General features: G+C 42.7%; 108 protein-coding genes, 1 tRNA gene and 3 pseudogenes (2 of these 112 running past the window's edge). 21 read left to right on the plus strand and 91 right to left on the minus strand.

The window, feature by feature from the left end:
• The 5 genes from CHJ_RS10220 to CHJ_RS10240 all read left to right on the plus strand — a co-directional run.
• Nucleotides 1–1,060, plus strand: the 3' portion of a protein-coding gene (locus CHJ_RS10220; RefSeq protein ID WP_317917615.1) for a hypothetical protein. It extends 101 nt beyond the left edge of the window; 1,060 of the gene's 1,161 nt are visible here — the last part of the coding sequence; its start codon lies beyond the left edge, outside the window; the stop codon is at nucleotides 1,058–1,060.
• A gap of 30 nt (nucleotides 1,061–1,090) precedes the next feature.
• Nucleotides 1,091–1,654 (plus strand): hypothetical protein, encoded by a 564-nt coding sequence (locus CHJ_RS10225; RefSeq protein WP_317917616.1) that lies wholly within the window; start codon nucleotides 1,091–1,093, stop codon nucleotides 1,652–1,654.
• A complete protein-coding gene (locus tag CHJ_RS10230; RefSeq protein WP_317917617.1) occupies nucleotides 1,654–2,121 on the plus strand; it encodes a hypothetical protein in 468 nt (155 codons plus the stop codon). Before CHJ_RS10225 ends, CHJ_RS10230 begins: the two co-directional genes overlap by 1 nt.
• Before the next feature lie 48 nt (nucleotides 2,122–2,169).
• On the plus strand, nucleotides 2,170–2,292 hold the full coding sequence (locus tag CHJ_RS10235) for a hypothetical protein (protein ID WP_317917618.1): 123 nt from the start codon (nucleotides 2,170–2,172) through the stop codon (nucleotides 2,290–2,292).
• Between the two features lie 203 nt (nucleotides 2,293–2,495).
• On the plus strand, nucleotides 2,496–3,164 hold the full coding sequence (locus CHJ_RS10240) for an NYN domain-containing protein (protein WP_317917619.1): 669 nt from the start codon (nucleotides 2,496–2,498) through the stop codon (nucleotides 3,162–3,164).
• A gap of 121 nt (nucleotides 3,165–3,285) precedes the next feature.
• Here CHJ_RS10240 and CHJ_RS24125 read toward each other — a convergent pair whose 3' ends face one another.
• Together CHJ_RS24125 and CHJ_RS10250 are read right to left on the minus strand one after the other, a co-directional pair.
• Nucleotides 3,286–3,498 carry a hypothetical protein gene (locus tag CHJ_RS24125; RefSeq protein WP_411861545.1) on the minus strand — a complete coding sequence of 71 codons (213 nt, stop codon included), beginning with the start codon at nucleotides 3,496–3,498 and terminating at the stop codon, nucleotides 3,286–3,288.
• Nucleotides 3,499–3,544: 46 nt separating this feature from the next.
• On the minus strand, nucleotides 3,545–3,982 hold the full coding sequence (locus CHJ_RS10250; RefSeq protein WP_317917620.1) for a YcgN family cysteine cluster protein: 438 nt from the start codon (nucleotides 3,980–3,982) through the stop codon (nucleotides 3,545–3,547).
• Between the two features lie 114 nt (nucleotides 3,983–4,096).
• Between CHJ_RS10250 and CHJ_RS10255 the strand changes: the two genes are divergently transcribed.
• Nucleotides 4,097–4,354, plus strand: coding sequence for a YkgJ family cysteine cluster protein (locus tag CHJ_RS10255; protein WP_317917621.1), 258 nt, complete (start codon nucleotides 4,097–4,099; stop codon nucleotides 4,352–4,354).
• Between the two features lie 19 nt (nucleotides 4,355–4,373).
• Here CHJ_RS10255 and recR read toward each other — a convergent pair whose 3' ends face one another.
• The 5 genes from recR to CHJ_RS10280 all read right to left on the minus strand — a co-directional run bounded on the left by recR (nucleotide 4,374) and on the right by CHJ_RS10280 (nucleotide 9,691).
• Nucleotides 4,374–4,973, minus strand: a complete 600-nt coding sequence (gene recR / locus CHJ_RS10260; RefSeq protein WP_171752136.1) for a recombination mediator RecR — start codon at nucleotides 4,971–4,973, stop codon at nucleotides 4,374–4,376.
• A 65-nt stretch (nucleotides 4,974–5,038) separates the two neighbouring features.
• Nucleotides 5,039–5,371, minus strand: a complete 333-nt coding sequence (locus CHJ_RS10265; protein ID WP_171752135.1) for a YbaB/EbfC family nucleoid-associated protein — start codon at nucleotides 5,369–5,371, stop codon at nucleotides 5,039–5,041.
• A 67-nt stretch (nucleotides 5,372–5,438) separates the two neighbouring features.
• Entirely contained in the window at nucleotides 5,439–7,733 is a 2,295-nt protein-coding gene (gene dnaX, locus CHJ_RS10270) for a DNA polymerase III subunit gamma/tau (protein WP_317917622.1), read from the minus strand.
• 19 nt (nucleotides 7,734–7,752) lie between these two features.
• Complete coding sequence (gene apt / locus CHJ_RS10275; RefSeq protein ID WP_171752133.1) at nucleotides 7,753–8,298, minus strand: adenine phosphoribosyltransferase; 546 nt, start codon at nucleotides 8,296–8,298, stop codon at nucleotides 7,753–7,755.
• A 295-nt stretch (nucleotides 8,299–8,593) separates the two neighbouring features.
• A complete protein-coding gene (locus tag CHJ_RS10280; protein ID WP_317917623.1) occupies nucleotides 8,594–9,691 on the minus strand; it encodes a response regulator in 1,098 nt (365 codons plus the stop codon).
• A gap of 243 nt (nucleotides 9,692–9,934) precedes the next feature.
• On the opposite strand from CHJ_RS10280, the gene CHJ_RS10285 reads away from it, so the two are divergent.
• Nucleotides 9,935–10,810, plus strand: coding sequence for a LysR family transcriptional regulator (locus CHJ_RS10285; RefSeq protein ID WP_171752132.1), 876 nt, complete (start codon nucleotides 9,935–9,937; stop codon nucleotides 10,808–10,810).
• Nucleotides 10,811–10,876: 66 nt separating this feature from the next.
• Here the strand turns inward: CHJ_RS10285 and purF are convergent, their stop codons facing one another.
• The 11 genes and pseudogenes from purF to fabB all read right to left on the minus strand — a co-directional run bounded on the left by purF (nucleotide 10,877) and on the right by fabB (nucleotide 26,638).
• Nucleotides 10,877–12,391: an amidophosphoribosyltransferase gene (purF, locus tag CHJ_RS10290; RefSeq protein ID WP_171752131.1), complete on the minus strand. Its 1,515-nt coding sequence runs from the start codon at nucleotides 12,389–12,391 to the stop codon at nucleotides 10,877–10,879.
• Nucleotides 12,392–12,421: 30 nt separating this feature from the next.
• The gene (locus CHJ_RS10295) at nucleotides 12,422–12,913 is read right to left on the minus strand and encodes a CvpA family protein (RefSeq protein WP_171752193.1); all 492 of its coding nucleotides are present in this window, start codon (nucleotides 12,911–12,913) and stop codon (nucleotides 12,422–12,424) included.
• Nucleotides 12,914–12,975: 62 nt separating this feature from the next.
• Nucleotides 12,976–13,263 (minus strand): annotated as a pseudogene (locus CHJ_RS24130) (SPOR domain-containing protein); the annotation flags it as partial.
• Nucleotides 13,264–13,293: 30 nt separating this feature from the next.
• Nucleotides 13,294–13,506: pseudogene (locus tag CHJ_RS24135) on the minus strand (cell division protein DedD); the annotation flags it as partial.
• Nucleotides 13,496–14,770: a bifunctional tetrahydrofolate synthase/dihydrofolate synthase gene (folC, locus tag CHJ_RS10305; RefSeq protein ID WP_317917625.1), complete on the minus strand. Its 1,275-nt coding sequence runs from the start codon at nucleotides 14,768–14,770 to the stop codon at nucleotides 13,496–13,498. The pseudogene CHJ_RS24135 and the gene folC, both read right to left, overlap by 11 nt.
• A 42-nt stretch (nucleotides 14,771–14,812) precedes the next feature.
• On the minus strand, nucleotides 14,813–15,739 hold the full coding sequence (gene accD, locus CHJ_RS10310; RefSeq protein ID WP_171752128.1) for an acetyl-CoA carboxylase, carboxyltransferase subunit beta: 927 nt from the start codon (nucleotides 15,737–15,739) through the stop codon (nucleotides 14,813–14,815).
• Between the two features lie 195 nt (nucleotides 15,740–15,934).
• On the minus strand, nucleotides 15,935–16,729 hold the full coding sequence (gene truA / locus CHJ_RS10315; protein WP_171752127.1) for a tRNA pseudouridine(38-40) synthase TruA: 795 nt from the start codon (nucleotides 16,727–16,729) through the stop codon (nucleotides 15,935–15,937).
• Between the two features lie 272 nt (nucleotides 16,730–17,001).
• Entirely contained in the window at nucleotides 17,002–22,830 is a 5,829-nt protein-coding gene (locus CHJ_RS10320) for a FimV/HubP family polar landmark protein (RefSeq protein ID WP_317917626.1), read from the minus strand.
• 261 nt (nucleotides 22,831–23,091) lie between these two features.
• Nucleotides 23,092–24,105, minus strand: coding sequence for an aspartate-semialdehyde dehydrogenase (locus CHJ_RS10325; RefSeq protein ID WP_171752125.1), 1,014 nt, complete (start codon nucleotides 24,103–24,105; stop codon nucleotides 23,092–23,094).
• On the minus strand, nucleotides 24,102–25,235 hold the full coding sequence (locus CHJ_RS10330) for a 4-phosphoerythronate dehydrogenase (protein ID WP_317917627.1): 1,134 nt from the start codon (nucleotides 25,233–25,235) through the stop codon (nucleotides 24,102–24,104). The genes CHJ_RS10325 and CHJ_RS10330 overlap by 4 nt, the downstream gene beginning before the upstream one ends.
• 191 nt (nucleotides 25,236–25,426) lie before the next feature.
• Complete coding sequence (gene fabB, locus CHJ_RS10335) at nucleotides 25,427–26,638, minus strand: beta-ketoacyl-ACP synthase I (protein WP_317917628.1); 1,212 nt, start codon at nucleotides 26,636–26,638, stop codon at nucleotides 25,427–25,429.
• 202 nt (nucleotides 26,639–26,840) lie between these two features.
• Here fabB and mnmC point away from each other — a divergent pair, with 202 nt between their 5' ends.
• The gene (gene mnmC, locus CHJ_RS10340; protein ID WP_317917629.1) at nucleotides 26,841–28,865 is read left to right on the plus strand and encodes a bifunctional tRNA (5-methylaminomethyl-2-thiouridine)(34)-methyltransferase MnmD/FAD-dependent 5-carboxymethylaminomethyl-2-thiouridine(34) oxidoreductase MnmC; all 2,025 of its coding nucleotides are present in this window, start codon (nucleotides 26,841–26,843) and stop codon (nucleotides 28,863–28,865) included.
• A gap of 20 nt (nucleotides 28,866–28,885) precedes the next feature.
• On the opposite strand, the gene CHJ_RS10345 is transcribed toward mnmC, so the two are convergent.
• From CHJ_RS10345 to prmB, 5 genes are all read right to left on the minus strand, one after another.
• A complete protein-coding gene (locus CHJ_RS10345; RefSeq protein ID WP_317917630.1) occupies nucleotides 28,886–30,100 on the minus strand; it encodes a GGDEF domain-containing protein in 1,215 nt (404 codons plus the stop codon).
• A 223-nt stretch (nucleotides 30,101–30,323) separates the two neighbouring features.
• The gene (locus tag CHJ_RS10350; protein ID WP_171752120.1) at nucleotides 30,324–30,587 is read right to left on the minus strand and encodes a YfcL family protein; all 264 of its coding nucleotides are present in this window, start codon (nucleotides 30,585–30,587) and stop codon (nucleotides 30,324–30,326) included.
• 8 nt (nucleotides 30,588–30,595) lie between these two features.
• Complete coding sequence (locus CHJ_RS10355; protein ID WP_171752119.1) at nucleotides 30,596–31,126, minus strand: elongation factor P hydroxylase; 531 nt, start codon at nucleotides 31,124–31,126, stop codon at nucleotides 30,596–30,598.
• A 162-nt stretch (nucleotides 31,127–31,288) separates the two neighbouring features.
• Complete coding sequence (gene aroC / locus CHJ_RS10360; protein ID WP_317918104.1) at nucleotides 31,289–32,374, minus strand: chorismate synthase; 1,086 nt, start codon at nucleotides 32,372–32,374, stop codon at nucleotides 31,289–31,291.
• Between the two features lie 257 nt (nucleotides 32,375–32,631).
• A complete protein-coding gene (prmB, locus tag CHJ_RS10365; protein ID WP_317917631.1) occupies nucleotides 32,632–33,567 on the minus strand; it encodes a 50S ribosomal protein L3 N(5)-glutamine methyltransferase in 936 nt (311 codons plus the stop codon).
• Between the two features lie 53 nt (nucleotides 33,568–33,620).
• Between prmB and smrB the strand changes: the two genes are divergently transcribed.
• Nucleotides 33,621–34,151: an endonuclease SmrB gene (gene smrB / locus CHJ_RS10370; protein ID WP_171752116.1), complete on the plus strand. Its 531-nt coding sequence runs from the start codon at nucleotides 33,621–33,623 to the stop codon at nucleotides 34,149–34,151.
• Nucleotides 34,152–34,162: 11 nt separating this feature from the next.
• Here smrB and sixA read toward each other — a convergent pair whose 3' ends face one another.
• Nucleotides 34,163–34,633 (minus strand): phosphohistidine phosphatase SixA, encoded by a 471-nt coding sequence (gene sixA / locus CHJ_RS10375; RefSeq protein ID WP_171752115.1) that lies wholly within the window; start codon nucleotides 34,631–34,633, stop codon nucleotides 34,163–34,165.
• Between the two features lie 270 nt (nucleotides 34,634–34,903).
• On the opposite strand from sixA, the gene CHJ_RS10380 reads away from it, so the two are divergent.
• Nucleotides 34,904–37,681: an insulinase family protein gene (locus CHJ_RS10380; protein WP_317917632.1), complete on the plus strand. Its 2,778-nt coding sequence runs from the start codon at nucleotides 34,904–34,906 to the stop codon at nucleotides 37,679–37,681.
• 32 nt (nucleotides 37,682–37,713) lie between these two features.
• Here the strand turns inward: CHJ_RS10380 and CHJ_RS10385 are convergent, their stop codons facing one another.
• Nucleotides 37,714–37,989 carry a nitrogen fixation protein NifW gene (locus CHJ_RS10385; protein WP_171752113.1) on the minus strand — a complete coding sequence of 92 codons (276 nt, stop codon included), beginning with the start codon at nucleotides 37,987–37,989 and terminating at the stop codon, nucleotides 37,714–37,716.
• A 147-nt stretch (nucleotides 37,990–38,136) separates the two neighbouring features.
• Here CHJ_RS10385 and CHJ_RS10390 point away from each other — a divergent pair, with 147 nt between their 5' ends.
• The gene (locus CHJ_RS10390; RefSeq protein WP_317917634.1) at nucleotides 38,137–38,559 is read left to right on the plus strand and encodes a universal stress protein; all 423 of its coding nucleotides are present in this window, start codon (nucleotides 38,137–38,139) and stop codon (nucleotides 38,557–38,559) included.
• A 113-nt stretch (nucleotides 38,560–38,672) separates the two neighbouring features.
• Here CHJ_RS10390 and fadJ read toward each other — a convergent pair whose 3' ends face one another.
• Together fadJ and fadI are read right to left on the minus strand one after the other, a co-directional pair.
• Nucleotides 38,673–40,781, minus strand: a complete 2,109-nt coding sequence (gene fadJ, locus CHJ_RS10395) for a fatty acid oxidation complex subunit alpha FadJ (protein WP_317917635.1) — start codon at nucleotides 40,779–40,781, stop codon at nucleotides 38,673–38,675.
• A complete protein-coding gene (gene fadI, locus CHJ_RS10400) occupies nucleotides 40,781–42,088 on the minus strand; it encodes an acetyl-CoA C-acyltransferase FadI (protein ID WP_171752110.1) in 1,308 nt (435 codons plus the stop codon). The genes fadJ and fadI overlap by 1 nt, the downstream gene beginning before the upstream one ends.
• A gap of 481 nt (nucleotides 42,089–42,569) precedes the next feature.
• Here fadI and CHJ_RS10405 point away from each other — a divergent pair, with 481 nt between their 5' ends.
• The 4 genes from CHJ_RS10405 (at nucleotide 42,570) to CHJ_RS10420 (ending at nucleotide 46,931) form a co-directional block, all read left to right on the plus strand.
• Nucleotides 42,570–43,133, plus strand: coding sequence for a sigma-70 family RNA polymerase sigma factor (locus CHJ_RS10405; protein WP_171752109.1), 564 nt, complete (start codon nucleotides 42,570–42,572; stop codon nucleotides 43,131–43,133).
• Nucleotides 43,126–43,842 (plus strand): DUF3379 family protein, encoded by a 717-nt coding sequence (locus CHJ_RS10410; protein ID WP_317917636.1) that lies wholly within the window; start codon nucleotides 43,126–43,128, stop codon nucleotides 43,840–43,842. The genes CHJ_RS10405 and CHJ_RS10410 overlap by 8 nt, the downstream gene beginning before the upstream one ends.
• Before the next feature lie 250 nt (nucleotides 43,843–44,092).
• Nucleotides 44,093–45,325, plus strand: coding sequence for an outer membrane protein transport protein (locus CHJ_RS10415; RefSeq protein ID WP_317917637.1), 1,233 nt, complete (start codon nucleotides 44,093–44,095; stop codon nucleotides 45,323–45,325).
• A gap of 316 nt (nucleotides 45,326–45,641) precedes the next feature.
• Nucleotides 45,642–46,931, plus strand: coding sequence for an outer membrane protein transport protein (locus CHJ_RS10420; protein WP_317917638.1), 1,290 nt, complete (start codon nucleotides 45,642–45,644; stop codon nucleotides 46,929–46,931).
• Between the two features lie 107 nt (nucleotides 46,932–47,038).
• On the opposite strand, the gene CHJ_RS10425 is transcribed toward CHJ_RS10420, so the two are convergent.
• The 60 genes and pseudogenes from CHJ_RS10425 to CHJ_RS10720 form a co-directional block, all read right to left on the minus strand.
• On the minus strand, nucleotides 47,039–47,812 hold the full coding sequence (locus CHJ_RS10425) for a VacJ family lipoprotein (RefSeq protein ID WP_171752192.1): 774 nt from the start codon (nucleotides 47,810–47,812) through the stop codon (nucleotides 47,039–47,041).
• A gap of 60 nt (nucleotides 47,813–47,872) precedes the next feature.
• Nucleotides 47,873–49,087, minus strand: coding sequence for a c-type cytochrome biogenesis protein CcmI (gene ccmI, locus CHJ_RS10430; RefSeq protein ID WP_171752105.1), 1,215 nt, complete (start codon nucleotides 49,085–49,087; stop codon nucleotides 47,873–47,875).
• Complete coding sequence (locus CHJ_RS10435; RefSeq protein ID WP_171752104.1) at nucleotides 49,087–49,566, minus strand: cytochrome c-type biogenesis protein; 480 nt, start codon at nucleotides 49,564–49,566, stop codon at nucleotides 49,087–49,089. Before CHJ_RS10435 ends, ccmI begins: the two co-directional genes overlap by 1 nt.
• A complete protein-coding gene (locus CHJ_RS10440) occupies nucleotides 49,563–50,117 on the minus strand; it encodes a DsbE family thiol:disulfide interchange protein (protein ID WP_171752103.1) in 555 nt (184 codons plus the stop codon). Before CHJ_RS10440 ends, CHJ_RS10435 begins: the two co-directional genes overlap by 4 nt.
• A gap of 1 nt (nucleotide 50,118) precedes the next feature.
• On the minus strand, nucleotides 50,119–52,077 hold the full coding sequence (locus CHJ_RS10445) for a heme lyase CcmF/NrfE family subunit (protein WP_171752102.1): 1,959 nt from the start codon (nucleotides 52,075–52,077) through the stop codon (nucleotides 50,119–50,121).
• A complete protein-coding gene (gene ccmE, locus CHJ_RS10450) occupies nucleotides 52,074–52,559 on the minus strand; it encodes a cytochrome c maturation protein CcmE (protein WP_171752101.1) in 486 nt (161 codons plus the stop codon). Before ccmE ends, CHJ_RS10445 begins: the two co-directional genes overlap by 4 nt.
• Nucleotides 52,556–52,762, minus strand: a complete 207-nt coding sequence (gene ccmD / locus CHJ_RS10455; protein ID WP_171752100.1) for a heme exporter protein CcmD — start codon at nucleotides 52,760–52,762, stop codon at nucleotides 52,556–52,558. The genes ccmE and ccmD overlap by 4 nt, the downstream gene beginning before the upstream one ends.
• A 5-nt stretch (nucleotides 52,763–52,767) precedes the next feature.
• Nucleotides 52,768–53,511 (minus strand): heme ABC transporter permease, encoded by a 744-nt coding sequence (locus CHJ_RS10460; RefSeq protein WP_171752099.1) that lies wholly within the window; start codon nucleotides 53,509–53,511, stop codon nucleotides 52,768–52,770.
• Between the two features lie 119 nt (nucleotides 53,512–53,630).
• On the minus strand, nucleotides 53,631–54,299 hold the full coding sequence (ccmB, locus tag CHJ_RS10465) for a heme exporter protein CcmB (RefSeq protein WP_171752098.1): 669 nt from the start codon (nucleotides 54,297–54,299) through the stop codon (nucleotides 53,631–53,633).
• A 1-nt stretch (nucleotide 54,300) separates the two neighbouring features.
• A complete protein-coding gene (gene ccmA / locus CHJ_RS10470; RefSeq protein ID WP_171752097.1) occupies nucleotides 54,301–54,918 on the minus strand; it encodes a cytochrome c biogenesis heme-transporting ATPase CcmA in 618 nt (205 codons plus the stop codon).
• A gap of 277 nt (nucleotides 54,919–55,195) precedes the next feature.
• Entirely contained in the window at nucleotides 55,196–55,675 is a 480-nt protein-coding gene (locus CHJ_RS10475) for a DUF2802 domain-containing protein (protein WP_171752096.1), read from the minus strand.
• Nucleotides 55,675–56,169, minus strand: coding sequence for a chemotaxis protein CheW (locus CHJ_RS10480; protein ID WP_171752095.1), 495 nt, complete (start codon nucleotides 56,167–56,169; stop codon nucleotides 55,675–55,677). The genes CHJ_RS10475 and CHJ_RS10480 overlap by 1 nt, the downstream gene beginning before the upstream one ends.
• Before the next feature lie 39 nt (nucleotides 56,170–56,208).
• Nucleotides 56,209–57,216: a chemotaxis protein CheW gene (locus CHJ_RS10485; protein ID WP_171752094.1), complete on the minus strand. Its 1,008-nt coding sequence runs from the start codon at nucleotides 57,214–57,216 to the stop codon at nucleotides 56,209–56,211.
• Entirely contained in the window at nucleotides 57,206–57,985 is a 780-nt protein-coding gene (locus CHJ_RS10490) for a ParA family protein (protein ID WP_171752093.1), read from the minus strand. The genes CHJ_RS10485 and CHJ_RS10490 overlap by 11 nt, the downstream gene beginning before the upstream one ends.
• Before the next feature lie 9 nt (nucleotides 57,986–57,994).
• A complete protein-coding gene (locus tag CHJ_RS10495) occupies nucleotides 57,995–59,116 on the minus strand; it encodes a chemotaxis response regulator protein-glutamate methylesterase (RefSeq protein WP_317917640.1) in 1,122 nt (373 codons plus the stop codon).
• Between the two features lie 16 nt (nucleotides 59,117–59,132).
• The gene (locus CHJ_RS10500; RefSeq protein ID WP_317917641.1) at nucleotides 59,133–61,406 is read right to left on the minus strand and encodes a chemotaxis protein CheA; all 2,274 of its coding nucleotides are present in this window, start codon (nucleotides 61,404–61,406) and stop codon (nucleotides 59,133–59,135) included.
• Nucleotides 61,407–61,415: 9 nt separating this feature from the next.
• Nucleotides 61,416–62,132, minus strand: coding sequence for a protein phosphatase CheZ (locus tag CHJ_RS10505; RefSeq protein ID WP_317917642.1), 717 nt, complete (start codon nucleotides 62,130–62,132; stop codon nucleotides 61,416–61,418).
• Between the two features lie 52 nt (nucleotides 62,133–62,184).
• Nucleotides 62,185–62,553, minus strand: a complete 369-nt coding sequence (gene cheY, locus CHJ_RS10510; protein ID WP_137357623.1) for a chemotaxis response regulator CheY — start codon at nucleotides 62,551–62,553, stop codon at nucleotides 62,185–62,187.
• Nucleotides 62,554–62,597: 44 nt separating this feature from the next.
• Nucleotides 62,598–63,331: pseudogene (locus tag CHJ_RS10515) on the minus strand (RNA polymerase sigma factor FliA).
• A complete protein-coding gene (locus tag CHJ_RS10520; RefSeq protein ID WP_171752190.1) occupies nucleotides 63,324–64,208 on the minus strand; it encodes a MinD/ParA family protein in 885 nt (294 codons plus the stop codon). Before CHJ_RS10520 ends, CHJ_RS10515 begins: the two are co-directional and overlap by 8 nt.
• A 16-nt stretch (nucleotides 64,209–64,224) precedes the next feature.
• Complete coding sequence (flhF, locus tag CHJ_RS10525; protein ID WP_317917643.1) at nucleotides 64,225–65,736, minus strand: flagellar biosynthesis protein FlhF; 1,512 nt, start codon at nucleotides 65,734–65,736, stop codon at nucleotides 64,225–64,227.
• A gap of 31 nt (nucleotides 65,737–65,767) precedes the next feature.
• Nucleotides 65,768–67,861, minus strand: coding sequence for a flagellar biosynthesis protein FlhA (gene flhA / locus CHJ_RS10530; RefSeq protein WP_171752088.1), 2,094 nt, complete (start codon nucleotides 67,859–67,861; stop codon nucleotides 65,768–65,770).
• 118 nt (nucleotides 67,862–67,979) lie between these two features.
• Entirely contained in the window at nucleotides 67,980–69,110 is a 1,131-nt protein-coding gene (gene flhB / locus CHJ_RS10535; RefSeq protein ID WP_317917644.1) for a flagellar biosynthesis protein FlhB, read from the minus strand.
• A gap of 1 nt (nucleotide 69,111) precedes the next feature.
• The gene (gene fliR, locus CHJ_RS10540; RefSeq protein ID WP_171752086.1) at nucleotides 69,112–69,894 is read right to left on the minus strand and encodes a flagellar biosynthetic protein FliR; all 783 of its coding nucleotides are present in this window, start codon (nucleotides 69,892–69,894) and stop codon (nucleotides 69,112–69,114) included.
• A gap of 8 nt (nucleotides 69,895–69,902) precedes the next feature.
• Nucleotides 69,903–70,172: a flagellar biosynthesis protein FliQ gene (fliQ, locus tag CHJ_RS10545; RefSeq protein ID WP_171752085.1), complete on the minus strand. Its 270-nt coding sequence runs from the start codon at nucleotides 70,170–70,172 to the stop codon at nucleotides 69,903–69,905.
• A gap of 12 nt (nucleotides 70,173–70,184) precedes the next feature.
• Nucleotides 70,185–71,027: a flagellar type III secretion system pore protein FliP gene (fliP, locus tag CHJ_RS10550; RefSeq protein WP_411861563.1), complete on the minus strand. Its 843-nt coding sequence runs from the start codon at nucleotides 71,025–71,027 to the stop codon at nucleotides 70,185–70,187.
• 16 nt (nucleotides 71,028–71,043) lie between these two features.
• The gene (fliO, locus tag CHJ_RS10555; protein ID WP_317917646.1) at nucleotides 71,044–71,436 is read right to left on the minus strand and encodes a flagellar biosynthetic protein FliO; all 393 of its coding nucleotides are present in this window, start codon (nucleotides 71,434–71,436) and stop codon (nucleotides 71,044–71,046) included.
• A 4-nt stretch (nucleotides 71,437–71,440) separates the two neighbouring features.
• Nucleotides 71,441–71,848 carry a flagellar motor switch protein FliN gene (gene fliN / locus CHJ_RS10560; protein ID WP_171752082.1) on the minus strand — a complete coding sequence of 136 codons (408 nt, stop codon included), beginning with the start codon at nucleotides 71,846–71,848 and terminating at the stop codon, nucleotides 71,441–71,443.
• Nucleotides 71,849–71,869: 21 nt separating this feature from the next.
• On the minus strand, nucleotides 71,870–72,916 hold the full coding sequence (gene fliM / locus CHJ_RS10565) for a flagellar motor switch protein FliM (RefSeq protein WP_171752081.1): 1,047 nt from the start codon (nucleotides 72,914–72,916) through the stop codon (nucleotides 71,870–71,872).
• Nucleotides 72,917–72,923: 7 nt separating this feature from the next.
• On the minus strand, nucleotides 72,924–73,424 hold the full coding sequence (fliL, locus tag CHJ_RS10570) for a flagellar basal body-associated protein FliL (protein ID WP_171752080.1): 501 nt from the start codon (nucleotides 73,422–73,424) through the stop codon (nucleotides 72,924–72,926).
• A gap of 74 nt (nucleotides 73,425–73,498) precedes the next feature.
• On the minus strand, nucleotides 73,499–75,457 hold the full coding sequence (locus tag CHJ_RS10575; RefSeq protein WP_317917647.1) for a flagellar hook-length control protein FliK: 1,959 nt from the start codon (nucleotides 75,455–75,457) through the stop codon (nucleotides 73,499–73,501).
• 118 nt (nucleotides 75,458–75,575) lie between these two features.
• Nucleotides 75,576–76,019, minus strand: coding sequence for a flagellar export protein FliJ (gene fliJ, locus CHJ_RS10580; protein WP_171752078.1), 444 nt, complete (start codon nucleotides 76,017–76,019; stop codon nucleotides 75,576–75,578).
• A 9-nt stretch (nucleotides 76,020–76,028) separates the two neighbouring features.
• Complete coding sequence (gene fliI, locus CHJ_RS10585) at nucleotides 76,029–77,360, minus strand: flagellar protein export ATPase FliI (protein WP_171752077.1); 1,332 nt, start codon at nucleotides 77,358–77,360, stop codon at nucleotides 76,029–76,031.
• A complete protein-coding gene (gene fliH, locus CHJ_RS10590) occupies nucleotides 77,360–78,160 on the minus strand; it encodes a flagellar assembly protein FliH (RefSeq protein WP_317917648.1) in 801 nt (266 codons plus the stop codon). Before fliH ends, fliI begins: the two co-directional genes overlap by 1 nt.
• Before the next feature lie 25 nt (nucleotides 78,161–78,185).
• Nucleotides 78,186–79,241: a flagellar motor switch protein FliG gene (gene fliG, locus CHJ_RS10595; RefSeq protein WP_171752075.1), complete on the minus strand. Its 1,056-nt coding sequence runs from the start codon at nucleotides 79,239–79,241 to the stop codon at nucleotides 78,186–78,188.
• The gene (fliF, locus tag CHJ_RS10600; protein ID WP_317917649.1) at nucleotides 79,234–80,982 is read right to left on the minus strand and encodes a flagellar basal-body MS-ring/collar protein FliF; all 1,749 of its coding nucleotides are present in this window, start codon (nucleotides 80,980–80,982) and stop codon (nucleotides 79,234–79,236) included. The genes fliG and fliF overlap by 8 nt, the downstream gene beginning before the upstream one ends.
• A gap of 16 nt (nucleotides 80,983–80,998) precedes the next feature.
• On the minus strand, nucleotides 80,999–81,310 hold the full coding sequence (gene fliE, locus CHJ_RS10605) for a flagellar hook-basal body complex protein FliE (RefSeq protein WP_171752073.1): 312 nt from the start codon (nucleotides 81,308–81,310) through the stop codon (nucleotides 80,999–81,001).
• 110 nt (nucleotides 81,311–81,420) lie between these two features.
• Nucleotides 81,421–82,836 (minus strand): sigma-54-dependent transcriptional regulator, encoded by a 1,416-nt coding sequence (locus tag CHJ_RS10610; RefSeq protein ID WP_317917650.1) that lies wholly within the window; start codon nucleotides 82,834–82,836, stop codon nucleotides 81,421–81,423.
• Nucleotides 82,836–83,876, minus strand: coding sequence for a sensor histidine kinase (locus CHJ_RS10615; RefSeq protein WP_317917651.1), 1,041 nt, complete (start codon nucleotides 83,874–83,876; stop codon nucleotides 82,836–82,838). The genes CHJ_RS10610 and CHJ_RS10615 overlap by 1 nt, the downstream gene beginning before the upstream one ends.
• Before the next feature lie 126 nt (nucleotides 83,877–84,002).
• Nucleotides 84,003–85,469 (minus strand): sigma-54 dependent transcriptional regulator, encoded by a 1,467-nt coding sequence (locus CHJ_RS10620; RefSeq protein ID WP_317917652.1) that lies wholly within the window; start codon nucleotides 85,467–85,469, stop codon nucleotides 84,003–84,005.
• A 304-nt stretch (nucleotides 85,470–85,773) separates the two neighbouring features.
• Nucleotides 85,774–86,184, minus strand: a complete 411-nt coding sequence (fliS, locus tag CHJ_RS10625; protein WP_171752069.1) for a flagellar export chaperone FliS — start codon at nucleotides 86,182–86,184, stop codon at nucleotides 85,774–85,776.
• A gap of 13 nt (nucleotides 86,185–86,197) precedes the next feature.
• Nucleotides 86,198–86,521, minus strand: coding sequence for a flagellar protein FliT (locus CHJ_RS10630; protein ID WP_253822038.1), 324 nt, complete (start codon nucleotides 86,519–86,521; stop codon nucleotides 86,198–86,200).
• Nucleotides 86,508–88,472, minus strand: coding sequence for a flagellar filament capping protein FliD (gene fliD, locus CHJ_RS10635; RefSeq protein ID WP_317917653.1), 1,965 nt, complete (start codon nucleotides 88,470–88,472; stop codon nucleotides 86,508–86,510). The genes CHJ_RS10630 and fliD overlap by 14 nt, the downstream gene beginning before the upstream one ends.
• A 21-nt stretch (nucleotides 88,473–88,493) precedes the next feature.
• On the minus strand, nucleotides 88,494–88,913 hold the full coding sequence (gene flaG, locus CHJ_RS10640; protein WP_171752067.1) for a flagellar protein FlaG: 420 nt from the start codon (nucleotides 88,911–88,913) through the stop codon (nucleotides 88,494–88,496).
• Nucleotides 88,914–88,990: 77 nt separating this feature from the next.
• On the minus strand, nucleotides 88,991–90,127 hold the full coding sequence (locus tag CHJ_RS10645; protein WP_171752066.1) for a flagellin: 1,137 nt from the start codon (nucleotides 90,125–90,127) through the stop codon (nucleotides 88,991–88,993).
• A 299-nt stretch (nucleotides 90,128–90,426) separates the two neighbouring features.
• Nucleotides 90,427–91,557, minus strand: coding sequence for a flagellin (locus tag CHJ_RS10650; RefSeq protein ID WP_317916917.1), 1,131 nt, complete (start codon nucleotides 91,555–91,557; stop codon nucleotides 90,427–90,429).
• Between the two features lie 742 nt (nucleotides 91,558–92,299).
• The gene (locus tag CHJ_RS10655; RefSeq protein ID WP_317917654.1) at nucleotides 92,300–93,454 is read right to left on the minus strand and encodes a flagellin; all 1,155 of its coding nucleotides are present in this window, start codon (nucleotides 93,452–93,454) and stop codon (nucleotides 92,300–92,302) included.
• A gap of 371 nt (nucleotides 93,455–93,825) precedes the next feature.
• Entirely contained in the window at nucleotides 93,826–95,019 is a 1,194-nt protein-coding gene (gene flgL / locus CHJ_RS10660) for a flagellar hook-associated protein FlgL (RefSeq protein WP_171754691.1), read from the minus strand.
• A 10-nt stretch (nucleotides 95,020–95,029) separates the two neighbouring features.
• Nucleotides 95,030–96,904 carry a flagellar hook-associated protein FlgK gene (gene flgK, locus CHJ_RS10665; protein ID WP_171754690.1) on the minus strand — a complete coding sequence of 625 codons (1,875 nt, stop codon included), beginning with the start codon at nucleotides 96,902–96,904 and terminating at the stop codon, nucleotides 95,030–95,032.
• A gap of 274 nt (nucleotides 96,905–97,178) precedes the next feature.
• Nucleotides 97,179–98,108: a flagellar assembly peptidoglycan hydrolase FlgJ gene (gene flgJ, locus CHJ_RS10670; protein WP_317917655.1), complete on the minus strand. Its 930-nt coding sequence runs from the start codon at nucleotides 98,106–98,108 to the stop codon at nucleotides 97,179–97,181.
• A gap of 10 nt (nucleotides 98,109–98,118) precedes the next feature.
• A complete protein-coding gene (locus CHJ_RS10675; protein WP_171754688.1) occupies nucleotides 98,119–99,210 on the minus strand; it encodes a flagellar basal body P-ring protein FlgI in 1,092 nt (363 codons plus the stop codon).
• Nucleotides 99,211–99,256: 46 nt separating this feature from the next.
• Nucleotides 99,257–100,033 (minus strand): flagellar basal body L-ring protein FlgH, encoded by a 777-nt coding sequence (gene flgH / locus CHJ_RS10680; RefSeq protein ID WP_317917656.1) that lies wholly within the window; start codon nucleotides 100,031–100,033, stop codon nucleotides 99,257–99,259.
• An 18-nt stretch (nucleotides 100,034–100,051) separates the two neighbouring features.
• Complete coding sequence (flgG, locus tag CHJ_RS10685; protein ID WP_171754686.1) at nucleotides 100,052–100,840, minus strand: flagellar basal-body rod protein FlgG; 789 nt, start codon at nucleotides 100,838–100,840, stop codon at nucleotides 100,052–100,054.
• A 22-nt stretch (nucleotides 100,841–100,862) separates the two neighbouring features.
• The gene (locus CHJ_RS10690; RefSeq protein ID WP_317917657.1) at nucleotides 100,863–101,612 is read right to left on the minus strand and encodes a flagellar basal body rod protein FlgF; all 750 of its coding nucleotides are present in this window, start codon (nucleotides 101,610–101,612) and stop codon (nucleotides 100,863–100,865) included.
• Between the two features lie 205 nt (nucleotides 101,613–101,817).
• Complete coding sequence (flgE, locus tag CHJ_RS10695; RefSeq protein WP_171754684.1) at nucleotides 101,818–103,122, minus strand: flagellar hook protein FlgE; 1,305 nt, start codon at nucleotides 103,120–103,122, stop codon at nucleotides 101,818–101,820.
• Nucleotides 103,123–103,149: 27 nt separating this feature from the next.
• Nucleotides 103,150–103,854: a flagellar hook assembly protein FlgD gene (locus CHJ_RS10700; RefSeq protein WP_171754683.1), complete on the minus strand. Its 705-nt coding sequence runs from the start codon at nucleotides 103,852–103,854 to the stop codon at nucleotides 103,150–103,152.
• Nucleotides 103,855–103,872: 18 nt separating this feature from the next.
• Nucleotides 103,873–104,289 (minus strand): flagellar basal body rod protein FlgC, encoded by a 417-nt coding sequence (gene flgC, locus CHJ_RS10705; protein ID WP_171754682.1) that lies wholly within the window; start codon nucleotides 104,287–104,289, stop codon nucleotides 103,873–103,875.
• A gap of 4 nt (nucleotides 104,290–104,293) precedes the next feature.
• Nucleotides 104,294–104,689: a flagellar basal body rod protein FlgB gene (flgB, locus tag CHJ_RS10710; protein WP_171754681.1), complete on the minus strand. Its 396-nt coding sequence runs from the start codon at nucleotides 104,687–104,689 to the stop codon at nucleotides 104,294–104,296.
• Nucleotides 104,690–105,097: 408 nt separating this feature from the next.
• The gene (locus CHJ_RS10715) at nucleotides 105,098–105,925 is read right to left on the minus strand and encodes a CheR family methyltransferase (RefSeq protein WP_171754680.1); all 828 of its coding nucleotides are present in this window, start codon (nucleotides 105,923–105,925) and stop codon (nucleotides 105,098–105,100) included.
• Nucleotides 105,926–105,937: 12 nt separating this feature from the next.
• Nucleotides 105,938–106,870 (minus strand): chemotaxis protein CheV, encoded by a 933-nt coding sequence (locus tag CHJ_RS10720; RefSeq protein WP_171754679.1) that lies wholly within the window; start codon nucleotides 106,868–106,870, stop codon nucleotides 105,938–105,940.
• A gap of 104 nt (nucleotides 106,871–106,974) precedes the next feature.
• On the opposite strand from CHJ_RS10720, the gene flgA reads away from it, so the two are divergent.
• The 3 genes from flgA to CHJ_RS10735 all read left to right on the plus strand — a co-directional run bounded on the left by flgA (nucleotide 106,975) and on the right by CHJ_RS10735 (nucleotide 108,562).
• Entirely contained in the window at nucleotides 106,975–107,694 is a 720-nt protein-coding gene (gene flgA / locus CHJ_RS10725) for a flagellar basal body P-ring formation chaperone FlgA (protein WP_317917658.1), read from the plus strand.
• Nucleotides 107,695–107,803: 109 nt separating this feature from the next.
• The gene (gene flgM / locus CHJ_RS10730) at nucleotides 107,804–108,112 is read left to right on the plus strand and encodes a flagellar biosynthesis anti-sigma factor FlgM (protein WP_171754677.1); all 309 of its coding nucleotides are present in this window, start codon (nucleotides 107,804–107,806) and stop codon (nucleotides 108,110–108,112) included.
• Nucleotides 108,113–108,136: 24 nt separating this feature from the next.
• Nucleotides 108,137–108,562 (plus strand): flagella synthesis protein FlgN, encoded by a 426-nt coding sequence (locus CHJ_RS10735; protein ID WP_171754676.1) that lies wholly within the window; start codon nucleotides 108,137–108,139, stop codon nucleotides 108,560–108,562.
• A gap of 70 nt (nucleotides 108,563–108,632) precedes the next feature.
• Here the strand turns inward: CHJ_RS10735 and CHJ_RS10740 are convergent, their stop codons facing one another.
• Nucleotides 108,633–109,064, minus strand: coding sequence for an LPP20 family lipoprotein (locus tag CHJ_RS10740; protein WP_171754675.1), 432 nt, complete (start codon nucleotides 109,062–109,064; stop codon nucleotides 108,633–108,635).
• An 8-nt stretch (nucleotides 109,065–109,072) separates the two neighbouring features.
• On the minus strand, nucleotides 109,073–109,708 hold the full coding sequence (locus CHJ_RS10745; RefSeq protein WP_171754674.1) for a FlgO family outer membrane protein: 636 nt from the start codon (nucleotides 109,706–109,708) through the stop codon (nucleotides 109,073–109,075).
• 182 nt (nucleotides 109,709–109,890) lie between these two features.
• Here CHJ_RS10745 and CHJ_RS10750 point away from each other — a divergent pair, with 182 nt between their 5' ends.
• Nucleotides 109,891–111,027 carry a flagellar assembly protein FlgT gene (locus tag CHJ_RS10750; RefSeq protein WP_317917659.1) on the plus strand — a complete coding sequence of 379 codons (1,137 nt, stop codon included), beginning with the start codon at nucleotides 109,891–109,893 and terminating at the stop codon, nucleotides 111,025–111,027.
• Between the two features lie 169 nt (nucleotides 111,028–111,196).
• On the opposite strand, the gene CHJ_RS10755 is transcribed toward CHJ_RS10750, so the two are convergent.
• Complete coding sequence (locus tag CHJ_RS10755) at nucleotides 111,197–113,170, minus strand: methyl-accepting chemotaxis protein (RefSeq protein WP_317917660.1); 1,974 nt, start codon at nucleotides 113,168–113,170, stop codon at nucleotides 111,197–111,199.
• A gap of 228 nt (nucleotides 113,171–113,398) precedes the next feature.
• Here CHJ_RS10755 and CHJ_RS10760 point away from each other — a divergent pair.
• A tRNA-Arg gene (locus CHJ_RS10760) sits at nucleotides 113,399–113,475 on the plus strand.
• 176 nt (nucleotides 113,476–113,651) lie between these two features.
• Nucleotides 113,652–114,146, plus strand: a complete 495-nt coding sequence (locus CHJ_RS10765; protein ID WP_317917661.1) for a Fe3+-citrate ABC transporter substrate-binding protein — start codon at nucleotides 113,652–113,654, stop codon at nucleotides 114,144–114,146.
• A 74-nt stretch (nucleotides 114,147–114,220) separates the two neighbouring features.
• Here the strand turns inward: CHJ_RS10765 and gltX are convergent, their stop codons facing one another.
• Nucleotides 114,221–115,343 carry the 3' portion of a glutamate--tRNA ligase gene (gene gltX / locus CHJ_RS10770; protein ID WP_317917662.1) on the minus strand. Its footprint extends 305 nt past the window's final position, so the window shows 1,123 of its 1,428 coding nt (coding positions 306–1,428); its start codon lies off the right edge, out of view; the stop codon is at nucleotides 114,221–114,223.

Below are 115,343 nucleotides of genomic sequence, written 5' to 3' on the forward strand. Positions count from 1 at the left end.
AGATTTTCTCGAGTTAGCTGATGATTCCGCTGCATGGGTAGCTGCTGTTGGAACTATGCTTGCAGCAATAGGCACTATTAGCACACTCATTTTCTTGTCTTGGCAACATAGGCAAGAACGACAAGCTCGATTGAGAGCTGATGTAAGACAAGCAGAAATGTGGGAGTTGCAGCGAGATAATATTTCTTTACAGAAATACGATGCGCATAAAAAAATGTTCTTTAATATGTTATCCAGCCTCGAACTAGGATTTAACAAATCTATAGAGTTCTATGATAAAGATGCTCTCTACAATAATCTTTTCCCCGAGAATAATATTGAAAACTGTGTCACCAAAATCAACATAGAATCACCCGCGCAACAATCCGCTGGTACCCTTCATGACTGCTTAGAATGTTATGACCACCTAAGTAAACAGTTAGATACGATTCATGGGTCGAGCCCAAATGAATTTTACATCAACGCGTATAACCTATTAAATAACTTACTGCGTATGGAATCATCTCTGAGAATCAACTTCAACAGTAGTAACGTGATCGGCTACATTTCACCTAATTTTGACCAAAGTTTTCTTATGCTTAACGTGTTCAATCCCCGCTATTCATTTATTTGTTTAGAAGAAACTCTCAACCGTATTTGTATGTTCGTATCAGTTGCTCCACCGTCTAAAATTTCTCATATGGCCAGCGGTTCTTTCGTCTCAAATACTCTTACTTATTTTACACTTGAGCACACGAACTTGAGAGGGTATAGCTTCCACTTTGGAGAGCATGAGAAAACCCTTCGATGTATGTACAAGTGCTACAAGATATTTGACATGCCTGAGCACCGAAAAATCCCTCAAATTAACACTCACTATATAGATTTATGCGAACTTTTTACTAATAGTGAAGCTCTATATAAAAAATTAGAATGTAAATCAGAATTACATCAACTATTCCAAGAACTTTTATATTCTTTGGCTGGACTAGATGATTTTACAGACAAGCCTACAGAGATCTCGGTATTACGAAAAGAAATTAGGGCTTTAACATCTGCACTTAAACCTAAAAGAAATTAGGGCACCTAATCAACCTAAAGTGAGAAGAATATGCCAGATTTGTTAGGTTTAATAATTCAGCTTCTTCAAGAGCTGAACAAAGCACAAATGGGATGGTTAGCTAATACGGCTTTAGTGCTAGTAACAGTAGTCAGTTTAATTGGTTATACAGTCCTTGTAATAGGTTACACTGCCCGTGTACTTTTTAGTTTGAGAGTAATTAAATTATATAAAGTAATAGCAAATTTATTTGTAACTGCAAAATCCAAACTAGCTAAAAAATTTGATTCCCCTTACCGTACTGATATGTCGGAAAATAAAGTCGGCCTTTGGTTCGTATTCATTGTTTTTTACTGTTATGCAGCTTTCTTTTCACTTTACGCGTTTTTCTTTTTGGCTATAACAACTGGCATAGCAATTGATAGCGAGTTACCTGCGTATAAAACAATTTTCGCTTACTTTTGCAGTATGTTGTTTTTCACTTTCGGTTTGTTCTTTAAGTGCGAGGGGGACAGAGCTTTATTTAAGCTTCGCAATAGAAGAAATACGCGGTCAAATGATGGTGAAGAAAAAAGGTTTGAAAGGACAGACTCATCAGGTTTAATGGAGCAATAATGAGTAAAATGAACAATCTTGCAGTTATTCTAGCCTTTTTAGGCAGTTTATATAGTGGGCTCTTACATAGCCAAGGTTCTGATGTAAGCGAAACAGATGTCTGTATGAACAAACCAAAGAAATGGGTAATTTTCTACATCGATGAAAAACGCGAGACTTTTCACGAAAATATCCTAGAAAGCACAGACACTAGAATGCACTCAATTCTAAGCCAATTAAATACACTAAATCACGCTGATACTATAGAGGATGTAATTCCAATTTTCGGCAAAAAAGCAGACGAAATTCAAATCGTGAAGCATTTGCCCAACGCTATAAATTATAAATGGGCAATTGTTCACGGCAGTCTAGTTGTAGGATATGCGGTTCGATTTCGTAAAGGATGTATTTTGGATGTAAGTGCAACGCCTGTAGATGGTTCAAACACCTTGATCATTAGAGGCTATGGTTATCCAAAATATGACTAGCTGGGAAATTAAAGAGACAGGTACTTTAACTCAGAGGAATCCCTAATAATGGAGCTAACACTGAACCGAGAACGACAAAACCGAGAAATGGATGATTATGTCGAGTTATTTAAACGTTATCTCTCAGACTATCGACTTGAAGGGACAGGCATCGAATTTGTGTCGAACTAAACTAGCTGTTCGTATATTATGGACGCATATCGCCTTTTATCGGCTTTTATCAACCTTTATCGGTTGACTAGTTAGGTAAACGGACTTAAGATCAATTCACTACTTCCCTCCTTCGAGCGAGATTAAATTCGACACTCGATGCGAGGACTCTTTTAAAAAGCCGCCTTTATTGGCGGCTTTTTTCTATCTGCTTAGCGAATGTAATGAAAACAATAGTATACGTTGATGGATACAACTTCTATTTTGGTTTATTAAGGCACTCACCATATAAATGGCTTGATCTCGTTAAGCTGTTTGAACAAGATATTCTTCCTCAGTACTGCAAGGAAGCAGAGCTTGTGAAGCTTAAATTATTTACCGCTCCCACACTCGCCAAGTTTGCTTCGAACGGACAAAAAGCATCAGAATCTCAACAACGATATTGGAGAGCACTTCAATATCTTTATCCGGACAAAGTTGAAATTGTTAAAGGTTATTACAGCCAAAGCAAACAAAATGCCATGCTTTATATTGCTCCACCAGATAAACAGAAACGAGTGGATGTTTGGAAGTTAGAAGAAAAACTGACAGATACGCAGATGTCACTTCATCTCTATAAGGATGCATTGCATCCAGATGTTGACCAAGTGGTCTTGGTTAGTAACGATTCAGATATGGAGCCGGCGGCTCAACTAGTTAGAGAAGATACTAATACTCAGTTAGGAGTAGTGCTACCTCGTATTACTGGTTCACAACGAACGTTAAGTAAAAAATTGTATGACCTTGCACATTGGGCAAGTGCGGGAATAACAAAGAAACAATTAGAGAGCGCTCTCCTACCAGAGAAAATACCAACACAAAAAAAGCCGATTACTAAGCCTGACTATTGGTAATTGAAGAGTCTGTTCAACAGACTCTTTTTGTAACACTCCTCAATAACTAAACCCCAAACTCCCTGCATCCAAATTAAGATCAGTCCTCTTTTCACTTTTGGCTTTGTCCACGGTCACCGGCTTATCGGATTTTATGGTTAAGGCGTTTAAACTTGTCCCACAGCCAGCCTAGCTTGTCACCCACCCATTTAATGACAGTATCCAACCCAGCAAACTTATCAATTAAGTAGGTTATGGCAATAATGGCTGCGCCTACGGCTGTGACTATCATGCCTATTGGGTTGGCCATGATCAGCACTTTTAAGCCGATAAGCGCCACTTTGAAGATCGCCACTGCAACGACGATGCCTTTAAAGTGTTGAGATACCCTGTATAGCTGGCTATCTGTGAGGATGATTCAGAATGTGGTCTTCCCAATCAACAACATCAATTTCATACACTACTTTGCCTCGGACACTTTCACCCGCGGCATGCATAGCGGACTTCGAGCCGCTAATAAGTGGATGCCATTGTGGAAGCGTTTTTCCTTCCGCAAGTAACCGATATGAACAAGTATCTGGCAGCCAATTAAACTGATGAATTTTGTCTCTGGTCAGCTTTAAGCACTCTTCGCCAGAACTGAAACGATTAGGATAATCTTTACAGCTACAGGTTTTGCTGTTTAACCAACTGCACGCCACATTGGTGTAATACACTTCATCGCTGTCTTCATCCATTAGTTTATGTAGACAGCATTTTCCACAGCCGTCACACAATGATTCCCACTGAGATTCTGTCATTTGCTCTAAGGGTGTATGTTGCCAAAATGCGTCTGTCATTGCTTATTCACTATTGAGGATTTAGGGCGAGATTTATACTCCTGTCATCAGTAAAGTGCAAGAGGTTCCTTTCTTTGTTACTATGCCCGCCGCTACTGAATATGAGGATCTATTATGGAATGCCGTTTAGGCTGCGGGGCATGTTGTATTGCGCCAAGTATATCGTCACCCATTCCCGGTATGGAAAAGGGTAAGCCAGCCAATACTCGTTGTGTTCAGCTCAATGATGACAATCTTTGTAAGCTATTTGGTCAACCAGAGAGACCCAAAGTCTGTCACGATTTTAAAGCGTGTCCTGATATCTGTTCAACCAGTAACGCGCAAGCGTTAATTAATATTGAAGAACTAGAGCGTGTAACTCACACACTCTAACTCCTAGAGACGGTACGACTTACAGTTTTTGTCTACCCAGTAATGAGTGGGACAAAGTGGTGCCATCCACCAACTCTAACTCTCCCCCTACGGGAACACCGTGAGCGATACGACTGGCATTCACCTTATGGGCATGACAAAGCTCCGCTATATAATGAGCGGTGGCTTCACCTTCTACCGTTGGGTTGGTTGCTAAGATCACTTCGTTTATATCACCGCGCTGTAGACGGAAATCTAAAGTGTCGAGTCCAATATCACCAGGACCAATGCCATCAAGTGGTGATAGATGCCCCATCAAGACAAAGTAACGGCCAGAGAATTGACCCGTCGCTTCCACCGCGGCGATATCCGCTGGGCTTTCAACCACACAAAGTAAGCCATTTTCTTGTCTTTTTGCATTGTTACAAATATGACAGGTTTCTTCTTCTGTAAAGGTGCGACACTCGCTGCAATGGCCAATTTCGGTCATCGCTTTCGATAACGCTTCAGCTAGCTGCAAGCCACCTTTTCTATCTCGCTGTAACAAATGAAAGGCCATACGTTGCGCTGACTTGGGACCAACCCCAGGCAGACACCGTAAGGCCTCCATCATCTGTTCCAGCATATGACTGGTACGCATAAATTACCTAAGTAACCTCGGCTTGGGATAAGTAAGCCAAGGTAGCTTTAATTGTAAATTTGTTATTAGAATGGCATTTTCATGCCCGGTGGTAGTTGCATACCTCCGGTAACAGACGCCATTTTCTCTTTTTGTGTCTCTTCAACTCGACGTGCTGCATCATTGAACGCTGCGGCAATCAAATCTTCCAACATCTCTTTATCGTCTTCCATTAAGCTTTCGTCAATGTCAACGCGACGAACACTATGGGAACCGGTAATGGTAATTTTTACAAGGCCAGCACCTGATTCACCGGTCACTTCCATATTGGCAATTTCTTCTTGCATCTTCTGCATACGATCTTGCATCTGTTGGGCCTGTTTCATTAGGTTGCCCATACCGCCTTTTCCACCAAACATTTTATTCTCTCTGGTTAACGATTGTTTCACTTAACAATGGGGTTAAAGTTGACGAACTTCAACCCTTTTATATCGGTCTTACACTCTCTCTGTCCAATGATGCTGCAAATCGAGCTTGGATAAACTGTACATTGGCATCATTTTCTAGCGTCGAGAATGCAGATTGTAGTTTCTGTTGATATAACGCTTCTCTTAGTTCTAAAGGTGTTTCACCTTTATCACTGATTTCAACTCTTAAGTAGCAATGTTCACCTAGTGCTTGATTAAGAGCCTGTAATAATTCTCGCTGAGCTTTATCGGTATTTAAATGAGCTTGAGACGGTCGCAGAAATAGCTGAATGGTAGAACCATGTTTTTCATAGTAGGAGTTCAACGCCAACTGCTCAACTAGCTTTGCGGTATCTAGTGATTGAATCAATGCCGCCCAAGGGTTACTACTTACCGACTCGACTCGAAGCTTCTCCATCATCTCTGGCGTTTTGGCATGTTCTAAAGCTTGTTTTACCTGCGTAGGTGTTAACTCACCACTCTCTTTTTCAACAACAATTTTACTCGGCTTCCACTGATAAGGTTCGTTATCGGTGTTACTTTTCTCTTCTGTTGATGACATCGGCATCGCTTTAGCCGCAACACCGTGCTGCTGCGCGACTCTATCTAACACATTATCTGGCGATACCGATTTAGACTTTTTTACTTGATTACGCTCGCTATTTGTCGGGTTTGATGACGCTCTTTTAGAACGTAATTGATGACGTAACCCTACTCTAGCGGGAGCCGTACTCTGAGGTACTTGTGACGAGGCTTGTTGCACTGGAGCAGCCGGTTCTACCATAGGCTGCGAAGCTTGCGTCATTTCTGGCTGTGTTAATGGATAGTCGTTATTGTCCTGCATTGAGTAGCTCATCGGCTCATACTCTTCCATTTCGGCAGGATAATCATCCTCAGAAGGCATAGGTGGCTGTTCTTGATGAGCAACTCGATGACCCTCAACTGGAGGCTGCTCTACTGTAGGAGCAGGCCTTGATACAGGCTGGGCTTCTTCTGTTACAGGTACAGGATTTGTAACAGGTATAGGGCTTGTAACAGGTATAGAAGGAGATACCATCTCGGCGCTAGCTGTTGGTCTAGCTTCAGGTGTCACTGTAGGCTCTATTTTTTCAACCGTTTTTGCTACACCCGTCGCTTGTGTATTCTCTGGTTGCTTAATCTCAGGCTGCTGACGATTTGGCAGTTTAGTCTCCGGCAGCGTGGTATCAATACTGGTTGCTGTGACGCTTTTTGCCGGCCTAAAGGCAATCATGCGCAGTACTGCCATTTCAACCCCCATTCTTTCGCAAGGGGCATAAGCTAAATCTTGTCGGCCTTTCAACGCTATCTGATAGTAAAGCTGCACATCTTGAGGAGAAAGATGTTGTGTTAGCTGAGCAATACGCTCCGCATCGGGCTTACTTTTATCTAAGCTTGCGGGTAATGCCTGACACATTGCAATGCGATGCAATTGACTGGCTAGCTCTTGCAGTAGCGAGTCCCATTCAGCACCGTTAGCGGCGAGTTCTTGCACCACCGACATCGCAACCTGAGCTTGCTTGCTGCTAATCGCTTCCAGCAAATAGATCGCTTGGTCAGTATCAATAGTTCCCAGCATGGTCGAAACGGTATCGCTATCAACCGTTCCGTTGCCAAGAGCGATAGCCTGGTCGGTCAAACTAAGTGCATCACGCATACTGCCATCAGCGGCATAGGAGATCATGCCCAACGCTCGCGCTTCCGCGGTAACGTTTTCGTGTTCAAGTATAAAATTTAATTGCTGATGTATATTATCGACACTTATCGGTTTTAAATGGAATTGTAAGCATCGGGATAGAATGGTGACCGGCAGTTTTTGTGGATCGGTCGTTGCCAACAAAAACTTAACGTATTCGGGTGGTTCTTCTAATGTTTTAAGGAGCGCATTAAAGCTGTGACGAGATAGCATATGAACTTCATCTATCAGGTAAACCTTAAAGCGCCCTCTAGCTGGCTTATATTGAACGTTATCGAGCAGCTCACGAGTGTCTTCAACCTTAGTTCGAGACGCCGCATCAATCTCTAGTAGATCAACAAAACGTCCCTGATCGATTTCTCGACACGTATCGCATTCACCGCAAGGGGTTGATGTGATCCCCGTTTCGCAGTTGAGCCCTTTAGCAAAAAGACGACCAATGGTGGTCTTGCCTACACCTCTTGTGCCACTAAATAGATAGGCATGGTGCAGTTTATTTTGTATTAACGCATTTTCTAATGCCGTTAATACATGTGCCTGTCCAACCACTTGATTAAACTGGTGTGGACGCCATTTTCGCGCTAACGCTAAATAACTCATTCAATATTTCCGAGACGGTTTAGTGACCTTCGAAGTCACAAATGCTGTATACATCAAGACCTAAAGCTTCTAGACGCTTATCACCACCAATTTCAGGTAGGTTTATAACGAATGCTGCATGGTCAACGATGCCGCCAAGTTGACGGATTAGTTTTGTCGTTGCTTCGATTGTACCGCCAGTAGCAAGTAAATCATCAACAACCAGTACTTTATCGCCTTCAGAAATTGCATCAACATGTATTTCTAAAGTATCAGTACCGTATTCCAATTCATAAGATTCTGATTTGGTTTCACGAGGCAGTTTGCCAGGTTTTCTCACTGGAACAAAGCCTAAGCCAAGTTCTAACGCTAAAGGCGCGCCAAATAAGAAACCACGAGCTTCTGTACCAACGATTTTAGTAAAACCTTGGTCTTTGTACTTCTCAACCAGTAGCTGAATCGTTGCTTGATAAGCTTTTGGGTCTTCCATAAGGCTTGTTACATCGCGAAACAAAATACCTGGTTTCGGATAGTCAGCAATGGATTTGATACTTGATTTAATCAGTGAAATAGTTTCAGTTGTCATAGTCATTTATTTGTTGTGATGCCAGCGTTTGTATACTCAAATTTGTTTTTGTCATTATCTTGAGTAACGCGAGCGCTTTAAAAAAGTCGCCAATGATCGCAGAGCTTGCAGATTTTGGCGCGCATAAAAAACAAATGCCCACTCCGAAGAGTGGGCACACTTCCTCATTATGTTAGTGATTTTCTGTTGCGGGGGCAATAAGGGAAAGCAACGCAAACGTTCAAACTGCCGCTATGTTACAAAAAACCTGACTACTCGCACAAAAAACAGATCCACTAGGCCAATAAAGCAGCAATCATTTGCTTTTTTGACGAATCTCCAAATTAAAATGACTCACACCAATATTAGCAAGGGTTAATTTGCTATTAACACCCACTGGCAAAGACTTAAGTACATCATTATCAACACACGAATCCCCCAGTTTATTACCGGGAAGAATATGAAAACTTTTTTGACCATCTGTCCAAATTGCTTCCAATCCGGCAGGTATGATCTCGATGCTGCAATCTGTCATATCAACCACACCAAATATAGCACCGACTTTAGCAGCACATTCCGTGCACTCTATTCCTTGCTCTAACCTCGCAACAAAGTCAGTGGTTTTTACCGCAAACTCTTGGTGACGAAGGCAGTCGTTGAATAGTGCTCGAATCAGCAGAGCACTGCCGACACCGCAGCCATCATCTGCCGTCGAGTCCACCAGATAAAAAGCGAACTGACCATCAATAAGCCACGCATAGTCAAACACCAGAGGCATGGACTCTAATGATTGCAACAAATTATAACTGCAATGCCAGTCGCCTTGTTTGCTGTCGCGATTTGGTAACAATGCAGTTAGAAGCTCTCTTGCTGCATTAGGATTGTCTTTTAAGTAACTCAAATGCCAATGCAGTTCGTTGTCTTCCGGAATGTCTCCCTGCTCGCCCACACGAAACCATTGGCTGGAAAAATCACGGGATATAGACGAGTGCTTTGAATCATCATCCAAGATATTAGCGATAGCGGACATTAAGTGGTTCGGAATAGTAATAGGCTTGGTTAGAAAATCTTTTATACCAAATCGCAACGCTTTCGCTACGTCTGACATGTCATCGGTGGCTGAGACAACGATCATTGGTATGTCAGGGTATTCCCAACTTACCTCTTCGGCAAACTCAATACCATCGAGTATTGGCATAGAAATGTCACAGATGATGATATCAGGAACATGCTCTCTTAACTGCTGTAACCCATCTAAACCATGTTCTGCTTCTACAACGCTATACCCTTCTTTTTCTAACACTGCTGAGATGAAACGACGAAATACGGCATCATCATCTACCAACATTACCGTTTTACTGTCGAGCTCACTATCTTGCACCAACTGATCACTCTCGGCTGTATTAGTAACCATATAAACCTCACGTAAATAGGTCTGAGGACATCTTTATAATTTTTGTTTTTCCCTATAAAAGGTAGTTGCCAATCGTAATTAATACAACATGTGCTACCGAGTAATTAATTAATATATTAATAAAATAGCAAAAAACCTACAGTTTTGTTTAAAAACACAACAACAAATTGATACAAAGCAAACTAAATATACCTACTTAGGGTTAAATTGGTCTAATTCGTATATTGGAAGTCTGTATTTTTCATGAAATTTGACGATTTGAACCTTTTTAGGCTTGTAGTTGAAAATGGTAGCTATACCGCTACTTCTCGTAAAACATTAATCCCTGTCGCGACGATTACTCGACGTATTCAGGCACTTGAGGACTCCTTAAACCTGAGGCTGCTCAATCGCCACGCTCGTAAACTCTCTTTAACGGAAGCTGGAGAGCGCTTTTATCAAGAGTGTTCGCCATTATTAAAACGATTATCCACCACAACTGAAGAGATCACGGATGATTGTAGAGGCGCCGCGGGTAAGTTGCGTATTTCCGCTCCTTCAAATTTAACTAAGCGTCTTATTTTACCGATGCTTAGCGATTTTATGGCGCAATACCCAGACATTAATATTGAACTCACTATGAGCAATAAAGCCGATCAAATAGATCCAACTGAATGGGATATTATTTTTAAAGTTGGCCCTCAAAGAGACTCCAGTCTTATTGCTCGCAAAATTGATTCAGTAAAAGATATATTAGTTGCAAGCCCTGATTATTTAGCCAATAACGGCGCACCGCTAGAACATGCTGACGACCTAACTCAACACTCATTATTAAAAGGTCACCCACTGATGAAGTGGCAACTGACCAACACGGATGGTGAAACGGTCATTAACAATGATAAAGCACGATTTGAGGCAAACACTTTAAATGTTGTTCGACGAGCAGCCGCTAGCGGTTTGGGAATCACTCTGATGCCAGACATTATGCTGGTTGAGTATTTTGAGAGGGGGGATGTCGTTAGAGTATTAGATCAATGGAGCGCAAACCCGCGGGATATTTATATGCTCTATAACCATAAAGATCATCAACCAGAAAAAGTTCGCTTACTGATCGACTTTGTGACTCATTACAATCATTAATAAAAAATAACCCGGATAATCCGGGTTATTTTTTATCTATACATAATCACTTACAAGCCATGATGTTTAAGCGTCTTCATTGTAGAGCTCTAAACTGGCTAAATCTTGCTGAATATCTTTTTGCAGTTTTGCATCATTTCCACGCAGTGATTCTAAAAAGTCTAAATACTTCTGATCGATATCACCAGTGACATATTCGCCATTAAAAACGGATGCTTCAAATTGGCTAATATCCATGTTACCCAGACCAACCGCGGCAATAAGATCTTCTAGTGACTGATAAATCAGTGCGTCTGCACCAATCAATTTAGCAATCTCATCGGAATCTCTACCATGAGCAATTAATTCATTGGCACTTGGCATATCAATACCATATACGTTCGGGAAACGAATTTCAGGCGCCGCAGAAACCATATAAACCTTATTTGCTCCCGCTTCTCTCGCCATTTCAATGATCTGCTCAGAAGTGGTTCCTCTAACGATCGAATCATCAACAAGCAATACGTTCTTGCCTTTAAACTCAGAACGAATCGCGTTTAGCTTGCGACGTACCGATTTCTTCCGCTGTGTTTGACCCGGCATAATGAAGGTTCTACCAACATAGCGGTTTTTTACAAAACCTTGTCGGTATGGTTTCTCCATAATTTGCGCTATCTGTAGTGCAATATCACATGAAGTTTCAGGAATAGGTATTACCACATCAATATCAAGATCTGACCATTCATGCTGAATCTTGTCTCCTAACTTTTTACCCATTTCCACACGAGCGCTATAAACGGAGATTTTATCGATAAATGAGTCAGGGCGAGCAAAGTATACGTATTCAAATATACAAGGGTTTAGCTGAGGATTATCGGCACACTGTTGGGTAAACAGTTGCCCTTCGAAAGTAACATAAATCGCTTCGCCAGGTGCAACATCACGGACAAAATCAAAGCCTACTGCATCTAGCGCCACAGACTCAGATGCAACCATATATTCAGTCCGCTCCCCTTGTTGTCTTTTTCCTAGACAGAGAGGTCGAATACCGTTGGGATCTCGAAATGCGATCATACCATGTCCAATAATCATGGCAGCTACCGCATAGGCGCCTTTAATCGTTCTGTGTACATTGGTTACCGCTCTAAAGACATCTTCAGAAGTCACATTACCTTTTACAGTATCAATCTCATGAGCGAGAACATTTAATAATACTTCAGAGTCAGAGGTGGTATTAATATGTCGGCGGTCTTTCTCAAACAGTTTATCTCTGATTTCAGCAGAGTTGGTTAAGTTACCGTTGTGAGCCAAGGTAATTCCAAATGGCGAGTTAACATAAAACGGTTGAGCTTCAGAAGCACTAGAGCTCCCTGCTGTTGGGTATCTAACATGCCCAATGCCAACATTCCCTTGTAGCCTTTGCATATGCTTGGCGGCAAACACATCTCTTACTAATCCATTCGCTTTCCGCAGACGAAAACGATTGCTTTCTATGGTAACAATACCGGCGGCATCCTGGCCACGGTGCTGTAACACTGTTAAGGCATCATAAATTGACTGATTGACAGGCGATGCTCCAACGATTCCAACAATACCACACATGTGTTAACCCTCAATGTTCATAAAATGGTGCTAAACAGCACCAGATAAAAAGCTTGATGTTTCTCGTAAGTGCTCAAAGAAAGGGGCAATAATTCGGCTAAATTCCGGGATGAGCTGGGAGTCCTTCCACCACTGAGCCCCGGGAAATGACGTAAATGCATCCATAAAAAACAGCAATGCCGAAACGATCAACACACCTCTTAGTAATCCAAACACCGCACCCAGTACTCTATCTGTACCGGATAAACCTGTTTTTTGTACTAATTGGCCGATGACATAGTTTATAACAGCACCCACAATTAAGGTTGCAATAAAGAGTGCCGCGATAGCGCACCCTTTACGAAACATTTCATCTTGTATATTGGTAAAGTAAACCGCTAATTTCTCATAAAACTGACTGGAGATAAAAAACGCTCCGAACCAGATAACAAGAGACAAGGCTTCTTTAACAAAACCGCGAATTAAGCTGATTAAAGCCGATAGCCCGATCAAGGCTAAAATAACAAAATCGATCCAAATCATTTGCATAGTATCTTCGAGTTGGCGCGCATTTTAACAGAAAAAACGCTGACGCAAACGTTTTCTTATGGGTTAAGTGGCTTAAATTTCATCAATTGGCCTTTTGAGCCAGTGATTTTTTGCAATTCTTTTACCTGCTTCTCAAGCTTAGCTTTTGATGTATCAGGGCCAATGATAATTCGAGTAAATGTATTCTCTTTTTTTGTATGAGCCTGATAGCCTCGCTTTTGCAAGTCAGCGACAAGTGTTTTCGCATTTTCAGCATTTTTTAACGCCATGAGCTGAATAATCCATGCGCTATCTTGATATTGATTATTCTCTACAATATCAACAACAGTGACTGCCACTTCATCTTTTATATTTTCTTTACTGCTATCTTCCTGTACAGGAGAGTCTGGCAGCGCCGTTTGCACTTCAACAGGCTCAAGAATTTCAAAAGACTCAATTTCTGTATTCACATCCGGCTTAATCGGTATAGCAGCCAGTTCTTCTTTATAGTGTTTTTTCTCACCATCAAGCAGATCTGGAAGAACAATAACACCTGCTGCAACCAATATGATGGTGCCTACCAGTCGGCTCTGAAATCTAGTTGCCATTTGGACTCCTTTGTAACTGCAGATACACCAGTATCTCAGCTACCGTTCTAAACGACCCCACCACTAACACCACATCATCTTTCTCCGCCAAGGCTATCGCCTCTTTGTAAGCCAACGTTGGTGTTGAAAATGTTTGGTTATTAGCTGGAAGGTACTTTGCTAACTCTTCTGCACTCGCGGCTCTTGGCCCATCGAGTGAGCCGGGATACCAACGATCAACAATAGGCTCTAATGCTTCAACCGTTGCCTGAATATCTTTGTCGTGCAACATCCCGATTACGCAGTGAACATGACGCTGAGGGTAACGTAACTTTACTTGCTCCACGAGGTAGCCAGCAGAGTGCGGGTTGTGTGCAACATCTAACACCACTGTTGGAGAGGTTGAAACGGTTTGCATTCTTCCAGCAAGCTTAGCGCTGTTTAAACCATTAACGATGTTAACATCCGAAATATCAAGCTCTGCCACTCCTAGCGCCATAATAGCGGTTGCGGCATTTGCCATTGGCAAATTTGGCTTTGGCAGGTGATTTAAATCAAATGCGCCACTCTGCCAGTCCCACTCATTCTCTTTTTCTTGGTACTGAAAATGGAAGCCGACTTGATACAGTTTTGCGCCAACTTCATCGGCATATTCAGCAACCGATATAGGCGCATCAGGCTGCCCACATATAGCAGGTTTGCCTTGACGAAATATGCCTGCTTTTTCACGGCCAATTACGGTAATATCATCCCCAAGCCAATCCACATGATCGATCGCTAAACTGGTAATGACCGAGACATCATGATCAACCACATTGGTGGCGTCTAGTCTGCCTCCTAGTCCCACTTCTAATAAAACGACATCAACCTTCTGTTGTTGAAAAAGTTTTAACGCTGCGAGTGTACCAAACTCAAAGAAGCTTAAGCTGGTCTCTTCTCGAATCGATTCAACATAATCAAAAGCTTGGCAATGCATAGCATCAGGTAGCATTTTGCCATTAATTCTGACGCGTTCATTATAGTGAATAAGGTGTGGAGAGCTATAAACACCGACTGAATAGCCAGCATCAATCAATATAGCTTCTAGGATGGCGCACGTTGAACCTTTACCATTTGTTCCCGCAACTGTAATTACTTTCTCAGCAGGTTTGGTTAAGTTCGCGTTCTTGGCAACAAGGCTAATGCGCTGTAGTCCAAGATCAATCGCACTGGAATGGATATTTTCTAAATAATCAAGCCACATCGGCAGTGACGATGTGGCTTGAGGGATTTGTTTTTGACTCATTTAACTATTGATCACATCAAGCGGTTAACGTTAATGAGTACTTTACTCTTTTTCTTCGGCTACGGGTACTGTGTATTCTTCTTCTTTGGGAGAATCATCAACAGAGACAACCAAAGGAGAAGTGTGATTGGTCATTTTTGCAACTAATCCACCAACACGTTGACGCATTTCACGTCGATCGACGATCATATCAATCGCACCGTGCTCAAGTAAAAACTCGCTTCGCTGGAAGCCTTCAGGTAAATCTTCACGCACAGTCTGTTCAATAACTCGACGGCCAGCAAATCCGATCAACGCATTAGGTTCACCAATATTAATATCACCTAGCATTGCCAGACTAGCAGAAACGCCACCCATAGTTGGGTCTGTCATGACTGATACGAATGGCAGTCCTTCTGCTGAGAGTTTTTCTAACGCCGCACTGGTTTTCGCCATCTGCATAAGAGACATTAGTGCTTCTTGCATTCTCGCACCACCACTAGCAGAAAAACAAACTAGACCACATTTATTCTCAATGGCTGCTTCAACCGCTTTAACAAAGCGTGCACCCACCACAGAACCCATAGAGCCACCCATGAATGAAAACTCAAAAGCACAGGCCACAATTGGCATGCCTAATAGCTCGCCTTTCATCACAACCAGAGCGTCTTTCTCGCCACTGTTTTTTTGTGCTGATGCAATACGTTCTTTATAACGCTTTGAGTCTTTAAACTTAAGCTTATCTACCGGCTCTAGATCATTTGCCAGCTCTTCACGTAAGCCTTCATCTAAAAAAGTTTCTAAACGACGACGCGCTTTCATACGCATGTGATGATCGCACTTTGGACATACTTCCAAATTACGCTCAAGTTCCGCATGGTATAACACCTGTTCGCATGAGGTACACTTGGTCCACACACCTTCAGGAATAGACGCTTTACGGGAACTTACAATACTGCTTTTGGTTAATATTTTTTCAAGCCAACTCATGGAAGACCTTTTTCTTTGATTCCCTCGCCACATGGCGAAAGAGTTATAATTCAATAAAATGCGCTGAGATTAAAGCACAGTTTCTCTTATCTGTAGACAAAAAACTGGTTGTACCTATTTTTGAGAGCAAGGTATATCACTCTCGCTAACAAATTTGGAACACAATCTATTGATTAAGTTCCCTTAAACATGGGTCTAGTTCAAATTGTCAGGAAGGAATAACGGTCCGATTGGTTCTGTTGGTAAATCAAATAGTTGAGGATAATCCACATCAACCAAATAGAGCCCTTCGGCTTTGGCTGTAGCCCCTGCAAGCTTTCGATCTTTCTGCTGTAAGAGCCACTCAATCCACTCTGGCTCCTGTTGACCTTTACCAACGTTAATTAAACTACCCGTAATATTTCTTACCATATGATGTACGAAAGCATTAGCCTTAATATCAATAATGACAAAGTGCCCTTGTCGCGAGACATTTAAGTGCATGATATTTCGCCAAGGACTATTTGACTGGCAATGTGATGCTCTAAAGGAACTAAAGTCATTTTCACCTAACAAGAACTGACCCGCTTCATGCATCTTTTCTGCATCGAGCTCGCCGTGATAATGGCTAATACCATTTGCTAGAATCCCCGGCCTTAGGGTGTGATTGAAAATAATGTAACGATAACGTCGGGCGGTAGCGCTAAAACGAGCATGAAAATCCTCTGAGACCTCTTTAGCCCAACGAACAGCAATATCTTCAGGCAGTTGCGCATTCACTCCCATTGTCCATGCAACAGGCTTACGAATAACGTCGGTGTCGAAATGAACCACTTGACCTGTACCATGAACACCCGCATCTGTTCGACCTGCACACTGCACTTCTATCGGCTGTGTCGCAATTATAGACAGCGCTCTCTCAAGCTCTTGCTGGACACTATTCACGTGTGTTTGACGCTGCCAACCAGAATACTGTGTTCCATTATATTCTATGCCTAGAGCAATTCTCATCGTATTGACCAAGTTCGTTTTCTAAAGGGTGAGCAGTATATAATTTCAGTTAAAGATAGAAAAGCCTGAAAGAAACAAATAAAAAGCAGTTAAATATCAATAAATTAAACAATTATCTTTGGTAAGAAACAGAGTTCTGAGACTTGTAAGGCTATTTTTAAACAGTGACAGAACAAAAAAACGACACCTGTTGTACCTAAGTAACGTCAAAATACTCTCCCAAAGGATAAGCTTTATTGGTTATGGTTACGGTGCCGTTCTCTGTTCTGCTATTAATGTTTCACTTTGTCTATTAATTCTTTCGCTTGCTGGCGAATTTCATCATCACCATAAACGATAGCTTCTTCTAATAGACGAATAGCGCCCTCTTCATCATTCATTTCGATATAGATCTTAGCCAAATCGAGTTTTCCGGCGGCTTCCGAGTTTGAATCTACATCCAGTTGGTTGATCTCTCCTATTACATCAGGGAACTCATTTAAGCCAACATCTAGATTTAATTCTTCCTCATCTGGATCAATATCATCATCACTTTCCAGCTCTGATTGCGCCATTAACTCATCAACACTCATGTACTGGCCGGCGATATCCTCTTCATGCCCAACATCAGGCTGCTCACTCCAATCCTCTTCATCAATGGTGGGTTCACTCGAGTGCTCACCCCAGATATCTTTTTGATCATCAGGAATGTCATTGGATATGTCTGCCTGTTGCTCTGCTGACAAACTGAATCCGTTCCAGTCTTCTCCACCAACATCGAGCATTGCATCAAGATCCATGCCCGCGCTATCAATAGTTTCGCTATCAAGCGCTTGTTCCGGCACTGCCGTAACGGGCGCACTTTGCTCTGAAAGTAGCTCAGCCATAGACTGAGATTCATCATGATGAATGGTATCGTGAGTAACATCATCACTTTCTTGCTCACTAGGCAACTCTTCAGCCAACCCATTGGATTCCGTCTCTTGCCTTAGGTCTTCGGAATCCAAAGTGTCTTCAGAAGCAAACGCATCTTCAGAGCCAAATGCATCTTCTAACGCTTGTTGTTCGGTATACTCACCAAGCTCTTCAACACTTAAGCCAACCTTTTGTTCAAGCTGCAATGGTTCAGCTTCTGGCAGATCCATCTCTGGTTCAATATCATCATTTTCAAGGTCAGCTAACGCTTGTTCTTCAGTATACTCACCAAGTTCATCGTCTGATAATACTGGCTCATTTTCTTGCTCAAGTAACGAATCTTGCTCAACCTCGAACTCAGCTTCAGAAAGCTCATCGGCAAGGCCGTCAAGTTGATTGTCATCTGTTTCACTTATATCTAATGCACTTGTATCTAGCTCGCCTAACTCATCGAGTTCCTCTAGTTCACTTAGCTCATCGATATCAAGATCATTCGTTCGCTCTGATTCTGATTCAATACTGGCCGAGTCAAACGCGTCAGCTAATGCCTGTTGTTCCGTAAACTCACCAAATTCATCATCTGATAATGCTGGCTCATTTTCTTGCTCTAGCTGTTGCTCCTGCTCAAGGTCTAATTCAGCTTCAGAAAGCTCATCGGCAGGCTCATCAAATTGATTGTCATCTGTTTCACTTATATCTAATGCACTTGTATCTAGCTCGCCTAACTCATCTAATTCCTCTAGTTCACTTAGCTCATCGATATCAAGATCATTCGTTCGCTCTGATTCTGATTCGATACTGGCCGAGTCAAACGCGTCAGCTAATGCCTGTTGTTCCGTAAATTCACCAAGTTCATCATCGGTTAGCTCTAAATCCATCTCTGATGACGATTCTTGAGCGATTGATTTCTCGGTTACGGCTTCATCAACTTCGGGCTCGTCAACGTCAGCTTCTACAATCTCAGGCTCTACAACCGACTGTTCAGAACCTAGCTGTTGCAGCGATTCATCAATAGACGGCTCTAAAGGTTCATCAAATGCATCAATCTCAGTTTCTACTTGTTCTGCATCAAGAAGAGCTTCATCCAAGTCGTGATCCATCGAATCAAGTTCGTTGTCACTTAATTCCGGCTTTTCCTGTAGCTCTAGCTCAGACTCAATACTATCTTCATCAATTGAGTCTGCAACGGCTTGCTCCTCGGTATATTCACCAAGTTCATCATCGGTGATATCCATTTCAGGTTCAGATAGCGGTGGTAACTCTTCATCTAGTGAATCGGTTTCAATCAGCTCATCTAACTCTTCGGACTGCTCTAGAGGTTGTTCAAGTTCATCGCTCTCAGCTTCTGTTTCTTCAACATCTACTGCCTCAACATCTTCAATGAGGTCGTCCGTTAAGTCATTCTCAATAGCAGTATGTTCATTTGCTTCGAACTCATCTTCACCTAACAACTCAACTTCATTAGGTTGTTCGGATCCTAGATCGTCTTGCAGCTCAGACTCAATTTCTTCCGCGTCAATTGAATCAGCTGGCACATGCTCTTTAGTCTCGTCACCAACTTCATCATCAGATATGTCCAGCTCAGATAACTGCTCTTGAGAGTCATCCACTGTTTCAGCTTCAAACTCAGGTTCAGGTTCAGTAACATTGTCTAAGTCACTTTCAATCGCTTCACGTTCGCTAGCATCTACATCTTGCTCATCAGCGTCAGACAGCTCTGCTTCATTTAATTCAGTAATGTCCAGCTCTTCTGGCTGCTCAAGCTCAGACTCGATGCTTTCTGACATCATTGAATCATCGGCTGTACCCTGCTCAACAGGTTCGACAGATTCTGCAGCTTCTTGCAATAGCGACTCATCAAGCAACTCGCTCTCTGATGCCGGCTCTTCAACGCTCTCTAACTGAGTTTCATCAACCTCAACAGGACTCTCTTCAGAGTCATCCGAAATTAACTCATCGATATCAACATCAGCTTCTGCGGACTCTGGTTGCGAAGGTTCATCACTTTCTAATGGCGCTTCTAATTGCTCATCAGGCGAACTCTCCATTTCCAGCGAATCATCAGCTTCTGTTGTTTCGGCTTCTTCAAACTTCTCTGTCTGTTCCAGCTCACTCTCGGCAGCGTCTTCTAAATCGGCTGGCTCTGGCTCTGGCTCTGGCTCTGGCTCTGGCTCTGGCTCTGGCTCTGGCTCTGGCTCTGGCTCTGGCTCTGGCTCTGGCTCTGGCTCTGGCTCTGGCTCTGGCTCTGGCTCTGGCTCTGGCTCTGGCTCTGGCTCTGCAGGAGTTTGACTCTCTTCATCATCAAAAATCCAATCTTCATCTTGAGGAACACCAAACTCATTTGCCACTGCTTGGTTTTGCTCTGTCTCGGGTTCTGCTGTTACTTCTGCGACCTCGTCAACTGTCGCGCCTTCTTCCTTTGCTTGAACGTCCCCGTCCCCTGAAAGCTCATCTAATTCCGCGAGATAATCGTCAACATTTTCTAATGTTTCTATCTGCTCGACATTTTCAGAGCCTTCAATTTGTGGAGAGAAATTAAAACCGTCATCAACAAGTTCTGCATCATCGCTAGTGCTATCAGTGTCTGGTGACTGAACATCATTAGATTCAGAAGCTGAATCTGCACTCACAGTCTCTTTATCCGACACACTTGTATCTAAAAGCTCATCCAATATCGCTGCGTCAGCAGTTGATGAATCCACTTCATCATTGAGCAATTCATCTAACAATTCTGTACTATCTTCAGATAGCTCTGCTACCTCATCTAACTGCTCGCTATCACCGACTAAATCGTCACCAAGCAGTTCATCTAACAACTCGGTGCTATTTTCTGAGAGCTCTTCTACTTCATCTAGCGGTTCGCTATCACCGGTTAAATCGTCACCAAGCAACTCATCTAACAGTTCGGTGCTCTCTTCTGATAACTCGGCTACCTCATCCAGTTGTTCGCTATCACTGGTTAAGTCATCACCAAGCAGCTCATCTAACAGTTCAGTGCTCTCTTCTGACAGTTCAGCTAACTCATCCAGTTGTTCGCTATCACTGGTTAAGTCATCACCAAGCAGCTCATCTAACAGTTCAGTGCTCTCTTCTGACAGTTCAGCTAACTCATCCAGTTGTTCGCTATCACTGGTTAACTCATCACCAAGCAGTTCATCTAACAGTTCTGTGCTCTGTTCTGATAGTTCCGCTAACTCATCTAGCTCTTCAGAGTCACTCGTTAACTCATCATCAAGAAACTCATCTAATAAATCGGTACTATCTTCTGCTAGTGCCGCGACATCTTCGTCATCAGCGATTAATTCATCTTCAAGAAGTTCATCCAGTAAATCGGTACTGTTGTCTGCCAGTTCTCCATCACTGTCTGCTTCAACTTCATGACCTGCTTCGTCACTACTGCTATCCATCTCTTCCTGAAGCAGTTCATCTAGCAAATCGGTCGTATCACTGTCCAACTCTTCCGTTGCTGGCTCTTGTTCAGAGATATCATCAAGCAGCTCGGTACTGTTTTGGTTAAACAGATCATCAATATCGTCTTGGCTGCCAGTAGAAAGATCGTCAGCATTATCATCAGATAAGTCAAAATCGTCTGAGTCTTCGCTTTCTGATAGGAGGGAATCGAAGTCAACATGTGACTCTTCCTCATCGCTATCGGCATCTCCATCCGCGTCTTCACCAAGATTATTAAATAGGCTGTCTAAATCATCTTGGTCAAGGGAATCGCCATCCAACACTTCCGTCTCATCATCAGAGGAGAGAAGTTCATCAAGCTCTGCTTGTGACATTTCGCTGTCATCAGAGAGGTCAAACTCATTCTCAATGTCATCTGGTAAAATGGTGTTATCGTCATCTAGAGCCCGCTCCATTTCTTCTAGACCCAGCGCTTTCTCATCGCCATCGACACTAATACCGTTAGCGCTCTCTTCTAACTCGTCGTCAGCTTGATCACCATCAAAATCACCATTGTCAGCGATACTCGCAAATGGATCTTCGCCATCACCATCATCTAAATTAAAGTCAAGATCGCTATCGTCTAAGCTGGCAAAGATATCCGACTCTTCTTCCTCGTCTTCATCTTCATCAACATCAAAGATATTTTCATCTGAATCATCGCCAAACAGGTCATCATCAATGGAGACCTCTTCATCAATATCAGAGTCGAGGTCGATATCATCGTCGTCATCAAGAAGTGTCACCACATCTGATTGCACAGGCATCTCTTCCTCAGCTTCCTGTGGTGCTCCACCTCGGCGAGTTAATATAAGAACGACGATAAGAACAAACAACAATCCGGGAATCAGCGCAAGTAGCACGACAAACCAAGTATTTGCCAGCAACAGGTCCAGCTGACTAGGCTTCATTGCCTCTATATCTGCTTTCTTAATCCGCTCTTCTTCTAGTAGTTTCTCTACTTCATTACGGATGCGGTTCTCATCACTAAGCTCATCTTTTAGGTTGCCGACTTCTGATTGCACGTCCGACAACATTAAGCGCAGCTTGTGATTTTTCTCTTCCAGCGCACTTAACTCACTGTTGGACTCCGTTAACTTCTCTTTTAGTTTGTTAACTTCTACGCCAGATTTTGCTTTTTCCGCCATCATTGGCTGAGCCGCTTCTGTTGGCTCTGGCTTATCCGTAGGTTTTGTTTCCGTAGTCGGTTCTGTGGTCGGCGCTTTGTTATCCAGTAACTCTGACGTCACTTTAGGTGGTTTTACTGGAACCAAATTCACTTCAGAGGTGGCAGGCTGCTCTGGGATAGGCTCAGCTATGGTGTTGTCGGTTAACCTATCTTGATGCACTTTTAGAAGGTTTATCGCCTCATTAACATTCTCTGCCTGAACTTGGCTTTGTGATGGCACTCTTAAACGACTGCCTGGAATTAATTCGTGAATATTTTGATCAGCGAAAGCTTGAGGATTGAGCTTGTATATTGCTAACAAGGTTTGTTGAACAGATAAACGAGTATTTGGTCGTAGCTTTGTCGCAATAGACCAAAGCGTCTCATTTTGACCCGTTGGGCCATAATAGTTGGCGGGTTGACTTTGTTGAGTCGAGCGGTTTTGAATAATGGATTGATTATATTGAGGTGATGATTGAACTTTTCCATCAGGCCCGATAAGTCGAATACCTTCTGCCGATGCAGAATGAATTTGTACTGTTGCAAGTAACGCTAAAGGCGTAATAAGACGCTTTAGAAAATGGGACATATAAATGCTCGTCTTTGTGCGTTCTAAAAAATATAACTGATCTGGTAAATATATCGGATAACGAGGGGAAAACTATAGATATTAGAGAAAAAAATGCGTTGGAACGCTTGTTTATTTGATTTTTGTACAAAAATTCACATGTTTTTGTCGTGAATGCTTACAGAAACTACATTGACGACTTTATCAAAAGGAGTGAAATAAAAGCTGGCTCCTTAGATAAAAGCCAGCTTTACTCTTTAATATTGTTGGAAAACGCGGTTATTAAAAATAATCGCGGATTAGCAGTTCTGCAATTTGCACCGCATTTGTGGCTGCGCCTTTTCGCACATTATCCGCTACCACCCATAAATTGACGCCGCTATGGTGACTTATGTCATTACGAATTCGACCCACCATAACGTGGTCTTTTCCGCCAGCGTGACCAACTTGAGTTGGAAACTCTGCATCATGAAAAACCTCAATCCCTTCCGTTTGTTCCAACAGTTGTACTACATGACTCGCGTCGATAGGAGAACGGGTTTCAACGTGAACAGATTCCGCGTGGCCATAAAAAACAGGCACACGTACGCAAGTAGGGTTCACCATAATAGAAGGGTCATTGAAAATCTTTTGGGTTTCCCACACCATTTTCATCTCTTCTTTGGTGTAGCCATTTTCCATAAAAGTATCTATTTGTGGAATGCAGTTAAATGCAATTTGTTGGCTAAACGCGTCAGGTTCTGCCGGCACACCATTTAACAGTTTGGCGGTTTGACCTGCAAGCTCATCAATTCCTGATTTACCTGCTCCAGAGACGGATTGATATGTGGATACGTTTATACGTTCAATACCCACTTCATCATGAATAGGCTTTAGCGCAACCAACATCTGAATCGTTGAACAGTTAGGGTTAGCGATGATATTACGGTTACGAAACTCCGCTATCGCTTCCGGATTCACTTCTGGCACAACGAGAGGGATATCGTAGTCATATCTGAAGTGTGACGTGTTATCAATAACCACAACACCTTCATCTGCGGCAACTGGGGCCCATTTCTCAGACAGTTCCCCACCAGCGGAGAAAAGCGCAATATGAACTTGTGACCAATCAAAGTGCTCGACATTTTCCACCTTGATTGTTTTGCCATTAAAACGATAGGTTTTACCTTCACTACGCTCACTTGCTAATAGGTAAATATTGCCAACTGGAAACTTTCTTTCCTGTAATATTTCAACAATGGTTTCACCGACAGCTCCAGTAGCTCCAAATACGGCGACATTAAATTCTTGGCTCATTTTTTACCCTCAATTTGAAAACCTAATTTAGCTAAAGGCGCGAGATTGCACTCGTCACTTCCAGTTAATTGAATTGCACTATACTCTCTTCTGTCCCAATAGTTTTTACGCATTTGATCAAATGCACCTTCTTTCCCTATTTCTCTACGAAATATTGCGTCATCAAGCCGCACATCATAGATCAATTGAATTAAATTTTGCAGTGTCGCTTCATTCCAGGCTCTATCCAGTTCCACTTTAGGAATAGGAGCAGTTGGAAGCAACGAATTAGCATCCGCTCTTTGTGACTCACCCATAAACTGGCAGTAATAATTGTAGATCATGGTTGTCCCACGCGCTTTACCTTCAAGGCCATAGCCAGCAATATGCGGTGTTGCAAAATCCAAGTAAGGCAGAAGTTCTAAATCTACTTTTGGTTCAAACTCAAACACATCTAACGAGGCACTAAAGCCATCACCTGTAATCAACCTCTGCTTTAATGCTGCATTGTCCACCACAGGACCGCGAGCAGCATTTATCAGTATTTGATCACCACGCATGGCCTCTAATCTCGCAGAGTCAATAAGGTGATGCGTCGGATAATCCCCCTCTTTGGTAATGGGGGTATGTAAGGTAATAATGTCAGCGCTATCAAGCAAAACATCGAGCGAAACAAACTGACGAGGATCCCCTTCTAACTGTTTAATCGGATCATTTAGCAGAACCTCTATACCAATACCTTCAAGACACTTTGCCAAATAGCTGCCCACTTGACCGGCACCGACAATACCCACTTTTTTATCAAATATGGAGAAACCCTTTTGCTGAGCCAGAATCATGACGACACTTATTACATACTCTGCGACACCAACTTTGTTGCAGCCCGGAGCAGCCGTAAAGAATATGCCTTTGTCTTTCAATAACGCTTGATCAACGTGGTCCATTCCCGCGGTTGCCGTGCCTACAAATTTTAGTTTATTGGCATGAGTTAATAAGGACTCATTCACTTTCGTTACCGAGCGAATCATTAACGCATCAATATCTTGTAGATCTTCGGCTTGAATGGTGCGGCCAGGTTTGCAAATGACCTCACCTAGTTGGCTGAATAGCGCCTCAGCATAAGGCATGGCTTCATCAATAAGGATTTTCATAGAAAAGAGTTAATTATGTTTGAATAATGGCGATTGTACACATTATACCTGCAGATAAAAATGCCCGACTACCTAAGTAGCCGGGCAAATTCCAGAACAAAAGGACATATTCCGCTCTCAAAGGAACATGTTTGCGTCTGTAGATCAGTATAACTGATCGATTCTGGAAACTTTTCGCTCTCCTTTACGGATTAAGCTTCATATTTTTTTATGACCAAAGTGGCATTTGTACCACCAAAGCCAAAGCTGTTAGACATAACGGTCTTAAGCTCAGTATCGCGTTTTTCTGTCACGATATCTAAACCATGAGCCGCTTCATCAAGATTAGCAATATTGATACTTGGTGCGATAAAACCGTTGTCTAGCATCAGGGTTGAGTAGATAGCTTCATGTACACCAGCAGCGCCTAGAGCGTGACCAGTCATCGCTTTAGTAGCAGAAATGGCTGGGCTGTTGCCACCAAACACTTCTTGAATCGCTTCTAACTCTTTACCATCACCAACAGGTGTTGAAGTACCGTGAGTATTCACATAATCCACGCTATCAACATCTTGCATCGCAATGTTCATACAACGTACCGCGCCTTCACCTGAAGGAACAGTCATATCGTAGCCGTCAGATGTTGCGCCATAACCCACGACTTCACCATAAATTTTTGCGCCACGCGCTAATGCGTGCTCTAGCTCTTCGATAACGACAATGCCGCCACCACCAGAAATAACGAAACCGTCACGATCGGCGTCGTATGTACGAGAGGCAATATCCGGCGTCTCGTTATATTTTGTCGATAATGCACCCATCGCATCGAACATCATTGTCTGAGTCCAATCGAGCTCTTCACCACCACCGGCAAAAATAACGTCTTGTTTGCCTAGTTGAATCAGTTCCACAGCATGACCAATACAGTGAGCAGAGGTTGCACATGCAGAACTCATAGAGTAGTTAACACCACGAATCTTAAACGGTGTCGCCAAGCAAGCTGATGTTGTTGAAGACATGGTACGCGGAACCATATAAGGTCCAACACGACGAACGCCTTTTTCACGAAGAGTATCTACCGCAACACGTTGGTTGATGGCAGATGCACCACCTGAACCGACCACAATACCGGTACGGTCATTTGACACAACATCTTCTGGCAAGCCTGCATCTTCGATCGCTTGCTCCATTGATAAATATGCATATGCGGCTGCATCACCCATAAAACGCATTTTTTTGCGGTCAATATGTTCTGCAGGGTTGATTTTTAAGTCACCCCATACTTGAGAACGTAAGCCCATCTCTTTAAATTGCTCAGATGCGTTTATGCCTGATTTGCCTTCTTTTAACGATACCAATACTTCTTCAACGTTATTACCGATACTAGAGACAATTCCCATACCAGTGATGACAGCGCGTTTCATTTCATATTCCTATAAATATTAAGTCAGTAAGATAATAACCAAGTTACAACACAAAAGTGGTCAGCTTTCCTATAAAGCCGTACAATTCAAACCAATTATTCGACATATACCCAAACTACTTAGGCTTGCAGGTAAGTTTCCAGTTACCTGTCACACTGCTGCAGCTTCAAGTAGCAAGAGTATAGCAACACTCGGCAAGACGATGACAACAATTACCAATGCCAATCTTGATTGGAATGATGCTGGAACTCCTGTTTCAGAACAATTTGACGACGTATATTTTTCCAACACTAATGGGTTAGAAGAGTCAAAATATGTTTTTCTTCAGCAAAATAATCTACCAGAAAGATGGCAAACATATGAACAACGCCGCTTTGTTATCGCCGAAACTGGATTTGGTACTGGATTAAACTTTCTTGCAGTATGGCAGTGCTTTGAAAAATTTCGAGCAGAATATCCAAATTCGCCACTAAAAGAACTACATTTCATCAGTTTTGAGAAATTCCCCTTAAACAAGACTGATTTATATAAGGCGCACCAATCTTGGCCAGAGCTTGCAATATACGCCAAAGAGTTGCAGCAAAATTACCCTATCGCTCTTCCTGAATGCCATCGCATCGCCATGGCAAAGGGTATGATAACTCTTGATCTCTGGTTTGGGGATATCAAAGAAACTTTACCCAGTGTCCCTGTTAACGATGCTGGTATTGTAGACTGCTGGTTTCTTGATGGGTTCGCTCCAAGCAAAAATCCAGACATGTGGAGTCAAACACTGTTTGATGGCATGGCTCAACTGGCAAAAGTTGGCAGTAGCTGCGCAACTTTCACTGCCGCGGGTTTTGTTCGCCGAGGCTTAATTGATGCCGGCTTTGAAATGAAAAAAGTTAAAGGGTTTGGCCATAAAAGAGAGATGATTGCTGGGACACTTCCGGATAAGCAGTTCAAGGGTAACATACCAGCTTGGTTTGCTAGACCTGATACAGATAATGTTGAGGATATTGCTATTATAGGAGGCGGCATCGCCAGCGCTATATTAGCAGATAAGCTATGCCGAAGAGGTAAAAAAGTCACCCTGTACTGCCAAGATGAAGAAGCGGCTCTCAATGCATCAGGAAACCGACAAGGAGCACTTTACCCATTACTCAACGGCTCTCACACCGGTGTATCACGCTTATTTGCCCCGGCTTTCTTATACGCGAGACAATATGTCGAACAGCTAGCAAAAACCATCTCTTTTGATCATGATTGGTGTGGCGTCACTCAATTGTTATGGGATGAAAAGTCCGATAACAAATTAAACAAACTGCTTGAGGGGCATTTTCCTGAACAACTTGTACATAAGCTGACCGCAGAACAATCTAGCAAAGTTGTTGGGCTACCTATCGACTGCCCGAGTGTCAGCTACCCTCTTGGTGGCTGGCTCGCGCCTAGACAACTGACGCAAAACTTACTTACACACCTTCAGTCGGAACATAATCTTTCTGTTCACTTTAACTGCAAAATAGATAAACTAGATTATCTAGATAACGATAAATTGTGGCAATTAACATCGGAAAAACAGCCATTTAAACATCAGTCTGTGGTGATCGCCAATGGCCATCAATTCACTCATTTCCACCAGACTCAATCTATTGCCGCAACGTCTGTTAAGGGGCAAGTTTCCCATTTACCTACCACAAAAAACTTAGCCAAGCTGAATACGGTACTCTGCTACAACGGTTATATGACGCCTTCCAATCCACGAGATCAACTGCACTGTATCGGCGCAAGCCATGATCGAAACTGTGTCGATCAAGATTTCGACGCAGAGATACAACAAGAGAACAGGTATAAATTGCTCCGTAGCTTACCAAAACAGCAATGGCCGAAGGAAGTTGATGTCAGTGACAATCTCTCTCGTCAGGGCGTACGCTGTGTAACACGAGATCACCTGCCCTATGTTGGGAATGTTTGCGACTTAGAAAAAATAGCCAGTGAGTACGCCGATTTAAAAAATAATAAAGCATCTGCATCTAACGTTGCAAGTTACCCTAACCTATACTGTTTTGCTGCATTAGGTGGCAGAGGGTTATGTTCCGCTCCATTAATGGCAGAAGTGTTAGCCAGCCAAATATGTAACGACCCGCTGCCATTACCAAATGAGATGTTAGAGGTGATTCATCCGGGGAAAATGTGGATAAGAAGGTTGCTAAAAGGAAAGCCTATCCATGCATCTCATTCACTATAGCACTATCGCCAGCTATGACATTAGTTAACTAATTCAGCGGAGTACTCCACTCTATTCCGGCCATTATTTTTGGCAGAATAGAGTGCTGTATCGGCTTGTTTTACAACAGCCTGATAATCTCGATGTTTGAAACTGTTATCAGCAACACCAAAGCTCATCGTTAGCATCTCTTTTTCTGTCGTAAATTTAGGACGATAGTTACTGAGGTAATATTGAAGGCTATTGGCCACCTGCAATGCTTCTTTGAGTGACAGTTTGGGCAATACAATCATAAACTCTTCTCCTCCCCATCTTCCCACCTCTCCTGATCGACCAATAAGATCCGTGAGTATTGAAGCCACTTCAATAAGTGCTTGGTCTCCCACATCATGCCCATACTTATCATTGGTTGCTTTAAAATAGTCTAAGTCACATAAAATAACCGAAAACTGGCGATGGTTTTGAACGGATTTTTTAAACTCCTGTTCAACTATCGACTCAATTTTTCTTCTATTAAATAGATTCGTAAGACTATCAGTCGTGGCTAATTTTTCCGTCTCTTTTAGCAGCACTTTTTGTAATGCCGCCCGCTCTTCAGTAATACTAAAAAGACGGCCACTAACCATTAACTGTAATGAAAAAACAAACAGTGTCATCGCCACAATAGTCGCCATAACAAGTATGGTCTCGTAGGATGAGATAGAGAAGTAATCAGTTGGGGAACCTTCAACAAACGCAAAATAGGCCCGACAAGAAGAGATAATCGCCAAGGATACAATGGCAACGCCAAGACTATAAATAAAATTGCTATCTCCGCTTTTTACCTTGATATAAAGCAGATACAGCATATGAGAATAAGTCACCAGTATCATGCTACTAAAGACAATAATGCGGCTAGAAAGATCGTACTCAATTAAAGTGAAATAACTGTATAGTAAGGTAAAGAGAATGGTGTAGGCGTAGTAAATACTTTTGTACAACTTTATTTTCAAGAATGCACTAAGTCCAAACAGAAACAGTACATTGCTAAAAAACATCAATATATTGGCGACAATAACCGTTAACAGTATGGGTAATTCGCCTCTAAACACCCCTAACGAGAGACCAAGGGAAAAAAGAAAGAAGCCCGCAAAAAAGTAACCTAAACCAGAGAAACGCCCTTTATTCTGCCACCAAGTTATTGCAAAAACGTAGGTGCTGATGTATCCAACAAAGACAAAAACAACTACCGCTGTTTTCATGTCAAACCCATTCATTTCTGCACCTAATGATTTTTGTTATTTAGGCTAACATTTTATCAAGCAAATAAATTTATTCTGTCGCTCAGATCAAATTTTTAAATGGAAGCAATGTCAAACTTTTCAATCTGTCGTTACATTCTAATTTCTTTCGGGAAAATCGAGTTATTAGAGAAAAAATAACAAGTTAGTATCATTGCTCTATATCTGGCGATAACATCAACATAATTTATTAAAAAGCTCAAATCGCTTTTTTTAGCTCATACCATAACGCCATGACAATAACGCGGTCAGCAGGAGATAACTCAGACTTTGCTTGCTCTAAGCTAGTTGCTATCTTCTCTTCCAACACAGCAATATCATCAATGTCCAATGCTTCACAGTCTGCAACCGCAAGAGATATATGCCCTCGCAAGTAGCCACCGGCAAATAACTCATCATCTGACGCTGTCGTAACTGATGCATCAATTTTTTCTAATATTTTCTCTTCATATTGTAAAATCATAGTGTTCTCTATCGTACTTCAAATTGGTCAATATCAAGCTCAGCAATACTGTAAAAATGTCGTAATGCATTACTCAACGCTAATAACCTTGGTGGCAGTCCTGATGATAATGTCGTGGCAACTTGATTATAAACTTGCTGCATAAACGCCAACCTATCTGGCTCAAAATCGCCATGCAGATTGTCACAACTAACCGTAAATGAAAAGCCCGCACTTACAGAGAGTATCCATTCATAAGCTTGAGGAAGGATTTCTACCGCTTCAAATTCTCGCTGCACCGCCTCTGTTCTCCCATCGGGTTGATACCAGTAACCATAATCTTGTTGCTCTCTTCTTTCTGCCCCCGCTACACACCAATGGGCTATTTCATGTAGCGCAGAAGCGTAATAACCGTGGGCAAATAGAATACGGTGATAACTTACTGTCTCGTCAGCTGGTAAATAGATCGGCTCATCATCACCTAGCATTAGACGAGTATTAAACTGTTCAAAAAAGGTTTGATTAAAAATGGAGATTAAATCTGAATAGTGATGTTGCATAATATATCTACAAATGTGTTGATCATTTGAAAAAGCAAACGACATCTTCGCCTAGTTACTTACTTCAAAGAGCAAGCAAGGCCAACAACTTAGCGCCACTGAAGAACAAAGAGCAAGAAAGACAAACTCTCTTCCTTGCTCTCACGTCATCAGGCTCTACTACTAAATTTTTGGGGTTTCAGTAGTAACAGAAAAGTTCTGTCCACGATGGCGAAGTAAGTGATCCATAAGGACGATGGCTAACATAGCTTCTGCAATTGGCACTGCACGAATACCTACACAAGGATCATGGCGACCCTTAGTGATGAGTTCAGTGGCCTCTCCTGCTTTTGTTATTGTCTCACCTGGAACCGTAATGCTGGACGTTGGCTTAAGAGCAATACTCGCGACAATATCTTGCCCCGTAGAAATACCCCCTAAGATGCCTCCAGCATGATTAGATTTAAAACCTGTTGGCGTTAGTGGGTCTCTATGTTCACTGCCTTTTTGCGCAACCACATCAAAGCCGTCACCAATTTCCACACCTTTAACAGCATTAATGCTCATCAATGCATGAGCGATATCAGCATCTAAGCGATCAAAGATAGGTTCGCCTAATCCAACAGGTACATTGCTTGCAACAACCTGAATTTTGGCACCAATTGAATCGCCCTGTTTTTTCAGTTCTCTAATAAGCAGGTCAAACGCATCCACTTTGTCTGCATCAGGAGAGAAAAAGGCATTGTTTTCGATCTCATCCCAATCGACTTTATCGATAGTGACGTCTCCCATCTGCGAAAGATAGGCTCTCACTTCGATACCAAACTCTTGTTGTAAGTACTTCTTAGCAATAGCGCCTGCTGCAACACGCATCGCGGTTTCTCGAGCAGAAGAACGTCCTCCGCCTCGATAGTCTCGTACCCCATACTTTTGGTGATAGGTATAATCTGCATGACCGGGACGAAACTTGTCTTTAATTTCGGAATAATCCTTTGAACGCTGATCAGTGTTCTCAATTAATAGCCCGATTGAGGTGCCAGTCGTTTTGCCTTCAAATACTCCAGATAAAATTTTCACTTCATCCGGTTCTCTTCGGGCAGTAGTATAACGAGACGTCCCTGGACGACGGCGATCCAAATCCTTTTGTAAATCAGCTTCAGTAATCTCAAGTCCTGGAGGACAACCATCCACAATACAACCTAATGCAATACCGTGACTCTCTCCGAATGTGGTTACCGTAAAGTGCTGACCAATACTATTTCCAGCCATTAAATCCTCATTATCTTGTTCGCGTTTTAAAACGTTAATCACTCACATATCATCAATTCACATTGAACTTCTGGCAACGTGCTTAGTTACATCTGCTTTATAGAAAGCGCCTTAGCACGGAGGGTGAGTAAAAAATGGTATTGCTTTCATGTTCGCTTTATCCGCGCACGATGTAAACCCTTTCTAAACAAAAAAAGACCAGAATATTTCTGATCTTTTTGAGGGTTTTATTCAGCAATGACAATTGCTGTTCCATGTTAGTCGATATAAAGACTAAAATGATCTGCACATTCAACTAGCTGCTGGCGTGTCAGCATAAATACACCATGACCGCCGTTTTCAAATTCGATCCAAGTAAACGGTATTTCAGGGTACTGTTCCATCATGTGCACCATAGAATTACCGACTTCACAAATCAAGATGCCATTTTCACTTAAATAATTAGGAGCGTTAGCCAGTATACGTCGAACTAACTTGAGTCCATCCGTTCCCGCCGCTAGACCCAGTTCTGGCTCGTGAGTGAACTCCTCTGGCAGACTAGCCATATCTTCCTGATCAACATAAGGAGGATTAGAGACGATAATATCGTAGCTATCGTCTTTGGCTAAATCTCGGAAAAGGTCAGAACGGATAGGAAATACCTGCTGTTCCATGCCGTGGCTCTGAATATTTTGTTCAGCCACTTCTAAAGCATCAGTAGAAATATCAATTGCATCGACTTCCGCGTCTGGAAAGGCGTGAGCACAAGCAATCGCTATGCATCCACTTCCGGTACATAAATCCATAATGCGATATGGCGAGTCAACTAACCAAGGTTGAAATTGAGCTTCGATTAACTCTCCTATTGGTGAACGAGGCACCAAAACGCGTTCATCTACATAAAATTCCAGCCCACAAAACCACGCTTTGTTGGTCAAATATGCCGTAGGAATTTTATCGTTAATGCGTTTAACCACTCTGGTCACAATGCGACTGCGCTCAGATGTGGTAAGGCGAGAATTTAGTACGTGTGGGGGTATATCGATAGGAAGATATATTGTCGGTAAGATCAATTGAACGGCTTCATCCCATGAATTATCCGAGCCATGTCCATAAAATAGACCCGCTGCGTTAAATCGACTTACAGTCCAACGAAGCATATCCTGAAGTGTTGATAACTCTGAAACCACTTCATCTACAAAAATCTTATCCAAAATTGTCTCCAAAAAGCGCTACAATACCCGCATCTAACAAAGAATGATTAATTATGAGCAACAAAGACCAAAACTTTGATGACGACTTTGCCTTATTTCAAGACGCAGTTAAGGGCATAAAAAAGTTGCGACAGGATACCATAATCCAAAAACCAAAAAGAGACATTAAGCAAAAAGATACTCAACGGTTTGACAGAGAAGCAAAAGATAATGAGTTTTTCTTCTCAGATGAGTTCGTTCCGCACTTAGATGCTGAGGGCCCAACTCGATATGCCAGAAGCGATGTTTCGAAATATGAGGTAAAACGACTTCGTCGTGGTGTCTATGTTCCTGACGTCTATCTCGATATGCACGGCATGACCCAACAAGAAGCCAAAGCGGAATTAGCCGCCATGTTAGCTCATTGTGTTAGAGAGAATGTGCATTGCGCGTGTGTTATGCATGGTATTGGTAAACATATATTAAAACAAAAAGTGCCCATCTGGCTGGCTCAGCATCCGGATGTTATGGCTTACCACCAAGCTCCATTAGAATTTGGTGGTAATGGCGCTCTGCTTATACTGCTTAGCATTGCCGAAAAATAATGTTTATTGTGTTAAGGGTGAATATGCCATAACAGTTCACCACACATTGTCTCTGCATCGTACTCGATACACACAAGCCCAGAAGTGGGAAACATGGGTGGTGCAATACCTGAAACAAACTCTGCGGTTAAATAGCCAACAAGAGGAAGATGAGACACCAGCAAAACCGTATCAAGGTTTTTGCTCGCGATCAGTGCAGATACATAATGAAAAACATCGGATGAGGTTCCATACGGAGTGATGTCTTGATAAGTAGAGAATCCGTCATCATGAGTGGTAAAGACACTAGAAATGGTCTGCCATGTCTGTTGAGCTCGTATGTATGGACTCACTAACACCGAGTCAAATTGATGAAATCCCTGACGTTCACACGCTCGAGCCACCGCTAGTGATTGCTCTCGCCCTCTCGTCGTCAACTCTCTTTCCGCATCGCTATTAGCAAAATGCTCTGCCTCACCATGCCGCATAATAAACACTTTCATTGTTGCTTCCCGTACAGATATTTTCTAGGTCAAATTACATCCCCGGGCGGTCTCTTGGTGTTGCCGGCATCGAGAGTGACTAGGGTATAGTAAGCAAAGCAAAATAATATAAATATATCAATTACCTTGCTCAAAAAGTCTGGCATTATATAACGATAAACATCAAAAAATGTCGTAAAAACCATGAAAGCACAATAAATTGCCCACTTAGTTTGCAGCAATCCGTATCAACGCCATACTTAACTAACACGCTCTATTTGGAGACCGCTCGTGCACTTAAGCTCAAATGATAACAATCATTATCGATACCTCAGTTTAGATAATGGTTTACGAGTTTTACTTATACAAGATAGTCAGGCTCAAAAATCCGCAGCAGCACTAGCAGTTAACGTGGGACACTTTGACGATCCGAAAGATAGAGAAGGATTAGCTCATTACCTAGAACATATGCTGTTTTTAGGAACAGACAAGTATCCAAAGGTTGGTGAATTTCAGCATTTTATCAGCCAGAACGGCGGTCACAATAACGCTTGGACAGGAACCGAACATACCTGTTACTTCTTTGATGTTATCCCTAGTGCCTTTAGCCAAGCTTTAGATCGTTTCAGTCAGTTTTTTGTATTACCGCTGTTTAATGCTGAAGCGTTAGACAAAGAGAGAGAAGCTGTCGACTCGGAGTATCGTCTAAAACTGCAAGATGATATGCGCAGGCTGTATCAGGTACATAAAGAGGTTATTAACCCTTGCCATCCATTCAGTCAGTTCTCTGTCGGTAATATTGATACACTTGCGGATCGTGAAAATAGTACCATCAGAGAAGAGATCATCGCCTTTTACCAGCAACACTACTCTGCTGACCTGATGACTTTATCGGTACTCACGCCAGATGATCTTGATTCATTAGAATCTGAAGTGCGACAGAAGTTCTCACAGATTAACAATCAACAACTGGAACACAAGGGTATAGATGTCCCTCTCGTGAGAGATCAAGACAAAAGCTTATTTGTTAAAGTTTGCCCAGTTAAAGAAGCAAGAAAACTGATCATCTCTTTCAATTTTCCAAACCTAGACCAAGAGTACAACTGCAAACCTCTCTCCTACTTTGCTCATCTCATTGGTGCGGAAGGTAAAGGGAGCTTGATGCTAACTCTAAAAGAGAAAGGATGGATAACGTCATTAGCCGCTGGTGGCGGAATAAATGGCAGTAACTTTAGAGAATTTACCGTCAACATCAACCTAACCCAGCAAGGTATGGGTTATCAAGACGATATTATCCTAGCTCTGTTCCAGTACATTGAGTTGATAAAACAGCAGGGAATCAATGAGTGGCGCTTTAAAGAGAAGCAAGCGGTACTAGAGTCCGCCTTCCGCTTTCAGGAAAAAGCCCGTCCAATGGACTTGGTCAGCCATTTGGTGATGAATTTACAGCATTACCCACAAGAAGATGTCGTGTATGGCGACTACAAAATGACAGACTATAATGAGACGTTATTAACGTCCATGCTGACCTATTTAACCGCCGACAACGCCAGAATCACATTAATCAGCAAAGAGGGCCGTTTTGATCGCACGGCCAAGTGGTACCAAACTCCTTACTCTGTCACTCCATTTACAACTGAGCAGTTAAACAACTGGAGTAATGTTGATCTTAATCCTGAGCAATCGTTGCCTGAAAAAAACCCGTTTATCTGCTATCACTTAGACCCGCAAGAGTTAGAAAGTGATGCCTCTGTCCCACAACTGATTGAAGAACTTCCCGGTTTTCGGTTATGGCATCTTCAAGAGAGAGAGTTTAGAGTACCAAAAGGCGTGGTCTATATCGCTATAGATAGCCCACATGCCGTCTCTACTCCCAGAAAAATAGTCAAGATGAGGCTCTGTGTTGAGATTTTCTTAGATAGTTTGGCCACACAAACTTATCCGGCAGAGATTGCAGGTATGGGATACAACGTTTATGCCCACCAAGGTGGGGTAACGTTATCTATCTCTGGTTTTAGTCAGAAGCAACCCGAACTGCTCAGCATGATCTTACAGCAGTTTACTAACAGAGAATTTAGCCAACACCGATTTGACACCATCAAAACACAGATGCTTCGAAACTGGCGTAATGCGGCAAAAGATCGTCCTATTTCGCAACTTTTCAATGCCATGACTGGACTTTTGCAACCAAATAACCCTCCTCATCCCGCCTTAATTGAAGCATTAGAGTCGATAGAGGTTGATGAGTTAGCGACATTTGTAGAGGCAATTATTGCTGAACTTCATATTGAAATGTTCGTCTATGGCGATTGGACCCGTCAGCAAGCAACTCAGTTGGCCACGACCCTCAAAGATGCCATGAGAGTAAAGAATCAACAGTATGAAGAGTCACTTAGACCACTGGTGATGCTTGGAAATTCAGGCACATTCCAAAGAGAGCTAGCCTGCGACCAAGATGACTCCGCTATCGTTATTTATTATCAATCACCACACTGCGATCCTAGAAGTATTGCCTTATACACCTTGGTTAATCACCTAATGTCCGCTTCATTTTTCAATGAAGTTAGAACCAAGCAACAATTAGGTTATATGGTTGGTACAGGAAATATGCCGTTAAATCGTCATCCCGGTTTAGTCTTATATGTCCAGTCACCTAAGTTTGCCCCCAACGATCTATTGCAGGCCATTGATGAGTTCCTAAACGACTTCTATTTGCTATTGCTTGAGCTAAGTGAATCTCAATGGCTAAACAGTAAGCAAGGGTTATGCAACCAAATCGCCGCGCCAGATAATAACCTAAGAGGCAGAGCACAGCGGTTTTGGGTCGCTATAGGCAATAAAGATCTAGAGTTTAATCAAAAAGAACTTGTGCTGGACGAAATAGAGAAACTAGATAAAACAGAAATGATACGCTTTGTGGTCAATGTACTTAAGCCTCGCACCGCTAACCGGTTAATTCTCCATTCAAAAGGAAACAATCATCAGCACTCTTGTTCTATCAACATTGGTAATGAGATTGGCAATATTGAAGAGTTTCAACTCAGGCCAAAAGATATAGAACTGGGTTAGTTAAACTCAAATAGCAGTAAGAAACCGTCGATTTATCGTCGTTGGCAAGATGTACAGCCTCGACATGCTGAACGAGTATGCGGGTCTAAACGGCCCCGTTGTACTTTACAATAAGCATTTTTAAGCGCACGCCTTGCTGAAAACCAATCATCTGGCTTTTCTAAAATTAGATAACCATTAAATCTTTTTACCAGTTGAGTACCATATTCTTCAATAAACTTACTATCAAACTCAATATCAAAGTAAGTTAGTGCTTGCTCAATTGAAGTAAACTTAGCAATGGTTTGCTGAATAGTTTCATCGTTCATCATCATACCACCAGTTCATTTATGGAGTGGCTCTCTTCAAACTCGCTGTATATTAACAATATTTTAATCGTTATGAGAGCTATTCTACATTTATTTCTGCTCCTCTCGTTATGATTAAGGGTGTATAAGTATTGGCGAGGTATAATTATGAATTATAAACATATTTTAGTTGCGTTAGAGCTTTCAGAAGATAGTAACCTATTGATTGATAAAGCAGTATTTTTTGCCAAACAGTTTCAAGCCGAGGTTTCGTTTATTCATATTGATGGTACTCACGGAGAGATCTACCCTGAATTAATTGATATTCAAAAAGATCATAATGAATGCCCTGTCAGCGAGCACTCCATTGAACAATTACAAAAATTTGAACGCTATGCAGACTACAAAATCAAGCACTGCTTTGTGGGTACTGGCAATCTAAGCGACAAACTTGAAAGCACCATTAATGATAGTCAGGTAGATCTGTTAATTTGTGGACACCACCACGACTTTTGGAGCAAGCTGCTCTCTTACTCAAAACACCTGATTAATAAATCCCCTGTGGATATTCTGGTTGTCCCTATCTCTTGAAGCGAGTCAATAAAGCTTTGCTAAGTTAAAAGTTAGCACGCACAAACTAAAAAAGCCGAACTCAGTTTATTATTGAGTTCGGCTTTTACTTGTTTAGCTTCTAACAGGGTGAATTAATAGAACGATTCACCATTTTCATATCGCGTTAGCAGGCCATCACAAGGGGCATATCGATCACCATGTTTCAACGCATACTCACGCATAAGTTCCACAAGGGATTCAATACCAATCTTATCCATATATTTAAACGGCCCGCCTAAGAATGGAGGGAAGCCAATACCAAAAATGGCCCCTATATCACCATCTCTCGCGCTTCTAATAATTCCTTCATCTAGACATCTAACCGCTTCATTTAACATTGGAAGAACACAGCGAAGAGCAATCTCGTCTTTTGTTAATGATGCACTAGGCTCAAGTTTTAGCAGTTTATAAACCGACTTATCGACTTCTTTTTTCTTTCCTTTGTAGCTGTAGAACCCTTTACCGCTTTTTCTTCCTTTACGGTTGTCATTCAGCAAGATATCGAATACATCTGGTCCTTGGAAACGCTCACCCAGCTCATTAACTAAAATAGGAATGATTTTCGCCCCAATATCGACACCAACTTCATCAAGTAGTGTTATCGGCCCAACCGGAAATCCAAAGTCCAACAGTGCATTATCTAATGCTTCGATGGGTTCTGAGGCCATCAATACATGGGCCGCTTCATTCATGTATGGAGCAAGAATACGGTTAACATAAAAACCGGCACTATCTTTAACCACAATAGGCGTTTTACCCTGCTTACGAGCAAAATTAACTACTGTAGCCACAGCGTCATCTGACGTTGTTTCATGTGGAATAACTTCAACCAATGGCATTTTTTCCGCAGGACTAAAGTAGTGCAAACCAACCACATTTTCAGGGCGTTGAGCATTTTCCGCTATCTTAGCAATCGGCAATGAGGAGGTATTGGTAGCAAAAATGGTTTCTGCCTTGGCATTTTGCTCAATATCTGCCACCATCTTTTGCTTCAGGTCGAGATCTTCAAAAACAGCTTCAATCACCAAATCAACATTGTTATAAGAGGTAAAATCTACGCCTCCCGAAAGCTGCATCATTTTAGCTTGTAACTGAGCTTTGCTTAAAATACGACGTTTACGCTGTTTCTCAAATAACTTGTAATTATAGTTAAGGGCATTAAGTACTCCATCGTTGGATACATCTTTAATCCTAACGGGAACCTTAGCTTTTGAGACACTAACATGGCTTATACCTGCGCCCATCAACCCACCGCCTAACACTCCGACTCGGTTGATTTTGATCGGTTCAGCATCTGAGCCATTGTCTTTTTTCATCTCAGTTGTGGCAAAAAAGATTGAACGAAGCGCTTTTGATTCATCAGTCATGACCAATTTACCAAACTCTTTAGCTTCGTTTGCTAAACCTTTCTTCAATCCTTTTTCCAGACCGAAACGAATAACCGCTAATATAGCGTCAGCGGCTGGATAGTTACCTCGGGTTTTCTGTAATGTTTTCTTGGTCGCTTGATCAAAGATCACTTTACGTCCTAACCCATTACGAGAGATCAGTTTCTCTTTACCCGCGGTTTTGATTTTTCGTTTTGGCTTAGTTACAAACTGCTTAGCGACATCCAGTAATACACTGTTAGGAACAGCAGCATCAACCATACCCAGCTTAGCCGCTTTTTTTGCTCGAACTTGCTTACCAGTAAGAATAATGTCAAGTGAGGGTAGCAAGCCAATTAGGCGAGGCAGACGTTGTGTACCACCTGAGCCAGGCAGCAAGCCTAATTGCACTTCAGGTAGACCTAAGCGTGTTTTATCGTCGTCAGAACAGACTCGATAATCACAAGCTAAAGCAAACTCAAGTCCGCCACCTAAACAGACTCCATGAATAGCCGAAACTACCGGAAATTTAACAGATGAAATTCGGTCAAAAACTTGTTGTCCTTTTTTCGCCAACTCTTCCGCTTCTTCCGCTGACTGACAAGCATCGAGCATTTTTACGTCCGCTCCAGCGATAAAGTTATCCTCTTTCGCTGAATGGATAATTAAGCCCTTGATACCTTTTTCGTTGCTTTCGAAATCAGTTAACAAGCCTTCCATCTCTTCTATTAGGTCTGCTCGAAGAACATTCATCTTTTCATCAGCAATATCAATAGAAAGCCAAGCGATGTTGTCATCATCAATTGTTAACTGTAATGATTTATTGTCACTCATTATTCAACCTCCAAAATCATTGCCGCACCTAATCCACCCGCTGCACAGGCGGTATTCAACGCAAGTCCACCACCGCGACGTTTTAACTCTCGTAGCGTCTGAACCATCATCCTCGCGCCAGTTGCTGCAAAGGGGTGACCGTAAGCAATTGAGCTACCAAGCACGTTAAATTTATCCATATCAATTTCACCAATCGCTTTTGAGCGGCCAAGTTTTTGCTGAGCAAACTTGTCACTAGCAAACATTTTTACGTTTGCTAACGTCTGAGCAGCAAATGCTTCATGCATCTCAATTAAATCTAAATCAGCTAACTCGATCCCAGCTCTGTCTAATGCCATTGGCGTAGCAAATGATGGCCCCATTAATAGATCGTACTCCACCTGTATGGCAGAAAATGCATATGAGCGAATATAACCAAGCACATCGAGTCCTAGCTCTTTAGCTCTTCCTTCTCGCATTAGAAGTATCGCGCCTGCACCATCGGTTAACGGAGTACTATTGGCTGCGGTGACGGTACCAAATTTTCGGTCAAACGCTGGACGTAGCTTGGCATAACTTTCAATAGAGGAATCATGGCGAATATTGTTGTCTTGATCGATCCACTGTTTATAGGGTTCAGGAAAAGCCGTCATCACTTCATCACGAATCTTTCCTTCTTGCCAAGCTTTAGAGGCTAAAGAGTGAGAACGATGAGCTAGCTCGTCTTGCTCCTGACGAGTAATGCCATATGATTTTGCCATCTGCTCAGCGGTTTGCCCCATTGATAAGCCGGTAGAATACTCTGCGACGGCAGGAGGAACAGGGGCAAGATCTTTAAGAGAAAGGCTTCGAGCTATTTTTATCTTTTTACTCAGTGTTTTTGCTTTGCTAAGAGCTAATAAACCTGCTGCCAGTTTCTTCGATACACCGATAGGCAGAACAGAAGAAGAATCCGCTCCCCCTGCAATACCAATATCGATTGCACCCGCCATAATGCTCTCAGCGACGTTCACTGATGCTTGAAAGCTGGTCGCACATGCACGTGTTACGCTATAAGCGTCTGTGCCGATATTCATTCCTGTTCCTAACACTATCTCACGAGCAATATTAGGAGCTGCTGGCATTTGAACCACTTGTCCATAAACCACCTGCTCGACCAATGCTGGATCGATATCCGTTCTTGATAACAGCTCACTAACCACCATTTTACCGAGATCAACCGCGGGGACTTTACCAAATTCGGTACTTTGTCTCGCAAATGGAGTTCGTAGCCCAGAAACTATCGCTATTCGTTCTCCAGAGCGTGTTTTGACGTCTTGTCTGCTCATTTCTTCTCCTTTACCTTAGAGGTCTGACCTTTCGCTATTGTAACGAAATTGTTACCAAATTCAAACGCCCGTTTAACAATTACAGCAGGAAATTCGTGATATCTAGTATAAAATTAGAAAAGAATGAAATAGTTAACGGTGAACTTTACATCGGAATGGGTATAGATATTTAAGTGAGTAATGTGTAAATTATGGAAGATTCACCAAAACTATAAGCAAAAAAAAACCACACTAAATTGTGTGGTTGGAATCTATATAAAACAATTAACTTACGCCAATTGAAAATAATCAGTTTCCTGATTAGGAGAAAGTAAAGTCAGCCTTCAAAAGGAAGTGTCATCTTGCTCAACACACTAGCCCAAAAGACTAGCTAGATGACAAGACTAACTATAACTAGATATCAATGTAAGATTTTGAAGTAGATCAATAAATGTTGATTTTACCTCTGCGAAGCACAACAAGAGGGTAAACGGAGGCACATGTGTCGATAATTAATCTTTTCGGAAAGAAAAATACCTCCAGTCCGGTCAACTCGGATATGGATAAACAAAGAAAGTACGAAGCACTAGTGCGCGCTTATCATAAAGACCTATTTCGTTACGGTTATTGGTTATGCAAGGATAAATCCATTGCAGAAGACCTTGTTCAGGAAACCTGCCTCAGGGCATGGAAGTCTTTGGATAGTCTTCAAGATGAGAAAGCAGCAAAATCTTGGCTAATCACCATTCTTAGACGAGAAAATGCTAGACGCTTCGAAAGGAAACAGCTGGAGCTGGTTGATATCGACGACTACGGTAGTGAAGCTAAAGTCAGTGATGATGCTCACCACCAGCAGAAATGGATTCAAGCGCAGATTATGAAGCTAGAAGTGGAATATAGAGAACCTCTATTTCTACAAGTGGTTGGAGGCTTTAGCGGTGAAGAGATTGGCGATATACTAGATCTCAATAAAAATACCGTTATGACTCGACTATTTAGGGCTCGTAATCAACTTAAAGAAATGATTGATTCTTCAGAAAACAACATGGGGCTGAAAAATGGATGATTTAGAATTTCGTCGCAGAATACTCTCAGAACCCAAATTCCGGGATAACGAGATTAATGACGTTATCAACCTTTCCGAAGCCAACGGCAAGTTTGCCGAAGAGATTCTGAGCTTAGACGCTCAACTCGAAAAAGCGATGAAGGTTGATGTTCCTGATGATCTCGCTGATCGCATTTTATTTAGTCAAAATGCTCAGACAGAGAGTAAAAGCTTTACTAAACAGATGTTAGCAATGGCTGCATCCGTTGCATTTGCCGCAGGCATTCTTATTGGGCAGGTAAACTGGACACCGTTGCTGGTAAGTCCGGCACACGCAAGTTTGGCAGATACGGCAATGAAACACGTGGTAGATGAGTCTCCATTTGTAAATAAACTCGATGAACAGGTAAGTTCAACGCAGATCAATGCAAAGTTGCAACCTTTTGCCTACCAATTTAGCGAAAGTTTTCCATACCACGTTTATTACCTTAATCACTGTGGATTTGGTGCTTCAAACGCTCTGCACATGGTTTTTCAAGGAGATAAAGGCCGAGTAACAATGTTTGTTACTAACATCAATTCGGGGCAACCTATTGATTTTAATGAAAATGGAATGTCTGGCGTTGTAGTACCTATTGCTAATTCCAGTATGATTTTAGTCGGTAGCGAAGGTGAAAATATTGATGCTATCGCTACTAAGCTCACCTCTATCATCTCTCCTATACTTTAGTCTATATAGCCCCTAATTATATTAGGGGCTTTGTTTATGATTTTAAACAAGCGTTTAGAGTCATAACTCTAAAACCCCTCAGTTTCACTACAATTCTTGTAAGATAGCTACCAGTTTTACCAATTTGCTGACAAATTAGCTAATGGTCGGATTTCTCATCGTTATAATAGTGACTAGGATCAGCCATAAAACTGAGCAAAAGCTCGGTTATATCGCCCAAAGAGGCGAAATTACAAAAAGGAAATTACTAATGAACAAGTCGCGTCTGTACAAAAAGTCGATTATCGCAGTCACTGTCGCTCTCGCTTCACAGCAAGCTCTTGCTGCCGGATTCCAACTTAACGCTCAATCCGCTACTGGATTAGGCCGTGCTTTTGCTGGTGATGCTGTTATCGCTGATAACGCTGCAGCAATGGCTCGTAACTCAGCTACAATGGCACTGTTTGATGAAACAGCGCTTTCTCTTGGTTTTGTCTCTATTACTTCTATGATCGAAGTAAAAGATGCGCAATATACTGGTGTTGCGGCACCTTACTCTGGACCTGCCAATGAAAGTAATGCTGGAGACACATCAGTTGCACCAAACCTTCACTTAATTGTTCCCGTCAATGATAAGTTTGCTTGGGGTATTAACGCCTACACTAATTTTGGTACCAAAACAAAGTTTGATGATGATTATATTGCTGGTGAATTTGGTGGCTCTACTGATGTTAAAAGCTTCAATATCGGACTAGCGAGCTCTTACCGTATTAATGATCAATGGAGCATAGGAGCAGGGTTAGACGCAATTTATGGTTCAGGCAAATTTAAGCGTACACTAACTTACAACAAAACTACGCTTGTTGATATAGATGCAGATGGCTGGGGATTAGGTTTTAACCTAGGAACAGTATTTGAACTCGACTCAGATAATCGTTTTGGTTTATCTTATCATTACAGCCCTGAACTAAAAACTACAGGCAAAGTAACTAATGTGGCAGGCGGAACTTCGAACGTTGACGATACTGTTTATATGCCTTTACCAAGTATGCTTGAGTTCTCGGGTTTCCATAAATTGGAAGATAGTAAATTTGCCGTACACTATAGCGTGCAATGGATTGGTTGGTCATCATTCGATAAATTAAAAGCTAAAAAGAGTGGTACTATTAGTACCTATGATTGGAAAAATGGTATGCACTACTCTCTTGGTGGCACATACTACTTAAACAATGACTGGACATTGCGTGCAGGTTATATGCACGATACCAGTGCTCAAGACGAACTAACCTCCATTTCAGTTCCTGACTCAGATAGAAACTGGTTCTCTACTGGCTTTACCTATCACATTACTGAAAAGTCCAACGTTGACTTTGGCTTTACCTACTTATTAGGGGACGATGTCAAAGTGAAACAAAGCGCAGCCATTGGTCCAGGAACATCTATTGAGGCAACAACTCACGCAGATGCTATTTTGATGGGTCTTCAGTATAGCCGTAGCTTCTAATAAACTAAGTTTATTAATTACTGTCTAAGGGCCGATTTCATCGGCCCTTTTCTATTTCTTCTTTCTCTATCCAAACCAATCGACTGTTTCAGTGAACAGTTGTAGCGTTAACAGCCTATTTCATAATACAGATGTACGCCCAATTTATCAGTGGTCAGACCATTTTATCAGAATTAAAATCTAATATATCAAAGAAATGCGGATTTATATTCCGTTTATAGCCCTATTCCTCTTTTGTTTTATTAAAGTATTTACTCTAATTTCAATTTCATTATTTTAAGCTTCTTCAATAACGATAAATTCAGCGAAATAGATAATGAAAACAAATAAGTCTTTGCTTTCTCTTGCCATTGCAGGCGGATTACTAGCAGTAAGTCAATCATCAAATGCAGCGGGTTTTCAACTTGCTGAATACTCTGCGACAGGACTAGGCCGCGCATACGCAGGTGAAGCTGCCATGGCCGATAACGCGAGCTCACAGTGGCGTAACCCGGCTCTGCTCGGTTATTTAGAAGGTACCCAGATATCATTGGGAGCCATCTATGTTGACCCAAATATCGATGTTAAGGGAAACGTTGCTTATAACGGTTCTAACTATAATGTCTCATCTAAGGATTATGCCGACGATGCAGTAATTCCAAATGCTTACCTGTCTCATCAAATTAACGATCAGTTCTTTATGGGTATAGCGCTATCATCTAATTACGGTATGAAAACCGATTTAGGTAGCAATTATGCTGCTAGCCACTTTGGCAACAAAGCAGAAGTTAAAACCATGGAAGCCAATGTAAACTTCGCCTATAAGGTTGATCCGGCAGTAACCATTGGTACAGGTGTTCGTTACATTATGGCAGAAGGGCATTTTGGTGCGACAGCACCGGCTCACGGTCACGCTGCATATGCTGGTGACACATTAAAATATATGGAAGGTGATACCACTGATTGGGGCTGGCAAGTCGGTACTGTTTGGCAAATTAATGAAGACCACCGATTAGGACTAACATATAAATCCGAAGTTAATTTAAAGCTTAAAGGAAAAGCGACTGGCGCAGGTTTTTTCGGTCCAGGTAATGCCGATGTAACCAAATCTGGCAGTTTGCCACTTACTTTACCGGCTACAGCAGAGGTAGCAAGTTTCCATCAGCTAACTGAAACTTTAGCTCTGCACGCAAGCTTTAACTGGACAGATTGGAGCAGTTTCGAAAAACTTGAGGCGAATGTTGACACCATAGGGCACTCGATGGTCAAAATCGAAAACTGGCGTGACAACTATCGTTTTGCAGTAGGCTCAACATACCAAATAGATGAGAAATGGCTAGTTCGTTCAGGTATCGCATATGATACTTCTGCAGTAAGTGATAAAAACCGCTCTGCTACCATTCCAGAGACGGATCGCACTTGGCTAAGTATTGGTGCGGGTTATAAATGGTCTGATCAACTTAACTTTGACGCTGGTTTTACCTATATTATCGCCAAAGACGCCAGCATCAATGAGCCCAGAGGTTATACTGATGATGCAGGAGCAGCAGCAATTGGTGGCACCTTCGTTGGCGAGACTTCGGGTAACGTGTTGATCTTTGGCATACAAGCTAGTTATAAATTTTAATTTATACCAAGCCCATAAATATGTTTGAGTAATAAAGCATATTTATTAAAAAAGCAGTGGCTACTAATTGCCCCTGCTTTTTTATTATCTTCAGTTAAATAGAATGGCTACTCATCTAGATAATCATCGAGGAAGTCTTCTTCCTCATCATCCACAATCGTTTCTGTCGTTATCTGGGCTTTATAATCTCTTCGCTGAAGATAGATATCACGAGCAAAGATATATGAATCAGGTGAATTCTCTAGCAACGACTCTTGTGTCGCCAATTGAGCACGCGACTCAAGTCCTTCAAACGCCCATTTGCCTAACTTACCCCAAAAAGTGAGATAACTTAGTGGCATATACATTCCATCTACCAAATTGGTTGCTTCACGTGTGGTTACAGGGCCATAAGCTGGTACGACAAAATACGGCCCATTACCCACTCCATAATGCCCCGCGACATCACTAAACACACGCTCATCCTCACGATGAAGCCCGCCATACTCGGCAACATCAATAAGACCAAGCAAGCCAAATATTGAGTTTATCCAAAAGCGGTTAAAGTGGTTAAATGCTAACTCACCATTTCCCATAAGCAGGTCATTGACCATGCTAGAAGGTTCATCTAGATTAGACAAAAAATTGCTGATACCAGTACGCACGGGGACAGGCGTATAATCGACGTACGCGAGTGATACCGGACGGACAAGATAGGGGTCAAGATATTGATAATTAAACGTCCACATAGCACGGTTAAAACCTTCAAACGGGTCACTCGGACCTTCAGTTGTATTGATATCATCATCAATATCTGCCGTGGGCGAAGCCGCACAACCAACTAGCGCAAGCGCAATGATTAAAGGAATGAAAGTTCTTAAACGAACAAAAAACATGCTAATTTGGATCCAATACATAAGAAAAAGGCTGGTTTACACCAGCCTTCATAAACCAGTCGTATATTAATACTGTTTCTCGATGGATAATGCAACTGGTTCACCCAGTTTTACCACACTACTCTGACCATACCAATCGCCGTCTTTGGTCGCGACATTACCATCGGTATCGACCCTGACCTTAACCAATATCGTTTCAAGACTGGATAAACTTTGCCCTTCCATCATGACATTTCCGTCATCTAACACAACTGTTCGAGGAAATGATCCAAGAGGAAATCGCGCTGCCGCCATTGGAATAGGTGAGCCGTTACCGTCATGAATGGATACAATTAATAGAGCATTTTCTGGTAGCCTGACGCTGTCACCTAAAGAAATAGTAATAGGGACATTCACATTCGATACTGGAGCGCCTAGCTGCTTCTCAGCATTAACAATACTGCGCTCTAACATTTTGTAACGACTATCTTCAGGACCAATCAACTTTTGCATGGTACGCCAATAGCGTATTGCTTCTTCGAACTGATTTTGTTGGAAAGCGTCAAATGCCAACAGAGAATAGACTCGCAAATCAACATAGTTATCCTGCAATAACCCCACTAAGATTGAACGAGCATGACGCTGCTCAGACTCATCTTGAGACATCATCAAAGATTGTGCATAACCTAAACGAGCATCAGGATCTTGAGGCGCTAAATCATAAGCTCTTTTCATTGCTCCGACAGCCGTTTCCGCATCGCGATTCGCTAATGCGATTCTACCCAGCAATAACCAACCAGCAGAGTCCTCAGGCTGATAATGAAGACGAGTTCTTAACGCTAAGGTTAGATCTTCCATCTCTTTTTCTGTCAACTGTTCTTCATCCGGTGACATCAGCTTTTTGGTTAACGCTGGGAGTTCAGCACTGATGCCTTGCCAGTGAGTAACTTGATCTAAACCACCAAATTTAAAATACATAGCAACACTGATGATCACAACAAGCAGAACTGAAGGAACAAAAACTTGCGTAGCAGACAGAGAAAACCCACCATCTTGTCCCTTGTTTTCCGGAATATCGTCTAATAAAGATTGCTTTAGATCGACAATCAATTCATCACTATCATTGACGATGCCTTCTGCCGCTTCCTCTTCGAGTTCGACCAATCGATCTTTATAAAACGCTTTATTTAATTCGTCACGTCTCTCTTCATCATCAAACTCACTCTTTTTAAACAGTGGTAAGGCGATAAACACCGCAGATGCGGCTAGGAGAACAATTGCAAATAGCCAAAAAGTCATCATTATTGCTTCTCTCCGTTAGCATCTTCTTTTAATAATGCTTCTAAGCGTTGTTCCTTATCTTTATCCCAATCCGCCTTCTGTGCTGCTTTAGCAGACTTTCTGCGGCTATTTACAACTATAAGGCCGAATCCAATCACAACAACAAGTAACGGCCCTAGCCACAATACAGAGGTAGCAAAGGTGAGAGGGGGATTATAAGTAACGAAGTTTCCATAGCGGTCGACCATATAGTCAACAATTTCATCCGAAGACTTGCCTTGTTTGGTCATTTCATAAACTTTAGAACGCAAATCTTTCGCTAACTCTGCATTTGAATCACTTATCGTGTTGTTTTGACATTTAGGGCAACGAAGAGTTTGGCTTAACTCCTTAAACTGTTGCTCCTGCTGGTCATTATCAAACTCATACACATCAATAGCGGCCATGGCTGAAAAAGAAAAAAGCAAACTTACAAAACAAGCAGTAAATAATGTTCTCATTTTTTCGCCTCTTCGATCATTTTCAAATACATAGGCTCTAGGGTATCAGCCCAATTTCTTGGGTTCACATCCCCGACATGGCGATACTGAATGACACCATTGGCATCAATTAAATACGTTTCTGGCGCACCGTAAACCCCAAGATCAAGTCCCAGCATGCCATCACCGTCGAATAAGCTAATCAGGTATGGATTTCCCAAGTCATTCAACCAACCAGTTGCCTTTACACGATCATCTTTGTAGTTAAGGCCAATAATCTTCACACCGCGCTCAGCCAACTCATTTAAGTATTGATGCTCTGCGTAGCAAGTTGGGCACCAAGTCGCCCAAACATTTAGCAGCAGTGGTTCACCTTTGAAAATAGCCTGATCATACAGTTTTCCGGGTTCAGCTAAATCTTCTAGCCTAAATTCAGGTACCGCTTTTCCTATCAATACAGACTCTAGCTTGGTTGGGTCCTCACCTTCCGCATTACGAGAAAGCTGAACAATAAACACCACAACCAAAGCAAGAAATAGAGCAAGTGGTACAAATAAAATCTTCTTATTCATGTTATGCCCTTACTTCCTTAACTTTTTTTCTAAATCTATATCGTTTATCACTGATCGCAATGGCACCACCTAACGCCATAAACAAACTGCCTGCCCATATCCAGCGAATAAATGGTTTATAGTAGAGTCGCACTGCCCATGCATTGCCACCTTCAAGTTGTTCACCCATTGCGATATATAAATCACGAGTGACACCAACTTCCAATGCCGCTTCAGTCATCATTGAACGAGCCGTGGTATAGAAACGTTTTTCTGCATGTAATGTATTAATATATTTACCATTTTGAGAAATCTCAAAATCGGCAATATAGCCGTCATAGTTCGGCCCATCTTTCTCTCTTAATCCTGAGAAATAGAAGTCGTAGTCTAATATCTGGAAACTCTCGCCGGGTGCTAAACGTACATCGCGCTCGATACTATAGTTTTGTACCATAGCAATACCGATAACACTGACTGCAAGACCAATATGAGCAAGCATCATTGACCAATGACTACGCTGTATTTTTCTTAGCCCAACAAAGAAGCTATGACGGTGAGTTGCCCGTTGATGCAGTTCAAACCCGTGCATGGTAATGATCCAGTACGCCATTAGCCAACCTAGGTATGCCATTCCAGAAAAACGCTCTGCAAATACAAACACACTGGCGCCAGCTAAAATAAGCGACAATACACCACTAATTAGCATCGGTTTCAGTAAAGAAGATAGAGAGTCTTTCTTCCAACGAATCAGTGGCCCGATTCCCAACAAAAAGGAAAACGGAATCATCAGCCAAGTGAACAGCATATTAAAGAAAGGAGCACCAATAGAAACTGAGCCTAAGCCAATCTGTTTGTGTACAAGTGGTAATAGAGTTCCTACCAGAACCACAACTAACGCGGCAACCAATAAGATATTGTTCGCTAACAGACCATTTTCCCGCGAGAACAGCGCAAAATTACTGCGTACTCGAACTGATGAACCTTTCACTGCAAATAACAGCAGTGAACCACCAATAACAAACAGCAGGAAGCCGAGTATAAACATACCTCTGGCGGGATCTGAAGCGAATGCATGTACCGACACCAAAATGCCTGAACGCACTAAAAATGTGCCGAGCAAGCTTAGTGAGAATGCAGAGATAGCCAGTAAAACCGTCCACGCCTTAAATGTTCCTCGTTTTTCAGTTACCGCCAATGAGTGCATTAATGCGGTACCCGCTAACCATGGCATAAAGGAAGCATTTTCTACTGGATCCCAGAACCACCAGCCACCCCAACCAAGTTCGTAATACGCCCACCAAGAGCCTAAAGCGATACCCAGAGTTAGGAACAACCATGCTGCGATTGTCCACGGTCTTGACCAGCGTGCCCATGCGGTATCAAGTCGACCTGTCATCAGAGATGCGATGGCAAAAGAGAACGCCACAGAGAATCCAACATAGCCCATATAAAGCATAGGCGGGTGTATAATCAATCCCGGATCTTGAAGAAGAGGGTTGAGGTCTCGCCCATCAATAGGAAAGAAGGGTAACGTTCTTAAAAATGGATTAGAGGTTAAAATAATAAAGAGCAAGAAGCCGACAGTAATAATACCCATAACCGCCAGCACACGAGCAATAGACTCTTGCGGCATACCTTTACTATAGGTAGCAACAGCCACTGTCCAACCCGCTTGAATCAGTACCCACAATAATAAAGAACCTTCGTGAGCCCCCCAAACGGCGGTTAAACGGTAATACCAAGGCAGAGCACTATTAGAGTTGCTCGCAACATATTTTAGAGTGAAGTCATTGGTATAAAAAGCCCATAGCAATATACAAAATGACAAGCTTAGCATCAGGAACATCCCCCAAGAGAGAGGTCTCGCTGTTCCCATTAACATAGAAGAATGTTTCGACGCCCCCACCATAGGTAAGATACTAAGTAGTAACCCTAATCCTAAAGAAATAATTAGCGCAAAATGACCAATTTCTGCAATCATTGATCACTTCCTTTTAGTTGCTCTTCACTATAACCCATAGGTTCATGAACCTTCTCCATCGCCTCAGCGACTTCAGGTGGCATATAGTCTTCATCGTGTTTCGCCAACACTTCAAACGCTTCAATTGTATTTGCCGATTTCAACACACCTTGCGCGACAATACCTTGTCCTTCACGAAAGAGATCCGGCAGAATACCGTCATACTCGATAACCACTTTAGGCCCCACATCAGCCAGCTCAAAGCTCACTTTCAAAGAGCTTGGGTCTCGAGAAACCGACCCTTCAACTACCATTCCGCCAATGCGCAAACGCTGACCAACTTCTGGTTTCGTTCCATCAGGTTTACCGTAGACAAGCTCTGTTGGCGTGAAAAAGAGATCCATATTTTGGTTTAGTGCGTATACAACCAACCCAACCGTTGCACTAACCCCAAAAAACAGAGCAAGTATAATTCCGAGTCTCTTCTGGCGTCTTGGGGTCATAATGTATTCTCCAAATTTTTTGCAGCATCAATACGAGCTTGCCTTTCCTGTTTATTCTTAATTTCGCTTTTAATTTTTTTGCCTGTTAACAGACTGTTGATCAGCAATATCAACATGGAGAGTGCCGTAACTCCAAATGCTCCCCAAACATAGGCTCCATAACCACCCATGGCGAAAAAGTCGCTTAAGCTTTCAAAATGCATAATGATTATGTCCTCTCAGATGATACCAATGCTTGAACCCAAGGGCGATGACTCTCTTTTGACAAAATTTCGTTTTTAAAACGAATCAACGTCAAGGTGATAAAAAAGAATGCAAAACCAAAGATATTGAGCAATAACGGCCAAAGCATATTGGTTGAAATGGATGGTTTAGCAAACTTGGTAATAGTAGCGCCTTGGTGAAGCGTGTTCCACCACTCAACAGAGAAATGAATAATAGGTAAGTTAATAACCCCAACAATCGCTAAAATACCGGCTGCTTTGGCAGCTGTTTTTTGATCATCAAATGCATGATAAAGGGCGATAACACCAAGATATAGAAATAGTAGAATCAGTTCCGAGGTCAATCGCGCATCCCATACCCACCACGCACCCCACATTGGTTTACCCCAAACGGCACCGGTAACTAAAGCGATAAAGGTGAACACAGCGCCGATCGGAGCCATTGCGGCTGCAGCCATATTAGAAAGGCGTAGCTGCCAGACAAGGCCAATAAATGCAGCGATCGCCATTGACATATAAGCGCCCATGGACCAGATAGCAGAAGGAACATGGATATAGATAATTCGAAAACTGTCCCCTTGTTGATAATCAGAAGGGGCAAAAGCAAGCCCCCAAACCGTGCCAACAGAAAGACATAACATCGTTAATACAGCGAACCAAGGTAACAACTTATTACATAAATTATATGTTGTTTCTGGTTTAGAATAGGGGTGGAGCCATTTCCACATAATCACTTCTCACTCTTACTTCTCAGGACATACTTCTAAAGGAATTCTCTGAAAGAGAAATCCCCATCGTATTCTTTGTCAAGAGCAAAACAATACCTATAAGGTGTTGTTTTGCCGTTCTAATTCACACTTACGCGAAGTGCCGCACTTATCGCAAATGGGGTTAATGTTACAGAGCCAATAAACATGGCTGCCATAATAGCCAGTTGCCCATTAAATGGCATTCCGAGACTAGCCGCATCGATAGCTGATGTGGCAAAAATCAGAATAGGAATATAAAGAGGTAGGATAAGCAAGCTTAATAATACTCCCCCTTTTTGCAGTCCTACCGTCAATGCCACGCCGATTGCACCAATAAAGCTCAATGTCGGTGTTCCCACCAATAATGTCTGTACAACCGTCCACCAAGTATTGAAGTCTAACGACAGCAATACCGCTAAAAGTGGGCTAATTAATATTAGCGGTAAACCAGTTAATAGCCAGTGAGCTATCACCTTTGAAATAACCACAAGCTGGAGCGGCAATGGCATCAGCATCATCTGCTCTAATGACCCATCTTGAAAGTCGTCACGAAACAGTCTTTCAAGTGACAACAATGCAGAGAGCAATGCAGCAACCCAAATAATCCCCGCAGCTATCCTAGCAAGTAAATTTGGCTCAGGCCCAATACTAAGCGGAAACAGAGTAATTACGATAATAAAGAACCAGAGCGGATTTAAAATGTCAGCTTGGCGTCGAAAAGCGATTAATAGCTCTCGTTTAATAATCATCAACATCGATTGCAGCATACTAATCCCCTAATTTAATTTTTCGCAACTTAGGCGAATCAGTAAACATATCCTGGTGCGTTGTTAATAGAACAATGCCTCCGTTTTCAGCGTGTTGCAAAAACAGGTTCTCTAGCACTTTCACACCCTGCTTATCGATAGCCGTTAAAGGCTCATCTAAGATCCACAGCGGCTGCTTACTTAACCACAATCTAGCTAACGCAACTCTTCGCTGCTGTCCAGCGGATAACTGTGCAACAGGCACATCTTCACGACCAGCGATACCCACTTGAGCTAACGCTCCCCAAAGAGTGGCTTTATCGGTATTGCACTTTTGAATTGATTGATAAAAAGCGAGGTTTTCAAAACCAGACAGTTCCCTTTTCACCCCAGTTTGGTGACCAAGAAACAGCAGATCTTGATGGAATAGATCTCGATTGGATACGGTAGGCAGATCTTTCCAGAGAATATCGCCTGATTCGCTATCCCCTAGCCCAGCAATTATTCTTAGTAAGGTTGTTTTACCAGTTCCGTTTCGTCCCTCAATTTGAACGATTTCACCAGTATTAATTTTAAATGAGAGGTTTTCAAACAACACTCTCTCATCACGAATAGCAGTAAGATTTGAGACTTCTAACATGGGCACTAAAAATTAACAATCGAACGGGCATATTAACACATGCTACTGCATCCTAAGTAGGATATACACAACATGAAACACAATAAAATCCCACTTGCTCACTCACTTTTGTCACAGAATAGCAATTTAGTATCAGCAAGGCTTTTTTCTGCTCGGTTTTCTGCCGATATTATGAGCAAAAAAAAGAGAAGCATTTCGCTTCTCTTATCATTGACAGTTTAGATTACAGCAGAACAATAAAATCCGTTCCAGCAAGTTTAAGTTGTATATTAATCAATTACCTTGATGATGTTTTAGGCCTATTCTTTGCCACATTCATAGGGGGGACTTTCTCTTTCCCCGCAATTTTATTTTGCAACGTCATCATCAGTTCTGCTTCTGCTTTAGGCAGTTCACACTCTTCTATTAATTCATCAACATCCGCACCAAGCTGAACCATTTTACTGGCTCTAGAATACATTCGGCTGTCTTTATCCGTATGCTCCAACTCTGTTACTCTTTCTGATAAATACTGAATAACATCTTGTTGCTCTGCAACTTTCTGTCCTAAACCAACCACAACTGAACGAACTTCCAGCAATTGGTTGTTCGCTTTAGAAACTTCTTTTTCCATACCTCTAACGGTTTGTCGCTGACTGTCTGTGATGCGTTGCATCTGACTGCGGCTTTTCAACAACATAACCACTAAGACAAGAACAAAAAACAGACTCCCGCCTAGCAGTACCAACACACCGTTAGAGTTAAACAGCTCAACCATTATAGGTGTGCCATTTCATTCCATTCTTCGTCGCTCAATAACTTGTTAAGATCAACAAGAATAAGTAGCTTACCATCTCGGTTACTAACACCTTGAATAAACTTGGCGCTCTCATCTGTGCCAACACTTGGTGTTGTGTCAATCTCAGAAGAACGTAGGTAAACCACTTCAGCAACGCTATCTACAAGGATACCGATAACTTGACGCTCAGATTCGATCACAATAATTCGCGTGTTATCTGTGATTTCACCCGGGATTAAACCAAAACGTGAACGAGTATCGATAACTGTAACGACATTGCCACGAAGGTTGATAATACCTAATACATAGTCCGGAGCACCTGGTACAGGAGCAATCTCTGAATAGCGAAGCACTTCTCGAACTTGCATTACATTAATGCCATAAGTCTCTTCTTCGAGTTGGAATGTTACCCACTGAAGTACTTCATCATTGGTCTGATCTTTTTTTAACTCTACTTCATTAACTTGAGACATGTCTTATCCTCTTTGTGTCGCTACCGACAAACTTTTCTATCAACTGTCCAGTGACTTTACGTCTAGACCAGCATTTAACATTGTTATCATGGCTTCAACGTGAATTAAAGCACACATTTTTTCTTTTACCATTCCAGCTAACCATGGTCGTTTACCTGAGAGCTCGCGCCAACGGACTTTTTCAGTATTAAGTAGTTCAGTCCCTTTTAACTCTGTAGATGCTAATCCCCAGTTGCTCTCACCAAGCATAACCACATACTGGTAATGTTCTTTATGTGAATCATCCGTTAACCTGTCAGACATCACCCATTTCGCGGTATCAACAACATCTAACTGATCATTTTTATTCGTCTGTAATCCAAGATACCATCCCGGGCGGCCAATAAGGTGACTCATTTCTCCGCGGCGATGGATACCACCCAGTTCATCAAGTGGTACGGCGAACGTTACTCCGTTGACATCAAAATAGAGCACTTGAAAATCTTCATTTCTAGCAATGCTTTGCCAGTCCTGAATGTGCGCGCCACCGGTTTCTGTTTGAAGCTCAACCTCAGTCTCTTGTTCAACCTCGACCTCTTCGACAACCTCTGGCTCAGCGATTACCGGTTCAGTCACTTCAAATTCTTCAACAGCAGGTGATTCAGCAACGACTTGTTCGACTTCAGTTGCAACATCCCACTCTTGGATCTCTTCTACAACACTTTCAACTCTTGTTACTTCAGCAATTTCACCATTATTTCGTTCTATAATGGTGGCAATATCTGGCTCGGCAGCAAGATCGGTTGTTTCCAATTTATCCAGTAATTTCTGGACATCCTCTAAATCAGGAACTTCAAATTCATTATATTCTAATTCAGTATAGGACGAATGATAATCAGGTTGTAACTTAGGTACCATTTCCTCTGCTGAAACTGTCGACTCAACGGCAGAAAGCTCTACTTTACTCGGCGTATTAAACGCTTCGTTCAGCTCTTCCTCATCAAGTAGGGAGGTAAAATAGTCATTTAATGCCTGCTCCCCCGACAATACATGCGTTTTATTGTTCATCTAGAGCTAACCTCTCTAGATAAATTAACAACTGTTTGTAGGCGAAAACCCCGCGACTTCCTTCCGCAAAATGTGATGCTGGCAATCGTTTCAAACTGGCATCACGAAACTTGGTGTCAATAGGAATAGCAGAACTCCAAACGTTTTCAGGGTAATCTTTTTTGAGCTGATTCAATGTCGTTAAAGACGCTCTCGTTCGTTTGTCGTACATAGTCGGTACGATCGTTGTCTTAAACGCTTTATTTCTGGATTTCTGCATAATGGCCAAGGTACGAATCATTCGCTCCAAGCCCTTCATTGCTAAAAACTCCGTTTGAACCGGTATTAAAATACGATCACTTGCCGCCAATGCATTGACCATCATAACGCCTAAAATTGGCGGACAATCAATCAGTACATAATCATAATCACCATGCAGTGCTAAAAGGGCTCGTTTTAAAATAAGCCCCATGCCGCTGCGATTGCCCATCACTCTGTCTAATGTTGCCAAAGACATATGAGCAGGAACGATATCTATGTTCTCTATTTCAGACTGAATAATTAATGGCAGTACAGACTCGCGATTTATCTCCGGTAACTGAAATAAATCAAATAAGCTCTTTTCTACTTCATCAGAGTCATAACCAAGGTAGGTTGTCAAAGATGCATGAGGATCGGTATCAACAAGCAATACACGGTGTCCTTTTTTGCTCAGCAACCCAGCTAAGGTAACGGTAGTCGTTGTTTTGCCAACGCCACCTTTTTGGTTTGCTACGCTCCAGACTATCATCTTTGCTCCCTAAGCTAAGCCAACTTCTACAAGCATACGTTCAGCGATACGCTCCAGCGGTAAATCCTCTGTGGATATATTCGCCTTCGCGACAGCCTGCGGCATGCCGTATACAACACAGCTCTCTTCATCTTGAGCCCAAATAGTCGCACCAGCAGATTTGAGCATTCTTGCCCCTTCTCTGCCATCTGCCCCCATGCCGGTTAACACCATGGAGAGTACTTTATCTTGATAAACTTTCGATGCTGCGCCAAATGTCACATCGACACACGGCTTGTAATTCATCCGCTCACCGCTATCTACAATACGCAATTTTGCGGCGCCGGGACGGCCCTCTATCATCATCTGTAATCCACCGGGGGCGAGATAGGCCACTCCAGCTTTCAGTACATCACCATCTTGAGCTTCCTTAACCTGAATTTTGCATAAGGTATTTAAGCGGCTAGCAAAAGCAGCCGTAAAGGTGGCTGGCATATGCTGTATAAGCACAATGGGGTGCGGATAATTTGCAGGTAACTTAGTTAAAATTTTCTGTAACGCAACTGGCCCACCGGTAGAGGTACCAATAGCGGTCAACTGGTATTTCTTGCCAGAGGCTCTAAATTTGCTAGGAACACTTCTTGCGGTTGAAGTTGGTTTTGCAGCAGCAGGTGCTGATGCAACAGGCCTACGTAATGACGAACTGGTACTCGATGCAGCTGTTGGCGTCGGAGTACGACGCCTCATCAGCATTTTTTTACGCGCAATCTCTGTTACTCGTTGCTGCAATAATTGAGTCGCTTCATCTCTATTTCGAGCAATATCTTCAAATTTTTTCGGCAGAAAATCCAGCGCACCCGCGTCTAATGCATCTAACGTTGCTCGTGCACCATCATGGGTCAACGAAGAAAACATCAAGATGGGCGTAGGTGCTACCTTCATTATTTCTCGTACTGCAGTAATACCATCCATTACTGGCATCTCGATATCCATAGTAATAACGTCAGGTTTGACGTCCATTACCTTTTGAATCGCTTCTTTTCCGTTTACCGCAACATCCACGACTTCTAGTCGAGGATCAGCATTAATTATTTCGCTGACCCGTCGGCGGAAAAAACTTGAATCATCAACTACTAGTACTCGTACTGCCATATATTCCTTCTTACATTTACGAACGAATCGCATATTCCTTCAATAGATTTGGTACGTCTAGAATCAGGGCGATGTGACCATCACTGGTGATCGTTGCTCCAGCCATCCCCGGCGTACCTTGAAGTAATTCGTCTAATGGTTTGATTACCACTTCTTCTTGTCCAATAAGGCTGTCTACAACAAAGCCAACACGTTGACTGCCTAGCTGAACGATAACGACATGTCCGTGACCTTTACGCTGATCGACACTTCCCGCTCTTGGTACAAGCCAGTTCTGTAGATAGAACAATGGAATAGATTTCTCTCTAACAATGATGGTTAATTGACCATCAACAACATTGGTTTTAGACAAATCAAGATTGAAGATTTCGTTTACACTCGCTAATGGCAGTGCAAACGGTTGTTTACACACACCAACCATTAGAGTCGGTAAGATTGCCAACGTTAATGGAACCTTGATGGTTATCTTGGTTCCTTTACCCATTTCTGAGTCTACATCTACAGAACCATTCAGGGTATTGATGGCGGTTTTAACCACATCCATTCCCACACCACGACCTGAAATGTCTGAAATCTTCTCTTTACTTGAGAAACCAGGAGCAAAAATCAGATTAAAGCACTCTTTGTCGGTTAAACGACTGGCGGCTTCGTTATCCATCAAACCACGTTTAACAGCAATTCCACGTAACGTATCAGGGTTCATACCACCACCATCATCAACGATGGCTAACTCAATATGATCACCTTCTTGAGAAGCAGATAAAATGACTTTACCCGTTCTTGGCTTACCGGCTTTTTGGCGGTCATCCGGCATTTCGATACCGTGATCGACAGAGTTTCTTACCAAGTGAATCAGTGGATCGGCCAACGCTTCAACTAGGTTTTTATCTAGATCGGTATCTTCACCGCGCATCTCAAGAACAATATCTTTCTTCAGAGTCCGAGCAATATCCCTTACCACTCGAGGGAATCGGCCAAACACTTTCTTGATTGGCTGCATGCGCGTTTTCATTACCGCACCTTGCAAATCAGCAGTAACGATATCAAGGTTTGCTACCGCTTTAGACATCTCTTCATCATTGCGACTTAAACCAAGGCTAACCAAACGGTTACGAACAAGAACCAGTTCACCCACCATGTTCATTATGGTATCTAGGGTCGATGTATCTACCCTTACTGTCGCTTCTGCCTGTGGCTTAGGTGCCGCCGCTTTTGCTTTACCTTTATCATTACTCGCTGGCGCTGCTGCTTTTTTAGCCGGCGCAGCAGGTTTAGCCGCCGCCTTCGGTTTCGCTGCGGCTTTAGGTGCGGCAGCTTTAGGCGCTGCTGCAGGTTTCGCGACGTCTGGTTTTGCTTTGACTGGTGGAGGATTAGCAGAAACAGGTTTTGTTGCCGCTTCTAACTCTTCTACCGAAGGTCCTTTACCAGAGCCATGTAGTTGATCGAGTAATTTTTCAAATTCATCATCACTCATCAAGTCTTGATCGCCACCCGCAACATTAGTGGTAGCCGCGACTGGAGCTGCTGGAGGAGCTGCTACACTGCCAGCATCTGCCTCTAAAGCACCTGGTGCAGAACCTTTGCCATGCAGTTCATCTAGTAACTTTTCAAATTCGTCATCGGTTATGTCACCGCTGTCGCCACCGGCCGGCGGTGCGGCTGGAGCAGGAGTGGCAGCTGGCGCTGGCGCGGCTGGAGCCTCAGCCAAAGCACCCGGTGCACTGCCTTTACCGTGGAGTTCATCTAATAATTTTTCAAATTCATCCTGAGAAATATCATCAATAGAGCTGTTCTCAACGACTACAGGAGCAGGCTCAGCTTCTATCACTGGCTCTGGCTCAGGTTCTACTGCGGCTTCAACTATCGGCTCGGGTTCTGCAGCAGGAGCTTCGTCTTCACTTGCCGGACGACTTAGACGATGTAACTCTGCAAGAACTTCAGGATCTGCCGCGGTTAGCGGCTCTCTCTCTTGCACCGCAGTAAACATAATATTTATTGAGTCTAGCGCTTGTAAAATGGTATCCATCAATTCAGCAGTTACTGAACGCTGTCCATTTCGCAATATATCAAACACGTTTTCTGCACCATGACAAGCATCGACTAGCTCTGTCAAAGCAAGGAATCCTGCACCACCTTTTACAGTATGGAACCCTCTAAAAATCGCATTCAGTAATTCTGTGTCTTCAGGATTGTTCTCAAGCTCAATCAATTGCTCTGACAGCAATTCTAAGATTTCACCAGCTTCTACCAAAAAGTCCTGTAGAATTTCTTCGTCTAACTCATAGCTCATATATTACCCTTAGAATCCGAGACTCGATAATAAATCATCTACATCATCTTGAGATGCAACGGCATCTTCACGCTCATGGGCGTTCATAATTGGCCCTTCTGCTTCAACTGACGTTTTTTTCGACTCTTCTGACTGCGTTTCTGCTTCCACACCAAATGTCGATATTATTTCAACGAGTCTATCTTCAACTTCTCTCACCAGCGTGATTACGCGTGTAATAATCTGTCCTGTTAAATCTTGAAAGTCTTGCGCCATCAATATTTCAGTTAGCTGGCTTCTTAGTTCGGTGCTATCACCTTCCACTTGAACCAGCAAATGATCAATCTCATGACAAAGCGTTTTAAATTCTGATAATTCAATACGACCTTTCATGAGGGCGTTCCATGTTGGCCTTACTTTTAAGAGACATTCGTGCAAATTATCTGCTATCGGCAGAGACGCCTCAACTGCATCCATGGTACGGTTAGCGGCAAGTTCGGTTTTTGCCATGACATACTCAAGTCTATCTCGAGCATCTGGAATTTCTTCATTCGCAATCTCATTCATCCTTGAGTCAAATTTGAATTGACCTAAAGCGTCATGCAGATCGCGAGTCAAAGACCCCACCTCTTTGAGCATGGGATTCTCTGCCGCCTGAGAAATCGACAACAGTATTTGATCCGCTTCGTCTTGCTTACCTTCTTCAAGTAAGGAGACCAGTTCTTTTGCCTGCTCTAAAGAAATCATCTTAATCAAATCCTTTTACGCTAGTTATTATTAATCTTTGCGTATCAAAGAGTTATAAGCGCTCAAAAATCTTATCAAGCTTTTCTTTTAAAGTTGCGGCGGTAAATGGCTTCACGATGTAGCCGTTAACACCAGCTTGGGCAGCCTCAATAATCTGCTCACGTTTCGCTTCAGCAGTAATCATTAGAACTGGCAGGTGTTTTAGCTCAGCGTCTGCTCGAATGTTTTTTAGCAGATCAATACCTTGCATACCTGGCATGTTCCAATCAGTCACCACAAAGTCAAATTCACCTTTCTTCAACATAGGCAGCGCAGTCAAGCCATCATCCGCTTCTTGAGTATTGTTAAAGCCCAAGTCACGTAACAGGTTTTTTACTATTCGGCGCATTGTTGAGAAATCATCAACAATGAGGATCTTCATGTTTTTATTCAAAATTACCTCCACTGAGGTTCAAGTCAGTGTAATTAATCGTCTTTCGTCCAAGCACTAAGTTTAGCGCGTAAACGTTGCATTGATTGGCTATGTATTTGGCTTACACGAGATTCGCTTACACCTAATACTTCTCCAATTTCTTTTAAATTTAGCTCTTCATCGTAATAAAGTGAAAGAACTAATGCTTCTCTTTCTGGCAATTCTTTGATCGAGTCGACCAAAGCACGGCGAAAGTTCTCATCCGCTACTCCTTGAAAAGGAGAGTTTTCTCGGGTTTCTTCTGCTGTTGCGATAACGTCATCAGAAACACCTAAATCTTCAATGCCCACTAAACGTGAACAGTTAATATCTGATAATGCCACATGATATTGCTCTGCTGTCATATTTAAATGTTGAGCAACTTCAGCATCTGTTGGATCTCGGTTTAATATCGACTCGAGTTCATTAATGGCTTGGTTAATGGTTCGATTGTTCCTATGAACAGATCGAGGAACCCAATCGCCTTTGCGAACTTCATCGAGCATGGAACCTCGAATTCGGATACCTGCGTAGGTTTCAAAACTGGCTCCCTTAGAGCCATCGTAATTTTGCTGTGCTTCAATCAAGCCGATCATTCCTGCTTGAATAAGGTCATCCACCAATACACTTGGAGGAAGACGACCAAGCAAGTGATGCGCAATACGTTTGACTAAATCCGAATATTGTTCCAAAAAGAATTCTGGCTCGTTATATTCGCACGTTGGTCATATGTTAGCGCCTTATTCACCAAACGGCTCTCCTACGGGTTCTCGTTTATTCAGCAATCTTTCCACAAAAAATTCCAAATGACCACTAGGAGTTTTCGGAATCGGCCAAGTTAATGCTTTATTCGCCAACGAGCTCAGTGCTAAAGCAGCTGGAGATCGAGGAAAAGCATCGACGACGATACGTTGTTTCTTTACCGCTTGACGTACTTTATCATCTAATGGGATACATGCTACGAGTTCAAGGCTAACATTCAAGAATCGCTCTGTGACCAAGGTCAACTTTGCAAACAATTCTCTGCCTTCTCGGTAACTTCTGACCATATTTGCAACAATTTTAAAGCGTTGCACATCATGCTCACGACTCAATAGCTTAATTAATGCATATGCATCAGTGATCGAAGTCGGTTCATCACACACCACAACCAACACATCTTGGGCGGCACGGGAAAAACTGACAACCATATCCGAAATACCTGCTGCGGTATCGATAATTAACACGTCCATCTCTTCTTCTAGAGACCCAAATGCTCGTATTAATCCCGCATGCTGAGCATGACTCAGTTCTGTCATACTTTGAGTACCAGATGTTGCAGGTACAATTTTAATTCCGTGAGGGCCTTCCACAATACAATCTTTTAGCTCACACTCTCCGGCTAAAACATGCCCTAAGTTTCTGGTTGCTCTAAGGCCTAACATCACATCTACATTAGCTAAACCTAAATCTGCATCAAGTACCATGACTTTCTTACCTTGACGCGCCATAGAAATGGCTAAACTCAGTGCTACATTTGATTTTCCTACACCACCTTTTCCTCCGGTGACAGAAATAACTTTAGTCAATGTTGGCTGCGTAAGTCGACGCAGGCCGCTTGCTTGATCTTGCATATTGTCATTCATCATAGTCATCTGCCGCCTAGAGTCCTTCTGCATCACTGGTCCAGTAATGCGGTTCATCTTCTGTTGACTTCTCTAGCAGATCGTTGGCTTTAGCAACGATATACTTTGGCTGAGCAATCACTATATCCTCTGGTACTCTCTGTCCGTTGGCCACATAGGCAACGGGAAGTACATTTTGAATTATCACGTTTATGAATTCACCTAGGCTTAAGGATTCGTCTATCTTGGTTAAAATACAGCCAGATAAAGGAATTCGTTTAAAATGATCTATGGTTTCTTGCAATACTTGTCGTTGTGCCGTTGCAGGAAGTACAAGATAACTACTGATCACCGCCCCACTATCTTGCATCAGCGTATCGAGCTGTTCGGACAACCTAACATCACGTTGTCCCATACCCGCTGTATCCACTAATACCAACTTTCTATTACGTAGTTGATATATTACTTCGGCTAACTCCTCAGAATCTTTAGCAATTCTTACAGGACAACCCATAATTCTTCCATAAATCGCTAACTGCTCATGCGCACCGATGCGATATGTGTCGGTAGTAACCAGTGCAACATTGTCTGGACCAAACTCCATCGCTGCTCGAGCAGCCAGTTTTGCTATCGTCGTTGTTTTTCCTACTCCAGTAGGACCAAGCAAGGCAACCACACCACCTTTTTTCAGAATATCTGATTTGGTTACCGCGATTTGGTCTGAAATCAATCCCAACAGAGCTTTCCAAGCTTGAGCTGGCGGTGTGTCTTCTGGGATATAGCAAGCGAGTTGATCAGAAAGTTCAGACGCCAATCCCATACGTTCAAGCCGCTTAATCAGCATAGCCCGAAGTGGTTCACGTCTTTCTACCTCTTGCCACATCAACCCAGACACTTGGTGCTCTAGCAAGCGTCGAATAGACATCATCTCTTCGCGCATTGACTCGAGTTCTTGAGTGGTTTCAGCGTCACTGTGTTCTTGTCTGATATTTTTGTCGTAGCGAGTCGGATCCAATTTTGCTTTTGGACGTTCTGCGTCTCTATCCTCGGCAATTAATCTTGCTAAACCTGACTCTTCAGATAGTGATGACGAGATAGCACCTTTTGATTGTGCATTTCTGCCCGTCGCAGCATCTTGTCCATTGCCCTGTCTTTTTAGCAGTGCGGAAAGAGAATCGGCTTCATTGGCAAACGACTCATCTGCCTGACTATATTGCTTAAGCATATTAGCAAATCGCTTGGTTTGTGAAGCTGTCGCTTTGCTGCTGCCTTGCAAGCTCACTCTATCATCTTGTAAGCGACGTTCCGTCTGAGCATCTATCGACGATGATTGAGAATGGTTATTGTATCGAGAGGCCATCTGTTGAGGCGCAGGAGAGGGCTGATTTGCCTGAGATGCAGGGTTTCCATCACCATCAACTGCCGCAACGATTTCGACACCGCCGGTGACCTTTTTGTTAGACATAATCACCGCTTCCGCACCCAGTTCTTCCTTAACCTGAAGAAGTGCTAGTCTCATGTCTTTTGCAAAAAAACGTTTTATTTTCAATGTACTTGTCCAAGGTTAATTCGTACTAAACCTAATTACCAACTGCTTGCACAATTCGTATCTGCTTTTCATCAGGAATCTCTTGATAGGAAAGCACTCGTAGGTTTGGAATTGTATTCTTAACAAATTTCGCTAATGTCGTTCTTAATACACCAGAGGTAAGCAGTACAGCAGGCTCACCTTTAAGTTCTTGTTCTTGCGTGGCATTACTGAGAGATGATTGCAACCTTTCTGCCAATCCTGGCTCAATACCTGTTGATTCGCCCCCCGACGCCTGCATAGTTTGATGCAATATTTGTTCCAGCTCAGGGATTAATGTAATTACCGGCAGTTCAGGCTCTATACCATTGATTTCTTGGACGATTAAACGCTTAAGGGCGATACGAACCGCGGCGGTTAATATGTCAGGTTCTTGACTCTTTGGCGCATACTCAGACAAGGTTTGTACAATAGTGCGGATATCTCGGATAGGGATCGCTTCATGTAATAGGTTCTGCAACACTTTAACCACAGCACCCAATGAAAGCTGATCCGGCACAAAGCCTTCCACCAACTTAGGCGTAGATCGACTAAGCATTTCTAGTAAATTCTGCACTTCTTCATGGCCAATTAACTGAGCAGCATTGTTGGTGAGGAGTTGACTTAAGTGAGTAGCCAATACAGTCGCGGAATCCACCACTGTATAGCCGAGCGCTTGAGCATGTTCCCGCTGCTCCTCAGCAATCCAAATAGCTTCAAGACCAAACGCGGGGTCAACCGTTGGTTCCCCTTCGACCATGCCATAAACCTGACCGGGATTGATCGCTAGCTCTTGATCGGGTCTAATCTCGGCTTCACCGACAGCAACCCCCATTAACGTTATTCGGTAGCTATTCGGCGTTAGTTCAAGATTATCTCGAATATGAACCGCAGGTACTAAGAAACCAAAGTCTTGCGACAGTTTTTTCCTTACCCCTTTTACCCTTTCAAGCAGTTCACCACCTTGATCTCTATCGACCATAGGGATTAAACGATAGCCTACCTCTAAGCCAATAATATCCACTGGCTGAACATCGTCCCATGACAGCTCTTTTTGATTTTGCGCTTCGGTATCTTGTGGTTTAGGCAGTGCTGGCTTATCCGCTTCTTTCTTCTGTTTTTTGTACTGCCAATAAGCAACACCACCGGCTATTGCACTTAACAGCAAAAAGGCAAAATGAGGCATGCCCGGTACAACACCCATCACGCCCAATATGGCAGAAGTGATCACCAAGGCTTTGGGGTTGTCAAACATCTGAAAGACCATCTGCTGGCCCATATCTTCATCTGTATTTTGACGGGTTACCATAATGGCAGCGGATATAGAGAGTAATAGCGATGGAATTTGGGCAACCAAACCATCACCAATAGTTAACAGGGTATAAATTTCAATGGCATTTTGAAAACCCAAATCAAACTGCACCATACCGATGCTTAAACCGCCAATAATGTTTATAAACAGAATTAAAATACCGGCGATGGCATCGCCTTTAACGAACTTAGAAGCACCATCCATAGAACCATAAAAGTCCGCTTCTTTTGTGACTTCAAAGCGACGAGTTCTTGCTTGTTCTTGATCGATTAACCCGGCATTTAAATCTGCGTCAATTGCCATCTGCTTACCTGGCAAGGCATCTAACGTAAAGCGAGCACTTACTTCTGAGATACGACCTGCACCCTTTGTTACCACCATGAAGTTGATGATCATCAGGATCAGGAAGACCACTAAACCTACCGCATAGTTACCACCAATAACCACGCTACCAAACGCTTCGATAACATTACCCGCGGCGTTACCTCCTTCATGCCCATACAGTAAAACCACCCGTGTTGATGCCACGTTTAACGCTAAACGTAATAGTGTTGCAACCAACAATACGGTCGGGAAAGCAGCAAAATCTAGCGGGCGTCGTGTATAAATTGTCACCAGTAATACCACCATGGATAAGGCGATATTAAAAGTGAACGAGAGATCGAGTAGTAGCGGTGGAATGGGCAGTATGATCATGCCAAGCGCAGCTAATACCAATATTGGCGCACCAACTGCGGGTAAAGTCTTACTCGATATTGATGTTAATTTATTTGAAACAGGTAGAGAAAATTTCATTATTTAGCAGCGCTTAATCTTTGAACGAAAAATAGTTAAATCAATACTTTGCACTACACATGCAAGTATCAGACCATATGATTCGTCAAATAAATGACAAGCTAGTAGGGTCTAACCATCAGTACTTATAATCGGCAGGGATAGGCATGTTATCTTCAGTAAGGACAGGACGTTGACCGCCGCTTTTTCTGAACTGTTTAAGCTGAAACACATAAGCCAACACCTGAGCTACTGCGGTAAATAAGCCATCAGGTATTTGCTGTTCAAGTTCAGTGGAGTTATACAGCGCACGGGCCAGTGGAGGAGCAGGTATTACATAGATATCGTGTTCTCGCGCTACTTCTCGAATTTTAAGCGCCATATGATCCACCCCTTTCGCCACCACAACAGGTGCTTTGTCGGTCAGGGAGTCATATCTTAAGGCGACAGAAAAATGCTCTGGGTTGGTGACAATAACATCAGCGGTTGGAACATCTGCCATCATCCTTCGCTGAGCTGCTTCCCTTTGCAGCATACGGATACGCCCTTTAACTTCCGGCTTACCTTCCGTCTCTTTATATTCATCTTTCACTTCTTGCTTGGTCATCTTTAGCTGATCAGCGTGTTGCCAAATTTGAAACGGAATATCTATCGCCACCACCACCAGCAATGAGCAGCTAATTAACAGTATAAAGTTGAGTAGAATCTCCAAGGCGTGGAAAATATTTTGTGGGAAGACATCTAAACTAAGCTGAAAAAGATCGACTTTTGATGCATTAATCAGATAAAAAGCCACACCAGCAACCAAGGCAACTTTCAATATAGACTTAATCAGCTCAACCCAACTCTGTAAACCAACCATTCTTTTGAGACCACTGAGTGGGTTCATTTTAGAAGGTTTTGGCATTGCTGCTTCAATAGAAAAGTTTACCCCTCCTACACCGGCTGTACCGACTAAAGCAGCAATAAAAAGAGTAATGAGTATTAAAACAAGCGGCAGTATCAAGTGAACGAGAGCCCCCGAAACGATATCAAACAGTTTACCGCTATCAAAAATCTCTTCTCGACTAAGAGTAAAAAATCGTCCCATTATGGTAAAAAGCCCCTTAGCGAGTTTTTCACCAAACATCATTAAAGAGAGTGCGCCGACGATCAATACAGATACCGATGCAAGCTCCTTAGAGCGTGCTATCTGCCCTTTTTCTCTCGCTTGTTGCAACCGCCTGGGCGTGGCGTCTTCAGTACGTTCCTGACCGTCAGATTCTGCCACGTTAGCACTCCATCTTAATCAATGTACAAAGTTGCTGTTCACCTTGCATCCAATAGAGATCATAGTGGCTAAACAGTCCAAGCATTAAATACCAACATAGAAGCAAGCCGATCACTAACGCAAAGGCAAAACCTAATGAGAAGATATTTAGCTGAGGAGCCGCACGAGTCATTACACCAAACGAGAGGTTTATCGTCAGCAGCGCAATAATACCCGATAGAGACATACTCAATGCCGTCTTAAACATGGTCGACATCCACAGAGCCATCTCGCGATAATCCACATTCGTCAGCGCTCCACTGCCAATGGGTAAGGTTTTAAAGCTAATTACCACAAACTGGATAAGCTGCAAATGGCCATTGGTGGCCAAGAAAAACATGGTCGCTAAAAATAGAAATAACTGACCCAATAGCGGCGTATTTTGACCATTAGCAGGGTCCACCATTGAAGCGAAACCCAAGCTGGATTGCATACCCAGTATTTGCCCCAACATGACGAAGGTCTGGCTGATAAACTGCGTCACCATCCCCATCGCCACACCAATGATGATCTGCTCAAATGTGACCACAAAGCCTTGAAAAGAGAGTAATGCAATACCCTGTGGCACCGCAGGAATGGCAGCAGAGACTCCAAGCGTGATTGCTAGCCCCATATAAAGCCGGATTCGGGTTGAGACGTATCTTGCCCCTGTCACCGTCATCACCATTAACATCGCTGCGATACGGGTATAAGGCCAGAAGTAGTTGGCTATCCAGTCAAGAATGATATGAGTTGGATATTCCATAGCAAGCCTTAATAGAGCACTTGAGGTAAGCGTTCTACCATCTCGAAGAAGAATTCCATTAATGTTTGTGTCATCCAGTGAGCACCAAACATTAGCGCCAATAAGGTTACAATTAATCGCGGAAGAAAACTTAATGTCTGCTCATTAATCGAGGTTGCGGCCTGAAATATCGCTACCACTAAACCAATCATTAAGCTTGGAATAATAATTGCGCATACCAAGAGCAACACTATCCACAGTGCACTTCGAAAGATTTCTACAAAGACTTCAGGTGTCATTATCCTTCTCCGCTACAACGCAAAACTGCCAGCCAAGGTGGACAAAATTAAGTTCCAACCATCTACAAGCACGAACAGCATAAGTTTAAATGGCAATGATACGATCATAGGCGATAGCATCATCATACCCATTGCCATCAATATCGACGCCACAACCAGATCGATAATCAAGAAAGGCAAAAACAGCATAAAGCCGATTTGGAATGCCGTTTTTAGCTCCGAAGTAATGAAAGCCGGAATAAGCACACTCATAGAAACATCTTCAGGGTTTTGAGCCTGAGAACCCGATATATTCACAAAGGTCTCTAAATCTTTTACCCGAGTCTGTTTCAGCATAAAAGATTTCATCGGATCTTGCGCCAAATCAAATGCTTGTCGGGCACTGATTTGTTCATTGAGGTAAGGTTGAACGGCAGTTTGGTTCACTCTATCTATCACCGGAGACATAATGAAAAAGGTGAGAAAAATAGCAATACCAACAATCACCTGATTTGATGGCGTCTGTTGCAAACCCATTGCTTGTCGCAGTATCGACATCACCACCACAATACGGGTAAACGACGTCATTAAAATAACCATGGCAGGCAAAAAGCCCAGCATGGTCATCAAAGCCAAAATCTGTAAGTTTACCGAGTAATCTTCGCTACCATCAGGATTGGTCTTCATGGTCAAAGCAGGAATGCCTGCACCGCCAGATGAACTTCCTAATCCAATAGACCTTACAGCCCCCTGCTCTTTCTCCATTGCCGTCACCGTTATCTGCTCAGCACCTACGGCAGTGGCGGGTATAGGCGTCTCAAGTTCTTCCTGAGCAACAGAAATTGGAGTAAACAGCATAAATACAAACGCTGCCATAAAGGCAGCGAAGGCGTTATTCTTTAGCATTTTTCTTCAATATTTGACTAAATTGAGTGGCAAACTGATTAGATGATGTTAACTGATCTTGCTCTAATGGTTTATCCAACCGTGAAATAAGGTTAATGGATTGGGGTGTGATCCCGACCAAAAACTGTTCCTCTCCTGCCTGAACAACCACAATTCGCTCTTTGGTCCCGACGGCAACTTGACGAATGACTGAAAGACCTTTCTGGTTTCCCATCGCGGGCAATCGCATACGCTTTAGTAACCATGCCATAGCAAAAATGATCGCAATAACAAACAGTAACGAACCCAACGTTGTTAACAAATCCAGCTCTGGAGCACCCGCAGCAAGTGCAGGAAATGAAAGAAAAAGTAAGCTGAATACGTTGACATTAATCTTCATACGGTTATCGAAGCTTCTTAATACGCTCAGTTTGGCTAATCACATCCGTTAAACGGATACCAAACTTATCGTTGACCACAACAACTTCACCATGAGCAATCAGCGTACCATTTACCATTACGTCTAATGACTCACCAGCGACTCTATCCAATTCAACAACCGAGCCTTGGTTCAATTGCAGTAAGTTTCGAATACTAATTTGCGAACGTCCCACTTCCATTGAGATAGTGACTGGAATATCCATTATGGTATCCAGCTTACGACGCTCATCTTCTGTTATTGGTGATGCTTCATCCGAAAGCTCTTCTAAAGGAGCAACTTCGATATCATCACCCATCAACGCAGCCGCTGGATCTTCGCTTAACGCCGCGGCCCATTCATCAGCTAATTTTTGGTCTTCACTCGGTTCCATCTTCACTTACCTACTTTTATCTTATTCACTTTCTTCTTCTTCGTTACCAATTTCCGACATTATATCGGTACCAAGAAAAGCAATATCTGTTTTGACCACATCAGGTCGCTTAATTTTTTCTGATATTTGAACGGCAATTTTATCACTAGCTTGACCCATTTTTACTCGATAGGTCGGCAGCTCTTCGACAAACATCGTTGCATGCTCTGGCATTTCGATTGGCACAACATCGCCGACTTGTAACTCCATTAGGTCACGTAGCGAAATATCACGCTCTAACAAATTCACTCGAAAGTTAACAGGAACATCCATAATTTCATCACGTAAAGCCGAACTCCAGCGAATATCCGTTTCCATTTTGTCAGACTGAACACCGGCATCTAACAGCTCTCGGATGGGTTCTACCATAGAGTATGGCATTACCATGTGGAAATCGCCGCCGCCGCCATCAACTTCAATATGAAATGAACTCACTACGATAACTTCTGTTGGGCTCACAATGTTTGCCATACTTGGGTTTACTTCTGAGTCGAGATACTCAAATTCAACCCCCATCACCGGAGACCAAGCTTCTTTGTAATCTTCAAATACAATTTTAAGCAATAATTGAATGATTCGCCGTTCCGTTGGAGTGAACTCGCGTCCTTCTATTCGCGCATGAAAACGACCATCACCACCAAAGAAGTTCTCTACCAAGATAAACACTAATCGTGCCTCCATGGTAATCAAGGCAGTACCCTTTAATGGACGGAAGCGAACCATATTTAAACTGGTTGGTACATACAATGTGTTTTGGTATTCGCCAAATTTCATCATCTGCACGCCGTTGATAGACACTTCGGCAGTTTTACGTAATAGATTGAACAAACTTACCCGCATATGGCGAGCAAATCGCTCATTAATAAGCTCAAGGGTCGGCATCCGACCACGGACAATTCGGTCCTGCGAAGAGAAATCAAAGTTAACCGCACCTTCAACTTCCGTATCTAGTTCGTCTTCAGCTTCATCAACATCATCAACACCATGAAGTAGCGCATCAATTTCGTCTTGGGATAAGAGATCTGTCACGATAAACCTATTGGATCACAAAGTCAGTAAATAGTACTTTTTCAACCACCGGCTGTCCCACCAGTTGCTTCAAAGTCGCTCGTATGTTTTCTGATGCTTGATCGCGCAATTGCGTTCTACCCGTTGGTGTTCTCAACTGTTCTACCGTAGCCGAACCAAAGGTATTTAAAATGGTACTCTCAATCAGTGGCGAATGGTGTCTAGCCAGATCTTCATTTTTGATCCCTCTCACCATTAACTGAACTTTAATTTGTACCAGTCTATCTCTTTGTTTTCCTGGTGCGCTAAACAGAAATGGTTGAGCGATATTAACGTAAGAAGCCGGATCAGGCAGGGCTGCTTGATTCGCCGCCATCTCTGCTTCTACTGATGCAGAGTCGTCAGAACCTAATAAGAAAAACGCTGCGGCTCCACCAACGGCTAATAGCACCACGGCGGCTATAATAATAATCAGTTTCTTTTTACTTTTTGGTGCGCCTTCATCACCTGCGGGTTGTTCGTCTGCCATAATATTCTCTGACTTATTTAATCGGTAATTTCAGTGATTTATACACTGAATTATGAGTATGGGATACCAAAATATTAAGCGTAATAACTAATTCCATCATCTTTTGCCGCAATATTCAGGTCAAGATTGATGCTTTCATCAAGGTTTGACCCTTCATCAGTCAAATTACCCCTGCCATCTTCGCTACCACCACTGCCATTTCCTGCCGCATATTGCTGTTGCTGACCTGCACTTTGCTGGTGTACAGATGAGTCAGATAACTGCACTCCTTGTTGAGCGAGCATCTCTCTTAATCGAGGCATAGCTTGTTCCACTAAATCTCTGGCTTGCGGGTTCGAGACAGTAAACTGAACAGAAGCGATGTCGTTGTTCATGGTCATTCGTATTTGCATTCTACCCAGCTCAGGTGGATCAAGACGAATATCAATGTTTTTAAGATTCTTCGACATCATCATCTGCACTTGTTCAGAAAGCTTCTCACCCGCCGCTTCCCGATTCAATTGCAAAGGTGACTGAGCGACAGCTTGCTGCATGTCTGTTTTTAACTGTGCTTGTTGTGCCCCTTGCTGCGATGCTAAGCCCGAAAGTTGCTGAGACAAGGCAGACTCTTTGGCGTCGGACTTATCGCCCGTTGCCATTTTGGCTCCGGCCAATAGGCCACCACCGGCAAGTGCCGCTTTCAAAGCTTGGCCTTGGGCATTATTCGCCGAGTTTAACTGCATAGGATTAAACGGGGTTGCTGCTTGCATAACGGATGCATCGGCATTCATCACCGGAGCGGCAGCAGCACTAGCAAGTTTCTCTGCACCTGCTAGCTGCGCTTGCTGAGACAGTGGCTGTTGTGCAGCCACCGATTGCAATAATTGGTTACTGGCCATCGCCGTTGACGCGGAACTGGTGGCCACCTTGCCACCATCAATTGGCGCTTTACTCTGCTCTACTACCGTATTTGACCAATTTATAGGTGCTTGCACCTCATCTTCTAACGATAAAGCGGACAACTCATCTACTGCAGTACCATCACTGACTAAAGCGTCCATACCAGCCGCCGAACCACTCTCTGGTGATAAAGAGCCAACGCTCTGTTCTACTTCTGAAGCGAGAGTACCATTGGTGGCTTGTTGTGATACCACCGCAGCGCCCGTTAATCCAGCCGCTCCCCACGCAATGGTTTGATCTTTATTGTTCTCCCCTTTCAAATGGTCAAGATCAATAGGCACTTTCTCACTATTTGAAACGGTTGAACTTTGTGTCGGCAGAAGCGGTTCAGCATTGTCTTGATGAATGTTAGCTTGACCGATCGATTCAGGATTAATCGCTTGTTGGCCGAGAGTTGCTGAGTTGGCATCGGTTACATCAGTTGCTTTAACGTTCAGCTCTGCGCTACCAGAGGCTGACATTGTCTTATTCAGTTGCGAAGCAGGAGCATCTATTGAACTCTTATCTGTTGCTCCCTCGCCATTTATATATTTTTGTAGGACATCGGCCTCTATATCGGCCGATTCTGCATTGATACTCGCAGATGGAGGCAATGGCTTGCCGGAAGTGGGATTGAGCACCTGTTTCGATTCATCAAGTCTTCCCAGCAACTCGTTACCTTCACTCATTGCTTTAGCAGCTTTATCTGGTTCGGTAATTGTTTTATCCAGCACCGACTTATCAGTCGCGACTTTGCTACTCGCATCACCATTGGCCACAGCTTCATCATCACTTAGCGTTGTAGCGTCTACAGATACTTCATCAATCTGTTGTTTTTTCGATAGTTTTTCGGAGCCTTCACCCTCTTCAGCCACGTCACCCGCATCAATGAGTTCATCGACACTTTCTGTACCTGATTCACTGCTGACAGAGGAGAGTTTATCCGCTTCAACCTCTTCGCCGCCTTTTTCATCCGATTGAAAAAGCGCGCCAAGAGTCGATAAAAAACTGCCGGATTCTTCAGAGTCTGGCAAGGTTTTACTCTCCCCAGCACCAACTTGGAGTAAGGTATTTGATTTACCCATATCACTGATCGACAAAGAACTTTGATTCATAAAAACAGTCTCTTACGCTAAATCATTCGGCAGAATACCAATTCAATATTCTCTGAAAAGTTATCTGTTGCAGGCCATAAGCCAACTCATCTATGAGTAATGCAATATTCAGACCAAATTAAAAGCCTGAACGACGTCGGGCGTATTGAAGAGTGGAGAACTCATCCATCTGTTGCTGCTCTAGCTGATTCTCACGTTTAAGCCGCTCTGACTGTTTTTTCTCTATCATCCACTCGTAGCTACTGCGCTGTTTACGAGTTTCAATCCAGTGTTCCTGACAGTTTTCCACTTGTGACTTAAAGTGATGCTCAGCTTCTTTCTGTTTGGTGAGCGTTTCATCAAGCTGAGTTAAAAAGCGATTTAGGTGGCCATATTCACTGGCGGATAAGCCACCTTTTCCTCGGTCAACTAATTGCTGACAATAGTCCAGACGGTACTGCTCAATCTGAGCAACCTGCTTGTAATAATCTTCTAACTCCGAGTTGGCTTTACCTAAGGCAAGTATGGCTTGGTTCTCTTTCTCTTTTGCCTGCTCTAGCAGAAAATCCAATGCATTTTCCATCTACTGCCCTTAGCCGTTGCTGGCTGGTTGCAAAATATGACGCAGCATATTGACGCACATATCATAAGGCACAGACTCTTTCATCCCTTGTTGCAAATACTGATCCAACGTCGGTTTTAAGGTAAATGCACCGTCTATCGCAGGGTCAGTACCGGGTTTATAAGCGCCAATGGAGACCAAATCCTGATTTTTACGACAGATAGAAAGAACCTGACGAACCGCTTTTGACATAAGCACATGTTCTTCTGACGTTATCTGAGGCATAACACGACTGACGGATTTCTCTACGTCAATTGCAGGATAATGTCCGGCATCTGCCATTTCGCGAGAGAGGACAATATGGCCATCCAAAATCGCTCGTGACGCATCCGCAATAGGGTCTTGCAGATCATCACCTTCTGTTAATACGGTAAAGAAGGCGGTAATCGAACCTTGCTCAGGGCTACCATTACCCGCTCGCTCAACCAAAGCGGGCAGCTTAGCAAACACTGAGGGTGGGTAGCCTTTTGTCGCCGGAGGTTCGCCCACAGAAAGAGCAATTTCACGTTGCGCTTGAGCAAAACGTGTCAGTGAATCCATTAGCAGTAATACATCCAGGCCTTGATCACGAAAATACTCGGCGATGGTCAACGCCGTTTGACAGCCTTTTAATCGCATTAAAGGAGATGAATCGGCAGGCGCTGCCACCACGACAGAGCGACGTCTGCCATCTTCACCCAGAATCTCTTCAATAAACTCTTTTACTTCACGGCCACGTTCACCAATTAACCCAACAACCACAACTTGAGCCGTTGTTCCTCTGGTCATCATACCGAGAGTGACAGATTTACCTACACCGGAACCTGCAAATAGACCTATCCGCTGACCTTTACCGACGGTAAGCAAGCCGTTAATCGCTTTCAAGCCGACATCCAGAGGTTCAGATATGGGTTTTCTCATTAGGGGATTGATCGGTTCTGAATTAAAAGAGGCTCTATGGTCAGTATATATTTCACCTAAGCCATCAATAGGATTGCCTACACCATCGATCACTCTTCCCAATAGCTCCATGCCAACGGACAGCCCGGTTTCTGAAGTAAGGGGGGTTACTTTTGCTCCGGGTAACACACCTGTGATCTGTTCGCTGGGCATTAAATAGAGATTATCACCCGAAAAGCCAACCACTTCCGCTTCCATTTCACCAGATAAGGTTTCAACTTTACACAAGCTGCCAATAGGCGCCTTGCATCCTGTCGCCTCTAACGTTAAACCGACTACTCGTACCAACTTACCCGACGCAATAGCGCGAGTAGTGATACCTTGGGTTTTGTATTGAGAGAGTCTATCTGCTAATGCCAGCATTACTCACTTCCCTGATGTCTGTTTACACCACAAAATGATTGCAGCACTGTACGTACACGCTCTTCCATTTTGTAGCTGACACTTGATTCTCCAGCTTCAATTTGAACATCACCTCGATTAAGAGATGGCTCAGAAACCAGAGTCCAATTACGGCAATCGAGCTCTTTTTCTCCATAAGATGTTTGGATGATATCGCAATCTTCTGGGTGTAACTTTAAGGTAATTGCATGGCCAGATATAGGAAGGGCTTCTACCGACTCTCGAACGGTATCAAGAATCAATTGTGGATTGGTTTGAACTTCAACATGCACAACTTCTTTGGTCAGCGTGAGCACCATATCCACTAGCTGTTTTTCGACCTGAGCATTCATCAGTTCCAATGGTTGAGCAAACTGATTTGCCAAGTTCATAAACAGCTCGACTTGCTGTTGAATATGGCTTTCACCTGCGGCTATGCCTTCTTGCTTACCTGCCTCATAGCCTTCACTATGACCCGCTTCTAACCCTTGTTCTTTTCCTTTCTCATAGCCTGAGTTAAACCCGGCTTCCTGTCCCTGTTGGAAACCCTCCTGCTTCGCCATCTCTTTTATCTGTTCGATATCCGCTTCAGTTAGCTCGACAGGGGCTTCTACTTCATTTGTTTCAAAATTAGGAATCCAACTCGGATCATACTTAAGAGCGGTCTCCTTGGCTGACTTATGTACGTCAGACGTGTAATCGGGTAAACCCCATTTTTCGGGTTTTACATCACTTCCATCTTCATCTGGTCGCAAAAAACCGCGTTTTCGTTCATGAGACATATCACACCTTTTTTATGTCTGATAATTACAAGAACTCGTCTGCGCCACCAGAGAGCATAATTTCGCCGCTGTCTGCCAGTTTTCTGGCAATACCAAGAATTTCTTTCTGTGCAGACTCTACATCTGCCACACGAACAGGCGGCATCGCTTCGATATCGTCTCGCATCATCTCTGCAGCACGCTTGGACATGTTCTTGAAAATCTTCTCACGCAATCCTTCATCGGCACCTTTAAGCGCTTTTTGCAGTACATCTTGTGGTACATCTCGAAGCAGTTTCTGCACACCTTGGTCATCAACTTCAATAAGGTTCTCAAATACAAACATAAGATCTTGAATTTGAGTCGCCATATCTTCGTCTTGATCTCGAATTTGATCCATCAAGATGCCTTCGACATTGTTATCCATGTAGTTCATGATTTCGGCTGCCGCTTTCAGGCCACCAATTTTCGCTGCTTGAGCACCAGCTTGACCAGCAAACTGTTTCTCCATAATCTCATTCAACTCAGCCAGTGCTGATGGTTGAACTTCTTCAAGGTTTGCGATACGCATGGTAAGGTCGAGACGATCCCTTTCAGGGAACTGCGACAATATCTCCGCAGACTGATCTGGGTCTAAATAGGATAAAACAATGGTCTGAATTTGCGGGTGCTCGTTAATAATAATGGCAGCAACCTGACGAGGTTCCATCCACTTAAGAGAATCCAACCCTTTTGAGCCCGTTCCTAGCAGTATTTGATCCACCAAGTTACCAGCTTTATCTTCACCTAACGCGGCAACCAGAGCGTTTCTCATGAAGTCTTCGCTGCCCATACCTATGTTGGTGTATTTCTGAATGTCTTCCAGAAAAGCTCGGTGTACAGCCGTGACTTTTTCATTATTAAGATCAGAAGCACGAGCCATAGCACCACCAACACGCTGTACCTGCTTTGGTTCTAAATGGCGGATAATGCCAGCGGCATCTTCTTCGCTTAAACTGAGCAGCAGAATCGCAGCTCGTTCATCACCGGCAATGGATTCAATATCCACTTCACTCTCTGCAAGTGGGCCACCGTCATCACGTTTTACTATTTCATCAGGCATTATTTGCTAACCAGTTTTGTACTACCTGAGCCGCTAGCTCAGGTTCATTTGCCACCAGTGCTCGTACAGCTTTAAGCACATCTTCATCTTTATGCAGATTTGGTAAGTCGATTCCTGAACCAAATTCGAAAGAGTCACCGTTTTCAATATCACTGCCAATCAGGCTGGTTTCATCACCCGTAATTGGCATACCATCAGCACCGTATGTAATTTCATCTTCATCATCGGCATGTGGATTAAGCAGTTTCTTCATGGCAGGTCGTATCAACACGATAATAACGATGATAATAACCAAGGCACTGGCTGCCCAGCGCACCCAATCATTGAAATTAGGGTGTTCCCATATAGAGGCTTCTGCCACTTGCTCAAATTCTGGTTCCGCAAATTTAACACTTAGAACATTAAGCAGATCACCACGTTGTTGGTTAAAACCAACGGTGCCAATAAGTACCTGCCTAATGGCTTCTATTTCACTACTAGATAGTGGTTCATAACTGACATCACCCGTCTCCGCATTGGTTACAGCACGATTTTTTATCGCAACAGAAACCGTTTGGCGGTCAATAACACCGGTTTGACGACGTTCATGGCTGATAGTGGTATCAAGTTCAAAATTTCGTGTCGCTTCTTTATGTACAGATCCTTGACCAAGCAAGGAGCCATCTTTCATTTGAGCCACGTCTTGCGGAATAGAAGCATCAGCGGGAGGCTGGTTACTTAATGCGCCAGGAACACCTGCGACAACATTGCCGTTGTTATAATCTTCTAAGGTGTATTCGCTTCGAGTGGCAGGAGTTTGAGGATCAAACTGTTTACGTGTCTGCTCAACGGCACTGAAATCAAGCTGAATATCAACTTGCGCGGTATAGTTGCCAATGCCAAGGATAGGAATCAAAACAGAGTCTATTTTATCTCTTAATGACTGCTCTTGTTTACGCTCCAAATCTTGTTCTTTGCGGCGAGCGGTCGCGATTGGATCTTGCGAGCCAGAACTGAGTAGTCGTCCATGTTGATCCGTCACAGTCACACGCGTAGGTTTCATTCCTGGAACCGCACTAGATACCATATCAACGATCGAATCGACTTCTTCCTGCTTTAAGGTACTGCCCATTTTTAAGGTAACAAAAACCGTAGCCGAAGCGTCTTGGTTTTGGCGAACAAACACACTCTGTTTAGGTAAAGCGAGCAGTACTGACGCTTTGCGCACTAATCGCATCTGTTCAATCGCTTGTGCTAACTGTCGCTCTCGGCTCAGTTTTAATCGTTCGGTTTCAAGTCGTTGGGAAACGCCAAAACCCATATCATTCAGCAGGATCTCATCACCAGCATCAACAGATTGATTTAGACCTGCTCGGGTCAAATTCAGTTTTAACTGGTTATATTCCGTCGCTGGCACATGAATAACATTGCCATCTAAAGTGTAATCCTGTTTTTGCTGATCAAGGTAATCTAGGATAGGAATGAGCTCTTCGGTTTCATAAGAGCCTAAAGGTCGCATCTCTGGTTCTTTAACCCAGAAGAACAGCATCACAATCAGCGCCACACAAATTGAGATAGAAAGTACCAGCACAACTTGGCGCAGTAGGTCTAAATCCCCGATGGCTAAATCGACTTTAGACGAACTTTTTTCGTCTAAATCGGGATTCTGTATATCACCATCAAGGTCACTTGTCGCAGCAAGTGCACCACTGCCAGCAGAATCGGCAACTGCTAAGTCTGTTGATTGTTTTTCTTCAGCCACTATTAATCACCCAACCCTAAACCGGCATGTTCATCATTTCTTTATAAGCCTCTACCAGCTTATTTCTTACTTGTATTGTGGCTTCAAAAGCAACACTCGATTTGTTCTTCGCTATCATCACATCAGACAATGAGACGTTTTCATCACCTCTGTCGAAACGCATTTGCAAGTCGCTAGAGCTCTTTTGCAAGCCATTAACATTGTTAATAGCGGTATTGAGTAATTGCCCAAAATCGGCGGATACTTTTTGACTTGTCGCAGGTGTTGTGGTGTTTGATGCTTCTAGCATCATGGCCTGCATTTCACCCTGTATTCCACCAATATTCATCTCATTCTCTCCAAGCCAATATTTTGACTTTTATTTTTGACCTTATATTGACGAAGCAATTTATATGCCAGCACATATCACTTTACGTTTTGCCGTTATCGGACGCCTTGTTAACAAGGAATATCAATACCTGCATCACGCATTTTTGCTAACTTATAGCGCAAGGTTCTTGGGCTAATGCCGAGCTTTTCAGCAATCTCTTTGCGGCGTCCATGGCACTCGACTAACGTTTCCAAAATAATCGCAAACTCTTGATCTCTCAAATCGTTACCTAGACCTTCTCCACTTGAAAGGGATTTAGCAATCGCTGGTTCGTGATTCACTTCTGCTACCGGCTTAATGGTTGGTGCTACATCATTGGTTTCTAACGCCGTTTGCAAGCTATTAGCATCTTGCCAGTCGACACCTTCTAACAAGATATGCTCAGACTCAATGTTTGTCTGTTCACTCAGTATCAAGGCGCGCTGAACCACATTATCAAGCTCACGAACATTTCCCGGCCATGAGTAGCTCAATAACTTATTTAATGCGTCATTCGACAAGGAAGGGACTGGCAAGCCAAGTTTTTGACAGTGTCTGTCAGCCAAATGTTTGGCTAATGGTTCAATATCACCTTTACGGTCGCACAATGGCGGCCATGCAATTGGAAATACATTTAAACGATAATATAAATCTTCTCTGAAATTACCTTCTGCAACGTACTGCTTTAAGTCTCGGTTACTGGTAGCTAATACCCGAACATCTAACTGAATGCTTTTTCTGCTACCAAGACGCTCAACTTCTCGCTCTTGCAATACTCGTAGCAGTTTTGCTTGCAGATTCAAATCCATTTCGCTGATCTCATCCAGCAAAATCGTCCCCCCCTGAGCTTGCTCAAATTTACCGGGACACGCTTGAATCGCGCCTGTAAAGGCACCTTTCTCATAACCAAAGAGCGTTGCTTCTAGCATATTATCTGGAATCGCTGCACAGTTTATCGCAACAAAAGGGCCATCCTTACGATTCGACATGTTATGAATGTAACGAGACATCACTTCTTTGCCTGACCCGCTCGGTCCTAACACCATGACATTAGCGTCTGTTTTAGCCACTTTGTCGGCCAATGCCAGCAACTTTAAACTTTTCTCATCGGCAACAATCGCATCACCATTGTCATCGTTTTTAACTGGCGCGTATCGTGACACCATGTTTAACAGCACTTCAGGAGCAAACGGCTTGGCCATATAATCAATGGCTCCCTCTTTCATTGCCGCGACCGCATCTTCGATATTGGCGTACGCCGTCATTAACAATACCGGCAATTTAGGCCAGTGAAGTTTGATGTTACGTAGTAGGGCTAATCCCCCCATACCCGCCATCTGCACATCAGAGACAACAATATCGACATCGTTAGATTTAAGCTTGATCAAGGCGTCTTCAGCACAATCTGCTTCAATCCACTCATACCCTGCAAGTGCTAACGTGTCGACTAGGGCTTCTCTTAAGCCTTCATCATCTTCCACAATCAATACTTTACTTTGAGCCATTATTTTTCTCCGGATTGTTCATTAGTCAGTGGAAGGCACATGGTGAAACAAGCACCGTCCCCTTCTTCTGATAAGAGTTCTAAACGACCTTTGTGTGCTCGACATACCATTTGCACAACAGCTAAACCAAGGCCTGTGCCTTGAGATCGAGTGGTAAAAAAGGGTTCCATAATTTTACTTTGGAGTTCTTTTGGAACACCTGGACCGCTATCTTGTACAGAGATTTTTAGCTCCCCTGATACCGGTCTAAAAAAGATATCTATTTGCGAATGTTTGCCTGAGATTTGAATGGCATTAATGACCAAATTACTAATCGCTGAGGCGATAGCATTTGCGTTGCCGAGCATAACCATCTGCTCTTGCTCTACTTCTATGTGATAGTCGATATGATTATTTTTTATCGCCGTTTCTACCATGGGCTGGTATTCGCTAACCAGATCAGCCACTGAAAATGAATTAACCACTTTATTGTCGCCGCCTTTAGCAAACAGCAACATATCATTTACCTGCTTCTCTAGATCATGAAGGCGATCCATCAGTTTACTTTGAAATCTTTCACGAGTGGAAGTAGCAAGGTTGGCTGCCGCGAGGTTAGAAGCGTAAAGCATAGCGCTAGAGAGAGGCGTACGGACTTGATGAGCAAGTGACGCAACCATACGTCCTAAAGAGGATAAACGTTGTAGATCTCCCACTCTAGATTGCAGTAAGCGTGTTTCGGTTAGGTCAGTGATTAGAATTAACTGCCCCGTTGATGATGCCGAAATGGCCAAGCGCACTTTTCTACCATTTCTTAGCGAGATCTCATGGCCATCATCTTCTTGAGGAGCAAAAGCGCTCTGAATGATCGCAAACCACTTTTCACCGACTAATGGAACATCCAGCAGACGCTGAGCTTCTGGGTTTGCTTCTTTCACCTCGCCCTGAGTATCCAGTAGGATCACGCCTGCAGGCATCACATCAAGCACTTGTTTATAACGAATCACTTGTTCTTCAAGTGTTCCTAAGTGTGTCTGATTTTCTTGTGTAGAGGCGGATGACATGTCGAGTTCTCGGCTTAATAAGACAATAGCTTGACATGCAATATACAGACCAAGCTAATTGTCGTTATATTTCAATGAGTTACACGCAAAAAGCCGTCATTAAATTGACGTTTTCTATAAAACTCATTACCGATGAAGCTTGTATTTTTTCATTTTCTCTACAAGCGTAGTACGACGCATGCCCAACATATCTGCCGCTCGAGCAACAACACAATCTTGAGCATCAAGTGCTTGATTAATCATGCTTACTTCTAAATCGGCCAGATATTCTTTCAAAGATAGCCCTTCACTCGGCAATGCGAGACTGTCGAGCTGACCATTCATCAGGCTGTTGTCATCTTCTAGCGTGAAATTCTCAGAAAAAATACCGTTCAGTGCATCTCTCTCTTGCTCTTCAATCGTAGAAGTCTCACTGCACACTTCCATTTGAAATTCTGGGATATCACTATAACGATATTTCGTTGGTAAATGGTTTACATCAATAAGTTTATTGGGATGAAGAATCACCATTCTCTCAACTAAATTAGCCAACTCTCTTACATTGCCGGGCCAAGAGTGTTCCATCAACGAGTTAATAGATCGAGATGTAAAGCGTACGGTTTGACTCCCTTCAGCCTCCATTCTAGACATTAACTCTTTAAGCAACAGAGGAATATCATCGCACCGCTCTTTTAATGCAGGCATTTCAATAGGGAAAACATTTAACCGATAAAATAGATCTTCTCGAAAGCCACCATCAGATATCATGGTGTCTAGATTTCTATGGGTGGCAGCAATGATTCGTACATCAACTTTAATGGTACTATTGCCCCCAACTCGCTCAAAGCAGCGCTCTTGCAGTACCCTTAGTAACTTGACTTGCATCGGCATTGGCATATCGCCGATCTCGTCTAAGAAAATAGTCCCGCCTTCAGCCATTTCAAAGCGCCCTTTACGAGAAGTAATCGCTCCGGTAAATGCCCCCTTTTCATGACCGAACAGTTCACTTTCTAATAAGTCTGCAGGTATTGCTCCACAGTTAATGGGAACAAAAGGGCCATTACGCCGTGAAGAATGATAATGAACATTCCTCGCAACCACTTCTTTTCCGGTTCCTGACTCACCAAGAATCAATACATTCGCTTCCGTTACAGCCACCTGCTCGATTAGGTGCCGAACTTCTTTTATACCGTTACTTTGGCCGACTAAACTGCGAAATAGAGTCGTCTTGCGTCCTGTTTTATAATCACTGCCCTGCTTGCCTAAAAAGGTAGCACAGTGATTAAGGGCGTCGGTTAATTGCGGATAGTTAAGTGGAAACTCCAACTCTCCGATATATTGCGGAAATTCATTCAACTGATAAGAAGGTGAGCCTAGGGCTAATAGTGGAATATGAATAATTTTCTGCAATTTTAAAGACAGTTGACTCGACAGTTCATCACAGCCTAGTGAGCCTAAAATACATCCTGACCAATTTTTAGACCAATCAATTACGTCTATTTCATTTGAATCGTAGTATTCTGCCTGTTCTCCAAGAAAATCCAGAATCGTAGATAACTGAAGCCTTAATGCACTGCTATCTTCAATGACGAGTAACTTTGCTAAATCTTGCATATTAATAAAATAGTTGCCTTTATCTTTAATTATCTTGTGGCTGGTCGTTCTTAATTATTGTTTTATTAGCAGAATAATATCAGAAATTGCACAACATCTTTGTGATATCACTAAACTATATAACCACTACTAACGATAGACAATTAGCGTAGAACAGCAAACTAAAAAGTCCACTAGAGTGTGGACTTTGATGTGTGTTCAACTTTTTAAAAAAGTGGTCATCCTTGCACAAGGTTACCATTTTATTAAATAAAAAAAATAAGGCAACCAAGGGAATGTAAGGATTGTCTTATTAAAATGGCGGTTATTGCCCTAATTCAGCGGATGTTAGATTGTGATATTCCGTTGGAATTTGATCCCAAGCAGATTTAATTTCACGAATAATATCGATAACATCATCGATAGGTTCAGGTCTATTTTCAGCATTTGCTATAGAAATCTGACTGATCATAAATTCATATAATTGATCAAGATTCTGCGCCACATCACCACCATCATTCATCGATAGACAGCCACGAAGACTAATAACAATATCAAGCGCCTTACCCAGACGTTCGCCTTTAACAGCAATATTGCCTTGCTCCATTGCTGCTTTGCCTTGCACCAAACGTTCAATCGCACCGGCCATTAGCATCTGGATCACTTTATGCGGAGATGCCGCACTTAATTGACTATCTACAGATACCTTTTTGTATGCTTGTAATGAACCACGCATGGTATTCCTCTTTTTATAAAAACTGCTGGTAACGTTGCACCGACTTATTACCGTGTCGATATTTCTTCAATTCCGCACCAATTTGATTGGTTGTAGACTGCATAATAGTAACAATCTTTTTTGTTCTTTCTATGGCTTCCTGCCAATCTGATGTTTTATCAAAATCTGGAAGTGATTTCACATCCTCAATTATGCTTTGCAATAATTGTTCCCTATTATCGACCAACAACAGTATTTCTTCACTGTTTAACTCGTCTTCGGCGAAAAGAGAGAACAAAGTCTGATCTAACTCACGTAATACGAGTAAACCTTCCGTCACCTCTTTATCCAAGCGCATTCATCATACCAGAAAGCTGCCCTTGCATCTTCGTCGTTGCATCTTGCATTGCCATAAATTTATTCTTGGTCCGTTCTTCTAAGCTATCCATGCGCCGGTTAAGTGCAGATTGATCATCACTTAAACGATAATTTTGTTCAGAAAGCGATTTCTCTCTGGTTCGTATTGTACCAGTAACCCCAGTCATAGACTGAATGGCATCTTCCACTTTTTTAGCAAAGCCTTGGTTGCCGCCAAAAAAGTCTTCTAATTTGGTAAAGTTTTTATTTAGCTGCTTATCCAGCATATCGTAATTTATTTCTAACGTCCCTTGCCTCGTACCTGTAATACCAAACTCTGTTAACGTTTTTAGGTCTTCAGGGGCTGTCTCTATATTAGCAGAGAACACCGATTTCAATCGCGACTGAGCACCTCTCACTACGCTATCACCAGCTAACGGACCTGCGACTCCTGTTTGAGGATCAACAGCGGATAGCTCCTTACTGACCTGATAAAACTGATTATATGAGGAAACAAACTGTTCGATATCATCTCGTACACTTTGCCGGTCATACTCAACGCCGATTTCAGTTTTCTGCTTACTTGGATCAGTTACACCTTTGACGGTTAAATCAATACCATCTATGGCATCTTCAATCACATTGTTTTCACTACTTAGCTGAGCGATACCATCTAGCATGACTATCGCATCTTGTGCTTCTTGTACTTCTGTCATGCCATCATAAGAGGCCATTGATTCTTCAGCGCTCTTTAATGCTTGTTGCGTATCATCAATTTTTAGTTGCCGCTCGCGCTCTTCTGGAGTCATTCGTTGTAGCTTGAGTTGATACGCTTGCTCTTCTGTTAGCTGTCCAGTTGCAACAGCTTCCGCAATAGCCGCATCTTCTTCGGCCATACGTGCTTTCTCTTCTGCTGTCGCTTCTTTAGGCGTAACATAAGAGTCCGTTAAGGTCCCTGACGCGGAGTTATTCCATCCGGGCACTTGAGACATTTTGTCTAAGGCAACATCGTCTAATTCAGGGATTGGGGCTTGATAGGAATCCAGCAAGGTTCCGGAGGCAGTTTCAGACCAACCGGGAATAGTATCTTCTGGCAGTGTAGACAGAGGTGGAACAGGAAGAGATGGATCTAGGTCGGCATCTATTAGATTACCATCCGCATCTACTGGCATACCATCCGCATTTAATTTCTGTTCTGATGCTTTACTTGGATCGGTTTCCTGACCATCAATTAAGGTATTTTCATCTTGATTGGCAATATCTTGCCCTGGCAGCGGTGCAGCTAATGCCTCTGCGGCTGCATTTCTTGCCTCCTCAAGCGCTTTAACTCTCTCTTCTAACGTTTTATATTCAAGTTTTTTTAGGGTATTTCCTTCATCCGCATCAACACTGATTTTAATGTTGTTATCAATACCCGATTTATCTGAAGCAACAATAAGTCGCTGACCATTTGTGTCATTTATGATTGAGGCTCTGACGCCAGGATTTCCACTCGCGCCATTTATTCCTCTTACAACATCAACTAAGTTAGATTTGTCCTTAACCTCGACGGAAAAGACCCTATCGCCTAAATTAACTTGCAGCTTACCCGGGCCAAATTCTAGGTCATCAGCAAAAGCCTCTGACGCTACTTTATGACTCTGAGCAAGCTGCAACACATCGATAGCATACCTACCAGCGATAGCTTCTGTCGTTGCTGTGGCAGACACCGCATTTTCATCAGAAGACTCAACCGTTCTCACTGCGAACGCTTTCTCTTGACGAAAGTTTGCCATCAGGTTTTTCATCGTATCTAGTGACTCTCTGAGTCGCCCATAGGCACTGATACTAGTATCAATTTTGGCACGATCCTGGTCGATTCGTTGCTGTTTAGGCACACGCTCCGATTCCACGATTTTACTGACCATGGAGTTAATATCCATGCCAGATGCACCCAATGGGTTTACACTCATTCAAACTCACCTTTATGACAGTTACACCGTCTCCTCAATAAATAGCCCTGAGGAGGCAGACGCTAAACGCCTTAGTATAATTAGCATCTCTTCATCTGGGATTTGCCTTATTATGTCACCAGTACTGGCTTCATAAATTGTGACCACTTCTCTCCCTGATTCTTGATCAACTTTGAACGAAAGTCCTTTATTAATAGAGTTAACGAATTCATCCATCTTCTCCACCATTTTCTCTAGCTGCTCTTTATTCAAATCAATTCGTTTCTGAACTAATTGTTCCACAGCTTTGGCTTTTTGAGCCGTTTCAGAGTCGGCTTTTCGTTCAACAGGTTTATCAGTAGATACCGAATTATTTGTTGCGTCGCCACTACCTAAAGCAAGTTTTGTGCCACCAGAAGAGCCGTAAGGCTGGACGTTCGATGTGTATGCTGAAATATCCATACTGATCTCCCTTCCACCTTCTGGGTAAGCGAATTAATCACTTTGATAGCAAGCACAGGCTACAAACCCGAACCTACTTAACCCAATAAGCTTAGAGCTGCCGATGGTGTCTGCTTCGCTTGTGCCAACACAGAGGTACTCGCATTTTGTAAAATTTGAGATTTAGTCATCTGCGTGGTTTCTTTAGCAAAGTCAGTATCCATAATCCGACTTCTCGATGAGTTAACGTTTTCGTTGATATTATCTAAGTTACTGATCGCGTGATTGAATCGGTTTTGGAACGCACCCAATTGAGCACGATTACTATCAACATTTTGCAGTGCGCCATCAATAATTGATACCGCTTGTTGAGAGCCTGCAACCGTTGTTACATCAATATCATTAACGGTTTTTTCTACTCCTCCACCAAGGTTCAGCTCACCAGCAAGACCACCACTAAAGGTGACTTCGCCGTTTTCAACACTCTGATTTGAGGCAAAAACTTGTAGTTTACCCTCTTCACCTACCGACGCTTTAACATCACTATTTTGACCATTAATATAGGTAGCCAATTCTTCCAAATCGTTACCTACTTTGGCTTCAACATTGATCTCTTTCGCTTCACCCTGTTTATCAGTATAGGCAATAACCAGATCATTTGCGCCAGATTGGACCGTCCAATCTGCAGCCTTTCCTTCTTGCGCTACGTAGCTTTTACCACCCATAGCAACATCATCAGAGCGCATATTTCCCATGCCAAGCATTACAGCTTCACCTGAGTCCGCACCGATTTGGAATGACTGACTACCAAAACTACCATTTAGCAGTTTATTACCACCAAATGAGGTTGTTTCGGCAATTCGGTTGAGTTCGTTATTAAGTGCTGATACCTCTTCTTGAATCGCAACACGTTCAGAACGACTGTTAGAGCCGTTAGACGATTGCAAAGAAAGGTCACGCATACGTTGCAAAATGTTGGTGGTTTCTGTCATTGCACCTTCTGCGGTTTGTGCAATAGAAATACCATCGTTTGCGTTTCGGACTGCCATGGTTAAACCACGGCTCTGAGCGGTAAGTCGGTTAGATATTTGTAGACCCGCAGCGTCATCTTGAGCACTGTTGATCTTATAGCCTGAAGACAGGCGCTCCATCGACTTGTTTAGCCCCTCGTTAGCACCATTTAAGTGGCGCTGAGCGGTCATTGCAGACACATTCGTGTTCACACTTATTGCCATAATTGATCTCCTTAGGCATTTAGGGGTGATATGCCTTTTGCGTCTCTCACCTCGCTTGGGCACATCGATTTCATTTCTCTCACTCCTCTTAACGGCGGTTGAAATGAATCCTTTAGAGAAAAATCAGATTTTTTTTGTTTTTTTATTGTTAGTAAAGTGTTTTGTGACTGTGATCCCAAGTTAGCTGGCATTTTTGCCGTTACCCAGCTTAAGATCCCTTAGATAAAATAAAACCCCAACATTTCTGTCAGGGTTTATCATTCTCTTCGCGACTCTATCTAGCGAATAACCAAATTCAGTTAGCCTAGTAAGCTTAGTGCTGTATTTGGTGCTTGTTTTGCTTGAGCAAGTACAGAAGTAGATGCTTGTTGCAAAATTTGTGACTTAGTCATAGACGTTGTTTCTTTCGCAAAGTCAGTATCTTTGATTCGGCTCTTAGACGCATTCACATTTTCGTTAATGTTATCTAAGTTGTTGATTGCGCTATCAAAGCGGTTCTGGAATGCACCTAGCTCTGCACGGTGACTATCCACATACTTCATCGCTGCATCGACAATCGCTACTGCTTCTTGTGCTCCACCTACGCTACGAACATCAATGGTGTCTACCGATACTGATGTTGGGCCACTCATTCCAAGCTCACCCGCTAGGCTTCCACCAAAGGTCACATTACCTTCAACTGAGTTGTTACCTGCGAATACTTGAAGGTTGCCGCTTTCATCTACTGACGCACTGACTAGGTCTTGTTGACCATTGATGTAAGTTGCTAGCTCTTCAATATCGTCACCTTCTTTCGCATCGATTGTGATTTCGCGAGCCGCACCAAACTGATCAGTAACACCAATTGTTAGCTGTGCATCTTTCGATACTTCCCAGTTCTTATCAATTTCGCCCGTTGCTTGATACGTTGAGCCACCCATTAGACGGTTGTCTGAACGCATGTCTTTTAGCTCAAGCATTACGGCTTCACCGTTATCCGCACCGATTTGGAACGATTTAGTACCGTGAGTACCGTTAAGTAGCTTGTTACCACCAAAAGACGTGGTTTCAGCGATACGGTTTAACTCATCGTTCAGTGCACCAATCTCTTCTTGAATCGCCACACGCTCTTCTGATGAGTTAGAGCCATTTGATGATTGTAGAGATAGGTCACGCATACGTTGCAGAATATTGGTGGTTTCGTTCATTGCACCTTCTGCGGTTTGTGCGATAGAGATGCCATCGTTAGCATTTCGTACTGCAACATCAAGACCACGGCTTTGTGCATTCAAACGGTTAGAGATTTGAAGACCCGCTGCGTCGTCTTTTGCGCTGTTAATTTTAAAACCTGAAGACAGGCGTTCCATTGACCCATTAAGGTCGTTTGCTGCGTTATTCAAATGACGTTGTGCTGTCATTGCCGCTACGTTTGTATTTACATTAACTGCCATGGTGATTTCTCCAATTGATTTTCCGGTTGTAACGGTTTCCGACGTCTCGGAAAACCAAGTAGTTCTCTCAAAGTTACTTTCATTAACGGCGTGGCGAATAAATCCTTTAGAAATAATTCCCTTTTTTTTAACTTTTTTTGCTAAAAAACAGTTCAATGTGATCAAGTGCTTAAAACCGTTTTTTTTAAGACAATTAGCGCTAAAGTATGCTGAGAGTTGGTCGATATAGGCGGTTAACTTAAATTTTTGGCCGTGTTAAAGGTGTAAATAGTCGTTATTACCCCGTCATTTCTGAGTACAGAGTTCAGAACGCTATCTATCTATTCAGTGAAACAAAGTTACCTGAAGTAATGCCATCCCTTAGCAAGATTATCCGCACAGAAATAGGCTGCTGCTCCGTAAGCATCGCTTAAGCTGAGCCGCAAAACAGATACTTGGCAGTTGGGAAGGTACGATGGAATAGCAAAGTATTTAAGGAAATTTATCTGGGTTTAGAAAAGGAAAAAGCCCCTATCCTTTGAGAGAACCGGGGCCGTTCGCAAGCCAGCTGCCTATGTGGAGATCGAGAGAAATGACACATAACTGGCTTAGCGCTGCACTTTAAACCTTCCAACCTTCAGCAATGAGAGTGAGAGAGCATCAGGTTTTATTATTTAAAGTGCCATTGCCAACCTCAAGTTACTACTGAAAGACCCACGTCTGTGCCTATCAACGACGAGTAATCTGAGGTTCAACGATGCTGTTACTGAAGTAACGACATTGCAGAGTTTGGCAATTGTTTTGCTTGAGCAAGTATGGAAGTACCTGCCTGTTGCAAAATTTGGTTTTTAGTTAATTCTGTTGTTTCTTTAGCAAAGTCAGTGTCTTTAATACGACTCTTCGATGCTTCAACGTTTTCTTGGATATTAGCCAAGTTATTGATGCTGTGACTTAAACGGTTCTGTTTCGCACCAAGATCTGCTCGCTGGCTATCAACATATTTAAGCGCGGCATCCAAAACACCTACCGCATTTTGAGACCCTTTCACCGTGGTAACATCAACATCTTGCGCAGTTGTATTTATCGCTTCAGCACCCGCGATGCCCACTTCACTCGCCAGTGAACCAGAAATTTCTAGGCCACCTGCAACATCAGGTTCAGCAACAAACAGTTGAAGGTTACCGCTTTCACCTACTGATGCCGTCACTTTATCGTTCTGACCATTAATATAGGTGGCAAGTTCTTCAATATCGTCGCCCGCTTTGGCTTGAATATCGATAACGGTTTCTTCATTTTCGCCGTCAGCTGCAAACACAAATTTCAGATCCATTTTGTCTGCTGGAACAACCCAATCTTTACCGATAACCTTACCTTCTGGTAATTCTGCGAAGAATGTCTCTCCACCCATGCGGTAATCGTCGGCTCGGATGCTGGTTAGCCCCATAATCATCGCTTCACCGGAGTTAGAACCAATCTGGAAGGCTGCTTCACCAAATGAACCATTTAGAAGTCGACGGCCACCAAACGATGTGGTTTCTGCAATACGGTTTAACTCATCTTGCAGTGCGCTCACTTCTTCGTTCAATGCTTCACGTTCAGAGAAGGAGTTTGAACCATTCGCTGATTGCAGTGACAAATCACGCATACGTTGCAGAATCGCAGTCGACTCATTCATCGCACCTTCCGCCGTTTGAGCGATTGAGATGCCATCATTAGCATTACGCATTGCCACGTCTAAGCCTCGTGATTGAGCATTTAGACGGTTGGATATTTGTAGGCCCGCAGCATCATCTTTTGCACTGTTAATTTTGTGCCCTGATGACAAGCGTTCCATCGATGTATTTAGATTATCCGTCGCTTTATTCAAATAACGCTGAGACGTCATTGCCGCGACGTTAGTACTTACTGTAACAGCCATATTTTGCTCTCCTGTTGAGTTCGCAAGTAGTTTGCGAAGCGGTCAGCTTAAGTCTCATTTGGATAAGCACTGACCGTATAGTTACTTGCTGAACTTAGCGCTAACGCTAAGCTCAAATCGTATTCATCAATTATGATTTAATACATTCAAGTAGCGTGCCACTTTTTCCATTACTAATTTATTTTTTATTAATTCAATTTAAACAATTACTTACAAGGTGCAACTAATAATCACGCCCCCTATTTTCTTGTTTAACTTGTCAATAAGGCGGCAACTTTTCGAGTTACATATTTTGCCGCTTTATCTTTTGCCACTTAATTTATCCACGTTCATTTAGCTCGTACGGCATTTGCACATACGGCATTTCAAAATTAGATGTAGTTAAATAGAGTGAGATCTTTTGTTTTTCCAAACGCTTTTTGTGACGCTTCTAATGCTATCGAGTTCTCATTAAAATCAATCACCGCTTGGGAGTAATCTAAATCCTCAAATGCACTTTGCGATTTTGCTAATGTCAGCTTAAAGTCCAAATGAAGATCTTTTTGAATATCTAAGGTGTTCATGCGAGCACCAACATCCGTCCTGGCTTTGCCTAAATGAACGAATGCAGCATCAAATTCTTTTGTTATTCGGTGTAGAGCCGCCGTCGCTGAAGAGTCTGAAACGGACGTTTCTGACAGATCAATGGCATCTTTAAAGCTTTCAAATATGCTAAAGGTTTTACGAGGCTCTAACGAAATAGTGTCTCCTGCGGTTATCTGCCCTTTTAGCTGAATAGAAAGGTCTTCAAACTTAATGCCTTTAGCTGGGTCAAATACATCCGCTTGGACAACACTGCCATCTTGTTCCAGTTGATAACCAAATTTTCCAGTCCCCATATCAACGAAGGTGATACGGTAACTTGAATTATCGGCATAATCTAAATTCGTCGCACGCTCTAGCAATAGCTCCGATGCTGTTTGCAATTGATAGCTTGGTTGGTAATCACCAAATGGGTTATCAACCTGCATATACATTTTGCTTCCAGGATCATTGGTTGGCATTTCAAGCTGATTGGATATCTTCATTTTGCGCTGATAGTCATCACCGGCGTAGCTAACATTCCCTTCGTTATCACGAAAGAACGGCTGATTCTTCGGTTTCGTTCCTGCAAAAATATAGTTACCAGATTCATCCTGACTATTTGCTAATGTCAGCAGGTTATTTGAAATTTCTTTTAACTCTCTGGTTTTCGCCATTCGATCTTCAGGAGAGTGTGAGCCGTTAATCATTTCCATAACGGTACGCTTAGCTTTATCAGCATAATCTTCTGAATTTGCCACCAGTACTTCATGGTGCTCTAAGCGATTGCGAACCAAAACAATGGCATCCATATATTGGCGAAGCTGCTCCGACTGCTGACCAATACTTTGTATATAGTGAGTGGCCAATGGATCATCACTCGCGTTGAGTAACTTCTTACCTGACGCAAGTTGTGCTTGATTATGGAAAACCTTGTTCTCTTGACGGCGAAGGTCATTCTGTACAGATTGGAAGTTATGAAAACTTGTGATTCTACCGACCATTTCTCACCTCCTACCTTAACGCCAAAATGGTGTCAAAAGTGTCATTTGCCGCTTGCATAATCCGTGATGAAGCCATGTATGACTGCTGAAACTTCATCATATTGGCGGCTTCTTCATCTAGGTTTACACCTGATATTTCTGCCACCCGCTTAAGAGCGGATTCGTTTTCTAGTCGAGCTACTTCAGCCAGCCTAGATGCGGTGGACATTTTTAAACCAACATTGGTATTGAGGTTATGGTAGATCTCTACAATGGTAGAATTATTGTCATCTAAGGTTCTTGCCGTCTGTAAATCTTGCATTTTCAACAAGTTACCGTTATCCCCTTCAGATGCAGTAAGGTTGGCAGCAAATTTATCATTCGCAATAGCCCCTTCCGATAAAGTAAAGGTTGTTCCTTGAACGGTAATTGGCCCAGAAGGTGGATAGCTTTGTGGTTGAAGCAGTACTTTGCCGCTCATATCTAAAACGGCAAATTGGTCACCTTTTGGTGAGACTACAACCTGAAATTCTTTTAATGCACCGGCAGTTAATACGCGAAAATCGGCTTCGCCTTGAGCAAATGTTGCCGAGCTTTGATAACTTTGAGCGGCAATTTTTGCCGGATCATTCATCATCACTTTAATCTGTTCAGCACCAAATCGTACTGGACGAACGATGATTCTTTCACCCGCTTTGGGGGCACTGCCGATCTCTATACGCATACCATCGATATAGAGAGCCGAGTTTTGTGGTTCAGCTTTTACCACATCTCCCGTTGGTTTAATTATTGTGTAGTCACTACCATCATAACGAAGGTGGTAATCACCATGTTGAATCTTACTGATGTCATCGATATAAACCGCCATATCAGCTTCAGAGTCAATTTGTTGCAATACACGGTCTCTTGCCACACGCTCTGAATTCACGTCGGTAAACAACAACTCACCCACATTACCTCGTAAATCAAGTCCTTGAGCCTGCAGTTCATTCACGCCATAGGATATCGATGTCGCAACGCGGCCTAGTTCATCTTGAACATAAGGTATTAACTCATCACGCATCTTGAACAGCGAGCCCAAGCGCCCATCAATACCTTCACTCTTAATGACTTTAACGCCTTTACCTTCCACAAGTGCCATTCGACGTTGGTTAGGATCTGGCGAACCATTGACCATAGTAAGACGACTCGCCTCTGTGCCGGACACCAACGTATGTCCACTACCAATATGAACGTTATACCCTTCATTATTGGAACGTGTGGTTACCGTTACCTTAGTATATTCCGATAGCTCTTTGACCAGTTTTTCAAACGTATCCATCAGGTCGTTGTGCGGCCCTGGAGTGCGCATCATCAACTTGTTGATATCGCGAATCTCAGTACCAATTTGATTCACTCGCTCTACAGCCAAATCCAATTTTTTATTGGTGTTTGACGACTCTTGGCGTACGACTTCATAAAAGGTATTCAGGTTCTGGCTAATCAGCCCTGCTTTCTCCATGACGACTTTTCGTGCTCCTAAGTCGTTAGGAGAGTCCGCTAACGTTTTTACTGAGTTGAACCACTCATTAATGTTTTCAGGTATTTTTTTAGACGCCAGAGATGACAACATATTAGTCAGCATATCTAAATGCTCTTCGTCATCTTTGCGAGTAGCGTTGTTGGTGGTGGCGACATTTAACTCATTAACGGCAAATTGATCCCATGAGCGGCGAACATTTTCCACATGTACGCCCATACCGTATGTTTCACCACCATATTGCCTAGGCATATTGGTGCCTTGAATAACCGATTGACGGCTAAAGCCTTCGGTATTCACATTCGATATATTATGACCTGTGGTGTTGAGTTGTCTCTGAGCGGTTAATACGCTCTGAGTACCAACATTCAACAAATCCGATGCCATAAAGCCCCCAATAAAACCAATTCAATACGATAAATACGTTATCTCTTTACAGTAGATAGCAATTTATGTGCCATTTTGTACGGTTGAGTTGGAACAGAAGGAATATTGGTGGAAAAAGGCAGAGTTGTTGCGATGAAAAAACTTGGATTCAGAAATCGTGTAGCTAAAAAATTTACTAAAAAGTGAAATAAAATAATAACTTAGTGACTATAAGTCACGAAATGAGTCTACAAAAGGAGATGATGATAAAAAAGGGCAACCGCCCTTTTCCATCTTACATTTGATCAATACGCTGTTTTACTTTCAACACTTTATCAGCGTAGTTAGGATCCGTCGCGTATCCTGCTTTATGAATGCCACGAATAAACGATTCAGAATCACCATTGTGTTTTAATGCCGTCTCATATCGTGGATTTTGGTTTAAAAAGCGCACAAAGTCATCAAAACTTTCTTCATAATTATTGTAAGAACGGAAAGCTGCTTTCTCTTTAACCGGCACGTTGTCATGAAACTCTAACGTTTGTGTGGCGACTTTATCGCCTTTCCAACTGCGGTCGGCCTTAATATTAAATAGGTTATTGCTGTTGCCTAGCGAGTTCTTCACCATTTTTTGCCCCCAGCCAGTCTCAAGAGCGGCTTGAGCAATAAGTAGCGATGGGTCTACACCAAGCGCCTTCGCTGCACGTTCAGCATAAGGCGTCATTGAGCTGACAAAATGTTGAGGTGTTTCAAACGAAGACGGTTGTGATGCTGCCGAAGAGGGGGCTTTCATTTGCTCAATCGCTTGTTCTGCTGCTTGATTGGCTTGAACATTGTTCACTGGCATATCTGCTGTTGCATTCAGTGCCGCATTACGCATCACCACTTCCGCATCATCTTGCGGCAATCCTGCGCCCAACTGAGCAACAATCATATCCGCCAAACCTAATGAACCAGATGCGCTTATCTCACTGGCCATCTGGTCATCCATCATTTGTCGATAAAAGTCCTGACTTTGGCTTTTCAACATATCCGATTCAAATGCGGAGTTAGCATCACGCATTGACTTAAACAACATGTTGGTAAAGATAGCTTCAAACTGCTTTGCCGCGGCATGTAGCGCGGCTTTCTGTTCTCCGCTGTCACTATTTACCGCATTTTTCCTTAAAGAATCTAAGCTCGCTATATCATGGATAAAGCCAACATCATTTGCATCGTTTATCATGAAATCACCCTTAGATAATAATCAGTTGGCCTTCAATTGCACCCGCTTGTTTTAGCGCTTGCAAAATAGCCATTAAATCAGACGGTGCAGCCCCAACTTCATTGACTGCTCGAACAAGGTCATCCAGAGTTAAACCGGGTTCAAATTTGAACATTTTTCCTTGTTCTTCGTTCACTTCGATGGTGGAATTGGGTACAACCACCGTCTGTCCTCCAGAAAGCGCATTAGGCTGACTCACCTGAAGGTTTTCTTTGATTGCGACGGTCATACCACCGTGAGTGACAGCGGCAGGTTTTAGCTTCACATGTTGACCAACAACGATGGTACCGGTACGAGAATTAACAATGATCTTTGCAGAGCCTTCCGCTGGATTAAACTCAACATTCTCAATTGCTGACATAAATGCCACTCGCTGACTGACATCTCTAGGGGCTCGAATTTTCACCGATGTCGAGTCCACCGCTGTCGCCATCTGTGGCCCTAAAAACTTATTAACGGCATCCGCCAATCTTTGCGCTGTCGTAAAGTCAGACTCCAGTAAATTGAACGTTATATAGTCACCACGGCTAAAAGGCGTTGGAATTTCACGTTCAACAGTTGCGCCACTCGAGATAAGTCCAACCGTTGGGTTATTACCCACCACTTTGGAACCATCAGCACCGGTGGCACTAAAGCCACTCACCACTAAATTTCCTTGAGCAATCGCATACACTTCGCCATCAAGACCTTTTAAGAAGGTTTGCACCAGCGTACCGCCGCGAAGACTTTTCGCCGAACCGATAGAGGAGACGGTCACATCGACTTGTTGTCCTTGCTTAGAAAAAGCAGGCAACTCAGCCGTCACAACAACAGCGGCAACGTTTTTGGTTTTTGGCTTGGTGCCGGGAGGCAATTGAATTCCGAAATTTTGCAACATGGCGTTAAAGCTCTGATCGGTAAAAGGGGTCGACTCCCCTGTTCCCGGCAAACCAGTTACTAACCCATAACCTATTAGCTGGTTACTACGAACGCCTGCAACTTCCGCTACGTCTTTGATTCTCGCAGCATAAGCCGATGTCGTTAACATCATCAGGCTGACTATTGTTAGTACCAATTTCTTCATTGCTAAAACCTTACCTATTGTCAAAACATCGACATTTAATTATCTATCACAAAGAGACATTAAAGAATCGTGCCAAGAATCCTGGTTCTTGCATATCTTGTTGGTTTCCAGTGCCTGAATATTGGATACGAGCATTGGAAATTCGCGTGGAAGCGATTGTATTTTCATAACTAATATCATCCGGGCGAATGGTGCCACTTAGACGAATATATTCGTCACCAGTGTTAAGAGTAAGCCATTTTTCACCGCGAATGACTAAATTACCATTGGCTAAAACGTCAATAACTTCCACGGTAATAGAGCCACTGATGCTATTGCTCTGATTTGCCGTGCTGTTGCCTTTAAATTTATTGTCATTTTTCAGTTCATAGGAAAAATCATAATCATTGATGGTCAAAGGCTTGCCACCCACGGCCAGTGGATCCATTGAAGCATCATTCGACTTGGATAGATCAGCATCGGCACTTTTTGCCGCTTTTGTCTGTTCATCCATCATGACCGTCACAATATCGCCAATACCGTGAGGCTTGGAGTCATCGTAAAGGTTACTTGCATAACTATCATTAAATAGCGAACCCGTTGCCGCAGCGTAATGCTGAGGTTTATTCTTAGGTTGGATTGGAGCCCATGCAGGATCACCTTTCAGCGGATCATTTCTGCCGCGCAATGTATCAATAATACCGGAGCTCTCTTCATCCGCTTTGTCACCTTCAACAGCATCCACTAGAGTCGTACTCTGCTCAACATCGGTTCCTGTATCGTCTGGAGACAACGAGCATCCTGACATGGCGACGACAATCAGTAAGGCTAGATAACGTTTCATATCAATTTACTCTATTTATTAAAGTTGTTGGTTAACAAAGCTTTGCATTTTGTCTACCGCAGAGATGACTTTGGAGTTCATCTCATACACGCGTTGTGCTTCAATCAAATTAACCAGTTCTTCCGTCACATTAACATTTGAGCTCTCAAGCATAGATTGACGAATAGCACCTAATCCTTCCAAGCCGGGGGTCCCTTCTTGAGCTTCACCACTTGCGCCTGTTGGCAGGTACAAGTTTTGTCCAATGGGCTCTAAGCCACCTGGGTTAACAAAATCTACCGTCGTGATCTGTCCCAGCACTTGGTTGTCCTGTTGACCTCTTAAACGGACAGAGACTTCACCATCGGTGCCGATGGTAACGGAAATCGCATCCTCAGGAACGGTAATTTCTGGCTCTAACGCGTAACCAGAACCAGAGGTAACAATCACCCCTTCATCATTTAAAGTGAACTGACCATTACGGCTATAACCAATATTGCCGTCTGGCATCAAAATTTGGAAAAAGCCATCACCCTCTATCATCATGTCCATACTATTAGAGGTGGTTTGTGCATTACCGTTGGTATGAATTTTTTGTGTTGCAACAACCTTTGAACCCGCACCTAACATCAATCCACTCGGTAGCTCGGTATTTTGCGAAGACTGGCCACCAGCCTGATTGATATTTTGATAGAAAAGATCTTCAAATACAGCTCTGCTTTTTTTATAACCTACAGTTGAGGCGTTCGCTAGGTTGTTGGAAATGGTAGCGATGTTCGTTTGTTGAGCATCTAACCCTGTTTTACTTACCCATAATGCTGGATGCATAATTTCTACCCTCGTTAAACTGTTAGCTCATTCTCAGCAATGAATCGGACGCTTTGTCCATATCTTCTGCATTGCTCATCAGTTTGACTTGCATTTCAAACTGTCGCTGTAAATCGATTAGACTTGTCATTTCACCAACGGCATTGACGTTGCTGCCTTCTATAGCGCCAGTCATTATCTTCACGTCAGCATCCGCGGTATAAACACCATTTGGATCCTTACTGCGAAATAGTCCATTAGTATCTTTATATAAATCTCTGTTATTGGTCTGTGTTAACTTAATTCTGTCTACCACTTCCATCGCTTCTGCAGGCGCACCTTGCGGCAATACGGAAATTGTGCCATCTCGGCCAATCTCTACTTTTGCTAATGGGATGGGTAAGGTAATTGGTGCGCCAGTTTCACCTAACACGACGTGACCAGAACCATTCGAAAGCAAGCCAGTTTCGTCAATGTGTAAGTTACCATTGCGCGTTAAACCTTCCTGTCCCGCTTTATCCATCACAGAGATCCAGCCATCACCTTCGACGGTAATGTCTAAGTCTCTTCCTGTGGTGACAACACTACCTTGAGAAAAACTATGCCCCGGACGTTCTGTCATAGCGAATACGCGAGACGGCAAGCCTTCGCCATAAGCCTGCATAGAACGAGCTTGAGCGAGATCGGCACGAAAACCTGTAGTGCTCACGTTAGCAAGGTTATTGGCTCTTAATTGCATCTCTTGCATATTTTGCTTAGCGCCACTCATGGCTAAGAACAGTGCGCGATCCATAGTAAAACTCCAAAGTACTTATATCTAAGGCTAATAAAGCAATAGACATGCCAACTTTTAAAGTTCTTTTATAACAAAGGATTGAGGGGGAATATAGAAAAAGGAAAGCATTGCCGCTAGGTTATGGATTACGGCTTTGCCGCATCGGGCGGCAACAATAGTAAGCCACAAATAATATTGTGGCTTAACTATTCAGATGATTGTATTAACGAATTTGCAAAATGGTTTGAGCATTTTGGTTATGTACTTCAAGTGAACGTGAGTTCGCTTGGAAGTTACGTTGAGCAGAAATGAGGTCAACCAACTCTTGGGTCATATCAATGTTTGACTGTTCCAACGTACCATTATTAATGGTACCAAAAGAGCCTTTATTTGATTCACCCCAGATTTTATCTCCTGAGAACTGAGTTGAATCCCATTGGGTGCCACCTTTCTTATCCAAACCTTGCTCATTGGCAACACGAACCAAACCTACACGACCTAACGTGACATTTTCACCATTTGAATAGGTACCAAGGATGCTACCATTTTCATCGAAATCTATTTTGGTCAAAAAGCCGGTTGTTGCGCCATCTTCATCAAATTTGGTTAGTTCAAACGGTGCAGCAAACTGAGTTGCACCATCTAACTTAACGCTAATAACTTGAGTGGGATCCGCGCCATTTAAGTCAATAGGGTTGGCACCAGCACCAAGCTGTTCAGTCACAATCGGCTGACCGTTGTTCAAGCTGGCTAAGGTTCCGTCACTGTTGAACTTCATTGTATGACCAATATGACCCGTCGCATTAGTAGCATCACCACCAGTAATGTTGAGCGGTTTCTCACCCGCTTCATCACTCACTGTATAGTAAGTTTGCCATGTATTTGGCTGAGTCATATCTTTTAGATAATAGGTTGTCATTTTATATGACTGACCCATTGAGTCATAAATGGTAGACGAAGTTGAGCGGTTAAACGTTTCGTCATCGGTAAAATCAAAAAGAGCGGGGTCTTTTAAATCACCATTTGCCGGCACGTTCACACCCACTTCTACATTGGCTGTCTGTTTAGGTTTACCAAACTCGGCAGGAACATTTAGGGGAGACGGCTCATAAGAGAGAACATCACCGGTATCTGGGTTCACCTGATAACCTAATAGGAACTCATCGTTAGAGGTCACCATATAGTTATCTTTGTTTAAGTGAAATGCACCATTCCGCGTTAGCTCATTTTGAGACGGTGTCATACGGTCTTTAGATACAGCAAAGAAGCCCGTACCACCGATACGTAAGTCCATCGGGTTATTTGTGTATATGCTCGACCCTTCATGGAATTGTTGAGCCACTTTGTTTGGCTGAACACCACCACCTGGGGTTGTTTTTGCGTTAGTAAATAGTGAACTAGAATACACATCACCAAATTCAGCACGAGACTCTTTAAATCCGTACGTATTTGCATTGGCAATATTATTACTGGTTGTGTTTAAATCTAACTGAGCAGCGGATAAACCGCTTAAAGCTACATATGACATTTTAAATTCTCCTATCTAGCCAGCGTATTACGCTTTGCCAACTTCTAGTACTTCAGCAAGTCGAACTGGCGAATTAAATCCAGCCAGATTGAGCAGTACGTTACCATCACCTTTGCCAAGAAGGACACTATTCACATTAGCGTAAGTCGAAACTTCAAACTCTGTGCTTTGTCCATCCAACAGACCTGCAGCTTTTACATTGTACTTGCCGGCAGGCAATGGATTACCGTTTTCATCTTTACCATCCCATTCAACCTTGTTGTCACCAGCGGACTTAGCACCAACATCAAGTGTTCTTACTAACTGCCCTAACTCGTTTTCAACACGGACGAATAAGTTATCTACCGATTGAGGCAACTTAACCATAGCCGCCATTCCCGCATTCTCAGGCTTAATGCCCGCAGCACCAGGAACCAATACATCACGACCAACAAGAGACGACGCCTGTAAAGCCTGATTAGAGGTCATAGATGAGTTTAAGCTTTCAAACTGTCCATTCATCTCAGTGATACCATCAACGGTCGCAAATGAAGCCATTTGCGCAATCATCTGGTCATTACCAACCGGCTTAAAAGGGTCTTGTTGAGCAAGTTGCTTGGTGAGCAATGATAAGAAGTCCTCTTGTTTGAGTTCTTGCTTACCTGTTGTCTCAGCAGGCTTATTCTGCTCCTGAAGACTTTTAAGCTGGTCAAGGTAGGACAAACCGTTCTGACCAACATTGTTGACTGCCATTACGTTATCTCCTTATCCCTATTGACCCATCTGCAGCGTACGCAGCAGCATTTGTTTACTAGCATCGGCAACTTGAACATTCGTTTGATATGAACGAGAGGCCGATATCATGTTCGCCATTTCTTCCATCACATTGACATTGGGCTTATAAATAAAACCATCATCGTTAGCGAGTGGGTGGTCTGGGTTGTATTCAGCTTGCAACGGCTTATCACTCTCAACAATACCTAATACTTTTACTGGTACGTTATCGTCTCGATTATAACGAGCCTTACTTAACTCAGCGCCAAAAACTGCATGTCGTGCTTTATAGGTTTCTTTCGCAGAACCACTAACACTGTCCGCATTAGCAAGGTTACTTGAGGTGGTATTTAAACGAACAGACTCAGCACTCATGGCAGAACCTGTCACATTAAACACATTAAATAAACTCATCTAATTACTCCCCTCTAATTGCCTTGCTTAAGTTTTTGAATTTACTTCCTAAGAAGTCGAGTGATGCTTGATGCCTAATTTGGTTTTGCATAAATAAATTACGCTCCAAATCAAGGTCAACGGTGTTGCCATCACCCGTATCAGGCTGAGTTGGCATGCGATACTTAACATCCCCAGTCACATTGGTAGTGGCAGCAATATGCCGTTCATTTGTTCGGCTTAGACCAAAGTTTGCCTCTGACGTTGCCGTCGCTAGCGCTCTTTGGAAGTCCATACCTTTTGACTTAAACCCAGGTGTATTCGCTTGCGCAATGTTAGTAGAGATAACTTCTGCATTGCGTTCACGCACACCAACTGAGTGTTGATGTATACCTAAAGCGTTGTTAAAAGAAATGGCCATATTATGCCTCTACCATCAAAAAATGACTTACTAAGTAAATAAAAGCAATCTTCATGCCAAAAGTTTAAAAATTGCTTTTTTATGCTATTTCGATTCAATTATCGTTCGTTTTCACAATGACTCATTGAGATTGCACAAATCGGGCCAAGAGCCAATAAATTTAAAATGTCACAGTAAGAATAGTGATAAAAAGGGATTACAGCGAGTTATATACTCATGTGACCTCAAGATGCAAGATTCAGAGCAACATCAACAAATTCAGCTCAAGAAAGATAATTGAAGGAATGGCATTCCCTTTCAAGATTAGTATAGTGAGAAACAACAAGAAAAGAAAAACGGCCCCATTATAGTAAAGGAGCCGTTTAATATATGATTAAGACCTATTAAGCCCAAAGTCCAACTAAGCCATTATTTAAGTTTATAAATAATACCTGGATTACAACGTACCATATCAAATCGATCCGTTAATCCTGTCAATGACTCCGATGCACCCAATAACAAATAGCCACCGGGATTTAGTGAGTTAGCAATAGAGTTAAGCACTTGCGATTTCATGTCCGGTGAAAAGTAGATCAGCACATTACGACAAAAAACAATATCGAACTTACCAAGCAGAGCATAACTTTCCATCAAGTTCTGAGGTCTAAAATTAACCAAACGTTTCACGTTATCTTTAATCTTCATGCGACCATCATCAGCGTCTTCAAAAAAAGTCCGTCGCCTCTCTGGCGATAAACCTCTGCCTAATGCTAGATTGTCATAAACTCCGGCACGGCACATATCCAACATACTTGCTGAGATATCCGTTGCCGTAATCGAAACACTTGGCAACATACCAGGTCGTTTTGATTGCGTCTCAAGGACCGTCATCGCCATTGAGTATGGTTCTTGTCCCGAAGAACTTGCCGCAGACCAGATCTTAATTGGTCGCTTTTTCTCAGCGACTTCAGGTAGCAACTTATCGGACAAAACGCTAAATGGGTAACTATCCCTAAACCATAATGTTTCATTGGTGGTCATCGCATCAACCGCGGCAATTCTTAGTTCACGATTACGACCAGTTACAACATTACGGAGTAAATCAGACAAGGATGCAAGGTTAAACTTGGTTACAAGCGGACTTAATCTACTGCGCACCAAATACTGCTTGCTATCACCCAAGACGATGCCACATTGTGATTCCAAAAACCGGCTAAAGTCTCGGTATTCTTGATCGCTTATCGAAATTGCTGTCATTTACTTCTCTTTTTATTTGCTGACTGCTGCTTTTACCGCTGCGCCTAACTCATCAGGATTAAACTTGGCAATAAATTCATTAGCACCTACACGCTCAACCATTGCTTGGTTAAATACACCACTTAAAGACGTATGTAAAATAATATGTAGATCTTTAAATTCTGGATGACGGCGAAGCTCTGCCGTTAAAGTATAGCCATCCATTTCCGGCATCTCTATATCTGAGATAACCAAAGAGATCTGTTCGTAGATACTGCCTTCAGATGCCATTTCAATTAATTTATCATAGGCTTCTTTGCCGTCTTTTACCAAAATAGCTTCAAAACCGATGGATTCTACTGCGCGCTGAACCTGTTTTCTTGCCACAGTTGAGTCATCTGCAATAAGAATACGACGCACAATCTCTTTATCCGCTTCTTTTTCTACTTGTGCAATCTCTTCTGCTAAGTTGGCATCCATCGCTTCTTCAACCGGCGAGATTTCCGCTAAGATTTTCTCAACATCAATGATCTCTACCAGCTCGTTATCAATATTTGTTACAGCAGTTAGGTAGTTGCCCTTTCCTGCACCTTCCGGTGGCGGAAGAATGGCTTCCCAATGCATATTGATGATGCGCTCTACCGAAGTAACTAAAAACCCTTGTACCGTACGGTTAAACTCAGAAATGATAACGAAACAGTCATGTGGGTCTTGAGTTGGTCGTCCACCAATCGCTAAACTTAAATCAATAACCGATATGGTATGCCCTCGAATATGAGCCACCCCAATAACATTAGGGTTGAGATTGGGCATAGATGTTAACTTAGGGCACTGAAGTACTTCTTTTACTTTAAATACGTTAATTCCGTAACGCTGACGTCCCATTAAACGAAACATCAACAGTTCTAGTCTATTCTGACCTACTAACTGCGTTCGTTGATTCACAGAATCCATGATACCGGTCATAAACTCAACTCCATCTCAAACTTCTGATTAAAAAATGTTAAACTGTATACGCTACTATAAAGAAAGCACACAAATTAGCCCTCGTACAGTTAGGTGTATCCATAATGTATTCTATCTCTAAGTGTAAAGCTTTATACAAATTTCTTGATAAATCTATCGGCTTTTTCGCATTTTTCTTTAGTTTATCGTGTTTTGCTGCAACACCTGAACAAATTTTAGCCATTCAAGCCGCGGCTGAACATCATGCTACTAGCATTATAGACGTTCCTGAAAATGGTGAATTGGTAGTACGCGCTGCAAAGCTCGATTCTCGTATTAAAGCATCAGATTGTGATCAACCTTTAGCTGCATCCTCATCAACAAAAAGTAGCACAACTAGCCGGATTACCGTACTTGTAGAGTGCAAAAATGGAGGTTGGCGAGTTTATGTACCAGTAAAAACGTCGTTATCATTGCCTTTAGTTACTGCCAATCGCTCCCTTGCAAGAGGCGAACTTATCTCTTCATCTGACTTATCTCTAACAATGATAGAATTAAATGCCTATCGTAGACAAGGGTTTACTGATATACAACAAGCGATAGGTGCAAAGCTAAAGAAAAATATTCGCCAAGGAGAAGTACTCGAGCGCAATGATATTTGTGTAGTATGCCGCAACGAAAAGGTCATCATTAAAGCCGTGAAAGGCGAAATGATCATTACAACCAAAGGAACGGCACTCAGTGATGGTTCAACTGGTGAACAAATCCGAGTGAAAAATGACAAATCTAAACGTATAATAGAGGGAGTTGTGACGGGAATAGCTGAAATTACAGTATATTTTTGATTTTTTTTCCCGCAAACTAGATATATCGATAAAAAAGTCTAAAGCTTAGGCAATTTTGGTCGATACTCTGTATACAGAATTCACACATTTAAGCGAAAAGGCTTTTTATATGGCAGGCATTGACAATATTCGCACCGGACAAACTATGAACACCAGTCGTAGTCCGTCTCGTCCAGAATCCGGAGCGTCACGCTCAGGTTCTGTAGCTGAATCTAAAAGTAATTCAGATTCAGTGTCACTAAGCCAGCAAGGTAAAGCTATGGGTAAGCTTCAGCAGAATATGGCCGCACAGCCTAGTTTTGACAGTGCAAAAGTCGCAGCGATTAAAGAGGCCATTGCTAATGGTTCTTACCAAGTTGATCCGGACAAGCTGGCAGATAATATGATGAAGTTTGAAAAAGAGTTAGGTGGGCTGTAATCAGCTCTACAGTATAACGTTACCATGGCAAAACTGGCTGATTTACTCGACTACCAATTGCAGAACGCTCAAGCACTTTCCTCTTTACTTGAAAGTGAGAAAGTAGCTATTACCTCGCGTGTTTCTAATGATATAGAGACATTAGCTAAAGAGAAACTGGTTCTTATTTCTCAGCTTCAGCAGACCGATCAGCGTATTGCTAGCCATGATGATGTTGCGTTGATCACGGAAGATGACAGCTATAAAGATAAAGTAAACCAAATCCGTTCTATTGTTCATGATTGCAAACAGAGCAATGAAGTAAACGGAGAAGCGCTGCAAAGAGCTCAACTAAGCTACAACAAGCTAAGTAATCTAATGCAACAGAGTCGCGGCAAAATAGGCATGACTTATACCTCCGGGGGACGCACCAGCACGGTATCCACCTTGGGAACTGATATAAAAGCATAGCGTTGGTAAATTATTCATATAAAAAAACGGCAATGATTGCCGTTTTTTTATATCTGGAGAATGTAACTGATTAGAATAGTGTCTGTTGTCTCTTTGATGGCACTTGCTGCACTTCACCGTAATCTCGTAATCGATTCATTTTATCGATATCCAGTTCCAGTTCAGTCACATAGCTATCACCAACAGGATAACTTCTCACAACTTCCGCACCTCGAATAACACCGTCCACTGATGCTGATGTTGTCTCTACACCTAGACGTTGATCTTGTAAGTTTGCCCGTCCACTGACTCGCATACCATAAATCTGCTCGGCAAGTTCGCGATAAGCGTCCATTTTCGACGCTCGCATCGCTCTGACGCGTTTCTCTTCGTCTGTGCGGCCCTTTTGTTCACTGACACTGGCGTAACCCACTGCCGTCAATATGCTGGCGGAATCCATGTTCTGTAATGGCTGACATCCCGCAGCAACAAATATAAAAGCAATAACTAGTAACTTTTTCATAGCCACTCCTACGGACGTAAAATAATAGTATTCTTGGAACTACGAGTTGGATCTGAACGAATAATCAAACCATCTTCTGTACGGATTGTATTCAGCGTATCCAAGTCTCGCCCAATTCTGTCGGCTGGTAAGAAACCTTGTGCTGTTGCCACGACAACTCGGCTACGCATCGCTACCACGCGGGCATTTACGATTACACCGCCTTCTTGTCTCAGCATTGTGCCAGTAAGGACATACGTCACCTGCTGCTCTTGAGCTAAATCTTGCCAGTCTCTGCTTAACGCGAAATCACCTTGTTGTGTCACACGAATAGAGCCCGTAGTTTTAAAATCAACCACTTTAAAACCGCGTTGTTGCAGCTGAAAAATAAATGCCTCAGATACCGAATTACCTAGCCAACTCGTGGTATCCATATTCTGCAAGTCCACAAAGGAGGTTACCGCTATCGGCGTTCTTGCTGAAATACTGGTATTCGTCTCAACCAGGTCTTCAGTTAAACTCTCAACAAAGTAATCCATTGTATGACGAGGATTTTCCATCAGCATAAACCGACTACCGGAATAGGGTTCCTTGCCGTTATAAATGGGCGAATATGAGCAGGATGCTATCAGCATCGTCACTGCTACAATAAACCATTTTTTCATTTTCTTGATCTCCAGATATACTTGATGCCACATACAAGAGAATTGATTTCATAACTTAGTTATCTCTCTTTAACAGTTATGGAACAATCTTTGCTTTCTCTAACTTAGCAATTATCAGAAAGTGACATCTAAATCAGTTACCAAGATTACAAGCAAAAACCATACCCAATTGGGAAAATTAAATGAAAAAACAGATAATCAGCGCAAGCATGGCATTATTTACGACCATTTTCAGCACGTTAGCTCATTCGGAATGGTATGAAGCAAGCGGAACGGCCGACTATGTCTCATCGAAGGAAACGGCAAGGATCAATGCTCTAGAAGATGCTCTTTACCAAGGGATGAGGTTTTCCGGAGCCGATATTGGCTCGCTAAGCGCTTTGCGACCATTTCTTGAAGAGAGCAGCAGTGAATATCAGTTCACTAACCATGAAGTTCGCTATATTCGAGTAGTAGAATCCAATGCGGACGATGGAAAAATGACGCTTCGTGTCCAGATGGATATTTATCCTTCGGCAACAGGTTGCCATGTTAACCAATATAAAAAGACATTTTTAGTTAGTAATATCGATTTGGCCTCTCCTCAGCAAGCCGTCATGGGACAGATATATAATATTGGTGATGATTTTAGCCATATTGTAAATAGACGACTAAAACAAGAGTCCGTTAGCTTTGTCTCTGTGGGGACAACCGATTATGAGATCGATAAAAGTAATCCTTCGGTGCTTAAGATGATCGCACAAGATACAAACGCTCAATACATTATCGGAGGGGCAATTACTGACCTTAGTGCAACAGTAAAGCAAAACCTGCTTAAAGATGACACTATTAATCGTCAGTTTGCTTTAGAGATGCAGATTTATGATGGTAAAACAGGCCAAGAGGTGTACAACAAATCTTATCGAGAAGTAGCGACGTGGCCATTCCCTAAATCTAGCCAAGTGGATACACGAAGCGCTCGTTTTTGGGCCTCAACATATGGTCAAATGATGCTGCGTGTAAGCCGCAATATCATGTTGGATTTAGAAGCTGAGCTGTCATGTAAAATTACCCTTCCTCAAGTCGTTGCCCTTCGCGACAATATCGTCACTATGGACTCAGGTAGAGTTCATGGCGTTGAAGTGGGTGATAAGCTACAGCTTTGGCATACAGGATCATTTATTGACCAAGCAGGTATTCCAAGAAACCGTGTGTCTCAAAGTGAAATCACCTTAACGGTAACAAGAACCTATGATCAAGAGTCTGAACTGGTAATCGACCAGCCGCAATTGGCTCAAAGCATTCAATTAGGTGATGTAATGCACAAAGAGATCCAATAACTTCCCGTAAGCAATAAATGCCGCTATACAGAAAAGGTCTATCAATCAAACGGTTGATAGACCTTTTAAATACTTAAGCTATTGCACTGCTCATATTAGTCTGGATATGTCAGTTTCCAAAGCACGATGCAAAGTGAGCCACTACTTACTAACCCCTTCTGAGGATAGTTTAAGCAAGTTTAAATTTCCCTGCTAGATCTTGCAGTTTATCAGCTAAGCCCGTCTGTTCTTGAGCTGCTAGTGCAATCTGTTCACCACTCTCCGCCGTTACTTGCACGCTATTACTAATATCCTGAGCACTAACCGAGATTTCACTACTTACAACCACTTGCTCTTCAGCCGCGGTGGAAATTTGAACCGCCATTTCGCGAATATGATCAATGGATTCAACCACCGTTTCCAATGTTGACTTAACATCGGCAGATTTTTCAACACTTGATGTCGCTAACTGCTTAGCGCCTTGAACTTGTTCAAAGGCACTATCACTGTACTGTTGCAGTTTTTTCACCATACCTTCGATCTCTAATGTCGATTCCTGTGTGCGCTGAGCTAACGATCTAACTTCATCAGCCACGACGGCAAAACCGCGCCCTTGCTCCCCTGCTCTTGCCGCTTCAATAGCCGCATTAAGCGCCAACAAGTTGGTCTGTTCCGCGATACCTTGGATAACATCAACAACGCTAGAGATACTTCCGCTACTTTCATGCAGCTCTGAAATGGTTTCAGAGACAGAATCTATTCGAACCGAAACATCATTAATAGACTGAGTAGATTCATCAACAATCTTACTACTCTCAGTAATAAGCTCATTAGCAGAGTTGGCCTCGTCAGAGGTCAATTTAATGTTGGCGGCGACTTCTCGTATGGATGTGCTCATCTGCTCCATCGAATCAACAACATTAAGCACCTGAACTTGCTCTTTCTTCAACAGGTTAGCGTTTTCTTTCACCGTAACCGTCGACTCCTCCGAGGCTGTCGCCAACTGTTCACTTGAATCGGCAATAATGTGCACGGTTTCGGTAATCGAATCTAACATTCTATTTAAGTTATTCGCTATCATGCCCAACTCATCATGACTAACCGCACTACAACGTGTTGCTAAGTCTTTATCAGCGGCCTTTTTCATTGTCTCTTTAAGCGCATTTATTTGCTGAGTAAAGCTTCTCAATAACATGAAACTGAAATAACAAGAACTGAGAAGAATGACACTTGAAACTATCAAATATAACCAGAAACTGTTTTGACTAGAGGTAACGGTATCACTAGAAAGCGATAGTATCTCCTCCGTCAACATCTCTTCTTCCTGCTTAAGTAAATTGATCCGTTTAGTTGATTGAGCAAACCACTCTTCAGCATTCTGATTCATGTCATCCGCAAACGCTTTACTACGATAACTTTCAACCTGTTTCACTGCCTCATTGCTTAAGGTTTTTTTGTAAGAGATAGCCTGTTCTGCTGATGCATAAATAAGAAACGAAGAGAAATAAGTGTTTTGCTCACTCACTAAAGTAACAAACTTGCGAAACATGCCCGGGCCAAACTTACCCTGACCAAATGAATTACTTAGAACCGCTCTTTCAATGCCTGCACGCTCTTTACCTTGGAGAAATTCATAATAGGCAGCCAGCGCACGACTGATTTCTGCTACCTCAGATATAGAAACGGCGAGTCCGGGAATAGAAAGCAGTTTACCGTTCAAGGTCGTATAGTATTTTAATGCTTCACCTATAGGCGTATTTAAAGCGGTAATACCACTTCGCATTGATTCAATCTGGTTAATCATAGTATTTGCAGCTTGTACCACTTGCCACAATTCACCGTAACTTTTTAAACCACTGCTATGTTGCTCAAGATAGTTTTTAAGATCCGCTAAACGTTTATCTGTCTCTTTGCGCTGCAATGGCAGTTTGCTTGAGAAACTCTTCCCTTTTGAGCCAAGGTAGCCTGCCGACATTCCTCTCTCTTTCTGCAATTCATGAACCAGACGGCTATTAAATGCTGATAATTCGACAAAGGAGTATATGGTGCTGGCTGACGTTTTAGCGTGGTTATTGGTATATACTTGCATGCTGGCGAAGTAGCACAATGTGGCTAGAATCGGCAAGACAACCAACATCAATTTTATTCTGACGTTTAACTGCATATGAAGTCCTATAGAAAATAGTTAAAACTTATCGGCACATGTTATTATATGTTAAGTGTACGTTATCAACAGAGTGAAATGTAACAAATATTATTTTTTACAGCTTTCTCGTTAACACTTTTCAACAAAAGCTATGTAAATTGACGGATATTCAATCAGTTGTTCTATTCAATCAGAAAAAATCGTTAAATTTCAGAGCGAATCCCGATATAATCACCAGCAAGTTACGTCCCCTTGGCACAGCTGGATAGCGCGACTCCCTCCTAAGGAGTAGGTCACAGGTTCGAATCCTGTAGGGGACGCCACTCTTCTTTTCTTTTACCAATCTCACTGACTGTCTTTAGCGTTACTCGTTGTTACTATTGGTTGTTTCCTCTACTTCAAACAGGCTCTGTTGATAATTTTTCGTTGTCAGCTTCAAATTTAGTTCAGAATGGCTTACTCTTTATATTAATAAATATGTCATTTAGATAGCTGAGTAATGAGTAAAAGCAACCTAACGACAAATACGGGTCATCGGTTTATCTCCAAAGGTAAAACTGCATTTAAGATCCATATTCATACCCCAGAAGATAAGATACTGCACCGCTCGGTGGGGTTTATTCGCTTGGGTGAAGAGAAAGCACTAAAGAAAGCCATCGAACAGAGAAACGATCTGGGCAAAGAGATGTGGGGAAAACATTGGAACCGACTTCTAAAAGACCCTTTTCTGATGACCCGACTGCCCCATGATTTAGAGCCTAAAATAGTTTATAAGTCTAGAGATCCCGCAACAAGTGAAGGCTATTATATTGCCAAATGGCGTGAGTATTTAGGAAATGGTGAGTTTAAGTATCGCAGCAAAGTTTGCTCTATTGATAAACATGGAAAACTGGCCGCTTACTCCATCGCGAAACGAGCACTTCTCGAAGCGCATAAAGATGTTATCGATATATTGATGTTTATGGGACGCTTAAACAGTATTGATTTAAAGTAATCAAAGATAATGGCACAAAAAAATCGGTCTGCTTTCAAACAGACCGATTCACTTTAAATCATCAGTACTTTTTCTTACTGAGCATTCGCCTCACGTTTAGCAATATACTCTAACGCCATTTGAATACGGCTAATAACACGCTCTTTACCGATCAACTGCATAACCGCATCAACCGATGGAGATTGTCCACCACCAGTCACCGCAACACGAAGCGGCATTCCGATTTTACCCATACCGATTTCAAGCTCTTCACAAACTTGAGCAATCATATTGTGCAAATTCTCTGTGCTCCAATCACTGATCGCTTCAACCTTGCTTAACGCCAGCATCAACGGCTCTTTTGCAACGCCACGTAAATGCTTCTTCGCTGCCGCTTGGTCGAACTCACTAAAGTCATTGTAGAAATAACCTGACTGTTGAGCCAACTCAACCAAGGTATTACAGCGCTCACCAACCAGTTGGATAACATCTGTAATGTCTGGTCCATTCTCAATATTTATCTCTTGCTGATCAAGATGCCACTGAAGATGAGTCGCAACGTAGCTTGGCTCTGATGTCTTAATATAATGGTTGTTCAACCATAAAAGCTTATCAGTATTAAATGCCGACGCCGACTTACTAATAGCGCCCAAACTAAATAGTTCAATCATTTCTTGCTGTGAAAAGATTTCTTGATCGCCATGAGACCAGCCTAAACGTACCAAGTAGTTATTTAGCGCATTTGGTAAGTAGCCTTCATCTCGATACTGCATAACCGATACCGCACCATGACGTTTAGACAATTTAGCGCCATCATCACCCAATATCATTGCACAGTGAGCAAATGTTGGTACTGGAGCTCCTAGTGCTTGATAGATATTAATTTGGCGAGGGGTATTGTTGATATGATCTTCACCACGAACAACATGAGTAATACCCATATCCCAATCATCAACCACTACCACAAAGTTGTATGTTGGTGCGCCATCAGTACGACGAATAATTAAGTCATCAAGTTGGTCATTTGCAATTTCGATACGACCACGAATTTGATCATCAAATACGACGCTGCCTTCTTTAGGGTTACGGAAACGAATAACACAAGGATCCCCCTCTTTAGCATTAGCGTTAGCAGCAATAATCTTTGCATGACTCGCATCATAACGAGGCATCTCTTTATTGGCTTCTTGCTCTTCACGAATCTCATCTAGCAGCTCT

It is taken from the genome of Vibrio sp. MACH09, from assembly GCF_033238805.1.
Classification (GTDB): domain Bacteria; phylum Pseudomonadota; class Gammaproteobacteria; order Enterobacterales; family Vibrionaceae; genus Vibrio.

Coding starts and splice junctions, on each gene's coding strand:
- CHJ_RS10225 (WP_317917616.1), top strand. CDS start 1,091: ATGCCAGATTTGTTAGGTTTAATAATTCAGCTTCTTCAAGAGCTGAAC.
- CHJ_RS10230 (WP_317917617.1), top strand. CDS start 1,654: ATGAGTAAAATGAACAATCTTGCAGTTATTCTAGCCTTTTTAGGCAGT.
- CHJ_RS10235 (WP_317917618.1), top strand. CDS start 2,170: ATGGAGCTAACACTGAACCGAGAACGACAAAACCGAGAAATGGATGAT.
- CHJ_RS10240 (WP_317917619.1), top strand. CDS start 2,496: ATGAAAACAATAGTATACGTTGATGGATACAACTTCTATTTTGGTTTA.
- CHJ_RS10250 (WP_317917620.1), bottom strand. CDS start 3,982: ATGACAGACGCATTTTGGCAACATACACCCTTAGAGCAAATGACAGAA.
- CHJ_RS10255 (WP_317917621.1), top strand. CDS start 4,097: ATGGAATGCCGTTTAGGCTGCGGGGCATGTTGTATTGCGCCAAGTATA.
- recR (WP_171752136.1), bottom strand. CDS start 4,973: ATGCGTACCAGTCATATGCTGGAACAGATGATGGAGGCCTTACGGTGT.
- CHJ_RS10265 (WP_171752135.1), bottom strand. CDS start 5,371: ATGTTTGGTGGAAAAGGCGGTATGGGCAACCTAATGAAACAGGCCCAA.
- dnaX (WP_317917622.1), bottom strand. CDS start 7,733: ATGAGTTATTTAGCGTTAGCGCGAAAATGGCGTCCACACCAGTTTAAT.
- apt (WP_171752133.1), bottom strand. CDS start 8,298: ATGACAACTGAAACTATTTCACTGATTAAATCAAGTATCAAATCCATT.
- CHJ_RS10280 (WP_317917623.1), bottom strand. CDS start 9,691: ATGGTTACTAATACAGCCGAGAGTGATCAGTTGGTGCAAGATAGTGAG.
- CHJ_RS10285 (WP_171752132.1), top strand. CDS start 9,935: ATGAAATTTGACGATTTGAACCTTTTTAGGCTTGTAGTTGAAAATGGT.
- purF (WP_171752131.1), bottom strand. CDS start 12,391: ATGTGTGGTATTGTTGGAATCGTTGGAGCATCGCCTGTCAATCAGTCA.
- CHJ_RS10295 (WP_171752193.1), bottom strand. CDS start 12,913: ATGATTTGGATCGATTTTGTTATTTTAGCCTTGATCGGGCTATCGGCT.
- folC (WP_317917625.1), bottom strand. CDS start 14,770: ATGAGTCAAAAACAAATCCCTCAAGCCACATCGTCACTGCCGATGTGG.
- accD (WP_171752128.1), bottom strand. CDS start 15,739: ATGAGTTGGCTTGAAAAAATATTAACCAAAAGCAGTATTGTAAGTTCC.
- truA (WP_171752127.1), bottom strand. CDS start 16,729: ATGAGAATTGCTCTAGGCATAGAATATAATGGAACACAGTATTCTGGT.
- CHJ_RS10320 (WP_317917626.1), bottom strand. CDS start 22,830: ATGTCCCATTTTCTAAAGCGTCTTATTACGCCTTTAGCGTTACTTGCA.
- CHJ_RS10325 (WP_171752125.1), bottom strand. CDS start 24,105: ATGAGCCAAGAATTTAATGTCGCCGTATTTGGAGCTACTGGAGCTGTC.
- CHJ_RS10330 (WP_317917627.1), bottom strand. CDS start 25,235: ATGAAAATCCTTATTGATGAAGCCATGCCTTATGCTGAGGCGCTATTC.
- fabB (WP_317917628.1), bottom strand. CDS start 26,638: ATGAAACGCGCTGTCATCACTGGTATGGGAATTGTCTCTAGTATCGGT.
- mnmC (WP_317917629.1), top strand. CDS start 26,841: ATGACAACAATTACCAATGCCAATCTTGATTGGAATGATGCTGGAACT.
- CHJ_RS10345 (WP_317917630.1), bottom strand. CDS start 30,100: ATGAATGGGTTTGACATGAAAACAGCGGTAGTTGTTTTTGTCTTTGTT.
- CHJ_RS10350 (WP_171752120.1), bottom strand. CDS start 30,587: ATGATTTTACAATATGAAGAGAAAATATTAGAAAAAATTGATGCATCA.
- CHJ_RS10355 (WP_171752119.1), bottom strand. CDS start 31,126: ATGCAACATCACTATTCAGATTTAATCTCCATTTTTAATCAAACCTTT.
- aroC (WP_317918104.1), bottom strand. CDS start 32,374: ATGGCTGGAAATAGTATTGGTCAGCACTTTACGGTAACCACATTCGGA.
- smrB (WP_171752116.1), top strand. CDS start 33,621: ATGAGCAACAAAGACCAAAACTTTGATGACGACTTTGCCTTATTTCAA.
- sixA (WP_171752115.1), bottom strand. CDS start 34,633: ATGAAAGTGTTTATTATGCGGCATGGTGAGGCAGAGCATTTTGCTAAT.
- CHJ_RS10385 (WP_171752113.1), bottom strand. CDS start 37,989: ATGAACGATGAAACTATTCAGCAAACCATTGCTAAGTTTACTTCAATT.
- CHJ_RS10390 (WP_317917634.1), top strand. CDS start 38,137: ATGAATTATAAACATATTTTAGTTGCGTTAGAGCTTTCAGAAGATAGT.
- fadJ (WP_317917635.1), bottom strand. CDS start 40,781: ATGAGTGACAATAAATCATTACAGTTAACAATTGATGATGACAACATC.
- fadI (WP_171752110.1), bottom strand. CDS start 42,088: ATGAGCAGACAAGACGTCAAAACACGCTCTGGAGAACGAATAGCGATA.
- CHJ_RS10410 (WP_317917636.1), top strand. CDS start 43,126: ATGGATGATTTAGAATTTCGTCGCAGAATACTCTCAGAACCCAAATTC.
- CHJ_RS10415 (WP_317917637.1), top strand. CDS start 44,093: ATGAACAAGTCGCGTCTGTACAAAAAGTCGATTATCGCAGTCACTGTC.
- CHJ_RS10420 (WP_317917638.1), top strand. CDS start 45,642: ATGAAAACAAATAAGTCTTTGCTTTCTCTTGCCATTGCAGGCGGATTA.
- ccmI (WP_171752105.1), bottom strand. CDS start 49,087: ATGATGACTTTTTGGCTATTTGCAATTGTTCTCCTAGCCGCATCTGCG.
- CHJ_RS10435 (WP_171752104.1), bottom strand. CDS start 49,566: ATGAGAACATTATTTACTGCTTGTTTTGTAAGTTTGCTTTTTTCTTTT.
- CHJ_RS10440 (WP_171752103.1), bottom strand. CDS start 50,117: ATGAATAAGAAGATTTTATTTGTACCACTTGCTCTATTTCTTGCTTTG.
- CHJ_RS10445 (WP_171752102.1), bottom strand. CDS start 52,077: ATGATTGCAGAAATTGGTCATTTTGCGCTAATTATTTCTTTAGGATTA.
- ccmE (WP_171752101.1), bottom strand. CDS start 52,559: ATGACCCCAAGACGCCAGAAGAGACTCGGAATTATACTTGCTCTGTTT.
- ccmD (WP_171752100.1), bottom strand. CDS start 52,762: ATGCATTTTGAAAGCTTAAGCGACTTTTTCGCCATGGGTGGTTATGGA.
- CHJ_RS10460 (WP_171752099.1), bottom strand. CDS start 53,511: ATGTGGAAATGGCTCCACCCCTATTCTAAACCAGAAACAACATATAAT.
- ccmB (WP_171752098.1), bottom strand. CDS start 54,299: ATGCTGCAATCGATGTTGATGATTATTAAACGAGAGCTATTAATCGCT.
- ccmA (WP_171752097.1), bottom strand. CDS start 54,918: ATGTTAGAAGTCTCAAATCTTACTGCTATTCGTGATGAGAGAGTGTTG.
- CHJ_RS10475 (WP_171752096.1), bottom strand. CDS start 55,675: ATGGTTGAGCTGTTTAACTCTAACGGTGTGTTGGTACTGCTAGGCGGG.
- CHJ_RS10480 (WP_171752095.1), bottom strand. CDS start 56,169: ATGTCTCAAGTTAATGAAGTAGAGTTAAAAAAAGATCAGACCAATGAT.
- CHJ_RS10485 (WP_171752094.1), bottom strand. CDS start 57,216: ATGAACAATAAAACGCATGTATTGTCGGGGGAGCAGGCATTAAATGAC.
- CHJ_RS10490 (WP_171752093.1), bottom strand. CDS start 57,985: ATGATAGTCTGGAGCGTAGCAAACCAAAAAGGTGGCGTTGGCAAAACA.
- CHJ_RS10495 (WP_317917640.1), bottom strand. CDS start 59,116: ATGGCAGTACGAGTACTAGTAGTTGATGATTCAAGTTTTTTCCGCCGA.
- CHJ_RS10500 (WP_317917641.1), bottom strand. CDS start 61,406: ATGAGCTATGAGTTAGACGAAGAAATTCTACAGGACTTTTTGGTAGAA.
- CHJ_RS10505 (WP_317917642.1), bottom strand. CDS start 62,132: ATGATTTCTTTAGAGCAGGCAAAAGAACTGGTCTCCTTACTTGAAGAA.
- cheY (WP_137357623.1), bottom strand. CDS start 62,553: ATGAAGATCCTCATTGTTGATGATTTCTCAACAATGCGCCGAATAGTA.
- CHJ_RS10520 (WP_171752190.1), bottom strand. CDS start 64,208: ATGAATGACAATATGCAAGATCAAGCAAGCGGCCTGCGTCGACTTACG.
- flhA (WP_171752088.1), bottom strand. CDS start 67,861: ATGAAATTTTCTCTACCTGTTTCAAATAAATTAACATCAATATCGAGT.
- fliR (WP_171752086.1), bottom strand. CDS start 69,894: ATGGAATATCCAACTCATATCATTCTTGACTGGATAGCCAACTACTTC.
- fliQ (WP_171752085.1), bottom strand. CDS start 70,172: ATGACACCTGAAGTCTTTGTAGAAATCTTTCGAAGTGCACTGTGGATA.
- fliP (WP_411861563.1), bottom strand. CDS start 71,027: ATGGCAGCGTTTGTATTTATGCTGTTTACTCCAATTTCTGTTGCTCAG.
- fliO (WP_317917646.1), bottom strand. CDS start 71,436: ATGAAGATTAATGTCAACGTATTCAGCTTACTTTTTCTTTCATTTCCT.
- fliN (WP_171752082.1), bottom strand. CDS start 71,848: ATGGAACCGAGTGAAGACCAAAAATTAGCTGATGAATGGGCCGCGGCG.
- fliL (WP_171752080.1), bottom strand. CDS start 73,424: ATGGCAGACGAACAACCCGCAGGTGATGAAGGCGCACCAAAAAGTAAA.
- CHJ_RS10575 (WP_317917647.1), bottom strand. CDS start 75,457: ATGAATCAAAGTTCTTTGTCGATCAGTGATATGGGTAAATCAAATACC.
- fliJ (WP_171752078.1), bottom strand. CDS start 76,019: ATGGAAAATGCATTGGATTTTCTGCTAGAGCAGGCAAAAGAGAAAGAG.
- fliI (WP_171752077.1), bottom strand. CDS start 77,360: ATGCTGGCATTAGCAGATAGACTCTCTCAATACAAAACCCAAGGTATC.
- fliH (WP_317917648.1), bottom strand. CDS start 78,160: ATGTCTCATGAACGAAAACGCGGTTTTTTGCGACCAGATGAAGATGGA.
- fliG (WP_171752075.1), bottom strand. CDS start 79,241: ATGCCTGATGAAATAGTAAAACGTGATGACGGTGGCCCACTTGCAGAG.
- fliE (WP_171752073.1), bottom strand. CDS start 81,310: ATGAATATTGGTGGAATACAGGGTGAAATGCAGGCCATGATGCTAGAA.
- CHJ_RS10610 (WP_317917650.1), bottom strand. CDS start 82,836: ATGGCTCAAAGTAAAGTATTGATTGTGGAAGATGATGAAGGCTTAAGA.
- CHJ_RS10615 (WP_317917651.1), bottom strand. CDS start 83,876: ATGTCATCCGCCTCTACACAAGAAAATCAGACACACTTAGGAACACTT.
- CHJ_RS10620 (WP_317917652.1), bottom strand. CDS start 85,469: ATGCAAGATTTAGCAAAGTTACTCGTCATTGAAGATAGCAGTGCATTA.
- fliS (WP_171752069.1), bottom strand. CDS start 86,184: ATGCGTGGTTCATTACAAGCATACAAAAAGGTATCTGTAGATAGTCAA.
- CHJ_RS10630 (WP_253822038.1), bottom strand. CDS start 86,521: ATGCGCTTGGATAAAGAGGTGACGGAAGGTTTACTCGTATTACGTGAG.
- fliD (WP_317917653.1), bottom strand. CDS start 88,472: ATGAGTGTAAACCCATTGGGTGCATCTGGCATGGATATTAACTCCATG.
- flaG (WP_171752067.1), bottom strand. CDS start 88,913: ATGGATATTTCAGCATACACATCGAACGTCCAGCCTTACGGCTCTTCT.
- CHJ_RS10645 (WP_171752066.1), bottom strand. CDS start 90,127: ATGGCAATAAGTGTGAACACGAATGTGTCTGCAATGACCGCTCAGCGC.
- CHJ_RS10650 (WP_317916917.1), bottom strand. CDS start 91,557: ATGGCAGTTAATGTAAATACAAACGTAGCGGCAATGACAGCACAACGT.
- CHJ_RS10655 (WP_317917654.1), bottom strand. CDS start 93,454: ATGGCTGTTACAGTAAGTACTAACGTCGCGGCAATGACGTCTCAGCGT.
- flgL (WP_171754691.1), bottom strand. CDS start 95,019: ATGGTCGGTAGAATCACAAGTTTTCATAACTTCCAATCTGTACAGAAT.
- flgK (WP_171754690.1), bottom strand. CDS start 96,904: ATGGCATCGGATTTGTTGAATGTTGGTACTCAGAGCGTATTAACCGCT.
- flgJ (WP_317917655.1), bottom strand. CDS start 98,108: ATGATAAACGATGCAAATGATGTTGGCTTTATCCATGATATAGCGAGC.
- CHJ_RS10675 (WP_171754688.1), bottom strand. CDS start 99,210: ATGAAGAAATTGGTACTAACAATAGTCAGCCTGATGATGTTAACGACA.
- flgH (WP_317917656.1), bottom strand. CDS start 100,033: ATGAAACGTTATCTAGCCTTACTGATTGTCGTCGCCATGTCAGGATGC.
- flgG (WP_171754686.1), bottom strand. CDS start 100,840: ATGCATCCAGCATTATGGGTAAGTAAAACAGGGTTAGATGCTCAACAA.
- CHJ_RS10690 (WP_317917657.1), bottom strand. CDS start 101,612: ATGGATCGCGCACTGTTCTTAGCCATGAGTGGCGCTAAGCAAAATATG.
- flgE (WP_171754684.1), bottom strand. CDS start 103,122: ATGTCATATGTAGCTTTAAGCGGTTTATCCGCTGCTCAGTTAGATTTA.
- CHJ_RS10700 (WP_171754683.1), bottom strand. CDS start 103,854: ATGGCAGTCAACAATGTTGGTCAGAACGGTTTGTCCTACCTTGACCAG.
- flgC (WP_171754682.1), bottom strand. CDS start 104,289: ATGAGTTTATTTAATGTGTTTAATGTGACAGGTTCTGCCATGAGTGCT.
- flgB (WP_171754681.1), bottom strand. CDS start 104,689: ATGGCCATTTCTTTTAACAACGCTTTAGGTATACATCAACACTCAGTT.
- CHJ_RS10715 (WP_171754680.1), bottom strand. CDS start 105,925: ATGACAGCAATTTCGATAAGCGATCAAGAATACCGAGACTTTAGCCGG.
- CHJ_RS10720 (WP_171754679.1), bottom strand. CDS start 106,870: ATGACCGGTATCATGGATTCTGTGAATCAACGAACGCAGTTAGTAGGT.
- flgA (WP_317917658.1), top strand. CDS start 106,975: ATGTATTCTATCTCTAAGTGTAAAGCTTTATACAAATTTCTTGATAAA.
- flgM (WP_171754677.1), top strand. CDS start 107,804: ATGGCAGGCATTGACAATATTCGCACCGGACAAACTATGAACACCAGT.
- CHJ_RS10735 (WP_171754676.1), top strand. CDS start 108,137: ATGGCAAAACTGGCTGATTTACTCGACTACCAATTGCAGAACGCTCAA.
- CHJ_RS10740 (WP_171754675.1), bottom strand. CDS start 109,064: ATGAAAAAGTTACTAGTTATTGCTTTTATATTTGTTGCTGCGGGATGT.
- CHJ_RS10745 (WP_171754674.1), bottom strand. CDS start 109,708: ATGAAAAAATGGTTTATTGTAGCAGTGACGATGCTGATAGCATCCTGC.
- CHJ_RS10750 (WP_317917659.1), top strand. CDS start 109,891: ATGAAAAAACAGATAATCAGCGCAAGCATGGCATTATTTACGACCATT.
- CHJ_RS10755 (WP_317917660.1), bottom strand. CDS start 113,170: ATGCAGTTAAACGTCAGAATAAAATTGATGTTGGTTGTCTTGCCGATT.
- CHJ_RS10765 (WP_317917661.1), top strand. CDS start 113,652: ATGAGTAAAAGCAACCTAACGACAAATACGGGTCATCGGTTTATCTCC.